Here is a 112,482-nt window from a genome sequence, read left to right on the forward strand (position 1 = left end):
AGTTTGTCGCGGGGCAGGGTGAGGTCGACGTTCTTCAGGTTATGGGTACGCGCCCCACGGATCAGGATCTTGTCCACAACGGCCTCACTTGGCGGTCGGAAACCGCCGATTATACGGCCCGCCACGGGGACGCGGCAAAGCGTCACGGCTGTCACGTAAACGGCCGGGACTGCTAGAATGCGCGGCATTTTTCAGGCTCCGGCGGCAGCCGGGCACCCAGGAGCGGGTGGCCAGCCAGACAGGGGCGCATGACGCAGGCCCCGATCGTTCTCCCTTGAGGCACCTATGCACGACTCCCACTCTGAACGCATGAGCGGCAGCGAAACGCGCGCGGCCAGCGGCCTGGCCCTGGTATTCGCCTTCCGCATGCTCGGTATGTTCATGGTATTGCCGGTGCTGGCCACCTACGGCCAGGACCTCGCCGGCGCCACCCCGGCCCTGATCGGTCTGGCCATCGGCGCCTATGGCCTGACCCAGGCCGTGCTGCAGATTCCCTTCGGCATCATTTCCGACCGCATCGGTCGCCTGCCGGTGATCTACATCGGTCTGCTGATCTTTGCCGCCGGCGCCGCCGTGGCCGCCAACGCCGACTCCATCTGGGGGGTGATCGCCGGTCGTGTACTGCAGGGTGCCGGAGCCATCTCCGCAGCAGTCATGGCACTGCTCTCCGACCTAACCCGCGAACAGCACCGCACCAAGGCCATGGCCATGATCGGCATGAGCATCGGCGTGTCCTTCGCCGTGGCCATGGTGGTCGGCCCGCTGCTGACCCGTGCCTTTGGTCTTTCCGGGCTGTTCTGGGCCACGGTCATCATGGCGCTGTTCGGGATCGTGATCATCGCCACCATGGTGCCGCGTGCCGCCCATCCGCTGCAGCACCGCGAATCCGGCGTGGCGCGTCAGGCGCTGCTGCCGACGCTCAAGCATGCCGACCTGCTGCGCCTGGACTTCGGCATCCTCGCCCTGCACGCGGTCCTCATGGCCAGCTTCGTCGCCTTGCCACTGGCGCTGGTGGAAAAGGCCGGGCTGCCCAAGGAAGAACACTGGTGGGTCTACCTGACCGCGCTGCTGGTAGGCTTCTTCGGCATGGTGCCGTTCATCATCTATGGCGAGAAAAAGCGCCAGATGAAGAAGGTCCTGGTCGGTGCGGTCGCCATTTTGTGTGCGTGTGAACTGTTCTTCTGGCAGTTCGGCAACAGCCTGCGCGCACTGGTCTTTGGCGCCATCGTTTTCTTCACCGCGTTCAACCTGCTGGAGGCCTCGCTGCCGTCGCTGATCAGCAAGGTCGCCCCGGCCGGCGGCAAGGGCACTGCGATGGGCGTCTACTCCACCAGCCAGTTCCTCGGCGCGGCTATGGGCGGCATTCTCGGTGGGTGGCTGTTCCAGCACGGCGGGCTGTCGACGGTGTTCGTCGGTTGTGCGGTGGTCTGTGCGATTTGGCTGGCCATTGCTGTTACTATGCGTGAACCTCCGTACGTGACCAGCCTGCGCCTTCCGCTCAGTGCAGCGGCAGTGGCCGATACCGGGCTGGTTGCGCGTTTGCTGGCTCTGCCCGGAGTGGCAGATGCCGTCGTGGTGGCCGATGAGGCGGCCATTTACATCAAAGTGGATTCTGAAAAACTGGACCGCACGTCCCTGGAGCGCCTGATCGAATCGGCCCCGGAACGTGCTGAAGCCTAGGAGAACGTCATGGCCCGTGGGGTTAACAAAGTCATTCTGGTTGGTAACGTCGGTGGTGATCCGGAAACCCGCTACCTGCCCAACGGCAATGCGGTGACCAACGTCACCCTGGCCACCAGCGAATCCTGGAAGGACAAGCAGACCGGTCAGCAGCAAGAGCGTACCGAGTGGCACCGCGTGGTGTTCTTCGGCCGCCTCGCCGAAATCGCCGGCGAGTACCTGCGCAAGGGCTCGCAAGTCTACGTCGAAGGCTCCCTGCGCACCCGCGAGTGGGAAAAGGACGGCGTGAAGCGTTACACCACCGAAATCGTGGTCGACATCAACGGCCAGATGCAACTGCTCGGCGGCCGCCCTGGCAGCGAAGGCGACGCCCCGCGTGCTCCGCGCCCGCAACGCGAGCCGCAGCAGTCCGCCCCGCAGCAGCGTCCGGCTCCGCAGCCTGCCGCCCAGCCGGCTCCGGACTACGATAGCTTCGACGACGACATTCCGTTCTAACGGGCGTCGCGTGAGCAGAAAAAAGGCGCAGCCATCCGGCTGCGCCTTTTTCGTTTCAGCCCCTCAGAACTGGTAGCTGAGGGTGGCGGTGACGTTGCGTTTTTCGCCGAAGTAGCAGAAGTCGAGGCTGTAGCAGGACGCCACGTAATCCTCGTCCAGCAAGTTGTTGGCGTTCAGGCTGAGATCCAGCCCCTTCATGCCCAGCTTGCCAAGGTCGTAACCGATGAGCGCGTCGACCAGGGTGTAGGAGGGCACGTGCAGGGTGTTCTCCTTGTCTGCCCAGGTCTTGCCGACGTAGCGCACGCCAAGGCCGCTGTGCAGGCCGTCGAGGGCGCCGGCATTGAAGCTGTAGTCGCCCCAGATGGATGCCATGTGCTTCGGCGCCTGGTTTGGGGTGTTGCCTTGGTTGCCGTCCAGCGCCTTGGCGTAGGTGATGTCGGTGTAGGTGTAGCTGGCCAGCACCTTGAAGTTCTCGGTGACCTGGGTGTGGGCTTCCAGCTCGAAGCCCTGGGAACGCACTTTGCCCACCGAGGTGTAGAAGTTGTCCTGGGGCAGCTTGGAGGCGACGTTTTCCTGGGTGATGTGGAACACCGAGGCGGTGTACATGCTGTTGCTGTCAGCCGGCTGGAACTTCACGCCGGCTTCCCACTGCTTGCCCTCGGTGGGCTCCAGGGCCTTGCCGGCGGCGTCCGAGTAGGCGTTCGGGTTGAACGACTCGGAGTAGCTGATGTAGGGCGCGACGCCATTCTCGAAGAGGTAGAGCACGCCGGCGCGGCCGGTGAACTTGCTCCACTGTTCGTCACTCTTGGTTTGCGCGGTGCGGTTCTCATCGGAGACGTCCACCCAGTCCTGGCGCAGGCCGAGGGAGAAGCGCCACTGGTCGACATCGATCAGGTCCTGCAGGTACAGGCCGGTCTGTTCCAGGCGGCGCGTGTGGTTGTCTTCGGAGAGGAAGCTCAGGCTCTCGTTGCGGTACTCCGGGTCGAAGGCGTTGAGCGGCGTGGAGACGCCGGAGGTCCAGTCCACATGGGTCTTGCGGCGCTGGTAGTCGAGGCCGGTGAGCAGGGTGTGACGGGTGCTGCCCCAGTCGAATTCAGCCTGCACCATGTTGTCGATGATGTAGGCCTCTAGCTCCTCGCTGGCGCCGGAGAAGTAGCGGTTCAGTTCGTTGCTGTCGGGCGCGGTCCACTGGTAGCCATAAACCTGCGACAGGTCGACGTTGGCGCTCAGGTAACGGAAGTTCTGCCTGGCGCTCCAGACATCGTTGAAGCGGTGCTCCAACTGGTAGCCGAACATGCGCTGGGTGCGGTCGAAGTCGTCCAGGCCCGGTTCGCCGTCGAAGAACTCGCGGTCGATGCGCCGGCCGTTGTGCTGGAACAGGCTGCCGTCGGCCGGCACGCCGCTGTGGTAGCCACCGTTGGGGTCGTGCTGCAGGTAACCCTGCAGGGTCAGCGTGGTGTCTTCACTGAAGTCGATGGCCAGGGTCGGGGCGATGGCGTAGCGCTCGTCCTTGGTGTGGTCGAACTGGGTATCGCCGCCCTTGCCCAGGCCCACCAGGCGGTAGGCGATGCGCTTCTCGTCATCCAGCGGACCGCTGAAGTCGAAGCCTACGCCCTTCTGGTTCATGTTGCCGACGGTGGCCTGCACCTGTTGGTAATCCTCATAGAGCGGTTTCTTGCTGGTCAGCGCCACCAGGCCACCGGGCAGGCTGCGGCCGTAGAGCACCGAGGACGGGCCCTTGAGCACGTCGATGCGCTCCAGGAAGTACGGGTCCACCTGCATCGAGCTGAAGGTGCCGCTGTCGCCCATGGTCTTCAGGCCGTCGAGGTAGATGTTGTCGACGCTGTTGTCGGCGAAGCCGCGCATCACCACATAGTCGTAGCGGTTCGAGGCGCCCACCTGGCCGGTGAAGATGCCGGGGGTGTAGCGCATGGATTGCTGGACGGTTTTCGAGCCTTGGTCGTCGATCTGCTCGCGGGTGATCACTGAGACGCTCTGCGAAGTTTCCATCAGCGACTTGCTGGTCTTGGTGGCGATCTGGCTGTGGGTGGCCAGGTAGCCTTCCTCGCTGCCCAGCGCGTTGCCCAGGGCGAACACCTGGGTGCTGGGGACTTCGAGCGCGCTGCCGGCCGGCACGTCGCGCAGCACGAAGCTGCCGCTGCCGAGGCTTTCCGCCTTTAGCGAGGTGCCTTCGAGCAGGCGCGCGAGGCCCGCCTCCACCGAAAAGGTGCCGTTCAGGCCGTTGCTGTCGAGGCCACGGGTCTGTGCCGGGGTAGCGGAGAGGTTGATCTCCGCCTCACGGGCGAAGCGGTTCAGCGCATCAAACAGGGCACCGGCAGGAATGGCGTAGCTGCGGCTGGCGACAGCGGCGGCCCCGTCAGCGACAGCGCTGGCGGGCAGCAGCGGGGCGGCCAGGGCGGCGGACAGCAGGACGCCACGAATGGCAAGAGCGAGGTGGGAAGCGCGGGGTGCGGTCATGAAAACATCCGTGGGGATCGGCAAAGGTTAATAGGATTCATTCCCTTTGCCGGAACAGGCGGAAAAACCCGCCAAAAAAATCAAACGCGTTCGAAGGTAAAACCTGTAGGGGCGATTTCAATCGCGAAAATTCGGGATCAAACCCTCGCCTCTACCGTCACCCACCAGCGCGTGCGGTAGTGCAGCTCCACCGGCAGGGTGCGCGGCAGCAAGGCCAGCAGCATTTCGGTGTCGTCCAGGCGGAACACGCCGGACAGACGCAGGTCGGCAATCGCCTCGGCACAGGCCAGGCGCCCGTGGCGATAGCGCGCCACCTCGGCGAGGAAGTCCGCCAGGCGCATGTCACGGGTGACGATCAGCCCGTCGACCCAGGCGCCGGCTTCCATGTCCAGTTGCGGCACAGGCCGGACTCCGTCGCGGGCGATGTCGAAGCTCTGGCCCGCTTCGACGACCCGCCTCGACAGCCGGCTGCCTGGGGTCAGTGCCACGCTGCCCTGCAACACGCTCAGGCGTGAGGCGGCCTTGCCCTGGCGCAACACGAAGTGCGCGGCCTGGGTTTCCACCAGGCCATGAGCGGTGCGCACCCGCAGCGGTGCGGCCCGGTTGGCGCTGTTGACGAAGATTTCTCCGCGCCGCAGTTCGACCAGGCGTTGCTGCGAGCCGAAGCGGATATCCACCGCCGAATCGGTGTTCAGTTGCAGCTGGCTGCCATCGGCCAGTGCCAAGCCACGGCGCTCGCCGGTCGCGGTGGCCAGGTCGGCGGTCAGGCGCTCCCACGGGGTAATGTCGCGGGTCAGCCAGAGCGCGGCCCCGCCGACGGCAGCGCCGGACAGCAGCTTGAGCGCCTGGCGTCGGCGCAACCCGGCACGGGCGTTGTCCAGCACCAGGCCGCTACCGGGCATGGCCTGCCCCAGCTCGCGGTCGAGTTGCTGCACCCGTTGCCAGGCCAGTTCGTGGCTGGCGTCCTGCCCGCGCCAGTGCTCGCAAGCCTTGTGCAGCTCGGCATCACCGTTGCCACGCAGGCGCATCATCCAGTGGATGGCCTGGCGCACGACCTGCTCGTCGGGGCCGGTGGTCCGGCTCTGTGCGCTCACTCTTCGAACCGCAGCAGGTAGCAGTGGTAAAGGGCGTCAGCGACGTAGCGCTCTACTGAGCGCAGGGAAATGCCCATGCGCGCGGCGATCTCCTTGTGAGTCAGTCCCTCGCATTGTGCGAGGAGGAAGGCGGTGCGCGTCTTGGGCTTGAGGCGGTCGAGCATCAGCGCGATGCGCTCCAGCAGTTCGAGGATCAGCTCGCGGTCCTCGGGGGAAGGCGCCTCGGCCTCGGGCAACTGCGCCAGGGCGTCCAGGTAGGCGCGTTCCAGCTCCTCACGGCGCCAGTGGTCGATCACCAGGCCACGCGCCACGGTGCGCAGGAAGGCACGCGGGGTACGCAGTTCCAGGCTCGCACCCTTGCCCAGCAGGCGCAGGAAAGTGTCCTGGGCCAGGTCAGCGGCATCGGCGGCGTTGCCCAGCTTGCTGCGCAGCCAGTTCTTCAGCCAGCCGTGATGCTCGCTGTACAAAGCCTGGAGGGTAATCGGGGAAGACGACATGAAGGCCACCGCGAGATGCGATCACAAATGAAAATTAATCGCATTTTCACGATGACTTGAGGCTTTGGCAACTGTGACCGTAGGTCTTGCCTGATGCCGTCGTTGGAGTACGGCACATTTGTAGGAGCGAGCTTTGCTCGCGAAGTATCGCGCCAAGCCCTTTCGCGAGCAGAGCTCGCTCCTACGGTCTGAGGTCCGCTAGCGATACCAGCGCGGCGTGTAGACCCAATCTTCGCCGTTGCCTTTCGGCACGCGCCGGGTCAGTGACGAGCCGATGATCACCAGGGTGCGCATGTCCACGTGCTCCGGCGTCAGTTCTCCGAGGCTGATGAGGGTCAGCTTCTCCGCCGGGCGCCCGATGTCGCGGCCCAGCACTACGACCGTCTCCGGCTTGCGATGGCGGGCGACGATTTCCAGGGCGCGGCCCAGTTGCCAGGGGCGGGCCCTGGAAATCGGGTTGTAGAACGCCATGGCCAGGTCGGCGGCGGCAGCGTGGTCGAGGCGGTTTTCGATCACTTCCCAGGGCTTGAGGTTGTCCGACAGGGAGATCAGGCAGAAGTCATGGCCCAGTGGTGCGCCCGCCTTGGCCGCGGTAGCCAGTGCGGCAGAAACCCCAGGGAACACCTGCAGTTCCACTTGCAGCCACTCAGGATCACGGGATTCATCGAGTGCTTCCAGCACGGCGGCGGCCATGGCGAATACGCCCGGATCGCCGGACGACACCACCACCACGCGGCGACCGCTTGCCGCCAGCTCGAAGGCATGGCGGGCGCGCTGGAGCTCTTCGCGGTTGTCGGTGCAGTGCGCCACCTGATCGGGGCGTAGCGGCCCGGCCATGCGGATGTAGGTTTCGTAGCCCAGCAGGTCTTCGGCCTCGTCCAGCGCCTGGCGCACGGCGGGCACCATGAATTCGGCGGCGCCAGGGCCGAGGCCGACCACGGTGAGGCGGCCACGCGGCTGGCCGATCAGGGCCGGGTCCACGGGCTCGGTCGCGAGGTAGAGACGAATGTCACGCGCCTGCTGGTGCAGGGGCGGCAGGGCGGTTTCATCGGTAATGAAGCGCAGCGGTACGCCTAGTTCAGCGGCGGTCGCAGCCAGTTCGGCATCGCACATCCGTGCACGCTTCGCCAGCAGGCAAGCCAGGGACAGGGGCGCCAGTCCGGCATCGGCCAGTGCCTGACGCACTGTATCCGCGTCTGCCGCGCCATCGATCCGGGCGATGGCCAGACGGGGATGGATCAGCAGTTCATTGCGTTCCGCCGCACGCGCCTCGGCGGTGATGTGGATAACCCGTTGCGCCTCGTCCGCCAGGGGCAGGCGAGCCTCATCCAGCCAGGGCGCCTCGCCCTGCACGCGGACCGCTTCACCGCCCAGCAGGTCGGACACGAAGCGCTTGCCCTGCTCGATATCGGCCAGCGCATACCCCGCTGGCGGGTCCAGCAGGCAGGTGCCGAAACGCAGCTCGCCGCTGGTGGTGATGGCGGGCGCCACGTTCAGTGTCGCGGCGATTTCCCGCGCCATGCGGTTCACGCCGCCGAGGCCGCCGAGCAGCGGGACCACGGCGCTGCCGTCCTCGGCCACCGCCAGCACCGGCGGCTCGGCACCCTTGCTCGCCAATAGCGGCGCCAGGGTGCGGATGACGATGCCGGCGGCGCACAGGGCGATGATCGGCGTGTCGGTGCGATAGAGCTCGCGCAAGGTTTCGCCGAACTCGTCGTAGTGCTCGTCGATAGCTTCCACACGCCCTGCCAGGCCGAGGATGCGCGCCTGTGGATAAAGCGCCTGGATGCGCTGGGCCGTGGGCAGGCCGCCCTTACCGAGCAGGACAATGGCCGGTGGGTTATGCATGGCAGAGTTCCACAGGTAGGGTGCGCGGTGCGCACCGGAAGTCATTGGTGCGCACCGCGCACCCTACGGGCACGGACATCCCGCGCTGCATCACCCCCTCCACTTCTGGCCGGGGATGACGATCATCGAAAAGTAGGGCGAGGCCATCGGGTCCACTTCATCCAGCGGCACGATGCGCTGGTTGGCCATGGTGGCGCGCTCCACATAATGGGCGCGGCTGGCGATGCCGAGGTCCTGCAGGACCCGGCGCACCTTGTCGAAGTTGCGTCCGAGCTTCATCACCACGGCCGCCTCGGCGTCCGCCAGACGCTCCTTGAGCTCGTCTTCCGGCAGCACGCCGGAGAGCACGGAAAGACTCTGGTTGCGGTACACCAGCGGCACCCCGAGCACCGCTGCGCTACCCAGCATGGAGCACACACCGGGCACCACTTCCACCTCGTAGCGCTCGGCCAGGCGGTCGTGCAGGTACATGTAGGAGCCGTAGAAGAAGGGGTCGCCCTCGCAGATCACCGCGACGTCACGGCCAGCCTCAAGGTGCTGAGCGACCTGCTCGGCGGCGGTGTCGTAGAAGTCGCTGATCACGGTCTCGTAGGATAGCGGCGGCTCCAGCTTTTCGGTGGTCACTGGATACACCAGCGGCATGCGCTGCTGGGCGTCGGTGAGGTGCTGCTCGATGATACCGAAGGCGTTGCCACCCTGGCCCTGGTTGGCCTTCGCCTTGGCCACGAAGTAGCCCACCACGGGCGCCGACTGCAGCAGGCGCAGGGCCTTGAGGGTGATCAGTTCCGGGTCGCCGGGGCCTACGCCGAGGCCGATCAGCCGTCCTTTGCCAGTCATCATTCCACCTCCGTGGCCAGGGCGTTGACCGCCGCCGCCGCCATGGCGCTGCCGCCGCGACGGCCACGCACGATCACATAGGGCACACCGCGGCTATCGGCGGCGAGCATGTCCTTGGATTCCGCCGCGCCGACGAAGCCCACCGGGAAACCGAGGATCAGCGCCGGTTTCGGTGCGCCGGCATCGAGCATTTCCAGCAGATAGAAGAGCGCGGTGGGGGCGTTGCCGATGACCACCACGCTGCCTTCCAGATGCTCGCGCCAGTGTTCCAGGGCCACCGCCGAGCGGGTGTTGCCCAACTCGCGGGCCAGCTCCGGCACGCCGGGGTCATTGAGGGTGCAGACCACCTTGTTGTTTGCCGGCAGGCGCGCGCGGGTAATGCCTTCGGCCACCATGCGTGCATCGCAGAGGATCGGCGCGCCGGCGGCGATGGCGGCACGGCCGGCGGCACCGGCGCCGGGGGAGAAGCGCAGGTCCCCCACCACGTCGACCATGCCGCAGGCGTGGATCACCCGCACTGCGAGCTTTTCCAGGTCGGCGGGGATGCCGGCGAGGTTGGCCTCGGCACGAATGATGGAAAAGGAGTTGCGATAGATCTCCTGACCATCGCGGATGTACTTGATCATTGGGTGGAACTCCAGGTGTCAGGAGAGGCGGCCAGGCGTTCGCCGGCCTCTTGAAGGCTGATGTCGCGCGCCAGCAACCGGCCGAAGCCGACGCCACCGCGCTGGTAAAGGTCGTAGCGACCGGGTGCCGTGGCCAGCAGGGTGAAGGGCGCCACATGGGCGGCGGCGCAGGAGCGCGGGCAGCCGCTGAGGTGCGCCACCGCGCCGGACGGCAGCAGGGGGGCGAGGGCCAGGGCATCGGCCTTGGTGTCGGCCAGGCCCTTGGTGCAACCCGCGGAACCGGTGCAGGCGATCAATCGCGCCAGCGGCTCGCTAGCGTCCGTGGCCAGGCCGAGATTTCGCACCGCCTGCAGGGCCGCTTCGGGGGCGCGCACGTTGGGCAGCAGCACCGATTGCCAGGGCGTCAGGCGCAGACTGCCATCGCCCTGGGTATCGGCGAGATCGGCGAGGGCAGTGAGTTGCGCAGCAGTCAGTCGGCCGAGAGCCGGCGCGCCGCCAACATGGCGGCCATTGCAGATGCCCAGGTGGGCAAAAGTCTGCGGAGCCGGGCGGCGCCAATCGCCGGCCGGCAACAGGGGAACGTCCAGCCGCTGCTGCAGGCGCAACAACAGGTCGCCCTCCGGGTATTTGGCAAGCAGGTGGCGCATGCGCGTCTGCTCGGGTGTCGCCAGTTCGAGGAACAGTTCCAGCAGCGCTTCCACCAGGGCAGGCACCTGCCTGCGGTAAACGGCGGCCAGGGCCGGGGCATCGTCGGCGGCTTGTGGCGGGCAGCCAGCCAGGCCGAAGGCGAACAGTGCGTGGTCGCCCGGGCCCATGGCGGCCAGCCAGAGGTCGTGGGGGTGTTCCAGCATCGCCATGGATTCTCCGCCATCCAGCAGCAGGGCGAACTTGGGCGAGAGTGCGTGGAAGTGCGCCTGGTCCTGTAGCAGGGCGAGGAGCTGCCCGGCCAGCGACGAGATATCCACAGGGGCGGAAGCATCCAGGCCGGCCAGCGGGCTGACCATCAGGTTGCGCACATCGTCGGCACCGGGGGAGCCTGCGCCGAGGCCTGCAGCCAACAGGGCGTCGATCAGAGCCTGCTCGGCACCCGGCTTCACGCCGCGAATCTGCAGGTTGGAACGGTTGGTGGCCTCGATCACGCCGCTGGCATGCGCGCTGGCGGCAGCCGCCACGGCGCGGGCCTGGATCGAACTCAGGCGGCCACAGGGCAGCTTGATTCGGCAGATGCCACCGTCCTTCGCCTGGACGATGCGCAGCAATCCCGGGCAGGCCGAGGGGCGGACGGATAGCGATGTGGGCTGGGCGTGCTTCACTCAGGTCACCATGTTCGGCGTCGCGGCGACCCGGTTCCCTAAGCTAGGGACAACGTTGCACCGATACACCCCGCTCGATGCGACCACACGCGACTGGTTTCACCGGCAGGTCTCCTGGCTGGCAGGTCGTCGTCCCGTGCGGCCTTCCCGATAATTCAGTGGCCAGAATGCATGGACTCGCTGCTTACAGTTGCGGGGGCAGCCACGGTTTGTCCGTGTTCCCTTTTAAACCGGGGCGACTATGGGTCGCGCCGGTAACCGGCGAAGGGCGCTATTATGCCCGCTTTGCCCGGACCTATGAAAAGGCTGCCTGTCGGGAGCCGAACGGCTCTGGCGTTTTCAGATATCGAGGACAGCGAATGCAGCCCTGGCTGACCGTGGTGGGAATTGGCGAAGACGGCTATGCGGGCCTGGGCAAGGCCGCGCGCCACGCCCTGCTCGGCGCCGTCGAAGTGGTCGGCGGCCCGCGCCAGCTCGACCTCCTGCCGCGTTGTATCCGCGCCCGCCGCAGCCCCTGGCCCAGTCCTTTTTCTCTGGCCCCCGTACTGGAGAAGCGCGGTGCGCCGATCTGTGTGCTGGCCAGCGGTGATCCCATGCTGTTCGGCGTAGGCGCCAGCCTCGCGCGGCAAGTGGCGGTGGAGGAGATGCGCGTGATTCCCGCGCCCTCGTCCTATTCCCTGGCCGCTGCGCGCCTGGGCTGGCCATTGCAGGAGGTGACTCTGCTCTCCGTGGTGGCACGCCCGCTGGCTGCGCTCAATGCCCACCTGCACAAGGGCGCGCGTCTGCTGGTGCTGAGCAATGACGGCAGCAGCCCCGCAGCCATCGCTGCAGTGTTGGCCGAGCGTGGCTTGGGCCCCAGTCGAATCACCGTGCTGGAGTATCTGGGTGGGGAGCGTGAGCGGCGAATCGAGGGCATTGCCAGCGACTGGTCACTCACCGAAGCCGCCGTGCTCAATCTGGTGGCCATCGAAGTCCAGGCTGACGAAGGCACCCGCACGCTGCCGCTGACCACCGGTTTGCCGGACGATGCCTTCCGCCACGATGGCCAGCTCACCAAGCGTGACGTACGCGCCATCACCCTCGCGCGACTGGCGCCGCGTCCGGGCGAGCTGCTCTGGGATGTGGGGGCCGGCTGCGGATCCATCGGCATCGAGTGGATGCGCGCGCACCCAAGTTGCCGTGCCATCGCCATCGAAGCCAATGAAGGCCGCCAGGCGCACATCCGCCACAACCGCGACGCCCTGGGGGTGCCCGGCCTGCAACTGGTCGCCGGCCAGGCCCCGGCGGCGCTGGATGGCCTGCCCGCGCCGGATGCGATCTTCATCGGCGGCGGCGTCACCGAGCCCGGTGTGCTCGACACCTGCTGGAACCAGCTCAAGCCCGGTGGCCGCCTGATCGCCAATGCCGTGACCCTGCAAAGCGAAGCCACCCTGGTGGCCTTCCGCGACCGCCACGGCGGCGAGCTCACCCGCATCGCCATCGCCCAGGCCCAGCCGCTGGGCGGCTTCGACACCTGGCGCTCGGCATTGCCGATTACATTGCTTGAAGTGGTGAAGCCCGCGCGCAAGCAGGTGCAGGATGTGTAGGTTGGTGCTGAGCAGCGCGAAGCCCAACAAGGAGTGCGAAGCGCTCCCGGTCCCGCGCGGCGATCGTTGGGCTTCGCTGCGCTCAGCGCCAACCTACATAAAGATCGTGAGCGGACCTGCCATTCCCCATGCGTGACGAAACCCCCGAACAACCCGCGCCGCTGCGCAGCGGCTACACCACCGGCAGCTGCGCCACGGCCACTAGCCTCGCGGCGGTGCGCCTGTTGCTTGGCGGCGAGGCGGCGGATGCGGTAGAAATCACCCTGCCCAAAGGCCAGCAGGTGCTGATGCGCCTGGAGTTCTGCCGGCTGATCGAGGGGGGCGCCGAGGCTGGCACGCTGAAGGATGCCGGCGATGACCCCGATGTGACCCACGGCGCGCTGATCTACGCCCAAGTGCGCCTCGCCGCTGAGCCGGGAGTGCGCTTTCACGCCGGGCCTGGCGTCGGCACCGTTACCAAGCCCGGCCTGACCCTGGCGGTGGGCGAAGCGGCGATCAACCCGGTGCCCCGGCAAATGATGACCGAACACCTCACTCGTCTCGCCGACGAGCATGATTACGCCGGTGGCTTCGAGGTGACCATCTGCGTCCAGGGCGGCGCCGAGCTGGCACTGAAGACCATGAATCCGCGCCTGGGCATTCTCGGCGGTATCTCCATCCTTGGTACCACCGGCATCGTCCGGCCCTTCTCCTGTTCGGCCTACATCGCGTCGATCCATCAGGGCATCGATGTCGCCCGCGCCAACGGCTTCACCCACCTGGCCGCCTGCACCGGCAATGCCAGCGAAGACGCCATGCGCCGCCGCTACCACATGGACGACACCGCCCTGATCGAAATGGGCGACTTCGCCGGCGCCGTGCTCAAGCACCTGCGCAAGGCGCCGGTGGAAAAGCTCAGCCTGTGTGGCGGCTTCGGCAAGATCAGCAAACTTGCCGCCGGCCATATGGACCTGCACAGCGGCAGCTCCAGCATCGACCTGCCGCTGCTGGCACAGTGGGCCGCCGAGCTGGGTGCCAGCGACGAGCTGCAGGCGTCCATGCGTGGCGCGAATACCAGCCAGCTGGCGCTGGCCATGGCCCACGATGCCGGCATTCCACTGGGTAACGCCGTCTGTGCCCACGCCCTGGCTTTCGCCCGCAAGACGGTGCCGGCCAGCGTGGCGTTGGAAGTCTTCGCCATCGACCGCCAGGGCAACATCGTCGGCGAGGCCGTGGAGCAACCATGAAGCGCATCCTGCTGCTGGGCGGCGTCACCGAGGCGTTGGCGCTGGCGCGTCGCCTCGGTCCTGAACATGTCTACAGCCTTGCCGGTCTCGGCAAGGTGCCGGATGACCTCGCCTGCCAGGTGCGCGTCGGCGGCTATGGCGGCGCGCAAGGGCTGGCCCGTTTCATCGCGGAGGAAGGCATTGGCCTGCTGGTCGACGCTACCCATCCTTATGCCGCACAGATGAGTCGGAACGGCGCTGCCGCCGCCGAAATGGCCGGCATTGCCTGCTGGGCCCTGCGGCGTCCTGGCTGGCAGGCGGGCCCTGAGGACGACTGGCGTAACGTGGCCGACTGGGCCGAACTGATCGTCGCCCTGAAGGACTTTTGCCGCCCCTTCTTCACCCTCGGTCGCGAACCGCTGGAACACCTGCACGAGATTCCACCGCAGCAGCACTGGGCGGTGCGCTGCCTTCAGGGGCAGCCGGCCGGCGCGCGTTATGAGGTGATCGGCGCGCGTGGCCCCTTCAGCCTCGACGGCGAGCGAGAACTGTTCTCTCGCTTGCAGAGCGATGTGCTGATCAGCAAGAACAGCGGCAGCCAGTCCACCGAACCCAAGCTGCAGGTTGCCCGCGAGCTCGGGCTGCCGGTGCTGATTCTCAAGCGCCCGGAGCTGCCTGCCGTGGCCCGTGAATTCGATTCCGTCGAGGGTCTCTGGCAGGCCCTCGCCACTTACCTGGAAACCCCATGAGCGCAACACCCTACGCCCGCGTGCTGTTCGCCGGGCCGGACCTTTCCGAAGGCTCCTTCGCTGAACTCTTCCGCCGCCAGCTCATTGCCTTGCGTGGCGAGGCTGCCCTGGCCGAAATCGTCGATACCAGCGCGGGCGATGACGCGCTCTGGCAGCGTGTGCAGGAAAGCCCGCGCCCGCTGCTGGTGATCGACCTTGACCCCCAATCCTCTGCCCAGCATCTGGACTGGCTGCGTAGCGGGCTGGCGGCACTGGACGCCCCTGAGCAACTCTTCGCCGCCAGCCTGTTCGGCCAGTTTGACAGCGACCCAGCCAGCGCCGCCTGCATCCTGGCCGAACGTCGTGAACTGCACCTGGACTGCGTGAATGTGCCGGCGCTGCCGGATGCCCATTCCTGGTCCTGTATCCCGCCCCACGCCCGCCGCCTGCTGCTGTGCAACGGCCCGCGCTGCACCCGCCGCGGCGCCCTGCCGCTGTGGAAGAAACTGCGCGAGACCCTCAAGGCTGCCGGCAAGCTGGAGTGCGAAGGCGGGGTGCACATCACCCGCACCCAGTGCCAGTTCCCCTGCGACCTTGGCCCCACCGCCAGCCTGTATCCGGAAGGCGAGTGGTACCGGATTCGCGACGAGGAAGAGGTGCTGCGCTGGGTGCAGGAGCGGATCGTGGAAGAACGGTCGGTGCCGGAGATGTTGATGAAGGTTTTCGTGCAAGCCGGATGACTCCAGTGTTTCCGGCGCGAGTCACCCCTCTACCTCTGGGGTGAAGCGGCACGCAGTCGGAAGCACCGCTTCCGGTGCCGATGAACGCCGGAGCGCGCAGCGATCTGGCCGGGGCGCAGGGCGGGGGCCGGGGGTGAGGGTGCTGGGCTAGAGCTCGGAAATGACCCGGTACTCCGCCCCCAGCTCCTGCGCCAGTTCCTTCGCCCGTCCGAGCCGGATCGGTCCGCCTTCAATGTCCACCAGCAGCGTTGGGCAGCTCAGCGGTTCCAGCGCCGGCCAATCCTTCAAGCGCCCATCGGTGAGTACCAGCATCCGCTGTGCCTCGGCCGGTTTCTGCCGTTGCCGCCGCGCTAACCAATGGGCGGATTGCTGCAATGCATCGATCAACGGGGTGCCGCCTCCGGCGCCGAGTTCGGTGAGCCAGTGGTGCAGGGCGGGGGACGCTTTCTGACCTTGCCAGAGCCACTTGGGCTGGCGCCCGGTGGCGTGGAGCACGGCGAGGCGGGCGCGCTGACGGTAAGCCGCTTCGAACAGGCCGGCCAGCAGGCCCTTGGCCTGGGCGAGCGCCCCGTGGCGGCGGGTGGAGGCCGAGGCGTCCACCACCACCAGCCAGAGCTGCTCGGGCCGCTGGCTACGCGGCGCGCGAACCAGGTCGGCGGCCGTGCGCGGGCGGCCGCGCAGCAGGGTCGGCAGCCACTGGACAGCTCCATCGGTTCCCGCGCGGCGTGCGCCGCTGCGGCCATTGCCGAGGGTGCCGGGTCTGGGCCGGGCACCCGCCCCTGTGACCATGCGCGGGCGGATGCTCAGGGCTTTTTTGGCCAGCGCGGCAGCTCGCGCCGCTCTCCCATGGGTACGGCTTGTGCAGGCAGTTCGCCCCATTGGCCTTCGCCACTGGATGCATGGGGCGGCGAGCCGGCGGGTGGGGATTGCGGCGGCTGCGCGGCGGCTGGCGGGGTGTGGGTACGGCGGTGGGCAAGGGCGAAGTGCTCGACGGCGTCGATGTCCACGGTCTCGATCCGATCAGCCCCGCGCCACGCGGCATGGGCGCGGGCGGCACGCAGCCAGACCAGGTCGGCGCGCAGGCCGTCGACACCGGCGGCGAAGCAGCGCTGGGCGATTTCATCCAGGGCGGCATCGTCCAGTGGAATGCCGGGTAGACGCGTGCGGGCGTCCTGGCAGCGCTGGGCCAGGGCCTGCTGCTCGCCACTCCACTGGGCGATGAAACCCTGCGGGTCAGCGTCGAAGGCCAGGCGGCGACGGACGATTTCGGCGCGTTCGACCGGTTGCGGCTGGCCGTTCTGCAGCACTTTAAGGCCGAAGCGGTCCAGCAGTTGTGGGCGCAGTTCGCCTTCCTCGGGGTTCATGGTGCCGATCAGTACGAAACGCGCCGGGTGGCGATGGGAGATGCCGTCACGCTCCACCAGGTTCACGCCGCTGGCGGCCACGTCCAGCAGCAGGTCCACCAGGTGGTCCGGCAGCAGGTTCACTTCATCCACATAGAGCACGCCGCCGTGAGCCTTGGCCAGCACGCCAGGGGAGAAGCGCGCGCGGCCTTCGCCGAGGGCGGCGTCCAGGTCCAGGGTGCCGACGATGCGTTCTTCGCTGGCGCCCAGGGGCAGGGTGACGAAGAGGGCGTCCGGCAGCAGGTCGGCAATGCCTCGGGCCAGGGTCGACTTGGCCATGCCGCGCGGGCCTTCGATCAGCACACCGCCAATGGCGGGATCGATGGCCGCGAGGTAGAGCGCCAGCTTCAGTTCATCGGAACCGACGACGGCGCTCAGTGGAAAGTGGGGAAGGTCGGACATGGCGGGTTCCTGAAAACGCATGGCGGGCATGGTAGCGAAAGCCCGAACGGGCCGATAGAAATCAATGATTGAACGGCGCACGGCGATGCAGTAGGTTAGCCAGCATTCGCTTTGGAGATCGTCATGCCGCACTTCGCTTCCACTTCGCCCATCGCTCGCCCGGCTCAGGCCCTGGCGCGTGTGCGCGTGGCCGCTGCGGCCAGCTATTTCTATGGGTATTGGTTTAGCCACGGGCTGGCCTGATACCCATCAGGCGGCCCACTCCAGCAGGGTCGCCGCCAAAGCTCCACGAAACCCCCGGTCGGCAACCCGACCGGGGGTTTTTGTTTTCCGGCCCACAAGGCCAAACACATGAAATTCGAGGATCGCACCATGATCAGCTACCGCACCTACCAGACCTATTACCGCAACTCCGACTGGCGATTTAGCCGCGCAGGCTCCGCACAGACACCGTTGAATCGAACACCCAGATAGCGCCGCGCGCGGATAGAGCCGCGCCGGCTGAGGACGCCAGTCATGAATTCGCACCAATCCGTTCTGCCCACCGCTGTACAGCCGCTCCATGCCCTGGCATTGGAAGCTGCCCTTCCCCCATCGCGCAGCACCCAGCCGCTGCCCACCCCCGCCGAACTGCGACAGCGCCTGCCGCTGACTCACGAGCTCGCCCGCCAGATCCGAGCCCAGCGTGACGCCGTGCGTGCTGTGCTGGATGGCGAGGATTCGCGCCTGCTGGTGGTGGTCGGCCCTTGCTCAATCCACGACCCGGAGTCCGCCCTCGACTACGCCCGGCGCCTGGCCGCCCTGGCACCTGAGGTGAGCGACCAGTTGCTGCTGGTGATGCGCGCCTACGTTGAGAAACCGCGCACCACCGTGGGCTGGAAGGGCCTGGTCTATGACCCGCACCTGGATGGTCGTGGCGACATGGCCGAGGGGCTGGCGCTGAGCCGCCGGCTGATGCTGGAGATGGCCGAGCTGGGCTTGCCGGTCGCTACCGAGCTGCTGCAGCCGCTGGTTGCCGGCTACCTGGACGACTTGCTGAGCTGGGCGGCCATCGGTGCGCGCACCAGTGAGTCGCAGATCCACCGCGAGATGGTCAGCGGCCTGGACCTGCCGGTGGGCTTCAAGAATGGAACCGACGGCAGCCTCGGCATCGCCACCGACGCCATGCGCTCGGCCGCCCATGCCCACCAGCACTTCGGCATCGACGCCCAGGGCCGCCCGGCGTTGGTGCAGACCTCCGGCAACGCGGACACCCACCTGGTGCTGCGCGGTGGCCACCAGGGGCCGAACCATGACGCAGCCAGTGTGCAGGCCGCTCGTTCCGGCCTGGAGAAACTCGGAGTTGCGCCGCGCATCCTGGTCGATTGCAGCCACGCCAACAGTGGCAAGGACCCACTGCGTCAGCCTGCGGTGCTGGAGGGCGTGATCAACCAGCGCCTGGCCGGCCAGGACGCCCTGCGTGGGGTGATGATCGAGAGCCACCTGTTCGATGGCGCGCAGTCGCTGTCCTGCGATCTGCGCTATGGCGTTTCGGTTACCGACGGCTGCCTGGGCTGGGCGGGGACCGAGGCGATCCTGCGGGAGGCGGCGCGTCGGTTGCGTGGGTGAAGGCTCCGAGCGGGGCCTGGCTTCCCTCACCCCCGGCCCCTCTCCCGGGAGGGAGAGGGGTGACTCGCGCTTGAGGGAGAGTGCCACAGTTGAACCTCGCGCGCGTACTGCTCCCTCTCCCTTTGGGAGAGGGTTGGGGTGAGGGCAATATCAGGCGGCCCGGAGCATCCGGAAGAACCCGCAATCGTGATTGATATCGCCCACAGCACCTGAGCGCCCCGCGTGAATCACTGCTCCTCGCTATCCAGCAGCAGATTTTCGATTGCCGCGCGGTAGTCACCAGGGTTTTCCCACAATCCACGTTGCTGTGCTTCCACCAGGCGTTCGGCGATGTCGCGCAGGGCGTCGGGGTTGTGCTGGCGGATGAACTCACGGGTGTCGTCGTCCAGCAGGTAGGCGTCGGCCAGTAGCTGGTACTGGTGATCGTCCACCAGTTCGCTGGTGGCGTCGAAGGCGAAGAGGTAGTCCACCGTCGCCGCCAGTTCGAAGGCGCCTTTGTAGCCGTGGCGTTTCATGCCGGCGATCCACTTCGGGTTGGCCGCGCGGGAGCGGACCACGCGGCCCAGTTCTTCCTTGAGCGAACGGATGCGCGGCAGGTCTGGCTGGCTGTGGTCGCCGTGGTAACTGGCGACTTTCTCGCCGCGCAGGGTTTCGGCGGCGGCGAGCATGCCGCCCTGGAACTGGTAGTAGTCGTTGGAATCGAGGATGTCGTGCTCGCGGTTGTCCTGATTCTGCAGCACGGCCTGCAACCCTTGCAGCCGCTGGGCGAAGCGTTCCCGCGCCGGCGTGCCGGCATCCTGGGCGCCATAGGCGTAACCGCCCCAGTTGAGGTAGACCTCGGCCAGCTCGGCGCGGTCCTGCCACTGGCGCTCTTCGATGGCGCCCTGCACGCCTGCCCCGTAGGCGCCGGGCTGGGCGCCGAACACGCGCCAGCCGGCTTGCAGGCGGGCTGTTTCGGCACTGATGCCTTCGGCTGCAAGACGCGCGCTTTCCTGCTTCACGCGGGCGGCGAGGGGGTTCATATCTTCGGGTTCGTCGAGTCCGGCCACCGCCTGCACGGCGGCGTCGAACAGGCGGATGAGGTTGGCGAAGGCATCGCGGAAGAAGCCCGACACCCGCAGCGTCACATCCACCCTTGGGCGGTCCAGCAGGGACAGCGGCAGAATCTCGAAGTCTTCCACGCGCTGGCTGCCGGCCTGCCACACCGGGCGCACGCCCATCAGCGCCAGGGCCTGGGCGATGTCGTCGCCGCCGGTGCGCATGGTCGCGGTGCCCCAGACGGAAATGCCGAGCTGGCGCAGGTGGTCGCCATGGTCCTGCAGGTGGCGTTCCAGCAGCAGGCTGGCGGACTGGAAACCCAGTCGCCAGGCCGTGGGCGTGGGCAGGTTGCGCACGTCCACGGTGAAGAAGTTGCGCCCGGTGGGCAGCACATCGAGGCGCCCGCGACTCGGCGCGCCGCTGGGGCCGGGGGGGACGAAGCGGCCTTGCAGGGCCGCCAGCACGCCGCCGATTTCAGCAACGCCGCAGGCATCCAGGGTGGGGGCGATCACGGCGCGCAGGTTGTGGATAACCGCATCGCTGGCGGGGCCGATGGAGCCGAAGTCGGGGGACTCGATCAAACCCAGCGCCAGCAGTTCAAGGCGCTCGCGGGTGTCGCCATTGCTGCGCCACGGGTCCGGGCTGACCGCCTCCAGCACCTCCGGGCGCGGTCCTTCCCATGGCTCCGCCCAGTTGAGGTCGAGCGGATCGCGCCCCAGTTGCAGGTCAGTTGCCAGGGCGCGCAGCAGGCTGGCGTTGGCGCCCTTGCCGTCGCCGCGCGGGATGCGCACCAGGGAGAGCAGCGTGTCGTTGCGCAAACGCCCGGTGGGGGATTCGCCGAACACATGAAGGCCGTCGCGGATCTGCGATTCCTTGAGGTCGCAGAGGTAGGCATCCAGTTGCGGCAGCCAGCTCTCCGGGTCGTCGCTGATGACCAGGTTCAACTCGCGGTCCAGGGCAGTGGCCTTCACCAGTTCGAGGATTTCTCCGCGCAATTGCACGGCGCGGCGCGGGTCCAGCAGGGAGGCGTCGTAGTACTCGTCGGCCAGGCGCTCCAGGTCGCGCAGCGGGCCGTAGTTCTCGGCGCGGGTCAGTGGCGGCATCAGGTGGTCGATGATCACCGCCTGGGCGCGGCGCTTGGCCTGGGCGCCTTCGCCGGGGTCGTTGACGATGAAGGGGTAGAGGTTCGGCAGCGGGCCCATCACCGCGTCCGGCCAGCACTCGGCGGACAGGCCGACGCCCTTGCCCGGCAGCCATTCCAGGTTGCCGTGCTTGCCGACGTGGATCAGCGCGTCGGCGGCGAACACTTCGCGCAACCAGAAATAGAAGGCGAGATAACCGTGGGGCGGTACCAGGTCGGCGTCGTGGTAGATGGCTGCCGGGTCCATCTGGTAACCGCGCGCCGGCTGGATACCGACGAAGGCCAGGCCGAAGCGCAGGCCGGCGACCATCATGCGGCCGCTGCGGAACATTGGGTCTTGCTGCGGCTCGCCCCAGCGTTCGCGCACGGCGCGCTGGTTGGCTTCGGGCAGGCGGGCGAAGCAGGCGAGGTAGTCGGCGAGGGCCAGGCTCTGTGCGCAGGGCCGCAGGTCGAGGCTGTCCAGGTCGTTGCTGACGCCGCCGAGCAGGCTGTGGATAAGCGCGGTTCCGCTCTCCGGCAGTCCGGCCAGCGGATAGCCTTCGGCCTCAAGCGCGCGAAGGATGTTGAGCGCGGCAGCGGGGGTATCCAGCCCCACGCCATTGCCGATACGGCCGTCGCGGGTGGGGTAGTTGGCGAGGACCAGTGCCACGCGCTTGTCGGCATTGGCCTTGCGCGACAGCGCGCACCAGCGCCGTCCCAGCTCGGCGACGAAGTCCATGCGCTCCAGTTGTGGCAGGTAACAGACCACGTCGCTCTGGCTGCGCTCGCTGCGCCAGGCCATGCCCTTGAAGCTGATGGGACGGGTGATGATGCGGCCGTCCAGCTCCGGCAGGGCGATGTGCATGGCCAGGTCGCGCGGGCCGAGGCCTTGCGGGTTTTCACGCCAGAGCGGTTCGTTGTCCAGCGAACAGATGGCCTGCAGCACCGGGATATCGCGGCGGAAGGGGCGCAGGCTGGGGGCGTCCGGGTTGGACTGGGCGAAGCCGGTGGTGTTGATGATCAGCCCGGCGCCTGCGGCGTCCAGCCAGTTTTCCACCGCCTCCAGGCACTCCGCTTCCTTGAGGCTGGCGACGGCGATGGGCAAGGGATTCAGGCCCTGGGCTTTGATACGTTCGCAAAAGGCGTCGATGAAGGCGGTGTTCGCGGCCTGCAAATGAGTGCGATAGAAGAGCAGGGCGGCCACCGGCTGGCCGGGTTGCCATTCGGCCTGCCAGTCCTCCAGCTGCGCCGGGCGGATGCGTGGGTGATAGAGGGCCGCGCGGGGGAGGGCATGCGGCTCGGCCCAGGGGGAATCGCGCTCCAACCAACGACTGGCCAGGCAATTGAAAAGCTGCCGGGCATTGTCCAGGCCACCCTGGCGCAGGTACTGCCAGAGGCGTTCGGCGTCTTCGGCCGGGACATTGCACAGGCTGGCCAGTTCCGGGTCGGGACGGTCGTCGCCGGGCACCAGGATCAGTTTTGCGCCGCGCTCGGCCAGACTCACCAACTGCTCGATGCCGTAGCGCCAGTAACCCACGCCGCCGTGCACTGAGATGAGGATGACCCTGGCGTGCTGCAACACCTCGTCCACGTACAGGTCCACCGAGGCGTGGTTCTGCAGCTGCATGGGGTTTGCCAGGCGCAGGCTCGGGTAGTCCGCCGGCAGTTCGCGGGCGGCTTCGGCCAGCAGCGCCAGGTGCGAATCGCCGCTGCAGAGGATCACCAGTTCGGCGGGGGTCTGGGCCAGGTGGGCGATGCCATCTTCGGGGACGAAGCCGCCGGGTTGGGTGCGCAGGAGGTGCATGGCGGGCCTATTTCACTGTGGGCAGCACCCTCTCCCCAGCCCTCTCCCTGAAGAGAGAGGGAGCCGGTTCGGAGTGCGGGGACGCGTCGGAATACCAGCGGGGCGCCGCGTTAGCTCCCCTCTCCCGCTTGCGGGAGAGGGGTTGGGGGAGAGGGGGGGCGGACTCACACCAGCGCCGTACGCAGTTCGTTGGCAATCACCGCCTGGTCCAGCTCCTGTCCGATCACCACCAGGCGCGTGCTACGGGTTTCTTCGCTCAGCCACTTGCGGTCGAAGTGCTTGTCGAAACGCTTGCCGACGCCCTGGATCAGGAGGCGCATGGGTTTGCCGGGGATGGCGGCAAAGCCCTTGATGCGCAGGATGTCGTGGCGTTCCACCAGTTGGCCGAGGGCCGCGATCAGGGCCGCTTCCTCGACTTCCGGGAGGTCGACGTGGAAGGAGTCGAACTCGTCGTGGTCGTGGTCTTCATGACCTTCGTGGTCGTGGTGGGTGGGGCGGCTGTCGATATGCAGCTCGGCCTCGGCGTTCAGGCCCAGCAGGACATTGAGGGGCAGCTTGCCCGCGCTGGCTTCGACGATCTTCACCGCCGGCGGCAGTTCCTCGGCCACGTCCGCGCGCACGGCGGCCAGGGCTTCTGGGCTGATCAGGTCAGCCTTGTTGAGGATTACCAGGTCGGCGCTGGCGAGCTGGTCTTCGAACAGCTCGTGCAGCGGGGATTCGTGGTCGAGGTTCGGGTCCTGCTTGCGCTGCTCGTCTACCTGCTCGGGGTGGGCGGCGAAGGTGCCGGCGGCCACGGCCGGGCTGTCGACCACGGTGATGACCGCGTCGACCGTGCAGGCATTGCGGATTTCCGGCCACTGGAAGGCCTGCACCAGCGGCTTGGGCAGGGCCAGGCCGGAGGTTTCGATGAGGATCTGGTCGAGGTCGCCACGGCGCGCTACCAGCTCACGCATGACCGGGAAGAACTCTTCCTGCACGGTGCAGCAGAGGCAGCCGTTGGCCAGCTCGAAGACGCGGCCCGCGGCCTCTTCCTCGGTGCAGCCGATGGAACACTGCTTGAGGATTTCGCCGTCGATGCCCAGTTCGCCGAACTCGTTGACGATCACCGCGATGCGGCGGCCTTCCGCGTTGTCCAGCATGTGGCGCAGGAGGGTAGTCTTACCGGCGCCGAGGAAACCGGTAACGATGGTGACGGGGAGTTTGGCCAGGGTTTTCATGCGCGCCTCTGTGTGGTCGGTCGGCGGGCATGACGAACGCAGCGGGGCTCGTCCCGCGCAACGGATTCGCCACCGGATCACCCCGCCCGGTTGTCTGGAATGTCGTCGAGGCAGGTCTCCTGGCTCACGACCCTGCGCTTGGCGCGGCGCCTTCGCCTTCCCGCTTGTGCAGTGGCGTTTCGAAGGGCCAGGGGGCGTTCACAGTTGCGGGGGCAGCCGTGGCCTTGACCACGTTCCCTCTTAGCTCCGGCGTACAACCGGAGAACCTCGAAAGGGCGAAGGCTACGCAGGGCTCAGGCGACGGTCAATCGCAGTAGTTGACGCTTGGTCGGACTCGTGATGTCCTAGCACGGTTTTTTCAGGTGCCCTGCGTCGCCGTATGCGGGGTGAAACGGGAAGTCGGTGCGTCCAATTTCGGGCAAGTCCGACGCTGCCCCCGCAACGGTAAGCGACTGTAGGGTTAAGTACGCCACTGTGCCGAACCGGCATGGGAAGGCTTGCCCATCCAGCCCCATGGCTGGCGTCGCAAGCCCGGAGACCGGCCTGATCACGTTTTGGCAACCCGCGGTGGGCGGGCGCAAGCCGGAAATCTGGGCGCTGCCGTGCCCGCTTCCCTCGCGCGCGTTCCTCTGCCGGTATCGTTAGCAACGCAGAGGGAACCCCCATGTCCAGCCGCACCCTGTCCCATTCCGCCGCTTCTTCCTCGACCCTGGCCCAACGCCTGGTGCTGGCCATCGGTGCCAGCCTGATCGGTCTGTCGCTGGTGTACTTCGCCGGCTTCTCGCACATCGAAGCCGTGCATAACGCCGCTCACGACACCCGTCACAGCGCCGCCTTCCCCTGCCACTGAGTGATGCCCCGATGATCAAGCGCATCGCCCAGACCGCCGGTTTTGCCGGCCTCATCGCCGCCCTGGTGCTGACCCTGCTGCAGAGCCTGTGGGTAACCCCGCTGATCCTGCAGGCGGAAACCTTCGAGAGTGCCGAACCTGCCGCAGTGGTCGAGCATGACCACGGGCATGGCGATACGGCCGTCGCCCATACCCACGAGCACAGTGACGAAGCCTGGGCGCCCGAGGATGGCTGGCAGCGCACCTTGTCCACGGGCGGCAGCAACCTGGTGGTCGCCGTGGGCTTCGCCCTGATCCTTGCCGGACTGTTCAGCCTGCGTGGCCCGACCCGCGCCTGGCAGGGCCTGCTCTGGGGCCTTGGCGGTTTCGCCACCTTCGCCCTGGCACCGTCCCTTGGCTTGCCGCCGGAGCTACCGGGCACCGCCGCCGCTGATCTGGCCCACCGCCAGACCTGGTGGATTGGCACTGCCGCCTCCACTGCAGTTGGTCTCGCCCTTATCGCATTCGGCCGTCATTGGGCGCTACGTGTGGCGGGCGTGGTACTGCTGGTGATTCCGCATGTGGCGGGCGCGCCGCAGCCCGAGGTGCATTCCAGCCTGGCGCCGGAAGCGCTGGAGCATGAGTTCATTGCTGCCTCCCTGATCACCAATGCGGCGTTCTGGGTCGTGCTCGGCTGGGCCGCAGCCTGGCTGTACCAGCGCCACGCATCGCCCTCCGCTTGAAGCTGGTCGCCGGGCTGGGCTGTCGACGTGGCTGCCCGGCAGACGAGCTACAAGGCCTGCTGATGCAGTGCCTTGCCGAGGCCGGTGCCTCGCTCGAAGAACTGGTCGCCCTGGCCAGCAGCGAGGCGAAGGTTGCAGAGCCCGGGCTGATGGCCCTGGCCGAGCGGTTGGGGCTGTCGCTGCATGGCCTGCCTGTGGATATCCTCGCGGCCTTTGAAACTCGCCTGAGCCAGCCGTCCGAGCAGGTTCGCGAGGCCGTCGGCAGCGCGGGCGTGGCTGAGGCCGCCGCGCTGGCCCAGGCCGAGGCCCTGTCCGGCGCTCGCGCTACCCTGATTATCGATAAACGCCGCAGTGCCAGCGCTACCTGTGCCCTGGCCTGTATCCAGCACGAGGCTTAGCGGCCCATGACGGTCTTTTTCATTGGCGCCGGTCCCGGCGATCCGGAACTCATCACCGTGAAGGGGCAGCGCCTGATCCGTGCCTGCCCGGTGATCCTTTACGCTGGCTCGCTGGTGCCCGAGGCGGTGCTGGCCGGGCACAGTGCGGAGTTGGTGGTGAATACCGCTGAGCTGCATCTGGACGAAATCGTTGCGCTGCTGGCCGAAGCCCATGCCAAGGGGCAGGATGTGGCGCGGGTGCATTCGGGTGATCCGTCGCTCTACGGCGCCATCGGGGAGCAGATTCGCCATCTGCGCGAACAGGATATCCCCTACGAAGTGGTGCCGGGGGTGACCGCTACCGCCGCCTGTGCTGCGCTGCTGGGGTGCGAGCTGACCCTGCCGGAGGTCTCGCAGACGCTGATCCTCACCCGCTACGCGAGCAAGACGCGGATGCCTGAAGGGGAAGCGCTGGGCGATCTGGCCCGCCATCGCGCGACCATGGCCATTCACCTGGGCGTGAGCCAACTGGAAAAGATCGTCCAGGAGTTGCTGCCGCACTACGGTGCCGAGTGCCCCATCGCCGTGATCCATCGCGCCAGCTGGCCCGACCAGGAGCAGGTCACCGGCACGCTCGGGGATATTCTGCCCAAGGTGGCGGCGCGGGATTTCCGTCGCACGGCGCTGATCCTGGTGGGCGAGGTGCTGGCCGCCGAAGGCTTCGCCGATTCGTCACTCTACCGTGCCGGGCACACGCACCTGTATCGCCCGGCCAGGACCGAGCCGCCACGCGGCTAGTGACGTACGGCGGTGAAACCCGCAGAATGCGGCTCTTATGCGGCGGGCGAATGGCCCGCCTACTCCTTCTAACCGGCTTTAAGCGACCTTTTTCTCTATGCGAATGCGCTTGATGCTGTTGGGTGGCGGCAATTCACTCGGACAGGCGCTGATTCGCCTCGGTGCCGAGGAAGACATCGGTTTTCTCGCTCCGCGCCCGCCCGAACAGGGCTGGGACGCCGCCAGCCTGACCCAGCTGCTCGATGACACCCGGCCCGATGCCGTGGTCAACCTCGCCTACTACTTCGACTGGTTCCAGGCCGACGAAGTCAGCGACGCCCGCCTGACCGCCCAGGAACGCGGCGTGGAACGCCTGGCCGAGCTCTGCCAGCACCACGGCATCGTCCTGCTGCAACCTTCCAGTTATCGCGTTTTCGATGGTTCCCGAGCCACCGCCTACAGCGAGAAGGACGAGACCGTTCCGCTCAGCCAGCGCGGCAAGGCGATCTGGCGCATGGAACAGAGCGTTCGCGCGGCCTGCCCCAGGCACGTGTTGCTGCGATTCGGCTGGTTGCTGGACGACAGCCGGGATGGCGTGCTGGGACGTTTCCTAAGCCGTGCTGCGCAGGATGACGAGATCTGCCTGGCGGACGATCGCCGCGGTAATCCCACGCCGGTGGACGACGCCGCCCGGGTACTCCTGGCCGTGATCAAGCAACTCGATTGCCAGGCGCCGCTTTGGGGCACCTATCACTACGGCGGCCATGAGGCGACCACGCCCCTGGCACTGGGGCAGGCGCTGCTCAGCGAGGCTCGCGGCCTGCACCCGTTGACGGTGCAGGACATCACGCCTCAGGCCCACGCCGCCCGCCCCGATGCGTCAGATGAGCCGCAGAACGCGGTGCTGGCCTGCAAGAAAATCCTTCATACCTTCGGCATCAAGCCGCGTGCCTGGCGCGCCGCGTTGCCGACCCTGCTGGACCGTTACTACCGCCATGGCTGATTCCCCCATTCTCATCACCGGCGGCGCCGGTTTCATCGGCTCGCACCTGGCTGATGCGCTGCTCGCCAAGGGCCATGCCGTACGCGTGCTGGACAATCTTTCTTCCGGCAAGCGTGCCAACCTGGCACTGGATAACCCGAAGCTGGAACTGATCGAGGGCGATGTGGCCGACGCGGCCCTGTTGTCGCGCGCGATGGCGGGCTGCAAGGCCGTGGCGCACCTGGCGGCGGTGGCTTCGGTGCAGGCCTCGGTGGACGACCCGGTAGCGACCCACCAGAGCAATTTCATCGGCACCCTGAATCTGTGCGAAGCCATGCGCGAGCACGGCGTGAAGCGGGTGATCTTCGCCTCCAGCGCGGCAGTCTACGGCCAGAACGGCGAAGGCACCGCCATCGACGAAGACACCCCGAAGGCGCCGCTGACTCCCTACGCGGCGGACAAGCTGGCCAGCGAGCACTATCTGGATTTCTACCGTCGCCAGCACGGGCTTGAGCCGGCAGTGTTCCGCTTCTTCAACATCTTCGGCCCACGTCAGGACCCGTCTTCGCCCTATTCCGGGGTGATCAGCATCTTCACCGAGCGAGCCCTCGCTGGTTTGCCGATCACCGTATTCGGAGATGGCGAGCAGACCCGCGACTTCGTTTATGTCGGCGACCTGGTAAAGGTGCTGGTGCAGGCGCTGGAAGCGGAGTGGCTGGAGGCCGGTCCGGTGAACGTCGGCCTCAACAAGGCCACCAGCCTCAAGCAACTGCTCGCCGCCATCGGTGAAGTGTTGGGCGACTTGCCGCCGGTGACTCATGCTGAGTCGCGCGCCGGCGATATCCGCCACTCGCGGGCAAACAATGCCCGCCTGCTGCTGCGCTATGACTTCCCAGCGGCAACGCCTCTGCGCGAGGGCGTGGCGCGCCTGCTGGGACGGTAACCTTTCCCACCGGTGGCCCTGCCCCTATAAGGGGGCAGGGCCTACCTACGCGACTCGGTCCCCTCCGTAGGGTGCGCCATGCGCACCGGGCGCGGGATTAACCGCTGCGCCTCGCTCAAGCCTTGGTGCGCACGGCGCACCCTACCTGCTCGGCTCCGTCGCTCTATCCAGACAACTCGAGTCGTAACAGGCAGAGCCCGCCACTCAATTTCCAGGCAGAAAAAAAGGCGCCCGAAGGCGCCTTTGGCGGGGGTATTCCTCCCCAGGAAGATCTCGCTTAGAACTTGTAGCCGAGGCCGACCATGTAGACCCAGGGGTCGACGTCCACGTCGACGTTGGCACGCACGCCGAGGGCGGTGTTGTCGACGTACGCACGGGTATCGATGTCGATGTAGCGGACCTGGGCGTTGACCATTACGTGATCGGTCAGCATGTAGTCGGCGCCGACCTGCCAGGCCATGCCCCAGGAGTTCTTGGCGCGGAAATTGTCGAAGCCGGCTGCGGTCGCGCCGCTGCCTACGTGCTCATCGAAGATCCAGGTGTAGTTGATGCCGGCGCCCAGGTAGGGCTGGAAGGCTGACTTGGAATCCAGCGGGTAGTACACGAGGCTGAGGGTCGGCGGCAGGTGCTTGAGGGAGCCGAGTCTGCCATTGGCGGCGTCGAGGGCGGTGCCCTTGAGTTTCACTTCATGCTCGAAGGGGGTGGCGGCGAGCAGTTCCAGACCCAGGTGGTCGGTGAGCATATAGGCGAAGTTCAGCCCCAACTGGGTGTCGCTGTCCATGGTGGCCTTGCCGCCGAGATCGGCACCGGCGAGGGCGCCGCGGTCGACCTTGACACTGGAGCTGTCGGCGTCCGGGTTGACCGTGATGGCACCTGCGCGAATCAGGATGTCACCCGCCTGGTGCGCCTGGGCCAGGGGCGAGGCGACGGCAAGAGCGAGCAGGGATGCGGTGAAAAGATGCTTGCGCATGTAAGGCTCCAGTCAGTTCTAAGAGTGTTGGACTGGCGCCAGTTTCAGTAATTAGGAAGCTTTGTATCTTGATCCAGAGCAATGCCGATGAGCTTCCGCCGAAAAGGCCCGATGGAATCGGGCCTTTGTGTGGCAGGCTCAGCTGCCGGGGGATTCGTACGGATAGATCTTGCTCGCATCCATCTGGTAACCGGCTTCGGCCAGCTCGCTGCTGCTGGCCTTCACCTGCAACGGGCCTTCGATCCAGAACGGTTGGTAGAGGGCGTCCATCAGCACGCCCAGCTCACTCTTCACATGGACGATCTGGTTCGACGGCGGTGGCGGCACATGGATGCAGGCGCCGAAGTAGGGAACCAGGAGGAACTCGGTGACACGGCCTTCTTCGGTCACATCCAGCGGCACGATATAACCCGGCAGCTTCACCTCCTGGCCATCCAGCGCCTTGACCACCGGGGCCGCTGGCGATTGCTGGCTGGCGGCCGGGCCGGCTTCGGCGTTGAGCGCGTCGGAGAGCTGCGAGAGGTCGTGGATGGGGGCCGGTGGCGCGGGAGGCGGGGCGCCTTCGGGGATCATCTCGGCCCAGGTCAGCTCGCGTGCCTCGCCGGCCCAGAGCGGGGAGGAAAGGGTCAGCAACAGGGCCAGCAGGATGCGCGTCATGGAAGTCTCACAGGCGAATGGACAGACCGTCGGCCAGCGACTGCCGGTAGGCACGCCAGGCTGGCACCACGCCCATCAACAGGGCGGCGGCCAGAATAGCGCCGAGCAGCGTCCACTCATAGGGGCTGGGCAGGGTAAGCGGCAGGTAGAGGCCGTAGCTGGCCTGCACATAGCCCTGACCGAGGCCGATGCCCAGGTACAGCAGCCCCACGCCCAGCACCGCGCCGGCCAGGGCCAGGGCGAACGCCTCCAGCACCAGCAGGCTGCCCACATGCCAGGGGCGCGCGCCCACCGAGCGGAGGATGGCCATTTCGCGGCGTCGCTCATTGAGGCTGGTGAGGATGGCCGTGAGCATGCCGATCAACCCGGTCAGCACCACGAACAGCGAGACCACGAACAGCGCCTTCTCCGCCGTGCCCATCAGGCTCCAGAGCTCCTGCAACGCCACGCCGGGAAGGATTGCCAGCAGTGGCTCGCCCCGGTATTCGTTGATCTGCCGTTGCAGGGCGAAGGTGGCGATCTTGCTGTTCAGGCCGAGCATGAAGGCGGTGATGGCCCTGGGCTGCAGGTCCATGGCGCGTGCCTGGTCGACGCTGACCTTGCCGGCGCCGCGGGCGGGCACACCGTTCTGCCAGTCCACGTGCAGGGCTTCCATGCCGGCCAGGGAAATGTGCAGGGTGCGGTCCACCGGCGTACCGGTGCGTGCGAGGATGCCGACGACGGTGAAGGGCTTGTCGTCGTGCTGTACCAGGCTGACGGTGCTGACGCCGTGGGCCAGTACCAGTTCGTCCCCCAGCCTGTAGTGCAGGGCTTCGGCCACCTCGGCGCCCAGGACCACCTCGAACATGTCGGCGAAGGGCTTGCCTTCGGCCAGTTGCAGCGGTTGGCCACGGCCGTAGCGGTAATGCTCGAAGTAGGCCGCGCTGGTGCCCATCACCCGGTAGCCCCGGTGGGAGTCGCCGAGGGACAGAGGGATGGCCCATTTCACCCGTTTGTCCTGGGCGATGGTTTCGAAGCTGTCCCAGCGGATGTTGTTGGTGGCGTTGCCGATGCGGAACACCGAGTAGAGCAGGAGGTTCACCGAGCCGGAGCGGGCGCCGACGATCAGGTCGGTGCCGCTGATGGTGCTGGCGAAGCTGGCGCGCGCCTCGGTTCGCACCCGCTCCACCGCCAGCAGCAGGCAGACCGAGAGCGCGATGGCGAAGACCGTCAGCAGCGCAGTGAAACGGCGGTTGGCGAGACTGGCCAGGGCCAGGCGCAGCAGATACATCTCAATCCTCCTCGAGGCGCGCAGCGTGGTTCAGGTCCGCCAGGGACAGGCTGCGATCGAACAGCGGCGCCAGGCTCTGGTCGTGGCTGACGAACAACAGGCTGGCACCGGCTTCGTCGCATTCGGCGAAGAGCAGCTTGAGGAAGGCCTCGCGGGCATCGGCATCCAGGGCCGAGGTGGGCTCGTCGGCGATCACCAGTTCCGGCTGGCCGATCAGGGCGCGGGCGGCGGCCACTCGCTGCTGCTGGCCGATCGAAAGTGCATCGGCGCGGCGTTGCAGCAACTCTTCTTTCAGGCCGAGGTGACGCAACAGTGTGGCGGCAGCCTGGTCGACGCTCCCATGGCGCTGGCGCGCGCGTTTGGCGCGCAGGCGTGAGAAGCGGCAGGGCAGTTCGACGTTTTCGCGCACCGAGAGGAACGGCAGCAGGTTGAACTGCTGGAAGATGTAGCCGGTGTGGTCGACACGGAAGTGGTCGCGGGCACTGGCGGAGAGTCTGGCGAGGTCCTGACCGAGCAGGTGGATGCTGCCCCGGCCGGGTTTCTGCACGCCGCCGAGCAGTCCGAGCAAGGTGGTCTTGCCGCTGCCGCTGGGGCCCTTGAGGAAGAGGCTTTCGCCGCGTTTCAGGGAAAACTCGGGGATATCGAGCAATTCCGGATGGCCGGGCCAGGCAAAGCCCAGCCCCTGGAGTTCGATTAGTGTCTGGCTCATGGGCAGCCGACCGGGTTGCCCTGGTCGGGAATGTCGGCGATTAGAAGTTCAGGGTGGCGTTGGCGGCGCTCAGTTCCGCGCCTTGCTGGCCCTGCGGGCCGATCAGTTGTACCTGAATTTTCCGGGTGGCGGGGAAGTGCTTGAACAGCGGCCCAAGGTCCAGGACCTTCAGCGCCTCGGGGCTGGCGCATTCGAGTTGGTAGTGGGCATGGACTTCGCTGTGCTCGTTGTCGTGGCCCTTGGCATGTTCATCGGCGCGACTCTGTTCGCCGAACAGCGGACTTTCGATCTCCTGGTCCGTTACCTTGCAACCCGCCTCTGCGGGGAGGGCGAACAGCGCCATGGGTTTTTCCAGGCCGGCGCGTGCGGCTGCGATCTTGGCCTTGTCGGCATCACTCCGGGCCGCGTGTTCGAAACCCACCAGGTTCATGGCCGGGCTTTCCAGCTCCAACTCGAGGCTCTTGCCATCCAGTGCGACGTTCAGTTGCGCCACGCCGTGCTCGTGGGCATCCAGGCTGCCGTGGTCGTGATCATGTTCGTGCTCATTGGCCTGGACAGTAGCCAATGGCAGCAGGGCGAAAGGCAGTGCAAGCAGCAGGCGACGCATGGGAAGACTCTCCGGCATGGGGAAAAATAATATGGTTACGTTATAACAAATGTAGGCAGGCCGCCAGCGTCGTGGGAGCATTGCGCATTCGTTTCGCAAGGAGTTGGACATGCTGCGCATACGCGGACAGATCGGCGAGTGGCCGGTGGACCTGACGGTGGAGATGGATGCCGAAGACTGGGATCAATTAGCCAGCCGCCTGTCTCCTGACAGGGTCGTCCGGGCCCCGGCTGAGCCCAGGACCCCGAGCGCCCCGCGCAGTGACGCGCTCTGGGATACCGCCCAGCAGTTGTTGCGCGACGCCGGGCAAATGGAAGGTCCGCGCCTGCTGGCGGAACTGGAAGCCCTGGCTGGTGGCGTTGCAGCGGGCAAGCGCTTGCTGGTGCGCTTGCGCCATTGCGAACAGGTCCATATGGAAGCGGGGGAGGATGCCCCTCTCTATATCTGGAAGGGTTGACGAACCGTGGGAGCGACTTCAATCGCGAATAAATTCGCTCCAACAGATCAAGGGTGGATGGCGTTTTTCCATCCACCAGCGGCGTGATGCCGGGCCTCAAATGGTGGACCGGTGAAGCGTGGTCCACCCTTGGCTGAAGCCCATCCTTAGGCGTCGAGGGCTGTGGGCGATTTCCATCGCGAATGAATTCACTCCCACCGGAAATAGCGCGCCTGAAGTCCCGTCAGTAGATGGCGTTGTACAGCTTGCGCCGATAGGTGCCGACCAGCGGGTGGTCGCTGCCCAGCAGATCGAACACTTGCAGCAGGGTCTTGTGGGGCAGGCCTTCGCAATAGCTGCGATTACGCACGAAGAGCTTGAGCAGGCCGTCCAGCGCCGGCTCGTACTGCTGGCGGGAAAGCTGCTGGATGGCCAGTTGGTAGACCGCTTCGTCATCACCGGCGTCCAGCGCCAGGCGCGATTTCAGGTCGGCGACTTCGGGCAGGTCAGCGGCCTGGCGGAGGAAGGTCAATTGCGCGCGGGCACCGGCCAGGGCCTGTTTGTGTTCGTCGCTCTTTACGGCGTTGAGCACGGTCTCGGCTTCGCTCAGCTCACCGCGTTCGGCCAGGCAACGGGCATAGAGGATCAGCCCCGCGGCGTTGGTGTTGTCTTCCGTCAACAGTTGCTTGAGCAGGTTTTCCGCTTCGCTGATACGGCCTTCGGCAAAGGCGGCCTGGGCCGCGTCCAGCAGGTTGCCCTGGGGCGTCGCCGGCAGTTGTACATGGGGCTCGAGCATGGCGCGGATGGCCGACTCGGGTTGCGCGCCGGCGAAGCCATCAACCGGCTGGCCGTCCTTGAACAGCACTACGGTAGGCAGGCTGCGAATACCGAAGCGCATGACGATGTCCTGCTCGATATCACAGTTGACCTTGGCCAGCAGCAGCTCGCCCTGGTAGGACTCGGTGATCTGCGCCAGCAGCGGCATCAGGGCCTTGCAGGGCGCGCACCAGTCGGCCCAGAAGTCCACCAGCACCGGCTTGTGGAACGAGTTCTGGATCACCGCCTGGTCGAAGTCGGCGCCGGTGGTATCGAAGATGTAGGGAATGTCGCTCATCTGGGCACTCGAAGGCACGAAGGGATGGGCGAATCATACGGCTGGCGGAGGGGGATGAATATGCCCCGTACGAGCGCCGTGCCTTCCCACCACTCGGTCTGCCTCACCTGTAGGGGCGAATTTATTCGCCAAGCGCCCCGGAGGGGCGCCCCAACTCCGAGCTGATCAGAACGATTCATTCACCGGGCGGGCGGAAGCTTCCAGCCCCGGAATCCGATCGGGAGCCCTGCGTGCTCCTTGGCGAATGAATTCGCCCCTTCTATGAAGATCTCGGTGTCAAGGCCTGTTCCTCCGATTCATGACTTGGGGCACGCATCAAGGCAGCGGGGCATGCTGCTCGTGAGACCTAGCGTCTCACCACCTTCTATCCGCTGGTCACGAGGACCAACACGATCCTGCTTGCGCGTTGCGCTCAGGCATACCCCTTTGCACCACACCCTTTCTACAAGATCGGTCATCGCGCTGATGACCCGGGCGAATTACGGGCGTGTTGACTGCGTAACTCTTTCGTCGCGGCTCGCTGGCTGAGTGGTGGTGTCAGGGCACGGCTTTCAGTGTTGCACCCGCCGGCAGCTCACCGCGCTCCAGGTAGCGCCACAAGGCGATCACCAGGCGTCGCGCCAGGGCCACGATCGCTACCCGTCGACTGCGACGGCAATCACCGCCGGCCTTCTTGGCGAACCAGTGGCTGAGGGCGCTGTTCGGCTGGTAGTGCAGCCATAGCCAGGCCTGTTCGACCAGCAGCGCGCGGACCCGGGGATTACCCTGCTTGCTGATGCCCTGGTCGACCCGCAGCGTGCCGCTGTCGTAGGGCGAGGGCACCAGGCCAACGCAGGCCCCCAACTGACGGCGGTTGCGAAACTGCCGCCAGAACAGCTCGAGTACCAGTTGCCGGGCGCCGACGGTGCCGATGCCGCGCAACTGGCTCAGTCGCGCCACTTGTTCGGCCTGGCGGGTGCCGAAGCGCTGCGCGTGTTCGTGCTCCAGCCGCCGCAGCTGGGTCCGGGCCTCCTGCCAGCGTTGCAGCTCCCGCTGCAGGCGGGCCTGCAGCGCCGCCCCCAGCGCCTGGCCAGCCCAGTCCTGCAGCGTGCCCTCGGCCAGTTGTTGGCGGCCGGCACGATCCAGCCGGGTCCAGCAGCCCACCGTCGCCAGCAGCTTCTCGATCCGGTTGCGGTGCTGCTGCAGCTCGCGCTGCAACTGCTGGCGCTCGCGCCCCCAGTGCCGGCGATCCTCGTCCTCGACGCTGGGCGGGCACACCACCTGAAAACGCCGCTGCTCGCCACGCAGCCAGGCCAGCAGGGCCTCCACCAGGCGCAAGGCGTCCAGCCGGTCAGTCTTGGCCAGACGCCTCCGCCGCGCCATCAGCAGGCTCGCTGGATCGATCACCAGGACCTCCAGCGCACGCGCCTGCAAGGCGCGCTGTAGCCAGAAGCCATCCTGGCCCGCTTCATACACCACGACCACTCTGGCGGACGCTGGCAACGCCCAGAGCGCGCGCGTCTCCGCGATCGTTTGCACCACCTGCTCCAGGCGCGCCAGGGGTTGCGGTGCGTCGACTGTCTTCAGCCGGGGGGCGCGCCGGGCATCACTCAGCGCCACTTTCCAACTGGCCCTGGCCAACTCCAGCGCCACTGCCAAGACCGGTTCGTTCGCACTATGCTGTTCAACGTAGGCCGTTCGCATGTCGATTCCTCCTCTGGGCCAAACCTTCTATCCCCCGGATTAAGAATCGGCGTGCGGGCGGCCTTTGCATAGGATCTACAGGAACGGGGATGGTCTGCTCAAGCGCTCACCGAATCGCGTGATACAGGCTCACGTTGCGGAATTCCGCCGGCTCGGCCAGGTCTGGCCAGGTGCAGGCGTCCAGAATCGCCAGGCGGGTGTAGAGCGGGTGCTGGAAGTCGCGAACCCGCGAGTCGGCTACCAGGGCCTGGCGGCCACGGGTGAGGAAGTGGTTGAGCAGCGGCAGGTTGGCGCGGTCGTAGAGCACGTCGGCGACTATGATCAGGTCGAAACGGTCCTCCTCCTGGAAGAAGTCCGCAGAGTAGCTCAGCGCCACCCCGTTCAGTTCTGCGTTGGCGCGGCAGGCGTCCAGGGCCAGCGGGTCGAGATCGCAGGCCACCACTTCGGCGGCCCCGGCCTTGGCCGCGGCAATGGCGGCGACCCCCGAGCCGGCCCCGAAATCCAGCACGCGCTTGCCGGCGACCCATTCCGGCTTCTCGGCCAGCCAGCGCGCCAGGGCCAGGCCGCTGGCCCAGCAGAAGCACCAGTAGGGTGGCTCTTCGAGGATGCGTCGGGTTTCTTCGGGGCTGAAGGCCCGGTCCATATTGTTGGCGTCGATCAGCCAGAGCTTGAGGTCGGTGCCGGGCAGGGTTTCCGCGCTGAGGCTGGCGTCGCCCAGCAAGCGGGTCAGTGCCTGCTGCAGGGATTGCGCCACGGTCATGGCGCCGGGACCATTTGCAGGGGGCCGAGGGACTGGCTTTCAGGTTGCAGGATGAGGCGCGGCTGCAGCTTCAGAATCAGCTGTCCCGAGAGGCTCGCGCGTCCGCGTAGCTCCACGCGCTCGCCACGGGGAAAGGCTTCCGGGTTGAACAGCAGGCGAAAGGGCAGCGGGCCGCCGTTGCCGTTAAGCACCAGGCTGCCCAGCAAGCGCTGCGGGCGGTTGCGCTCGTCGATCGACATCAACGCGAGTTCCACCTCGCTGCCGGCGGGCGGGGCTTGCAGCACGCCGCTGAGTTCGCGCAGGTGCGCGGGCGTGGCTTCCACCCGGGATTGCGGTGCCGGGGTGGGCAGTTCCGGGGCGGGCTCTTCGCTGGCACAGGCCACGAGCAGGGCGGCGAGGAGCAGGGGAATGAGTGGGCGCATCTGGGCTTCCTGATATTGGCGCTGTTGACGTTGCGTTACGGTCGCGAACGAAGCATCTACAGACCCTAAGTGCGCGGGGCTTATAGCGCAAAGCCGTCGGCTTGTCTTGCCTCGGGGATGCGCTACCATGGACCACCTTTTCTGCCGATGCCCCCCGAACGCCATGCACTGTCCCTTCTGCGGCGCCCACGACACCAAGGTCATTGATTCGCGGCTGGTCGCCGAGGGCGACCAGGTGCGCCGCCGCCGCGAGTGCCTGGCTTGCGAAGAGCGTTTCACCACCTTCGAGACCGCCGAGCTGGTGATGCCCCGGCTGATCAAGCAGGACGGCAGCCGCCAGCCCTTCGACGAAGACAAGCTGCGGGCCGGCATGCAGCGCGCGCTGGAGAAGCGCCCGGTGAGCGTCGAGCGCCTCGAAGCTGCCATCGCCCATATCAAGCACAAGCTGCGCGCCACTGGTGAGCGCGAAGTGAAGTCGCGGGTGTTGGGTGAGCTGGTGATGCTTGAACTGCAGAAGCTCGATGAAGTCGCCTACATCCGCTTTGCTTCGGTTTATCGCCGCTTCCAGGATCTCAACGAGTTCCGCGAGGAAATCGAGCGCCTGGCCCGCGAGCCGTCGAAAGACTGATGGCCGACCTCGACCAGGCCTATATGGCCCGCGCCCTGGAACTGGCGCGCAAAGGCATTTACTCCACTCACCCGAACCCACGCGTGGGTTGTGTCGTCGTCCGTGACGGGCAGATCGTGGGCGAGGGTTGGCACGTTCGCGCTGGCGAGCCCCATGCCGAGGTTCACGCGCTGAGGCAGGCCGGCGAGTTGGCCCGTGGCGCCACCGCCTACGTCACCCTCGAGCCCTGCAGCCACCATGGCCGCACACCGCCTTGCGCCGATGCGCTGGTGGCGGCCGGTGTCGGGCGCGTGGTCGCGGCCATGCAGGACCCCAATCCACAGGTTGCCGGCCGTGGTCTCCAGCGTCTGGCGGACGCCGGCATCGCGGTGCAGAGCGGTGTGCTGGAGGCCGAGGCGCGGGTGTTGAACGCCGGGTTCATCAAACGCATGGAGCAGGGGCTGCCCTTCGTGCGGGTCAAGCTGGCCATGAGCCTGGACGGCCGTACCGCCATGGCCAGTGGCGAAAGCCAGTGGATCACCGGACCCGAAGCCCGCTCGGCCGTGCAGCGCCTGCGTGCCCGCGCCAGCGTGGTGCTGACGGGCGCCGACACCGTGCTCGCCGATTCTGCGCGTCTGACCGTGCGCGCGGACGAACTGGGCCTCGACCCTGAACTCACGTCCCTGGCCGTCAGCCGTCCGCCGCTGCGGGTGCTGGTGGACGGGCGCCTGCGGGTGCCGCTGTCGGCGCCTTTCTTCCAGGCCGGTCCGGCCCTGGTCGTCACCGCCAGTGTCGCCGGCCAGGACGCCTATCGGGGCCACGAGCTGCTGGCGCTGCCCGGAGCCGACGGCCATGTCGACCTGCGTCAGTTGCTGCAGGACCTGGCCAGCCGTGGCGTAAACGACGTGCTGGTGGAGGCCGGCCCGCGCCTCGCCGGGGCCTTCGCCCGTGCCGGGCTGGTGGATGAGTACCAGATTTTCATCGCCGCGAAGTTCCTCGGCTCCAATGCCCGGCCCTTGCTGGACTGGCCGCTGGAACGAATGGCCGAAGCGCCAGCGCTCAAGATCGTCGAAATGCGCGCCGTGGGTGACGACTGGCGCGTCATCGCCGTACCCAGCCCCTCTGCCTGATTTTTGGCCAGCTGGCCTGGTCGCAAACGCCGATGCAAGTTCGCCACGACTGTGATAAAACGCCAGCCAGCCAGCTTCATTGACTGGCTGAAACGTTCTCAGGGCGGGGTGCAAGTCCCCACCGGCGGTGATTGCGCGTCAAGCGCATAGCCCGCGAGCGCTCGTTCATGACGAGGTCAGCAGACCCGGTGCGATCCCGGGGCCGACGGTAATAGTCCGGATGAAGAGAGAACGGGATTGCCTGCCTGGGCCAGGGTGCGTCCGTGCCTGCCTCCGTCAGATCCCTTTCGATCCGATACGCCCTGTTTTTCACAAAACAGGAGTTCCATCGATGTCACATGCAACAGTCCAAATCCTTCCGGCGCCGGCGGTTCGTCTGCGCGCGGGCGAGGTGCGGGCGCCTATAATGCGTCTTTCGCCGGTTTCGACCGGTCCGCAGCAAGTTCTGGAGGCCTCATGTTCACCGGCATAATCGAAGCCATCGGCACCCTCCGCGCGATCACGCCCAAGGGTGGCGACGTCCGCGTACTGGTAGAAACCGGCAAACTGGACCTCTCCGACGTCAAGCTGGGCGACAGCATTGCGGTCAATGGCGTCTGCCTCACCGCCGTCGAGCTGCCGGGCAACGGTTTCTGGGCCGACGTCAGCCGCGAAACCCTGGCCCGCACCGGGTTCGAAGACCTCAAGCCGGGTAGCCTGGTCAACCTGGAAAAAGCCCTGACCCCCACCAGCCGCCTGGGCGGCCATCTGGTCAGCGGCCATGTCGACGGCATCGGCGAAGTGGTCGCGCGGGAAGACAACGCCCGCGCCGTGCAATTCCGCATCCGTGCACCGCGCGACCTGGCCAAGTACATTGCCCTGAAGGGCTCGATCACCGTCGACGGCACGAGCCTGACGGTAAACTCGGTGAACGGTGCAGAGTTCGAGCTGACCATCGTCCCGCATACCCTGGCCGAGACCATCATGGTCGACTACCGCCCGGGACGCCGGGTCAACCTGGAGGTCGACCTGCTGGCCCGCTACCTGGAGCGCCTGCTGCTGGGCGACAAGGCAGCCGAGCCGCAATCCTCTGGCCTGACCGAAAGTTTCCTCGCCGAACACGGCTACCTCAAACACTGAATTCAGAAGGAGGGCCCATGGCTCTCAACAGCATTGACGAACTGATCGAAGACATCCGCCAGGGCAAGATGGTCATCCTCATGGATGACGAGGATCGCGAGAACGAAGGCGACCTGATCATGGCCTCCGAGTGCGTGCAGGCCGAGCACATCAACTTCATGGCCCGCTTCGCCCGCGGCCTGATCTGCATGCCCATGACCCGCGAACGTTGCGAACTGCTGAAGCTGCCGCTGATGGCGCCGCGCAATGGTTCGGGCTTTGGCACCAAGTTCACCGTCTCGATCGAAGCCGCCGAGGGCGTGACCACCGGCATCTCCGCCGCCGACCGCGCACGTACCGTGCAGGTTGCCGCCGCCAAGGGCGCCAAGGCCGAAGATATTGTCAGCCCCGGCCACATCTTCCCGCTGATGGCCCAGCCGGGCGGCGTGCTGGCCCGGGCCGGTCACACCGAGGCTGCCTGCGACCTGGCGCGCATGGGTGGTTTCGAGGCCAGCGGCGTGATCTGCGAGATCATGAACGACGACGGCACCATGTCCCGTCGCCCCGAGCTGGAGGCCTTCGCCGCCGAGCACGGGATCAAGATCGGTACCATCGCTGACCTCATCCACTATCGCCTGATCCACGAGCGCACCGTCGATCGCATTGCCGAGCAGCCGCTGGACAGCGAGCTGGGCCACTTCAACCTGGTGACCTACCGCGATTCCGTGGAAGGCGACGTGCACATGGCGCTGACCCTCGGCAAGATCTGCCCGGAAGAGCCGACCCTGGTGCGTGTGCACAACATGGACCCGCTGCGCGACCTGTTCATGGTCAACCAGGAAGGCCGCTGGAGCCTGCGTGCCGCCATGAGCGCGGTGGCCAAGGCCGGTAGCGGCGTGGTGCTGCTGCTGGGCAACCCGCTCACCGGCCCGCAACTGCTGGCCCACCTGGAGCGCCAGCTGGGAACGGAAACCAAGGTCACCAACCCGACCACCTACAGCACCGTGGGTGCCGGATCGCAGATTCTTCGCGACCTCGGCGTGCGCAAGATGCGCCTGATGAGCTCGCCGATGAAGTTCAACGCGATATCCGGTTTCGACCTGGAAGTTGTAGAATACCTGCCCGCTGAATGACCCGCAGGGCCCCGACCAATGAATGGCCGGGGCCCTCGCTCTTTAATTGACGAGAATTCGCCCATGTCCCTGAAGACCATCGAAGGTACCTTCATCGCCCCCAAAGGCCGCTATGCCCTGGTGGTCGGCCGTTTCAACAGCTTCGTCGTGGAAAGCCTGGTGAGTGGCGCCGTAGACGCTCTGGTCCGCCACGGTGTCAGCGAAAACGACATCACCCTCATCCGTGCTCCCGGCGCGTTTGAAATCCCGCTGGTGGCCCAGAAGGTCGCCCAGCAAGGCGAGTACTCCGCCATCATCGCCCTCGGCGCGGTCATTCGTGGCGGCACCCCGCACTTCGAATACGTTGCCGGTGAATGCACCAAGGGCCTGGCCCAGGTTTCCATGGAATTCGGCGTTCCGGTCGCCTTCGGCGTGCTGACCGTCGACTCCATCGAGCAGGCCATCGAGCGTTCCGGCACCAAGGCCGGTAACAAAGGCGCCGAAGCTGCCCTGTCCGCCCTGGAGATGGTTAGCCTGCTGGCTGCCCTGGAGGCCAAGTGAGCAACGCAGACGGTTCGGCGCCCAAGGCACCGAAAGGCAAGATCGCAGCCCGTCGCCAGGCCCGCAGCCTGGCGATGCAAGCGCTCTACTCCTGGCACATCGCTGGCCAGCCGCTCAACGAGATCGAAGCGCAGTTCCGCGTCGACAACGATTTCAGTTCGGTCGACGGCGCCTACTTCCACGAGATCCTGCACGGCGTGCCGCGCATGAAGACCGAGATCGACGAAGCCTTCCTGCCCTGCCTGGACCGTGCCCTCGAAGAAGTAGACCCGGTGGAACTGGCGATTCTGCGTCTGTCGACCTACGAGCTGATGAACCGCGTGGACGTGCCGTATCGCGTGGTGATCAACGAAGGCATCGAACTGGCCAAGGTGTTTGGCGCCACCGACGGACACAAGTTCGTCAACGGCGTGCTGGACAAGCTGGCGCCGCGCCTGCGCGCCGCTGAAGTCCGCGGCGGCAAGCGCTGATTGCAGCCTGCGCGTGGGTGAGTTCGAGCTGATCCGCCGTTTCTTCGCCTCCGCCGCCTGTGCGGCGGGAGGTGAAGGCATCGCCCTTGGCATCGGCGACGACTGCGCCTTGCTGCAATTGCCGCCCGGCGAGCAGCTGGCGATTTCTACCGATACCCTGGTGGCCGGCGTGCACTTCCCACACGATGCCGACCCCTTCCTTCTCGGCCAGCGCGCCCTGGCGGTTTCTGCCAGCGACCTGGCGGCGATGGGCGCCACGCCCGTTGCCTTCACCCTTGCCCTGACCCTGCCCGACGCCCAGGCCAGTTGGCTGGACGGCTTCGCCCGTGGCCTGTGCAACATGGCGCAGGATTGTGGGATTGGCCTGGTGGGTGGCGATACCACGCGCGGTCCGCTGAGCCTGACCCTCAGCGTATTCGGCCGCGTTCCCGCCGGGCAGGCCCTGACCCGCGCCGGTGCGCGCCCTGGCGACCTGCTTTGTGTGGGCGGCAGCCTGGGCGACGGTGCGGGCGCGCTACCCCTGGTGCTGGGCGAACGGCAGGAATGTGGTCCCGAGGCGGACTACCTGCTGCAGCGCTACTGGGCGCCGCAGCCGCAACTGGCCCTGGGCCAGGCGCTGCGCGGGCGTGCCACGGCGGCGCTGGATATCTCCGACGGTCTGCTCGCCGATTGCGGGCATATCGCTCGCGCCTCGGGCGCCGCACTGTGGATTGAAACGGCGCGACTGCCGCTGTCATCTGCCCTCGAAGGGCTCTTTTCCAGGGAATTTGCCCTCAATTGTGCGCTGGCCGGTGGCGACGACTACCGCCTGGCCTTTACCCTGCCCGCCCGTGAGCTGGCCGCCGTCCAGGCCGACTGGCCGGACGTGGCGGTGATTGGCCGGGTAGAAGCCGGGCAGGGTGTGCACTTGCTGGACTCCGCCGGCGCTGAACTGCAGCCGCCGGCATTGGGCTATCAACATTTCGGGAGTCAAGGTGACTGATCACGAGTCGTCCACGCCGCAACCCATTCCCCATTCGGTGTGGACCAACCCCTGGCATTTCATTGCCTTCGGCTTCGGCTCGGGCACCCTGCCCAAGGCCCCGGGCACCTGGGGTTCGCTGGTGGCCCTGCCGTTCATTCCGCTCTGGCAGATGCTGCCGGACTGGGGCTACTGGCTGATGCTGGGGCTGACCATGCTGTTCGGCTTCTGGCTGTGCGGCAAGGTGGCCGACGACCTGCGCGTGCATGACCATGAAGGCATCGTCTGGGACGAGATGGTCGGCATGTGGATCACCCTCTGGCTGGTGCCCGAGGGCTGGCAATGGCTGCTGCTGGGTTTCCTGGTGTTCCGCGTGATGGACATCCTCAAGCCCTGGCCTATCCACTGGATCGACCGCCACGTCCATGGTGGGGTGGGGATCATGCTCGACGACGTGCTGGCCGGTGTCTTCGCTTGGCTGGCGATGCAGTTCATTGTCTGGGGCCTGGCCTAGGGCTTGTACGAAAAGTCGTCGAGCGACGCAACGACCACTGGAAGCAACCCTACGCCTTCGACAAGGAACTGGAGAAACCCCATGCCGCGCCCCGACCTGCGTATCGCCGCTGTCCTGCTGGCGTTTGCCCCGATGTTCGCCGGAGCCACCCAGGTGCAGGTGGTCGGCCTCTTTCCCGGTGCGGCCGTGCTCAACGTCGACGGCCAGCGCAAGCTGGTGAAGGTGGGGCAGACCGGTCCAGGGGGTGTTCAGGTCATCAGTGCCGACAGCAAGGGTGCGGTGCTGCGCGTCGACGGTGTCGAGCGTAGCTATGGCCTGTCCCGCGAGTACAACCAGGCGGGTAGCCCGGGAGCGCCGCAGAAGGCCCGACTCAGCATTGCTCGCGGCAATAACGGACACTTTCAGGTGGCCGGCTCCATCGAAGGCCACCCGGTGCAGTTCCTGGTCGATACCGGCGCCACCAGCGTTGCGATGAACGAGAACCAAGCGCGCCGCCTGGGTATCGATTACCGGGTAAAAGGCCTGCCGATGAAGGCCAGCACCGCGGCGGGCACCGTCAACGCCTGGCGGGTGACCTTCGACCGGATCAAGGTCGGCGGCATCGAAGTGCTGGGCGTGGAAGGCGCCGTGGTTGAAGGCGACTCGCCGGTGGAGGTGCTGCTGGGTATGAGTTTCCTCAACCGGGTGCGTTGGCGCGAGGAGCAGGGCGTCTTGATGCTCGAATCCAAACTCTGAGTCCGCTTCCTTCGGGTCAATCGATACTTATCCCCAACTATTCAGTCTGACCGGCCGATCAGCGCTGCTGCTACAATGCCGGCCTTGCCAATTTCCAGGAGCCCTACGGTGTCTGTCGTTTTCGTCGCCGCCTCCCAGCTGCCCACGCCTTTCGGTGTATTCACCATGCACGGCTTCCTCGACGAGACCAGTGGCAAGGAGCACGTTGCCCTGACCCTGGGTGACGTCGCCAGCGGCGAACCTGTCCTGGGCCGTCTGCACTCCGAATGCCTCACCGGTGATGCGCTGTTCAGCCTGCGTTGCGATTGCGGTTTCCAGCTCGAAGCGGCCCTGGGTGCCATCGCCGAAGCCGGTTGTGGCGTGCTGCTGTACCTGCGTCAGGAGGGCCGTGGCATCGGCTTGCTGAACAAGATCCGCGCCTATGAGCTGCAGGATGCCGGTGCCGATACCGTGGAAGCCAACGAGCGCCTGGGCTTCGGCGCCGACCAGCGCGACTACGCCATGTGCCAGCCGATGCTGGAACACCTGGGCATCCGCGCCATCAAGCTGATGACCAACAATCCGCGCAAGGTCAAGGCACTGGAAAGCTACGGCCTCAATGTGGCAGAGCGCGTGCCGCTGCAGACCGGCCTGAACAAGCACAACCGCAAGTACCTGGCCACCAAGGCCGGAAAACTCGGTCACATGCTGGGCAACCTGCATCAGGCGGAAGCCGAGTCGTGACCCGCAAGGAAGTCCGTCGCCAGCTTGCCCTGGCCTGGTGGCGCCAGCTGGGCTACACCTTGGTGCCGCTGCTCGTCATGAGCTACCTGTTCGGTGATGGCGAGCCGCTTTGGCCGATGTTGCAGATGCCGCTGTTCATCGCCGCCCTGGTCTCCCTGTTCCTCAGCCTGCCCTTGTTCTCCGCCTACAAGCGCGCGTTGGTGGCCACCGAAGCGGCCCTCGGCCGTGCCGAAGAGCCTGGCGCCTGGCAGGAACTGGCCCGTCGCCGTGGCAAGGCGTTTCTCGCCGCTGGGCTGCCCGCCTGGATCGCCGCCCTGGCGGTGCTGGTCGGCCTGAATGCCGTGGCGCTGTTCCTCCTGGCCATGAGCAGCCTCGTGCTGCTCTACCTCTACCGAATTCCCCGCCAGCTCGGCTGATGCGCCGGCTGCTCACCTGCCTGTTGTTGTGCCTGGCGCTGCCCGCCACGGCGCAGCTGCGGGTGGTCAGCCTGGCTCCGTCCCTCACAGAAACCATGCTCGACCTCGGCGCCAGCGACCTGCTGGTGGGCGTGCTGGATGGCGGTGAGCGTCCTCCTGCCCTGGCGGATCTGCCATCCGTGGGCCGTTACGGCCAGCTGCAGGCGGAAAGTCTGCTCAGCCTGCGACCCGACCTGGTGCTGCTCTGGCCGGACAGCGTGGGTGCCGCCGGGCGCGAGCAACTGAAGAAACTCTCCATTCCTCAACTGGTGGTCGAGCCCCGGAACCTGGCGCAACTGGCAGCGTCCTTCGTCGAGCTCGGCGAGCGGGTCGGGCGTGCCGAACAGGGCCGCCAGTTGGCGGCGCGCTTCGAGATGGGGCTGGCTGAGCTGCGCCAGCGCCATCAGCGCGACGTGCCGCTGAAGGTTTTCTATCAGGTCTGGGACCAGCCGCTCTATACGCTCGGCGGCCAGCAGATCGTCAGCGATGCCTTGAAGTTATGTGGGGCGGAAAACGTCTTTGCCGACCTTTTAGTGCCGGCGCCACAAGTGGGGATCGAGGCCGTGTTGCAGCGCGATCCCGCCGTGATACTGGTGAGCGAGCCGAGTCAGGCCAGCGGGTGGGCGGCTTGGCCGCAATTGGCGGCAGTCAGGAAGGGGCAGGTCTGGCCCGTGCCGGACCGTGGACTGGAGCGGCCGAGCTTCCAGATGCTGGGCGCGACCGAGAAGCTGTGCCAGTTGCTGGACATTGCGAGGTAGGGTGCGCCATGCGCACCGACAGAGGCTTGGTGCGCGCGGCGCACTTTACAGACGTGTAGGGTGGATGGCGCTTTTCCATCCACCAACAGCACTATGCCGGACCTCGAATGGTGGACCGGTGAAGCGTGGTCCACCCTTGGCTGAAGCTCATCCTTGAGCGTCGGGGTCTGTGCAAATTCATTCGCGAATGAATTCGCTCCCACCGGGTCAGAGCCCCAGCAGCGCCAGCCGTTTGCGCATCGATGCTTCGATACCCGCGGCATCCAGCCCGCATTCGGCGAGCATTTCCGCTGGCTTGGCATGTTCGACGTAGTAGTCCGGAAGACCCAGGTGCAGCACGGGCTTGACCAGATTCTCGCGGGCGAGGAACTCGCTGACGGCGGCACCGGCGCCACCCATCACGCTGTTCTCTTCGATGGTCACCAGCAGCTCATGGCTTCCGGCCAGCTCGCGGAGCAGGGCCTCGTCCAGCGGTTTGACGAAGCGCATGTCGACCACGGTGGCGTCGAGGTTTTCCGCCACTTGCAGGGCTTCCGCCAGTTGCACGCCGAATACCAGCAGCGCGGCCTTGGCACCCTTGCGACGGACCACGCCCTTGCCGATTTCAACCGGAGCCAGGCTCGGGTCGATCGGTGCGTTCGGGCCGCTGCCGCGCGGATAGCGCACCGCCGCCGGACCTTCGAAGTGGTAGCCGGTGGTCAGCAGCAGGCGCAGTTCGTTCTCGTCGCTTGGCGTCATCACCAGCATGCCGGGGATGCAGCGCAGGTAGGAGAGGTCGAAGCTGCCCGCGTGGGTCGGGCCGTCTTCGCCCACCAGGCCGGCACGGTCGATGGCGAAGAGCACGTCGAGGTTCTGCACCGCCACGTCGTGGATCAGTTGGTCGTAGCCGCGCTGGAGGAAGGTGGAGTAGATCGCCACCACCGGCTTGGCGCCATCGCAGGCCATGCCGGCCGCCAGGGTCACCGCGTGCTGTTCGGCGATGGCAACGTCGAAATAGCGATCCGGGAAGCGTTCGCTGAAGGCCACCAGGTCGGAGCCTTCCTTCATCGCCGGGGTGATGCCTACCAGGCGCGGGTCCTGGCCGGCCATGTCGCACAGCCATTGTCCGAAGACGCTGGAGTACTTCGGGCCGGAAGGTTTCTTCGGCGCGGCCGGGGCCTTGATCGGTTCCAGCTTGGTGATGGCGTGGTAGCCGATGGGGTCGACTTCCGCCGGAGCGAAGCCCTTGCCCTTCTTGGTTACCACATGCAGGAACTGCGGGCCCTTGAGGTCGCGCATGTTGCGCAGGGTCGCAACCATCGTCGGCAGATCGTGGCCGTCGATGGGACCGATATAGTTCCAGCCCAGCTCTTCGAACAGGGTGCCGGGAACCAGCATGCCCTTGGCGTATTCCTCGGTGCGGCGAGCGATTTCCCAGGCGCCGGGCAGGCGCGACAGCACTTTCTTGCTGCCTTCGCGCATGCTCGCGTAGGTGCGGCTGGAAAGGATCTTCGCCAGGTAGTTCGACAGGCCGCCGACGTTGTGGGAAATCGACATGTCGTTGTCGTTGAGGATCACCAGCATGTCGGCCTGCACGTCCGAAGCGTGGTTGAGCGCCTCGAAGGCCATGCCGGCGGTCAGCGCGCCGTCACCGATCACCGCAATGGATTTGCGGCTGGAACCCTGCATACGGGCGGCGATGGCCATCCCCAGGGCGGCGCTGATGGAGGTGCTGGAGTGGCCGACGCCGAAGGTGTCGTACTCGCTTTCCACGCGGCGCGGGAAGGCGGCGATGCCGTCCTTCTGGCGCAGGCTGCCCATTTGTTCGCGACGGCCGGTGAGGATCTTGTGCGGATAGGCCTGATGGCCCACGTCCCAGACCAGCCGATCGTCGGGCGTGTCATAGACATAGTGCAGGGCGATGGTCAGTTCCACCACGCCGAGGCCAGCACCGAAGTGGCCGCCGGTCTTGCCGACGGTATAGAGCAGGTACTGGCGCAGTTCGTCGGCCAGCGTCTCCAGCTCCGCCTCGCCGAGCCGGCGCAGTTCGTCCGGCGTCGCCGCACGGTCGAGCAGGGGCGTGACGGGGCGTTCGCGGGGAATCTCGTGGAACGTCGTGGGCATCAGGCGAATCGTTATAGGAAAAAAAGATGGGCAAGTTTACCTGATGCGGCTTTGCCTGCCCAAGACATGGTGTCGGTTGGGGGCAGTCGTCGGTTGGCTCGGTACAGTGTGTACAACGGTGAATAACGCTTTTTTATCCACCATTGGCGCTGGGCTGGAGTCTGATTGGTGGACAGAAAAGCGCTGTCCACAAGGGAACGGGCCTACCAGGTATCCACGAACGGCCGCTTCTTCCCTTCGCGAGCCGCCGGTCTGGGCGCGGCATTCAGCCCGCGTAGCAGCCAGGCGCGGGTTTCCTGCGGGTCGATCACGGCATCGATCTCCAGGAAGCTGGCCATGTTGATCGCCTTGCCGTTCTGGTAAGCCCTGGCAACCATCTTGTCGAACAGCTGCTGTCGCTCGTTTGCGTCCTCAATGGCGGCCAGTTCTTTGGCGTAGCCCAGGCGTACCGCACCCTCCAGCCCCATGGCGCCGAATTCGCCGCTGGGCCAGGCGATGGTGAACAGGGGGGAGTGGAAGCTGCCCGCCGCCATGGCCTGGGCGCCCAGTCCGTAGCCCTTGCGCAGCACCACGGTGAAGAAGGGCACCGACAACCCGGCAGCGGCCACGAACATGCGTGAGACGTGGCGCACCGTGGCCTGTTTTTCCGACTCCGGCCCCACCATGAACCCGGGCGTGTCGCAGAGCGAAAGCATCGGGATGTCGAAGGCATCGCACAGTTGCATGAAGCGCGCGGCCTTGTCGCCGGCCTGGGCGTCGATGGCGCCGCCCAGGTGCATGGGGTTGTTGGCCAGCAGGCCGAACGCCTTGCCCTCGATGCGAATGAACGCGGTGACCAGCCCCGGCGCGAACTGTCGGCGCAGCTCCAGCACCGAGCCCTGGTCGGCCAGGGTCTCGATCAGTGCGCGGATGTCATAGACCCGCAGGCGGTTCTCCGGGATGGCGTGGCGCAGCAGGCGCTGGTCGGCACATTGCCAGTTGGTCAGGTCGCCCTGGAAGTACGACAGGTATTGCTGCGCCACCCGCACCGCCTCGGCTTCGTCCTCCACCAGCACGTCGATCACGCCGTTGGGGCCCTGGACGCTGTTGGGGCCGACGTCCTCCGGCGCGAAGCGGCCCAGGCCGCCGCCTTCGATCATGGCTGGTCCCGCCATGCCGATACTGGCGTTCTTCGTCGCGATGATCACGTCGCAGCAGCCGAGCAGTGCGGCGTTGCCGGCGAAGCAACGGCCGGACACCACCCCCACCAGCGGCACCAGGCCGGACAGGCGTGCCATGCCCACGAAGGTGTGGCAGTCCAGCCCCGCCACGCCGACGAAATCCGAGTCGCCCGGCCGGCCACCGCCACCTTCGGCGAACAGCACCAGCGGCAGGCGCCACTGCTCCGCCAGGCCCAGCATGCGGTCGGTCTTCTTGTGGTTCATGACCCCCTGGGTGCCGGCGAACACGGTGTAGTCGTAGGCGATGCTCATGCAGCGTGCGGCTTCACTGCCGAACCGGGCGGCGTTGACCGTGCCGATGCCCGCTACCAGCCCATCCGCCGGGCTCTGCTCGATCAGCTCCTCCAGTGAACGACGCCGGCGCTGGGCGGCCAGGGCCAGGGCGCCGTACTCGATGAAGCTGCCTTCATCCAGCAAGTCGTCGAGATTCTCGCGGGTAGTGCGTTGGCCCGTTTTGCGCCGCCGCGCGACCGCCTGCGGGCGGCGCTCATCCGTGGTGATGGCGTGGCGTTCCAGCACTTCGGCCAGGTCCGCGCGGATATGCGCAAGGTCATGGCTTTCCTCGCTCTGCTGCTTACTGCCGGTCACCTCCGCCGGCTCCAGGAATAGCAGCGGCGCACCTTCGAACAGGCTGCCCCCGGGTGCTACCGCCACCGCGCGGATGATGCCGCCCTGGTTCGCCTTGACCACGAATTCCATCTTCATCGCTTCCAGCACTGCCACGGGCTGGCCGGGCGCCACGATATCGCCCACCTGCACGTCCAGGCTCACCAGCATGCCCTGGCTGGGGGCATTCAGCGGTACGCAGCCGGCCGGCGCCTCGACCTGCCCGGCCTGGGCGGTGCCCGTTCCCGCGTCACCCGCAAAGAACAGGTGCGGATGGGCCGCCTGCCGGGGTGCCAGGAGTTCACCGATTTCCCGCTCGATGAAACGCGTGTCCACGCCGCGTTCCAGTTCTGTACGGCGCAGCAGGTTCTGCAGGAAGTGGATGTTGCTTGCCACACCTTCCAGGCGGAACTCGCATAGGGCGCGATAGGCGCGGCGCAGGGCGGCGGGCAGGTCATCGCCCTGGGCAGTCAGCTTGGCCAGCAGCGAATCGTAGTTGGGGCTGGTGGCGTAGCCGGCGTAGCCATAGCCGTCCACGCGGATGCCGGGGCCGCTGGGAGGCTCGTAGGCGCTGATCAGTCCGCCGGCGGGACGGGCGCTGCCGTCGGCTTGCATGCTTTCCAGGTTGATACGCAGTTGCACGGCGAAGCCGCGTGGGGGCGCAGGGTCGACAAGCCCCAGCTCCGTCAGATTGGCGCCTTCGGCCAGGCGCAGTTGTACCTGCACCAGGTCGACGCCGGTCACGGCTTCGGTGATGCAGTGCTCCACCTGAATGCGTGGGTTGGCCTCCATGAACACAAAGTCTCCACGGGCGGCGTCCACCAGGAATTCGAAGGTGCCGATACCGCGATAATTGACGGCAGCGGCCAGGGTCAGCGCGGCATCCAGGATGCGCTGGCGCAGGCGGGCGTCCAGATCGGGCGCCGGGGCGATCTCGATCACCTTCTGATGGCGCCGTTGCAGGCTGCAGTCCCGCTCCCAGAGGTGGGCCACCCGCTCACCGTCGCCCAGCACCTGGACCTCGATGTGGCGCGCGTTGTCGATCAGCCGCTCGACATAGAGATCGCCATTGCCGAAGGCCGAACGGGCCTCCGACTGACAACGCTCGAAGGCCTGCTCCAGCTCGCCGTTATCGCGCACTGCCCGCATGCCGCGTCCGCCGCCGCCTGCCAGGGCTTTGAGCATGATCGGGCCGCTTTCCAGCAGTGTGCGGGCTTCGTCCAGGGTGGTGGCGCGGTTACTCCCGGCGGCCAGCGGCAGGCCGCAGCCTGCGGCCAGTTCACGGGCGCGGGCCTTGTCGCCGAACAGCGCCAGGGCCTCGGCTGAAGGACCGACGAAGCGAAGCCCGGCGGCCTCGCACTTGCGGGCGAAATCCGCGTTCTCACTGAGAAAGCCGTAGCCGGGGTGCACCGCATCGCAGCCGTGCTGGCGGGCCGCTTCCACCAATTGCGCGGCATCCAGGTATGCCGCCGCGCCACGACCTTTCAGCGGGACCGCGAGGTCCGCCTTGCGCAGGTGCAGGGACTGGCTGTCGTCCTCGGCGTACACGACAACGCTGCGAATACCCAGCTCGGCGGCGGCGCGGGCGATGCGGATGGCGATCTCGCCGCGGTTGGCGATCAGCAGGGACTGGATGGCTCTGTTCACGGCGAAGATCCTTGGCGTGCGATGCAGGGATCTTAGGCAGCGCTGGCCGCCCGCCGCAGCCAACTGTGTCGCGCCGAATACCCGCCACTCATGGCGACTGATGATCCGGTGACATCGATTGTCCGAATCGGCCCTTGCCGCTGCCCGGCGTGCTGCAGTATCAGTGGCGCCTTCATTTCTGCCACAAGGACCGTCCATGAACGAGTTGCTGCACAGCCTGGACTGGGTGCTGCCCCTGCGCAACGAGACGCTGACACCGGTGATGCGCTTCTTCACCCTGCTGGGCTACGAGAAGTTCATCCTCTTCTTCCTGCCGCTGGGCTACTGGGCGTGGAACCGTGGTGTGTTCCTGCGCCTGCTGGTACTGGTGGCCGTCACTGCGCTGCTCAACGCCTGGCTCAAGGACTATTGGCAGGACCCGCGTCCGGACATCGCCCTGCGCATGGACCATGAGGTGGGCGACAGCTTCGGCCTGCCCAGCGGCCATGCGCAGATAGCCGTCGTCATCTGGTTCTGGCTGGCCTTCGAGTTGCGCCGCACGTGGGCCTGGGTGGTCAGTGGGGTGGTGGTGACGGGGATCATCTTCAGTCGCCTGTACCTGGGTGCCCACGATGTGGAAGACGTAGTGGGCGGCTCGTTGCTGGGGATCGGCACGCTGCTGCTGTTCGCCCAGGTGCGTCATTGGCCCTGGTGGCGCGAGGCCCACGGCCTTTGGCATCTGGCGCTGATTCTGCTGGTGTTTGTCGCGGCCTGGCTGAGCTGGCCAGGTGTGGCGCCGAGCTACATACCGTTGCTGGCAGGCTTGATGGTCGGCGTGCTGGTCGGCTACCGCCAATGGGAGTTTTCCGCCGAGGTCGCGACCTGGCGCCGCGTGCTGGCGGCGGCCATCGGCGCGGTGAGCTTCATCCTGCTGCAGAAGCTGCTGAAATCGGCCGGCGCGGCGTGGCCGTTCGACCCACAGCTCTGGCAGGGGCTGAAGGGCCTGGTGATGGGCCTGTTCGTCGCGGTGGCGATGCCCTGGGCGCTGGTGCGGATGGGGTTGCTCAAGCCACACCAGCCAGCAGGCTGTCGTAAGGAATCTTCAGGCCATCGTGCAGCCGCTTGATCATGCGCAGGCTCAATGGGCGCTTGCGGTTGAGCACCTCCGAGACACGCCCGCTGGGACCGATGAAGGGCTCCAGGTCCTTGGGCGTCAGGCCCTGTTGATCCATGCGGAATTTGATGGCCTCGATGGGGTCGGCCGGCATGATCGGATAGTGGCGGTTTTCATAGACCTCGATGAGGGTCGTAAGCACCTCAGCTTCGTCCGCTTCCGGGGTGCCGGCAGAGGCCTGGAAAACTGCCTCCAGTTGCTTGAAGGCGGCACGCAGGTCTTCGTCGTTGCGGATCGGTCTAATAGTCATTGATGGTCTCCACGTCGATCCTGTCGTATTGCTCGTGGGTGCCGATGAACTTCACCCAGGCGATCCCGGCTCGGTACTGCATCTCCACCACCAGGCGGTACTTGTTGCCGCCAATGTTGAAGACCACCCGGTTATTGCCGCAGAAGCTTGCGCTCCGGTATTGCGCCTTGATGTCCTGCGGCGAGCGCCAATCGGCTCTCAGGGCTTCGTCGTGCCAGCTCTGCAGCGGGCCCTGCGCATCGGCATGGGTCGGATTCTGTTCCCAGAAACGGCGCAGGGTGCTTTTGGCGGTGATCCTCATCCTAGCAGCTCTCTCCCAATTTGGGAGGATGCTGGCCGCAAGCCTCGTTTCGAACAAGAGGAAACCCTGTCGGAGCTTTCTGAACGTGACTGCCTAAGTTTCGCTCTTTAGATATGTGGAGGGTTTGTAGGGAGGATTGGCGTTGTCTGTAGGGTGCGCCGTGCGCACCAGCGGTATTTGGACCGCGACTATGCCTCTTCTGACGCTGAACCGGTGCGGCGCACCCTACGGTCGACAGTGTTTGAGCCAGACCTCTTGGGGGCCTAAGGACGGCGCGATCAGCTGCGCCGTTCGACGATGTAGCGCGCCAGGGCGCGGAGGGGTTCGGCGGCTTCGCCGAAAGAAGCGACGGCTTGCACGGCCTGGTCGCACAGTTCGCGGGCATAGGCCTTGGCATTGTCGAGGCCGAGCAGGGCAGGGTAGGTGGGCTTGTCGTGGGCCTGGTCCTTGCCCTGGGTCTTGCCGAGCGTGGCGGTGTCGCTCTCCACGTCGAGGATGTCGTCGTGAACCTGGAAGGCCAGGCCGACGGCGCGGGCATAGATCCTGAGTGCAGCCAGGGCAGCCGGGTTGGCCTGGCCGCTGGCCAGGGCACCGAGGCGCACGCTGGCCTCGATCAGGGCGCCGGTCTTGTGCCGGTGCATGGTTTCCAGGGCGAGCTGATCCAGCGTCAAACCCACAGAGCCGAGGTCGATGGCCTGGCCGCCGACCATGCCGGCGGGGCCAGCGGCGTGACCGAGACTGCTGATCATCGCCAAACGGGTTTCGGCATCGTGCGGGTTGCGGCCGGCATCGGCCAGCACTTCGAAGGCCAGCGCTTGCAGGCCGTCACCGGCGAGGATAGCGGTGGCTTCGTCGAAGGCAATGTGAGTCGTAGGCTGGCCGCGGCGCAGGTCGTCGTCGTCCATCGCCGGGAGGTCATCGTGAACCAGGGAATAGGCGTGGATCAGCTCCACCGCACAGGCCGCGCCATCAGCGCGGGCTGCATCGCCACCCAGGGCTTCGCAAGCGGCGTAGACCAGCAATGGGCGCACCCGTTTGCCGCCATTCACCACGCTGTAGCGCATGGCCTGGTAGAGGCGGTCGAGGGGGGCGAGTGGGGCGTCGAACAGTGCGACGAGCGCGGTATCCACGCGCTGCTGACAGCGCGTCTGGTAGCTGGCGATCATGCTTGTTCGTCCGCGTCGAAGGGGGCTTCCTCCAGTTGGCCGTCACGCTCAAGCAGGATCTGTACCTTCTGTTCCGCCTGATTCAGTGCCGACTGGCATTCGCGGGTCAGGCGGATGCCTTGTTCGAAGGCGCTGAGGGAGTCCTCCAGCGACAGTTCGCCGCTTTCCAGGCGTTCCACCAGGGACTGCAGGTCGGCGAGGGACTGTTCGAAATCGGGGGCGGCTTTCTTGCGGGCCATGATGCTGTCTCGCGGAGGTCGAATCGGGCGCGACACTAGCAGAGCCGCACCCCGCGGGCAAATGAAGGGGGCGGATGGTTTGCCGCTGGCAGGCTTGGGGCCTGTGGGAGCGAATTTATTCGCGAATGAATTCGCTCCCACCGACAGCGGGGTGGCTTTTGTAGGTTGGGTAGAGGAACGAAACCCAACGCTTCGTGGCCGATACAGGGCCATGTTGGGCCTCGCTGCGCTCGGACCAACCTACGGGGCCGCTGCATGGCTGATTGACATGGAATCTCCCACGATCAGACGGTGACGAAGTAATAGACCGTCATCCCCGTCCCCACCGCGATCACCAGCCAGCGCAGCCATCGGGTCGGCAATCGCCGGGCCAGCGCACCACCGCAGTAGCCGCCGCAGCTGGCGGCGGCGAGCAGCACTGCCAGCTCGCTCCAACTCACTCGCCCGGCGGCAATGAAGGTCACCACCGCCACGCTGTAGATGGTGCTCGACAGCAGGTTCTTCAGCGCGTTGGCCCGCAGCAGCGGATGACCTTCGATGGAAAAGGCCGCCAGCTGCAGGATGCCCATGCCGGCGCCGAAGTAGCCGCCGTAGATGGCCACCACTGTGTGGGCCAGGGTGCTGCCGACGCCGTGCGGTGGCAGCGCGCCGGCTTCGCGTCGGCGGTTGATCAGCCGGCTCAGCCAGGGGCTGGCGGCGAACAGCAGCGTGGCGGCCAATAGCAGCCAGGGAATCAGCCGGCGAAAGGTTTCGTTGCCTCCGGCCAGCAACAGCAGGCCACCGCCCAGGCCGCCCAGCAGCGACACCAGTACCAGCGGCACCACATAGCGCCCCAGCGGGCGCAACTGCTCCCGCGCCGCCCAACTGGCGGCCAGGCTGGCGGGCCACAAGGCCACGGCGTTGGTGGCGTTGGCGGTCACGGGTGGTAATCCGGTCGCAAGCAGCGCGGGGAAGGAGAAGAAAGTGCCGCCCCCGGCGAGGGCATTCATGCCGCCGGCGGAAAAACCGGCAAGCAGTAGCAGGAAGAAATCGTGAAGGCTCATGGTCGGGCGTGCAAAAGCCCGCAGGTTACCCCCAGGGGTGAGCGGTGGCAAAGGCACGCTGAACGGTCACAGGCACTGGGGCCTGGCGACCAGTGAGCTGAATCGCTGATGGGCGGGCGCGCGCTTTTCGCCAGCGGCAGTATGCTTTCAACAACTCGTATGGGGCGGGGGCGGTAAAACGCAAGGAAGCCCACACCGCAAGTCTTCCCGAGTCGTATCAGTGGAAGACGACAAGGGTGATCCACTGAAAATCAGCGCGTTAGCGTCAGGCCGGAATCAGGCTCAGCTGTACTCGATTCCGGCCTCTTTCATTGTGCGTCCGGCTGGTCGGCAAGCAGGGCAAAGCCTTCGCGGTTATCACTGATGATGCGGAAGTGCTCGCTTTGGCCCTGCTCGATATGGGCAGCCTTCTCGCGGCGCAAACTGCCCTTGGAGCAGAGGGTGTCGTCCGTTTCGTCGATGCCGATGCCGACGATGCGGTCACCCGATGGAACCTGGAAGCTGGCGACCTCGCCAATGCCAATGCGCGCTGCCAGTTGCCGGTCCACATGCACGGCGATGTAACAGCCACTGCCCAATCCACCCATGTCGCGGTTCACGACGATCAGGCCCCCGCCCTCCACCGGCGTCTGGAACGCCAGCAGGCGGTCGGTGGGCACCTGGGTAATTTGCATAGGGTCGGTGCGGTAAGACGAACAGCCGGCGAGCAGGAGCAGGGAAACAGCGGCACAGGTCAGACGCATGGAGCCCTCCTTGGGGCGGAAAAGCGAAGGTGCTGCTGGAACTCTAGTGGATGGGATGGGGATTGCCATGGCGGCGAGCGGCGGCTGGCGTGTTCCCTGTGGGAGCGAATTCATTCGCGATGAAGCGCGGCGCCCATGCGAGCCGGTAGGGTGCGCCGTGTGTTCAGCCGGGGGACATAGGTAACGGGTGTCGGGAGACATGGGTAACGCATTTAGGCTTACGGAATCCTTCGACTCTGGAGTTCGAGCGATGCCGTGGCAGGAGTGCACCACCATGTCGATTCGACGCGAGTTTGTGCGGTTGGCCGAACAACCGCAGAGCAACGTGCGGGAGCTGTGTCGGCGCTACGGCATCAGCCCGAAAACCGCCTACAAATGGTTACAGCGCCACCGCGAGCACGGCGATGCGGGGTTGCAGGAGCGCTCACGCCGGCCGTTGCACAGCCCTGGGCGCAGCGACCCGGACTTGGAACAGGCGGTGGTGCAGTTGCACCACCGTTTCCCGTATTGGGGCGCCCGCAAGCTGCGCGGCCTGCTGCCGGCCGCGTTCGAGCGTCCCCACCACAGCACCCTCGACGCCATCCTCCGCCGCCATGGTTGCCGGGTGCGCTACCACGCCGAGGAGGCCGAAGCTCCGGCCACGCAGCGCTTCGAGCACTGCCAGCCGAACGAGCTCTGGCAGATGGACTTCAAGGGCCACTTCCCGCTCGCCGACGGCCGCTCGTCGCGCTGCCACCCGTTGACGCTGTTGGATGATCACTCACGCTTTGCCCTCTGCCTGGAGGCCTGCGAGGGCGAGCGCCTCGAACTGGTTCGACCGCACCTGATCCAGGTCTTTCGCCGCTATGGCCTACCGCGCCGGATCACCGCCGACAACGGTCCGCCCTGGGGCTCGAACATCGCGGGCGGCCTGTCCGCCCTGGAGGTCTGGCTGATGCGGCTCGGCATCGAGGTCAGCCACAGCCGCCCTCATCATCCGCAGACCCAGGGCAAGCTGGAACGCTTCCACCAGACACTCAAGCGCGAGTTACTGCAGCGCTCGTTTCGCGACTTGGCGCACTGCCAGCAGGCGATGGCGCACTGGCGGGAGCAGTACAACCACGACCGCCCGCATGAGGCGCTGGGCCAACTGCCACCGATCACGCGCTACCAGCCAAGCCGGCGCAGCTACCCGGAGCAATTGCCTGAGCTGGACTACGAACCGGGCGACCGGGTGCTCAAGGTCGGCCGCGTCGGCCAGGTCAGTTTCCAGGGACGCAGCCTGTTCGTCGGCGGGGGGCTGTACGGGGAACGCGTCGCTCTCCGCCCCACCGCCGTCGATGGCGTCTACGATGTGGTGTTCATCCACAAGACCCTGCGCCAAGTCGACTTGAGACCGGGCAAAACATGATCATCAACCCGTTACCTATGTCTCCCGACAAGCGTTACCCATCTATCCCGGCTGAACACCGTGCGCACCAATGATGGAGCAGGTCGCAGATGTCGATCCGGAACTCGGTGCGCATGGCGCACCCTACGGTGGGGCGAGGGTGAGAGGGATGCCTACTCCCGCCGGAACACCAGCGCCTTCAATCCCGCATCCGGGTCGATATCCGCGAACTCCGGCGGGTTCTCCAGCCGCTCCACGAAGTGCAACTCCGGCGCTTCGGCCTGCATGCCCTGAATGAGGAAATCGGGCCCGATGGCGGGATCGTTCACACAAGCCAGCACCACCCCGTTTTCGGTCAGCAACTCCGGCAGGCGGCGCAGGATCTTCTGGTAGTCGCGGGTCAGGGTGAAGCTGCCCTTCTGGAAGGAGGGCGGGTCGATGATCACCAGGTCATAGGGACCGGTCTTCTTCACCTTGCCCCAGGACTTGAACAACTCATGGCCCAGGAAGCTCACCCGGCTGAGGTCATGGCCGTTGAGCCGGTGATTGTCCCGCCCCCGGCTCAGGGCCGAGCTGGCCATGTCCAGGTTCACCACCTGCTCCGCTCCCCCCTCGATGGCCGCCACCGAGAAGCCGCAGGTGTAAGCGAACAGGTTCAACACCCGCTTGCCCTGCACGTTGGCGCGCACCCAGTCGCGGCCGTAGCGCATATCGAGGAACAGGCCGTTGTTCTGCTTCTTGCCCAGGTCCAGCTTGAAGCGCAGGCCGCCCTCGCTGACCACGCATTCATCCACCGCCTCGCCCCAGATCAACTCCATGGTGCTGTCCAGCAGATAACGATGCTGCAGCAACAGCGTCCGGGCGTCGCTGCGTTGCCAAACCGGCGACTCGGTGAGGCGTAGCAACATGGCCTTCAGCGCAGCGAGTTCGTCGTCGCCCACCTCGCGGAACAGCGACACCAGCATCACGCCCTGCAACCAGTCCGCCGTCACCTGCTCCAGCCCCGACCAGCGCCGTCCACGGCCGTGGAAGACCCGGCGGATTTCGTCCGGCAGATTCTCCAGCGCGGAGGTAAGTTGCTGTTCGAGGGTGGTGATGGCGTCGAGGTTCATGGCGGGCGGTTCGAGGAAAGCGGGGGGCGGCATTTTAACCCGAGTCTTGCAGGGTGGATGGCGCTCTTCCATCCACCATCGGTGCCGATACGAATGCTCGGGCTAGCAGAATGAGGCCGATCGGGTAGGGTGCGCCGTGCGCACCGGCGGTTTGACCGGGTGCCGAGGCAGATCCTGGAATCGGTGCGCACAGCGCACCCTACGGTCCAGACCGAGCTAAAGAGATCGACCTTGTGCAAGGGACGGAGGGGGGTACCTCAAGTCCAGGTTCTACGAACGTGGATGTTTACTCGCGATTGAAATCGCTCCCACACCGGTGCGCACCAACGGGCTCGATCGGGACTCCGAATGGTGGAAATAAAAAGCGATTTCCACCCTACGAATGCCAAGGAAGGCGTCCTTACAAGGCATCAGCCCCAGGCTTGCCGGGGCGGCGGTCGGTCTGATCCATCGGCCTGAACCTGCGCAGCACCAGTGCGCACAGGATGCCGCTCAGCACGCCCAGCACGTTGGCGGCGATGTCGGCCCAGGAGGCCGTGCGCAGGGGCAGCAGCTCCTGCCCCAGTTCGATCCCCACGGACACCAGGAAGGGCCACAGGAACAGCCACACCAGCCGGGTCCGGGGAAAGGCGAGCCAGGCGCTCAGGGTTAGGCAGGCAAACCCCGCCCAGTGGTGCAGTTTGTCCTGGTTTTCGAAGGCTTCGGGCACCGGGTCGCTGCTCAACCCGGCCGCCAGGATCACCAGCAGCACGAGGCCGAAGGCAATCCGCGCCAGCCAGGTGATCCGGGCGTCCGTCATTCCACCACCTTGTCGAAGTTGCTGTGGAACATATCGATGTTGCGCCCTTCGGTCAGGGTATAGAGCGAGTAGCTGCGGCCCAGCGAGGCGCCACCGTCACGGGTCAGCGGCGACCACACCAGGTTGGCCCGGCGCATGGTGGAGCTGGCCATCAGCTCGTCGAAGGGAATGGAGAAGTAGATGCCCTTGCCGAAACTGCCCTCGCCGTACTCTTCCTTGGTGACGTTGGTGAAGGTCGCCCAGGCGCCGAAGCGCACCCCGTTGCGGAATTCGCGGGACAGGTCGAAGGTCACGCCATAGTCGCGGGCCAGGTAACGGCCGACGCTGACGGCGGCGAGAATGTCCTCGAAGGGCAGGCGGTAGTAGCCGGTCACGTGGCCGGTGATCACGCTGTAGTCGCGCAGGCCGAAGTCCTGCTCGAAATCGCGCTGCTTGGCCCAGTTGAGGTTGCCACCGATGGCCCAGCGCTCGCCCATTGGGCGATAGAGCAGCTCGCCGCCCACACCCGCGAACATGGTTTCCAGGTAGCCGCCGTAGGCCATGCCGTAGAGGTCTTCGTCCAGCTGGCGCACCTTGTTCAGCTGGAAGGTGGGCATGGTCACGTCGGAGGTGGTCATGAACTCGCGCAGGTGAGTGCGCACGCGCGGCAGGTTGCTCGGCGCGTCGTACTTGAACTTGTCGAAGTTGTTCACCAGGTTCGCGCTGAGCGTGCCGTTCCACCACAGGTCGCGCTGGAAGCGGTATTCGGCGTTCAGATCGGCAGTGAACTGATAGAGCAGGAAGCCGTCGGGGCCGCCGACGTTCTGCTTGTAGCCCAGGCCCAGGCCGTAGGTGAAGGGCGACAGCTCCTGAGCGAACAGCTCCTTCTCCTGGTGAGGCACGGGCGCGTTCTGCTCAGTGACCCGACGGAGGTCTTCCACCGGTCGATCCTGTTGCGTGACTTCGCGGAAGGTCTCGCGGGGCAGGCTGATCTCCTGCACGGCCATGCCATTGCGGCTGTCGACCACGGTGAACCAGTCGATTTCATCGTTCACGCTGTTGTCGAGAATGCGCGCGGCGCGGCCCACGGCCTTGGGGGCGTGGAAGTAGCGGGTCTGCTCGCCGTAGACGATCAGCTCGGAGTCGCGCTGGGTAATACGCTCCACCCGGTAGCCGGCGTTGTTGCGCAGGCGCTGGGCCACACCGGCCCACTTCACCTCTTCCGGCGCCACCTTGGGCATGCTGGCCTGCACCTTCTCGGCCGGCGGGTCGAAGCTCTTGGTCGGCGCTTTGCGGGTGGCGAAGTTGGTGTGCAGGGTAATGCCGAACATCGCGGTGTTGCCGCGCTCCCAGGCCGCGTGCAGGTCCACCCAGTCGCTGGCCTTGAACACCAGGCCCAGGTTGATGGGGGAGTCCTGCACCTGGTTGTTGTTCAGTGGCTCATTCTGGTAGTCGTTACCTTCGTATTCCAGCTTGAGCGAGAGCGGCTTCCAGGGGGTCTGGTAGTTCACTCCGCCGAAGAAGGCAGGGCTGCCTCGGAAGAAGGTGTTGCCGTTGAATTCACCAGCATCAGCAACCGTGGGTGAGTTAGCCGGTCGTTCATCGAACTTGTCGCCAAGAACGAGGCTGGCGGGGTTGTCGATATCCCCCCGATTGCCAATGTATCCCCACGCCAGCCCGAGACTGACATCCAAGTTGCCGAAGCGCTTGTTGCCGACGAAGTACTCGCTGGAGAACAGGCCCGTACCACCAATGTCTCGGCCACCCAAGGCAACTTGCGGCAACCAATGGCTTTCTTCGAGCAGCCGCAACTTGGCGTCAATGGCCTTGTCCTTGTAGCTCTGGTCGCCACTAAAGGATTTCGCACCGTATTTCCGGTTGCTGATGGCGGTATAGCGGAAGCTGCCCTCCAGCCAGTCGAAAGGCTGGAAGGACACGCTGTAGCGGCTGTACGGGCCTGTACGGTTGGCGTTCACCGACAGCTCGCCCGCAGGCGCCATGCGTGCGGTGGGGGTTTGCAGCAGGCCCACGCCGCCAAAATCGTTCTGCGTATAGCGGGGGTCGGCCTGGGCGCAGGTCGTGCAGCCGAGCAGCAGGCACGGGAGCAAGTGGCGCTTCACGGGGCCACCTCCAGCGGCTGGGTGGCGATGAAAGTCGCGAACTCGGCATTCAGGTCCGGCGTCGGGTCACCCAGGCCTGCATGGCGCATGGGCACATAGATACGCGCGCCAGGCGCGGGTGGCGGTGCTGCATCGGTCCGGTTCCATAGCGCAATGTCCTGGCGCTGCACGCGGCCATCGGGCTGCGCCACGAAGAGCTCATCCAGGCCGGCTTCCGCATGCCGGGGGCAGGCCTCCAGGTAATCCCTGGCCGCTTGCATGGGCACGAAGGGCAATTGGCACTCGGCCAGCACGGCCCCCTCTACTCGCACGGATCCCGGGCGCGGCGGATAGGTCAGACGGTCGCCAGCGCTGAGCTTGGGGTTGTGCTCGTGGTTGAGCTCCACTTTCACCGGGTCCAGCTCCGCCACACGGCGGCCGGTTACCGGCATCGCCTGGACCTTGGCCGCGAGACTCTTGGCCAGCTCAGCCAGGGCCGGGCGGTTATCCAGCAGTGCATTGCGCTCGAGCGTAGCCAGGTCAAACAGCACGCCCAGCTTCAGGCGCCTCTGCTCCTGGCGCAGCGGGCGATGCAGCCAGGCGGCGCCCAACAGATAAGCGTTGGGGCTGACCTGGGCGGGCAGCAGCACATCATGCAGGCGTGTCGCCGGGGTGACGGTGAACTGGCCAGGCTCGACGGCATCACCCTCAACCGTTACGGTCGGAGCAGCACTAGTGGCACAAGCGAAAAGGGCGCTGCACAACAGCAGCCAGGAACGAGGGAAGTTCATTGTGAATTTGGTTCGACTATATCTTCTAGGAGCGAGCGTGCTCGCGAACAGCGGTGTTCAACAGCTCTCCCGCAGGAGCCAGCGCGCTGTCGAATCGGTGCTCCGGCTTCGCCAGCATGCTCGCTTCTACTTGGCGTTCGGCCTCATCGGGCGAACCTGAATGATGCGCAAGGGCAGCTCGGGGGTTACATGCTGGATACTGGCTAGGATGAAACCATCAGCAGGGTCCACCCAGTACTGATTGCGGGCCGAGTAGCTCAGTTCGGGCATCTCGATGTGCTCATCGACGCGCAACAACTCCAGGTCGCGGTCGAGGATGCGCACCGTCTCCAGCCCCTGCTTCTCGAAATGGCTGATCAGCCGGGCGCCCATCTGGTAACGCCCGGCGAAATCCACCTGGCGCTCGGCACGCAAGCCATCCGCAATGCGGTGCAGACCGGTGCGGAAGGGCGACTCGCCGACAAAGCGAGTGCCGTCGAGGTTGTCATTGAACCCCACGGAGCGGATGGCCAGGCCATCCTGAATCATCAGCACCTGCTGGGTAGAGGCCAGCCAGAACTGCACGCCGCCCTGCAGGCGCACCAAGGCCATCACGGCCTCCCCGGTGGGGGCGACAATGGTGATCTGATAGTAGGGGGCGGCTTCCACCTGCTCGCGGGTCAGCTCAAGGGGCTGCGGCCCCTGGGTCGCGGCCTTGAGTGTGTCCCAGCTCGCCCGCATCAGCGGGTTGCAGGCGCTCAGCAGCATTACGGCAAGCGGCAACAAGGCCAGGCGTGCAATTTTCACGTCATGAACACTCAGTTGCTGTTGTTGCTCAAGTCATCCTGAATGGCGACCCCGGTGCGCAGCAGGTTGGCAGTGGGGAACACCTGGCTGATGAACCGGTTCCAGCGGGTGACGTCCGCCGGGCCTATGTAGACCACATCCTGCGGCTGCAGCTTGAAGTGCTCGGCCACGATAAAGGCCGACGGGGACTTGAGGTTGAGCTGGTAGACCTTGGCAACGTCCCGTTGCAGATCATCCACACCGCGGATCACATACACCTCCTTGCCGCTGGAGGTTTCCTGGCGCAGGCCGCCCACGCTGCCCAGGGCATCCGTCAGGTTCATGCTGCTGCCCTTGAAGGACAAGGCGCGGGCGCTGTTTACCTCACCCAGCAGATAGACCTTCTTGTTGTCGTTGTAGGGCAGGTGAAGCTGGTCGCCGTCCCGCAGATAGATGTTGTGCAGGACCGAGTCCTTGCGGTTCAGCGTATCGAGGTCGATCACATACTCGCGGCCAGCGCGCTTGAGCACCAGGCCGGCAATATCGGCCGCGCCAGTTTGCACGCCGCCTTGGCCTACCGCATCCAACAGGCTGAGTGGTGTGTTGGTAACCGGTACGGGGCCGGTTTTGCTGAAGGCGCCGGAGAGGATGACCTTCTGGCTGGCAAAACGCAGCACGCTGACGTCCACTTGCGGCTCGGTCACCACACTGGTGAGGCGCGAGGCGATCAGCGAGCGCAGCTCTTCAATGGTCTTGCCCGCGGCGTCGACATTGCCGACATAGGGGTAGAACAGCGTGCCATCCGGGCGCACCAGGCGGCCGTTGGCCTCGATCTGCTGCTGCGGGCCGGAAGGCGCGGTGAGCTCGGGGTGGTCCCATACGGTGATGTAGATCAGGTCACCGGCACCAATCCGGTATTCGCCGGGCTGAAAACTCAGCAGCTCAGGGGCTACCTGGGTGCCATTCATGGCGGACTCGATGGCCACCAGTTTCGGCGTGATGGGCACCAGCTCGATACGGCTGCTTTCAGGGGAGCCCTTGCGCACCTGATTGCCGGAATCCATGTGCTGGCCAGGGGAGAACATACAGCCTTGCAGGGTGAGGCCAAGCAGCGTGGCCAGGGGGAGTGCGCGATTCATGTCGGGTGATCTTGTGCGTGGGGCCAAGCGATGCCAAAGCGGCAGCGCCTGACTCGGAATCAAGGGGGTGGGTTACGGCGTGATGTCCTGGCCAGCACGGGCATGCCGGCGTGCTACATGCAAGTGCGCAAGCAGTCGGGTAGCTGTGACGATCAACCGGGGCAGGAAGTTGCAGGCCCAATGCGAAGCCTCCCAGTGGTGCTGGGAGGCTTCAAGGTGCAGCAACCAAGCGTTGTGCTTAGTTGGTGGTACCGGTAGTGCCGGAGGTACCAGTGGTGCCGCCGGTGCCCGGGGTGCTGTCGTTACCGCCGCCGCCGCTGTTGGAAGCGGCAATGCCGACAGCGATGGCCGCAGCACCGATAGCCAGGCCGGTACCCACGGTCACGCCACCGGCGATCGGCGTGGACAGGGTCAGGCCGGAGGTGGAACCCGGAGTGCCTGCGGTGGTCTTGCCAGTATCGGCAGTAGTGCTGGTTTCAGCGGCCACCAGTGAGGTACTGAAGGCTGCAACAGCGGCGAGAGTTAGAAGTTTTTTCACAGTCATGCTCCTTTTGAGGGAATAGTCCCTAATGGCGCGAATAGCGACACAGGGTATGGGGTAAATGAGTAGCACTGCAAGCAGATAACTTAGGTTGGGCAAAGGCTTCGCCAACTTTCAGACATTGCGGACAAGATTTAAGACTTTTTACTATTTTCTTTCCCAGAAGCCTGATCGTAGCTGTGGCCAAGCAAGCGGGTATGTTTTTGCTTAGTTCGGAATTAAAGCTACCTGTTGCGTGATGTGAGTTGCTTGGCTTTCTCTTTGATTAGTAGCCATGCGAATTTTGTATTAGTTGTAAGATAGCGCTTCCACATCCTTCCCGGCTCCTGAGTCACGCGGTAGAGCCATTCGAGTCCGTAATTCTGCATCCAGAGTGGAGCACGTTTGACTTTTCCTGCGACGACGTCGAAGGTACCGCCAACACCCATGACGAAGTTGACGCCAAGTTGATACTTCCAGCGGTTAATGAAGTTCTCCTTCTGGGGGGAGGTAATCGCTACGAATAGAAGTTGTGCGCCAGATTCTCGAATCTTCTGCGCCATCGCCTCTTCATCGCCCCAGAAGTAACCGTGGTGATAGCCTGCTATATTAAGGCCAGGGTAGAGATTCTGGACAGTGGTAGCGGTCTTGGAGACAACATCATCCTTGGCGCCAAGTAAGTAGACAGAGAAACCGCTAGTGGCACTCATTGCCAGAAGTTCATAGAATAAGTCGATACCCGCAACACGCTCGGGGACTCTATGTCCAAGGAGCCTCGCTCCCCACACTACACCCATTCCATCGATGTTAATAATGTCGCAGGCGCTCACAGATTCGCGGAGGATAGCGTCGCTTTGCATGTTGACGACCTTTGCAACATTGACGACTACGTGCTGCAAAAAATGGCCAGTTACAACTGAGTATTTTATTCGATTAATAGACTCCGATGTTGTCGATGAGTCCATCGGGCAGCCAAGAAATTCAATTCGTTTCATCTTCTTATTACTTTATAGTAGGTTGTTAAGGCGGGCCCTGAATGCTAACTGCTGCTGGATAAACTTGTCTTTTCCATATTCTTCCAGAATTCTCTCGGATCGATCCTTCATGAGGGCGGGAGGGGAGGAATCGATCGACTTCTCTATGGAGGACCTGATCGCCTTTATTAAGGAGTCTTGGTCTGAATGGCTAAAAGGAAAGCATAGGCTTTGGTCTTTGCAGACTTCCCGCAATGCGGGGATGTCGCTATAAATGACAATTTTGCCTTGGTAGATTGACTCTATGGCTACGAGGCCGAAGCCTTCTTCCAGCGAAGGTATCGCAACAATGGATATGTTCGAAATGTGCTCGTACGGAGCCTCTTGGAAGCCTAGCAATCTTGTCTCAAAATATTTTGATCGAGACGATAGGTTTGCGATGGATTCTTTCTCAGGGCCATCTCCAACTACAGTAAGGCAGATTTTTGACTTTTGATATTCTGCTATTTTTAGAAGCTTATCTGCTAGAAGGTAAACTCCTTTCCAAGGGTTAAGGCTCCCGATACAGGCAATGTTTAAGTGTTCTGAACGCTTATCATGATTTTGCAGAACATTTTTTCCGGCGAGATAGGGGTTTCTAATTACCGTTATCCTGCTGCTCAAGATTTTATTGGATTCTAAGAGTTTTTTCACGGCGTCGGAAACTGCGATGTACTGGTCGCAGCGAAAGACCCTGAAGAGCAAGTTTCCATGTTTATAGTTTGCGTGAGCGTAGAAGATAACTTTTGATTTAAAGGCTCTAAGGATCAGTGAGAGAGGAAGAAAGCAGCGGCTGTGTATGAAGACGGTTTTGGGGCGTTTCTTTATTATTTTGACTATTAGAAATGGTATCCAGGAATGCTTTCCGAAAACCTTGCCGTAAAACGTGTTCCGTCCGCTCTTTTGGCTCAGAATGATTTCGCTATTTAGAGCGGCTTCTCTGAGTATCCGTTGTGCGCCGCCTCGTCTGGGATCGGGGTCATTAATTAGGTGCCAGGCTACTTCCAATTTCTGTATCTCGCGCAATTGAGTTTGATGCAGTTCTGGGGGCTTTTCTGGTTGCATGCGCCATTGTGCGCATGTAGAAGTAGTATGGCATGTACATCCAGAACTTAAGTGTTGGGTAGAATACTAAGCATACGAAAAATAGCAGTATGCCGCCTCGTATATTCGTAAGTTTTCTTGGCGTTCGCAGGAAGGTTGCAATGCCATCTAAAATAAGTAGTAGCATTCCTAATGCTCCAAGCTCGAAGATAAAAACTGGAAGCTCACTGCCGTCGCGAGCGCTTGGCTCCTCTTCATGGACCAATACGGATAGTCTATTTTTAACAGCCTCGGTGCCCCAGCTGCCTAGGCCGTTTCCAAATAACATGCTAGTTATGCCTTGCGTTTTCTGGTGCTCAATAACGCGAGTCAACGGTAGCCATCTTGAGTTGTAGTTTAAGACGGTCTCATTCACTCCCTTCTGATTGATCTCATTTCGGAACGCAAATACTCCATACATCAGTGATATCAATAGGAGTGTAATGATTCCGCCTTTTGCTGGGTTTTTCTTGATCAGGGGGGCGGCATAGGCGATTACGAGAATGCTGATAGTGGCTAAGGACCCATTTAGGATGATGGTTATGGCTGAGAGCGCGGCCAGCCAATAGTGCCTTTTGATGAAAGATATGACGTCATTGCCAATCAATAGGAAGGTATTGAATGTGATTGCAATTGCAAACCAGTTTGGTTCAACAAAAAAACCTCTGAGACGCAGAGATACCGAAGACCCTTTTTGGTAGTGTTCTTCGTTGATAAAGCTTATCTGTGTTCCAAAAAGATTGAAGAGGGCATACTGAAATAGCCCTGTCACGATGAGTGCGATTTGGAAATATAAAAAGAAGCTGTGGTCCCATTTTCTGTAGGTCAGGTTTACAAAAATTAGGACGTTAGCTGATATTGCAAGGTAAGTTAATATTACAAGGTAGCCCGGCTTGGAGTAAGCCATTCCCGCGGTGGTGCAATAGGCGAGAAATAGAAAGAAGAAGAATTCCTTTCTTATCGTGCTTACTATTTGGGATGGCCTTGTAAAGAAAAATAAGGCGTTGGTCAGTAGTATGGCGATAAGCCCTGCGTGCAGTTGAACTCCGGCGTTAAATTTTAAAGCTGAGTCAAATGCAAAGCTAACGTATATTATGATTAGCCACGTTTTAAGGTTAATCTTCATTTTTAGCTCAAGGCGTTCAGTAAAAAATCTTTCGATTCCTTGACGATCTTCAGAAGCTTTGGGTTGGTGAGTGAGTAGTCAATACTTTCTATTTTGAGCTTTTCTAGATCGAACGGAGTGGGGACGAGTCTGTCTAGAAGGTTAATCCTTTTCAGGAGGGTTGTTTGCCTAGTGTTAAGATTTTCTACGGTATGTGGGAAGAATAGGAACTGCTTTTCAAAGTTCACAGAAAAGGCTGTTCCATGAAATGAATTTGTTCCAACAAATTTTGCGGACTTAATGAAGGAGATCCACTCGTCGGGCCCTACGTCAAGTAAGTTGTAGTCGGCAGACTCAATAGGTTTTGCTCCGATGTGGTATACGGGAAGTTTGATTTTTTCTTTCAATATCTTTATGTATTCGTTGAATTTATTTAGTGTCTCGCCAGAACCCACGACATAGGTAACAATGTATTCGTCGCTCGGGACTCGTTTTGGGTTTTCAATCTGGCTGTAGTCTTTTATTAAGAGGGATGGATCTACTACAACTTGGCTGGTAAGGCCTGGATCTAGTGACTTAATGTCATCTGTTAGTATGTCTTCTCGAACCCCAAGAGCGTCAAACGAGCGTAATAAAGCTACAGAGTCTTTTGTCTCAATAATTCGGCTGCTACCAGCGCTTGCCGCGTATGCAATTCTCTTTGTGTGGCTAGGTGCGAAGCTCAGTAGAAAGGACTCGTCGATGGTCCCGTTTGTTAGATGCTTATTCCAGACCTGGTCGCTTCCACACACAATTGCATGTGCGTCCGAGATCTGGCTGAGTGACTTTTTGCTGAAGTATGTCTTTGGGGTCAGTGGAAGGTGTTTGTTGGCGAATTGGTTGAAAGAGCATATTTTCTTTATCTTGTTTGCAGTTTTTTTTAATCCTAAAGCAGGTCTATATCTTTGGATTAGAAAGTATGATGGTAGGTAGTCGATGACCTCAACTTGAAAATTCGAATCCTTCAGGAATTTTGCAAGTGCATATGCTTGCAGCGCGGCTCCGTTATTGAGGACTTTCTGGAATGTAAGGGTGTAGACTTTTTTCATGTTATTTAATTACTGCTTCTGGTTCTAGTTTGATTTGGAATTTGGCTTCAACATCTTGTTGAATCTGCTGTGACAGATTATAGATATCCAATCCATTTCGGGTGCCGTGGTTAAGCAGTACGATGGGTCTTTTGGCGTCCACGCCAACACTTCCTACTTTTTTACCCGCCCATCCGCAAGCCTTAATTAGGTCTCCAGCGGAGATTTTTTTATAGCCTTGTGTGTAATCGAAAATCTGAACGTTTTTAATTTCGCACTCAATGAATGCCGCTTTCTGGTTTGTGACAATTGGGCTTTTAAAGAAGCAGCCAACATTGCCTACTATGTCGGGGTTCGGAAGGGTTCTAAGGCGGATAAATCTGACCAGATTTCGCTTTAGTTCAACGGGTATGGAGGTTAGTGCGAGTAAGTCTCGAATCTTTATGAAAGAAAATTTAGGTTTCCACTGATTTTTTCCGGAAAAAGTAATTGATTGAATCGAAATTGGTATGGCTCTAAGGATGTCAGTCAAAACAGTTGCGTACCCTTTAATGCGTCCGTGCTGGTAGGCGGCTTTCTGGAGTTGAGATTTATAAAGTAAGAAGTCTACGGCGAGAATTATTAGTTCTGGACTTTCTTTAAAGATGCTGTGGCGGTACGAGAATGAGCATTCTTTGTTGGTCAGAGTTAGTTCTCTTTTTTTATTTATGTCGTAGCAGTGGACGGCCTGTATCCACTCGCTCACTTCGGTTCCGTATGCTCCGATATTCTGAACAGGCGCTGCCCCGACATTTCCTGGAATTAATGTCAGGTTCTCGAGTCCGTGCCATCCTCTCTGCGAGCAAAATCCGACGAATTCATCCCAATTAAGTCCGGCGTGTGCCCGCACCAATACTTTTCCTTTATCCTCATCTATTTTCTCTATTTCTTTCTTTTGAGGATGTATAACTAACCCTTTCAGGTCTTTAGAGAAAAGTACGTTGCTGCCGCCGCCTAGGACGAAATAGGGGGTTTCGTTGTTTATATTTTTCCTAGCGTACTCATCAAGTTCACTCGTGTCTGTGAAACTGAAATATTCATCGGCAATGCACTCAACTTTGAATTTATTGAGTTTAAGTAGGCTGAATTTTTTTTCTAGCATGGCTGCGCCTTTGGCTCAGATCTGAGTGCGGGGCTTGTATGGAAGGAAAAGGCTCTTTGATTGGATTATAAATAAGTATTTGTATATATCCATAAAAAAGTGGGCTGCATAGTTTGCAATGAAGAGGCCGATAACCGTTGACATGGCTGCTCCATGTATTCCGTATTTTGGTATTAGGGCTATGTTTAGAATCGTATTAATAATGCATGCAACAACACTTTTTATAAAGGCCCTGTTCTGATTTCCGTCTGCGACAATAATCTGCCCTGATGCGGCCCCTAGGGCCGTTAGGAGAGGGGTGATGGATAGTATAAGTGCGGGGATTTTGGCGTCTTGGTAGCTTTCGCCAAATATAAGTGTTGTTGCGAAGTATGCGGTTGTGAACATTAAGGCCGACATTGCCATGCCTGTTGTCACGATAATGTCGGAAAATTTCTGCTTGACGGATGGGTAGTTTTCAAGGTTGATGTTCTTGAACATCTTTGGAGCCAGAGTTTCTGAAACTACTATAGGTGTGATGGAGAACATCAGCATCAGTGTGGTTGCGCTGCTATAAATTCCGGCTGAGAAGTCCCCTAGGTAATGTCTCACTAGAATGATGTCAAGGCGCTGAAATAGGATCATTGCCGCACCAGAAAAAACCAAGGGGGCGGATAGATTGATTAGTCGTTTTGCTGTTGAGCTTTTGTAAGATATTTTTAGGGGGGTGTTCTTTTTGTGGTAGTACGTTAGTAGTATTCCAATGGCGAGAAAGTCTATTGATCTGGCAAAGACGATCCATAATAAGCTGAATTCATAGGCTATAAAGGCTAAGGTTATTGATAGCGTTGCCATGGATGCAGCTATCTCGCATTTTGCGATTAAGATGTTTTTTTCTTCCGCTAGAAACTGTGCCCTAAAAGTTCTAGGTATCTTGTATAAAAATGAAATGCTATATATTGCCAAGCCAATGGCGACCGTTTTGTCGCTCTCGTAAGCGCTATATGCCAATACAAGTAGAATGCCGATTACCGCGAATATTAGATTTGCCACCAGTGCTGATCCAAGTAGTCTGGAGGGCGGCTCGCTATCGCAGGTTATTTCTTTGACTAGAACATTTTGCAGTCGAAACTCGGCAATCACTGCCAGTAAAGAGGTGATGCCCAAGATGAACGAGTAACGTCCGAAGTCATCTGGCTCAAAGAATCTAGCGATCAGTAGGTTTGTGATTATTACCTTTGAGCCTTCGAGAGCCTTGGCAGTGAGTGCAAATATTTGATTCTTAGAAATAAGGTCATTTAGGTTCATTTCTGCCTTCTTGCAGGCTGGTCTTTGTTGTCAAAGGGCTGGTAGCCAATCCTCTGGCATAAAGGTGACTTAAGAGTTGATTACGCCTCGTGTGTCTATAATTCGGTGGTGAGAGGCTAGTTTCTCTTGTTTGTCTCTGAATTCTTTGTGGTCGACAAGGAGAATAATGATGTCAGCCTCGGAGAGGGTTTTTTTAATTCCTGTGAGTTGGAATTTTTCCTCAAGTTTACTTGGCAATTTATTGATGTTTGGCTCGACAGCAATTAGTGGTCCTTTGTGCGTTTCAGAGATTTTTAGTGCAATCGATAGCGCTGGGCTCTCTCTGAGGTCATCGATATCTGCCTTAAAGGCCAGACCTAAACACGCAACAGTTACTTCCCGTGCAGATTTGTCTGGATTCGAGAGTAAGAACTCAGCGATGGCCAGTTTGACCTTCTCAATGACCCATTCCGGTTTGCCGTCGTTCACTTCGCGAGCAGTGCGAATCAGCTTGGCGTCTTCGGGGGTCTTGCTGACGATGAACCAGGGGTCGACTGCGATGCAGTGGCCGCCGACGCCAGGGCCCGGCTGAAGGATGTTTACGCGGGGGTGGCGGTTGGCGAGGCAGATCAGTTCCCAGACATTGATATCCAGCTTGTCGCAGATGATGGACAGCTCGTTGGCGAAGGCGATGTTAACGTCGCGGAAGCTGTTTTCGGTCAGCTTGCACATTTCGGCGGTGCGGGCGTTGGTGAGCACGCAGTCGCCTTCAACGAATGCTTTGTACAGTGCTACAGCTACCTCGCAACATTTTGGGGACATGCCACCGATTACCCGGTCGTTCTGCACCAATTCGCGCAGTACATGCCCAGGCAGTACACGCTCAGGGCAATGGGCAACGCGAATGTCGGATGCCTCTCCATGAGTCTGCGGGAAGGTGAGGTCCGGACGTGCCTCGGCCAACCAGGCGGCCATCTGTTCGGTGGCGCCAACCGGTGAGGTGGATTCGAGGACGACGAGGTCACCCTTCTTCAGAACCGGTGCAATGGACTTGCTGGCCGACTCGATATAGCTGAGGTCTGGCTCGTGATCACCTTTGAACGGAGTCGGCACGGCAATCAGGAAGGCGTCGGCAGGCTCAGGAACCGTAGTGGCCCGCAGGTAGCCCTCAACGACTGCAGCATGGACGGCCATGTCGAGGTCGGGTTCGACAATGTGGATCTCTCCGCGGTTGATGGTGTCGACCGCTTGCTGGTTCACATCAACACCGATGACCTTCTTCTTGCGCGAGGCAAAGACGGCTGCGGTTGGCAGGCCGATGTAACCTAGGCCAACTACGGAGATTGTCTGGAAAGGCATTTTTCTTCCTTAATAGAACAAAGATCAAAGCAAATGCTTCGCCCCAAATGTCGCGGAGCGGCTGCTTAAAGGGTCGAGAGCAGAGCGTTCAGGATTCGTTTGCAGGCTTTGCCATCACCGTAGGGGTTATGGGCGTAGCTCATGGCACGGTAAGCGTTCGAGTCGTTCAACAGGGTGTGGAGTTCGCGGATGATGTTCGCGGTGTCGGTGCCGACGAGCTTAACGGTGCCCGCGGCAACGGCTTCGGGCCGCTCGGTCGTATCTCGCATGACCAGGACCGGCTTGCCCAGGGAGGGCGCTTCCTCCTGAATGCCGCCCGAATCCGTAAGAATGATGTGCGAGCGGCTCATCAGGTACACGAACGGCAGGTAGTCCAGCGGTTCTATGAGGTGAACATTGCGGATGCCGGTCAGCAGACGGTTCACGGGCTCCCGAACATTCGGGTTGAGGTGGACGGGATAGACGATATCCACCTCGGGATGCTGCTGGGCAACGTCCATCAATGCTTGGCAGATGCGCTCGAAGCCGCCACCGAAGCTCTCCCTACGGTGGCCTGTGACCAGCACAGTCTTGCGATTGAGGTTCAGGAATTCGAACGGTTTGGCTGCTTGGGCCTGGAGTTGCGAATCCCTATCGAGCCGGGCGATCACATCCAGCAATGCGTCGATCACGGTATTACCGGTGACGATGACGGTTTTGGGATCAATGCCCTCACGGAGCAGATTGTTCTGGGAGGTGGTGGTGGGGGCGAAATGGATATTGGCCAAGGCACCGGTCATCTTTCGATTCGCCTCTTCCGGCCATGGCGAATAGGTATTGCCGGTACGCAGACCAGCCTCCACGTGTGCCACGGGAATCTGCTGGTAGTAGGCGGCCAGGCTGGCGGCAAAGGTGGTGGCCGTGTCGCCGTGGACCAGGACCACGTCGGGCTTGAAGGCTGCAAAGACACTTTTCATGCCTTGCAGGATCGCGCTGGTGACATCCGTCAGGTCCTGACCGGGCTTCATGATGTTCAGGTCGAAGTCGGGTTCGATATCGAATAAACCCAGCACTTGATCGAGCATTTCCCGATGCTGCCCAGTCACGCACACCTTGGCGTCGAAGCTTTCATCAGCGGCCAGGGCCAGTGCTAGTGGGGCCATTTTGATGGCTTCTGGGCGGGTGCCGAAAACACAAAGGGTCTTGATCGTCATTTCTTGCTCCGCACGTCCTTGTGGAGTGCTTCTTCGGATGTGCTTATGGGATGCGTATATCAGCAGCGACATCGCGTTGCTGGTAGTGCGTGGTCAGTTGTTTGCTGAGAGCGTTCTTGGCTGTGTTCTCGCCATGCACCAGCCGAATTTCGCTTGGCCAATGCCGCATGCGGGTCACGAAGTTCACCAGTCCTTTCTGGTCCGCATGGGCGGAATAGCCGCCGACGGTATGAATGCCGGCACGGACGTCGAAGCGCTCACCATCGAGGTCCACATACCCGCCTTTGGGGCCGTGCTTCTGGATCAGTTGGCCGGGTGTGCCGTTTGCCCGGTAACCCACGAACAGCACGTTGTGGCGCGAGTCGCCCAGCATCGCCTTCAGGTAGTTGACGATGCGGCCGCCGCTGCACATGCCGTTACCCGCAATCACGATGGCGGGGCGGGCGGTGCTGGCCAGATGGCGCACCATGCGCAGGTGGGCGTCGTGGCTCCACCGTCAGCAGTTGTTCGAAACCCAATGGTTTGCGCCCGACCTTGATACGCTTTTGCGCTTCGGCGTCCCAGAAGTGCTGGAGGTCGCGATAGGCGCGGGTGAAGCGGGTGGCCAGCGGGGAGTCGAGGATGATGGGGAGGGCGGGCCAGTGGAGTTCTGGGCTGTCCTCGGGAGTTTTTTTGCTGGCGGTGGTTTCCCTCACCCCCGGCCCCTCTCCCGCAGGCGGGAGAGGGGAGGAAAAGCGAGGCCCCTCTCCTGTCATTTGGTGGGGCGCTGTTTTTGCCCTCTCCCCCAGCCCCTCTCCCGCAAGCGGGAGAGGGGAGCTAAGGCGTGAGCGAGGGGGGTTAGTGGCGTGGTGGATGATCTCTTCGAGTTCGTAGAGCAGTTCCTGGGTGCGGCCGATGCTGAAGGCGGGGATCAGTACGGTGCCGTTGTCGGCCAGGGCTTGTTCGATGATGGCCTTGAGGCGTTGTTTGCGTGTGCGTCGGTCTTCATGGAGGCGGTCGCCGTAGGTGCTTTCGAGCACCAGGATGTCAGCCTTCCAGGGGGATTTTTGCGCTGGCAGCAGGGGCGTATGGGTGGCGCCCAGGTCGCCGGAAAATACAACGCGCTTCTGTTCGCCACGCTTGGGGTAGCGCACATCGCATTCGATGTAGGCCGAACCCAGGATATGGCCTGCCCGCTGCAGGCGGATACGCGCTTGCAGGTCGGGGGTGTCGATCAGGCTATGCCAGGTGCGGAAGGGAAGCGGCATCACGCGTTGCTGTATCAGTTTGAGGTACTTCTGCAATAGCTGCGCATTGCGCCCGAAGGTGAACTGGAAGGCGTCCTCAAGTACCAGTGGGAGCAGCTGCGCGGAAGGCTGGCTGCAGATGATCGGGCCTTTGTAGCCGGCGGCAAGCAGGTAGGGCAGCCGACCGACGTGGTCCATGTGTACGTGGGTGAGCACCAGCGCCTTGAGGGTGCTGATGTCAAAGTCGATATCCAGCCTGTCGGCGCCAGCCCGGCCTTCGGCAGAGGTTTCAGCGCCCTGGAACAGGCCGCAGTCCACCAGAAGGCTGTGCTGCTCGTCCATCAACAGTTGATGGCACGAGCCGGTTACGCCGGTTACTGCGCCGTGGTGAAGGATGTCTGGATACTGCATGGGGCATTAGTCCTTTATGTCGATCTGAAGCCGCTCCGTCCTGGGGGCGGGGTAGTGCGTTGGGAGGTAGGAAAGAGCTTCGCGAGCGAGCTCGCTCCTACAAAGAGCAGGCGCTAGTCGAGGATTAGTAGATGTCTTTGGCGAGCAGGGTGAACGGGGTTTTGATCAGGATTTTGATATCCAGCCAGAAAGACCAGTTGTTGATGTAGGCCAAGTCCAGCTCCACGCGCTTTTCCATTTTGTCCAGCGTCTCGGTTTCCCCGCGGCATCCGCTGATTTGCGCCAGGCCAGTAATGCCGGGTTTGATGCGGTGGCGGGCCATGTAGGCGTCGATCTTGCCGGTGTAGTAATCGTTGTGGGCAACGGCATGTGGGCGCGGGCCCACGAGGGACATGCAACCTTGCAGGACGTTGAACAGCTGGGGCAGCTCGTCGATGGAGGTGCGCCGAATGAAGCGGCCAACGCGGGTAATGCGCGGGTCTTTACGGGTGGCCTGTTTGACCTGAGTATCGGCATGCACGCGCATGGAGCGGAACTTCCATACCTTGATTACCATGCCGTTCCAGCCATGGCGCTTCTGCTTGAAAAGGGCCGGACCGGGGGAGGAGAGCTTTACCGCCAACGCGGTGCCCAGCAATACCGGGCTGAGCAACAGGATGGCCAGCAGGGCGACACTGCGGTCCAGCACAGCTTTGGTCAGGGCGGCGGTGGGGTAGCTGGTGAGCGGGCTTTCATTGAGGTTGATCGCTGCCAGGCCCGCGATATCGGACACCGAGTGGTTGAGCAGCTTCAGGCTCTGCAGGTCCGGGATCCACACCACGTCGACGTTGGCGTCGAGCAGGTCGATGTAGAGGCCCTCGATCTGCTCTGCGGCGGAGAGGGGCAGGGCGATATAGAGACGGCGGATCCTGTGCTCGGTAATCAGGTCGCGCAGATGGCTGAGGTTACCGATGAGGGGGTACAGGCTATCGTCCAAGTGGAGGTGGTCGTCGGCGGCCACCAGGCCCAGGAGGGGCTCGCTGCGTTTGCGCACCAGTTTGTCAGCCAGTTCCTGGGCGAGGTCGCCAGTGCCGATGATGAGCGAGGTGCGCTCAGACTGGAGCTTGTTGTGATAGCGGCGGGAGATCGCGTGTAGCGGCAGGAACAGGCAGGCCTGGATGACGTAGCCGGCGCCTGCCCAGATGATGATGATCTCTCGGGAGAAGAGCTCGCTGGTCTTGGTCACGAAGGCCATGACCGTCAGGCCGGACAGCAGCACCAGCCAGCCTGCCAGCAGCCTGCTCACGCCGACCAGATAGCCGTGCTGCTTATGGTAGACCCGCATCAGCGAATAGGCTGGTACGGAGCCCAGCAGGGTGAAGAGGGCAAGGATGCGGTACTGGGTTTCGATATGCCCGATGTTGCCCTTGGCCAGGGCGCAGAGCAGCAAGGTCAGCATGCCCATTGCGGCGGCCCATTGGCCCCAGAACGTCAGGCCGCGGCCTTCCGGCGCGGTGTTTTCCCGCTTACCGATCAGGTTGATATGGCGGGTGCGTGCGCTGCTGGCGCTATGGCGAACCTTGGCGGCATGCTTGAGTACGCCTTTACTGGCGCGGTGCGGGCCGTGGCCCTTGGCCTTTACGGTGGCTGCCTGAGGATGATTGGGCACGATTGAAACCTGTCCTGATGATGACGCTACGGTCGGGAAACCTGCCTGCGTTCCTGCAGCGGGCCTTACGGTACGGTTCGCGAATTCCGCTGTTTCTTCCTTGTGAGCCAAAGGCTTGTCTGGGTTGCTCGGGGCTTGTGGCCCTGCCCTGTTTACCGGGTTCGGATTCGACCTGATCGTGCTTTTGGCACGCTACCGCCCCAGGGTTACTCGTTTATTCCCCGAGAACGATCGCCATAAGCGATGGCTGGCCTCGGGCAGTGCCCGAAGCGGCAGTAGTCTGGTGTGGATGAAAGCGGGCGTGCCGAGTCTGTGCTGGCTTGCGCATTACAGGGGGATGTCGTCCCTGAGGGCTTGAGCTGCTTGTAAAGCAGTCTGCCTACTTCCTGAGTCGGAATATTTCCGACGCCGCATTTCACGGACTCGGGCTGGTTTGTGAAGAACGTCAACCCGGACCGCTCATTCGCAAATGGATGTTAGCTTGAGTGCCGTGTCGAAATTTGTCCGACCGATCTGATAGCTCAGTAGGATCAAGGCGTTGCAGGGCTGCAGCGCCTAAGGGCCCACATTCGAATGTCGATGGGTGCACTGATTTTTCGAGGAGGGCGCTTACAATAGGCGTGGCGATGAGCGGGGAGAGTTAAAGCTTGTCGATGCTGTCACGCGGGACGCTGAGCGTGTGTTGGCGCTGCAGAAGTTGCAGGAGGATAAGCACGCGCTCGCTTCCATCCCTGGCCAGGAAGATGGCTTCCATCTCCTGTAGGCCGGCGCTTTTCAGGCGTATGCGGTCGCCAGGGCTCAGGCAGGGCTCTTGCGGTTGCGGCGATGCCAGGCGCTGCTGCAGTTGTTTGATCAGCTCATCGGCGATGGCAGCCGGCTGGTCGCCGAAGCACACCAGTTGGCTGACGCCACGGGTCGAGCGGATGGGGTGCCAGTTGTCGTTGACCTGGTCCAGCTGGATGAACAAGTAGCCGGGGAACAGCGACTCGACGCTCTCCCGCTTTCGGCCGCCACGCAGCCGCGTGACGCAGTGGGTTGGGCGATAGCAGCGGAAGGCTTGGCGCACCAGGTGTTCTTCAGCCCGAGCATCCTGCTTTGGCTTGCACTGGATCAGGTACCAGCGGTGGGGTGCAGGCTTGCCTGCCATGCGGTGCACCTCAGTTGTCGGTCTGGGCCTCTGCCTGGCGACCGGGCTTTCTTCTCTACCGGGCCCTCTCCCACGGCGGGAGAGGGTAGGCGCAGGGCGGCTTATGCCTTGTCCGATTTGTATTCGTACTGGTAGTAGCTGTAGTTGCCATATCCGTAGGCCGAAGCCTTGCGCTCCACGGCGTTGAAGATGGCGCCCTTGAGGCTGATGCCGTTCTGCTCGAAGCGGCGTTTGGTGAGCAGGATTTCCTTGGCGGCGTTCATGCCGAAGCGGGTCACGATCAGGCTGGTGCCGGCCTGGCGGCCCACCAGGCCGGCATCGGTTACCGCGAGGATGGGCGGGGTGTCGATGATCACCAGGTCGTAACGACTGCTCGCCTGCTCCAGCAACTGGGTGAAGTTGGCGTGCATCAGCAGTTCCGAAGGGTTCGGCGGGATCTGGCCACGGGTGATCACGTGCAGGTTTTCCACCTCGGAGGCATAGGCGGCCTGGTCGAGGTTGATCCGCGCGGTCAGCAACTCCGACAGGCCGTTTTCTGCTTCCTGCTGGAACATCTTGTGGATGTAGCCCTTGCGCATGTCGGCGTCGATCAGCAGAACCTTCTGCCCGGTCTGCGCGATGATGGCGGCCAGGTTGCTGGAGACGAAGGATTTACCCACAGACGGACTGGGGCCGGAGATCATCAGGATGTTGTTCTTCGCCTCCAGGGTGGCGAAGTGCAGGCTGGTACGCAGGCTGCGCAGGGATTCCACGGCCAGGTCGGCCGGGTTGGTCACCGCCAGCAGCAGTGAGCCGGCGCTGGCCGTGCCCTTGCCCTTTCCCTTGAAGCTCAGCTCGTGGGCGGCCTGCTCCTTGCTGTGCGGGATGGAGGCATACACCGGCAGGCCCATCTGCTCGATCACGTCCGGGTCTTCTACGCCGCGGTTCAGGGCCTTGCGCGCCAGCACATAGCTCACGGCGACCAGGCCGCCGAGCAGGGTGGCGATCAGCACGATCAAGGCTTTTTTCGGTTTCACCGGTTTTTCGATATTGGCGTCGGCTGCGTCGATGATGCGCACGTTGCCCACAGTGCCCGCGCGGACGATGTCCAGTTCCTGGGACTTGTTCAGCAACTGGGTATAGATCTCGGTGGTGACTTGCATGTCGCGGGTCAGGCGCAGCAGCTCCTGCTGGGTTTCCGGCAGGTTTTCCACCTTTTTCTGCAGGTCGCGCTTCTGCTGTTCCAGCTGGCCCATCTGGGTAATCAGCGCCTGGTAGCTGGGGTGCTGGCGGGTAAAGAGGCGTTCCATTTCGGCGCGTTTGAGCTTCTGCTCGGAAATCAGGGTTTCCAGCGCGACGATCTGGTCCAGCACCGCCTTGGTCTCGATGGTGATGTCCACCGAGCGGGCGCTGGTCTGGTAGGCGTTGAGCTGGGCTTCGGCCTTTTCCAGTTGCTTGCGCACTTCCGGCAACTGGCCCTGGAGGAACTCCAGGCTCTGGGCAGCTTCGGCGGAGTTGCGCTGAACGTTCTGCAGCACATAAAGGCGGCTGACTTCATCCAGCACCTGGGTAGCGTGGGCCGGGTTCTCGCTTTCCAGTGAGAGGCTGATGATGCCGGACTCCTTGCCGCGCTCGCTTGCGGCCAGGTCTTCCTGGTATTGCAGGATGGTGGTCAGGCGGCGCTGCTTGGTGACGCTGAACAGGCTGCTGGGGTTGGCGTCCAGCTGGGCGATCTGCACCTTGAAGCCGTCTTGCTCCAGTTGCTCGCCGACCTGGCCGGTGAGCAGCACTTCGTCGTCGTCATTGAGCAGGGTGAAGGTGCCATTTCCGTCGGCGCGCAGGGTCAGATCCTTGCCCAGGTACGCATCCGGTGCATCCAGCTGGAACACATCCAGCACTTCGCCGCCCCAGGCGAAGCTGCTGAGGCCGAAGAAGGGCTCTGCCACTTCGTGCTCGCTGACGGGTTGGAAGCGTCGTGCTAGGAACTGGCCGAACAGCGGGAAGTAGTGGGGCTCGACGATGATGTCGAGCTTGAGGTTCTCCACCGCTTGGCCCAGCACTGCGCGGGATTTCAGCAGCTCTATTTCGGTGACCGCGGCGGAAGTGCCGCCAAACATCTCGGTCATTTCCGATATGCCGCTCAGTGCGGCCATGCCACCCTTTTTCTCCTCGACCTGCACCAGGGCGTTCGCCTGGTACACCGGCGGGGTCAGCACAGCGTAGGCAGCGCCCAGCACGGTGAAGAAGGACGTGATGCCGACGATGATCCACTTGCTGTCCAGCAGGGTGCCGAGCAGCCCGAGCAGGTCGATGTCGTCGTCGTCGCGGATGACCTGCACCTGCAGGTTGTGTTGGGTCGTCATGGGGCGCGCCTCTTCACAAGTTCTTTAGATTTTCTGTGACCAGCTTTCGACGCCTTGCGCCATCAACTGATAGACATGTTCGAAGGCCGGCTTCTGCTGGCGATAGGGGTCCGGAATATCCTGGTTACCCTGCCATTTGCCGAGGAGGAAGGTCTTGCCACGGGCCTCGGGGGCCATCTGGGCGATCCGCTGGATATGCCCCTGCTCCATGGCCAGCACCAGGTCGTACTGGTGCAGCATTTCGCGGCTCAGCTGGCGCCCCTGGTGTTCGGGGTGATCCCCGCCATGCTCGCGCAGCACTTCGAGGGCGGTGCTGTCCATGGGGTTGCCGACCAGGGCATGGATGCCCGCGGAGCCGACGTTGATACCGCGCGGGGCGAGCTTTGATTTGAGCAGGGCTTCAGCAGTAGGACTGCGGCAAATGTTGCCTACACAAACGACCAGGATGTTCTTGAACATAGGATCAGCACATGTTGCGAAATCGGTAGTAAGCCGCAGGTGTGCTGTGAGGGTGGAAGGCGGATTCCACTCCAGCGTCCCGGTACGGCATCCCTGAAAGTTGCGCAACTTCCAGGGGGATAGAAGGGGGGGGCTGTAGGGGGGGGAGGGGGTAGGGTCAATACTCCATGGTCGCTTTCTGCGTGGGCATATGCCCCGATCGCTTTGGCGGATTGCCGCCTACCCCTGCTGCATCACTCGTTGGCGGCGAAGCTTCGCTTGTCTGTGGTCTTCAGTCTGGCGTGTAACAGCGTCCATTCCCGCAGGATTACCGAGTAGGGAATGAACACGCTGATGCGCTGCGCGCCCCTTACGCCGGGGTGGTAGCTGAGATCGTTCAGGGTGACCGAGTAGATCCCCATGTTGATGCCCACCACGCTGCCGTCCTCGGCGATTACCGGGCCGCCCGACATGCCCTTGGCGATGGGGGCATCGTGGATGGCGTAGAGCTCGCCGCTGTCTTCGTCGGTGTTGATGAAGGGCGCCGGGTAAACCTTGCCCTTCCCGCTTGCGGCGATCAGGTACGGGCTCGCTCCGGTGCTGGTGATGCTTTCACCTGGCTGCGCGGCGCGCCAGGAAGGGATCTTGGCTTTGGCCGTGTGACGGAAGAAGACCAGGTCGCAGCCCGTACTGCATCGATACGTCTCATAAGGTATGAGTGGCGTGTGGGCCGTGGTGACGGCGTACTCCTCGTTCCACTGGACCGCGGACGCCATATAGAAGTAGGGCAGGGGGAAACCCGAGAAAATGGGAAAGTAGCTGTTGGTCGTGGAACTCGCGAGTTCTGGCTTTACCACGCCGTTGCATCCTGCACACAAGGCTCCTAGCAGCAGACAGGCCTTGATCATGCTCATTGTCGATCACCGACATTCATTGGAATGGGGAGCCGACCCTGGCTGCGGATCTGTCCTGCGGTTGACCCAAAAGCGGTTCTGCCGCGTTATCGAAAGGGTAGTGGTTGGGCGTGTTTCGGTTGCCGCCCTGGCTGCTTGGGGGCGCCAGTGGTAACAAAACCGGAGCGAGCGGAAGGCGCCGGTGACTTCGTGCTTGCCGGCGATGGGGAGCGAATTCATTCGCGAAAGGGCTGCGCAGCGGCCCCGTAGGTTGGCGCAGAGCGCAGCGAAGCCCAACATGGTCAGGTATCGACCTCGCACGTTGGGCTTCGCGGAGCTCAGCCACAACCTACAAAAGCCGCCCCGACATTCACTGAATGCCAGTGGTCCAGTTTTTCGCAGGCAATAAAAAAGCCGGCTTGTGGCCGGCTTTCATTGGGTGGTCAGGCCTTACTTTTGGTAAGCCGCAACCGCCTTAGTGATTTCAGCGCGGGCAGCGTCAGCGTTGCCCCAGCCTTCAACTTTCACCCACTTGCCTTTTTCGAGGTCTTTGTAGTTCTCGAAGAAGTGCTTGATCTGCTCCAGCAGCAGGGCCGGCAAGTCGGTGTATTCCTTCACGTCCTTGTAGAGGACGCTCAGTTTGTCGTGGGGAACGGCCAGCAGTTTGGCGTCGCCACCCGCTTCGTCGGTCATGTGCAGGACACCGACCGGACGGGCGCGGATAACGGAACCCGGAGCAACCGGGTAAGGGGTGACGACCAGCACGTCGAGGGGATCGCCGTCGTCAGCCAGGGTGTTCGGGATGTAGCCGTAGTTGGCCGGATAGAACATCGGGGTGGCCATGAAACGGTCGACGAACAGGCAGTCGCTGTCCTTGTCGATTTCGTATTTGATCGGCGCGTGGTTGGCCGGAATCTCGATCGCGACGTAGATGTCGTTCGGCAGGTCTTTGCCAGCCGGGATCTTGCTGTAGCTCATGGTCAACTCCCAGGGGGTGGGGCCAAAAAAGTGGGCGCGATTATAGGCATATTCCCAAGCCGATGCCACGCCGTTCTGCTTATCCATTGGTCGCGTCGCGATAGTCCGGATGGGTGATCTGGAGCCGTTTCAAACGGCTCAGCGGGTCCTGGCGGTAGAACGCCTGGAGCTGGCGGTAGACGGCGGGGAAGGCCTGGTCGAGCAGGTCCGGGGCGGTGAAGAAGTACTCGCTGGCGACCGCGAAGAATTCTGCCGGGTCCTCGGCCGCATACGGGTCGATCGGCGTTTCGGCATCCGGGTCGCGGTCGAGCTGCGCATTCAGCGCATCAAAGGCGGTCTGCATGGCCAGGGCCCAGTCGGACTGGCGCATGTCCCGGTGCAGCGGCGGCAGGCCGTTGGGGCTGCCGTTGAGCATGTCGAGCTTGTGTGCCAACTCGTGGATCACCAGGTTGTAGCCGTCCCAGCCGCCGCTGGCCTGCACGCCGGGCCAGGCGAGTATGACCGGGCCGAACTGCCAGGACTCGCCGCTGCGTTCGTCCTCGTACTCGTGCTCCACACCCGCTGCGTCGCGGTGGCGCTGGGGGCTGACGAAGTCGTCGGGATAGAGCACCAGTTCGTGGAAGCCCTGGTACCAGTCGAGGTCCGGCAGGTGCAGCAGGGGGAGTTGGGCGAGGGCGGCGAGGGTCAGGCGGTCGTCGCGGGAAAGCTCGACGCCGGGCAGGGCGCTGATGCGCTTTCCATGCAGGAAGAGCACGCTGCGTTCGCGCAGGCGCTGGTTCTCAGTCTCGTCCAGGCCATCGAGAATCGGCAGGCGCCGCTGCACGGTTGCCCACTGCTCGGGGGCAACCGGGTTGCGGGCGAGGATGCGCCGGCGGCGCCAACTGCGGTAGGACCACATGGGCCGCGGGTCAGCTCGAGTGCTCGGCGTCTTTGGCGGCGGGGCGAAAGTGACTCCGCGCAAAGCCAATCATCATGGGTAGCATGGACAGGCCGATGATGGCGATGACCATCAGTGACAGGTGCTGCTTGATGAAGGGCACGTTGCCGAAGAAGAAGCCCAGGGTTACCAGGCCACCCACCCAGAGAAGGGTGCCCAGCACGCTGAAGGCGAAGAAACGCGGGTAGGGCATGCGGCCCACGCCCGCGACGAAGGGCGCGAATGTCCGCACGATGGGCAGGAAGCGCGCCAGGGTCACGGTCTTGCCACCGTGGCGGTCGTAGAAGTCGTGGGTGCGCTGCAGGTAGTCGCGACGGAAGATTTTCGAGTTCGGGTTGCTGAACAGCCGTTCGCCCACCGTGCGTCCGATCAGGTAGTTGGTGCTGTCGCCACTGATGGCCGCGAGCATCAACAGGCCGCCGAGCAACAGGGGGTCCATCCCGCCGGTGGCGCAGACGGCGCCGGCGATGAAGAGCAGGGAGTCGCCAGGGAGGAAGGGCGTTACCACCAGGCCCGTCTCGCAGAAGATGACCAGGAAGAGGATGGCGTAGATCCAGGTTCCGTAGTTGGTGACCAGCAGGTTGAGGTATTGGTCAAGGTGGAGAATGAGGTCGATCGGGTTGAAATCCATGGGGCGCCTTGTGAATGACTGCGGCGAGAGCGGGGCAGTAACTCACGCATTATAGGGAAAAGGCCCACGGCTACGGCCATCGGATAGCCGAATGGCAAACGGCATAAAGACTGCATGCGGATTCCGCATCCATCCGGCCACCTATTCCATGAACATCCGGCCACTGATTTCACGCTGATCCGGCCACCCATTCCACGCGCATCCGGCCACTGATTCCACAGCCATCCGGCCACCCGTCAGGCAGGCAGCCACGCAGGATTTCTTCACTACCATCGGCCTCTTTTTCGGAGCAGAGAGGTCGCCGTGGAGCGTTTATCCATGCGTAAGATTCGCGAAGTACTACGTCTCAAGTTTGAGGTTGGTCTATCTGCCCGCCAGATCGCGGTCAGCCTGCAAGTTGGTCGCGCCACCATCGGTGACTACCTCAATCGCTTTGCTGCCTGTGGGCTGACCTGGCCCTCTGCCCTGACCGACGCCGAGCTGGAGCGGCAGCTTTTCCCGCCGTCGCCCTCCGTTCCCAGTGAACAGCGCCCGATCCCTGACTGGGCTTGGATACATGCCGAGCTGCGTCGTCCCGGGGTCACCCTGGCGCTGCTCTGGCAGGAGTATCGACTGAGCCAGCCACAGGGGTTCCAGTACAGCTGGTTCTGCGATCACTACCGCGCCTGGCAGGGCAAGGTGGATGTGGTAATGCGCCAAGAGCACCGGGTCGGCGAGAAATTGTTTGTCGACTATGCCGGCCAGACAGTGCCGATCATTGACCGGCGTACCGGCGAGATCCGTCAGGCGCAGATCTTTGTCGCGGTGCTCGGCGCCTCCAGCTACACCTTTGCGGAGGCCACCTGGTCACAGCAGTTGTCGGACTGGCTGGGTTCTCATGCTCGCTGCTTTGCCTTTCTCGGCGGGGTGCCGGCGATCGTGGTGCCGGACAACCTACGCAGTGCAGTGAGCAAGACGCACCGCTATGAGCCGGACATCAACCCCAGCTATCGCGATCTGGCCGAGCATTATGCGGTGGCTATCGTGCCAGCCAGAGCCCGAAAGCCGCGTGACAAGGCCAAGGTTGAGGTCGGTGTGCAGGTGGTGGAGCGCTGGATTCTGGCGGCACTGCGCCACCGGCAATTCTTTTCGCGGGAAGAGCTCAACACCGCCATCGGTGCGCTACTGGTTCGCCTGAATCAGCGCCCGTTCAAGAAGCTGCCGGGTTCCCGGCAGTCAGCCTTCGAAACGCTGGATCAACCGGCACTGCGCGCTCTTCCGGAGCAGCCCTATGTCTACGCCGAATGGAAGAAAGTCCGGGTGCATATCGACTACCACGTCGAGGTCGATGGGCATTACTACTCGGTGCCCTACCAACTGGTGAAGCAACAACTGGAGGTGCGCCTGACGGCGCGCACGGTGGAGTGCTTCCACGGCAATCAGCGGGTGGCCAGCCATGTCCGCGCCCAGCTTAAGGGGCGGCATAGCACCCAGGTCGGGCACATGCCCAAGAGTCATCGCGAACATGCCGAGTGGACGCCCCAGCGCCTGGTGCGCTGGGCGGAGCAGACCGGCCCCCATACGGCTGGCGTGATCCAGCACATCCTCGAACGGCGCAGCCATCCGAGCCACGGCTATCGGGCCTGCCTGGGCATCCTGCGCCTCGGCAAAGCCCATGGCGAAGATCGTCTGGAGGCGGCCTGCCAGCGCGCATTGAGCTTGGGGGCCTGTAGCTACAAGAGCCTCGAATCCATCCTGCGCCAAGGCCTTGAGCGTCTGCCGCTGCCTCAACAGCACCTGCCGCTGCTGCCGGATAACCACGAAAACCTGCGTGGCCCGCGCTACTACCACTGACCTGAAGGAACGCCCCCATGTTGCATCACCCGACTCTGGACAAGCTCCAGAACCTGCGCCTGCACGGCATGCTCAAAGCGCTGAGCGAGCAGCTGACAACCCCGGATATCAGCAGCCTGAGCTTCGAGGAACGCCTCGGTCTGCTCATCGACCGTGAACTGACCGAGCGCGAGGACAAGCGCTTGAGCAGCCGGCTGCGCCAGGCCCGACTCCGGCATAACGCCTGTATCGAAGACCTCGACTACCGCAGTCCGCGCGGCCTGGACAAGGGGCTGATCCTCCAGCTGAGCAGCGGCCAGTGGCTGCGTGAAGGGCTCAACCTGATCATCGGCGGCCCCACCGGCGTGGGCAAAACCTGGCTCGCCTGTGCCCTGGCCCACAAGGCCTGCCGGGATGGTTTCAGCGTGCGCTACCTGCGCCTGCCACGCCTGCTGGAGGACTTGGGCCTGGCTCACGGCGATGGTCGCTTCGCCAAGCTGATGAGCAGCTATGCCAAGACCGACCTGTTGATCCTCGATGACTGGGGACTGGCCCCGTTCACCGCCGAACAGCGCCGCGACATGCTGGAACTGCTGGATGACCGCTACGGCCAACGCTCGACCCTGGTGACCAGCCAGATGCCCGTGGAAAACTGGCACGAGCTGATCGGCGATCCAACCCTGGCCGATGCCATCCTCGACCGTTTGGTACACAACGCCTATCGCCTCCAGCTCAAGGGCGAATCGATGCGTAAAAGAACTCGGAAATTGACGGCACCCGGGCAATCAGATTAACAATGCCAGCCCTGCGTCGCTGCGCTCCGACTGCCCGGCCGGATGGCCGTGGAACAGGTGGCCGGATGTGCGTGGAATACCCGGCCGGATCAGCGTGGATTGGGTGGCCGGATGGCGTGGAATCCGCAGACTGCAACTGTTTCCATTGATTTCCCGGGACAGGATGCGCGCCCAGGCCATTACAGCTGTTGGAACACCCCGCCGTGAGCCTGGCCCAGGGGCATGGCCTGGATTGCCCAGCCAGGCGGCCCGTGCATGGCAGGACGCCAGGGACGCCTGACGCTGCTGTTGGGGTTACTGGGCTAGCAGGCTGTTGAAAAACTACCTGCGTTGCCGAGGCGTCGTTAAAAACCGACTCGGGCGCGAGTCCGATCAAAATGCTCATTTACAACACGTAAACTCCGCTTTTTCGTCGGTTTGACTCGCTGGTGCTCGCCCTTCGGGCCAGCCTTCGGCTGTTACTCCCGCTGGTCGTTGCGCCTCGCCTCGGCTGCCTCGCTCACGTTTTTCAACAAGCTGCTAGCCGAGGAGAGCCCGGCTCGCTGGCCGGGCTCATGCAGCGGGTTCAGTCGCTGTTGATTGGCAGGATGTAGTTCTTGAACTCGGTGTCTTCGTGGAAACCGATGGATTCGTACACTTTGTGCGCCACCTCGTTGCTCACGCTGGTGGACACGCGCATGCGCACGGCGTTGGTTTCCCGCGCCATCTTCTTCGCGGTCTGCAGCAGGCGGTCGGCCACCAGCTGGCGGCGGGCGTCTTCTGCGACGTAGATGTCGTTGAGGATCCACACGCGCTTCAGGGACAACGAGGAGAAGCTCGGGTAGAGCTGGCAGAAGCCCAGCAGACGGGTGTCGTCGTCATCTGACAAGGCCAGGTAAATCACTGATTCCTTGCGGCTCAGACGCTTCTCCAGGAACTTCTTCGAGGACTCCGGGAACGGCAGTTCACCATAGAACTCACGGTACTTCACGAACAGCGGCGTAAGCAGGTCCAGGTGCTCCAGGGTGGCTTGGACGATGCGCATGATGGGCCTCGGTGTCTGTGGATGGGCTTGATTGGCGATGCAGATGCTGTGCCAGCCAACGTCGTCGATGCTGCACCAGAATTTGTGGAAAGCGCAATCCAAGCAAGCGTTTGACCGGTTTCCCCTGTCTCGTGGCTGCCGGGCGGCCCAGCGCGGTTGCACAGGCTGCGCCGGACCGCTCCCGTCTTGCCAGTACGGTTTCAGTGGTGGTCGGTGGCCAGCAGGAAATTGCCGGCCAGGGCCCGATCGGGCTCGCCAGACAGGCTCGGTACCTCGGCTTCGTCCTTCAGGTTCACCCCGGACAACTGCCGGCGGCAGGCTTCACGCATCAGGTAGAGCAAGCGGTGGGCGGCCATGCCGTAGCTGAGCCCTTCCAGGCGCACGTTGGAAATGCAGTTGCGGTAGGCATCGGTGAGGCCGACGCGAGGCGCCCAGGTGAAGTAGAGGCCGAGGCTGTCTGGCGAGCTGAGGCCAGGGCGCTCGCCGATGAGGATCACCACCATCTTCGCGCCCAGCAACTCGGCCACTTCATCGGCTACCGCGACCCGGCCCTGCTGGACCAGCACCACGGGTGAGAGCGACCAGCCTTCGGCCAGCGCCTGTTCTTCCATGCGTTCGAGGAAGGGCAGGCTGTGGCGTTGTACGGCGAGGGCGGAGAGGCCGTCGGCGACCACCACGGCGAGGTCGTAGCCACCGGGGTTGGTCTGCGCATGTTGCTGCAGGACCTCCCGCGAGGCGGCATCCAGGCGCCGGCCCAGGTCCGGGCGCTGCAGGTAGGTGTCGCGGTCTTTCGCCGCGCTGTGCAGCAACAGGGTGTCGCGCCCGCGCCCAGCAAGCTTCGCGGACAGTTCGGCGTGGTCGAAGGGCAGGTGCACGGCATCCCGCGCCTGGGCGTGGGCGTACTGGAAGTTCAGTTGCGCATTGGTGGGCAGGCTGATGCCGGCACGGCCCAGGGCAATGCGCGCGGGCGTCAGGCGCCGCAGTTCCTGCCAGGGGTTGGCCGTGTGGCCGGAGGTGGGGCGTTGGTCTTTCATCCGTCTCTCCTCGGGGTCAGGCCAGCCGCGCGATGGCCTTGCGGAAGGCCGGCGGCAATTGCTCGCCGAGTATCACCCGGCCGTCGCTCTGTACCAGGATGCCCATGCGCTCCAGCCAGGCCTCGAACTCCGGTGCCGGCTTCAGGCCCAGGCTCTGGCGGGCGTAGAGGGCATCGTGGAACGAGGTGGTCTGGTAGTTGAGCATCACGTCGTCCGAACCGGGGATGCCCATGATGAAGTTGATGCCGGCCACACCGAGCAGGGTCAGCAGGGTGTCCATGTCGTCCTGGTCGGCTTCGGCGTGGTTGGTGTAGCAGATGTCGCAGCCCATGGGCACGCCCAGCAACTTGGCGCAGAAGTGGTCTTCCAGCCCGGCGCGGATGATCTGCTTGCCGTTGTAGAGGTATTCCGGGCCGATGAAGCCCACCACCGTGTTCACCAGGAAGGGGTTGAAGTGCCGCGCCACGGCATAGGCGCGGGCCTCGCAGGTCTGCTGGTCGACGCCGTGGTGAGCGTTGGCGGAGAGGGCGCTGCCTTGGCCGGTCTCGAAATACATCAGGTTGTTGCCCAGGGTGCCGCGCTTCTGCGACAGGCCCGCTTCGTAACCTTCCCGCAGGACTTCCAGGCTCACGCCGAAGCTGGCATTGGCCGCCTCGGTGCCGGCGATGGACTGGAACACCAGGTCCAGCGGCACGCCGCGTTCGATGGCGGCGATGGAGGTGGTGACGTGGGTCAGCACGCAGGCCTGGGTCGGAATCTCGTAGCGCTGGATGATGGCGTCGAGCATTTCCAGCATGGCGCAGATGGAGGAGATGCTGTCGGTGGCCGGGTTGATGCCGAGCATGGCATCGCCATTGCCGTAGAGCAGGCCGTCGAGGATGCTCGCGGCGATGCCGGCGGGCTCGTCCGTGGGGTGGTTGGGCTGCAGGCGGGTGGAGAGCCGGCCGCGCAGGCCCATGGTGTTGCGGAAGCGGGTGACGACGCGGATTTTCTGCGCCACCAGCACCAGATCCTGTACGCGCATGATCTTCGACACGGCGGCGGCCATTTCCGGCGTCAGCCCCTTGGCCAGGGCGCACAGGCTGGCTTCGTCGGCGTGCTCGCTGAGCAGCCAGTCGCGAAAGCCGCCCACGGTCAGGTGGCTGACCGGCGCGAAGGCCGCACGGTCGTGGCTGTCGATGATCAGTCGGGTGACTTCGTCTGCTTCGTAGGGAATCAGTGCTTCATCGAGGAAATGCTTGAGCGGGATATCCGCCAGGGCCATCTGCGCGGCGACGCGCTCGCCATCGCTGGCGGCGGCGACGCCGGCCAGGTAGTCGCCGGAGCGTGCCGGGCTGGCCTTGGCCATCACGTCCTTGAGGCTGTCGAAGCGCCAGGTTTCGCCGCCGACGCTGTGGGAAAAACTGGCCATTTCTGTCTCCGTTCTTGTGATGAACGTGGATCTGCGATTCGGGTAGCTCGGATGCAATCCGGGGAATTCAACGCTCCCGGATTTCATCCGGGCTACGAACACCCCACCGCCTGGCGGTGGGGTGGGGCAGGCCTCAGGCGCGGTTCAGCAGGGCATCGGCCGGTGCGCTGGCGCGATGGTGGGCGGTGAACTGGAAGTAGATATACCCCACCGCCATGAAGCCAAGGAAGATGAATCCGATCAAGGTGTTGAACCAGGCCATTGCCAGCAGGCAGACCACGGCCAGCACCAGGGCGATGGCCGGCACCACCGGGTAGCCCGGTGCGCGGAAGGTGCGTTCCAGGTTCGGTTCGCTGGCGCGCAGCTTGAACAGGCTGAGCATGCTGATGATGTACATCACGATGGCGCCGAACACGCTCATGGTGATCATCGCGGCGGTCAGGCTCATGCCCTGCAGGTTTACCAGGCCGTCGCTGTAGATGGCGGCGATGCCCACCACGCCGCCGGCGATGATGGCGCGGTGCGGGGTCTGGAAGCGCGACAGCTTGGCCAGGCCGCGAGGCAGGTAGCCGGCGCGGGCCAGGGCGAAGAACTGCCGCGAGTAGCCGAGGATGATGCCGTGGAAGCTGGCCACCAGGCCGAACAGGCCGATCCACACCAGCATGTGCATCCAGGTGGAGTCATTGCCCACCACGGCCTTCATGGCCTGGGGCAGCGGGTCGTTGATGCCCGACAGCTCGCGCCAGTCGCCCACGCCGCCGGCCATCACCATCACGCCGATGGCAAGGAATACCAGGGTGAGGATGCCGGCGATATAGGCGCGCGGGATGGTGCGCTTCGGGTCCTTGGCTTCTTCTGCCGCCATGGCCGCGCCCTCGATGGCGAGGAAGAACCAGATGGCGAAGGGGATGGCGGCGAAGATGCCGGGAATGGCCGCGCTAGTGAATTCGCTGGAGCCGGCCCAGCCGTTGACGACGAAGTTGGAGAAGCTGAAGCCCGGCGCCACCACGCCCATGAACACCAGCAGCTCGGCGACAGCCAGCACGGTGACCACCAGTTCGAAGGTGGCGGCGATGCTGACGCCGAGGATGTTCAGGGTCATGAAGATGAGATACGCGCCGACCGCCGCGTGCTTGGGGTCCAACCCCGGATACTGCACGTTGAGGTAAGCGCCAATCGCCATGGCAATGGCCGGCGGGGCGAAGACGAACTCGATCAGGGTGGCGATGCCGGCGATCAGTCCGCCCTTCTCGCCGAAGGCACGACGGCTGTAGGCGAAGGGGCCACCGGCGTGGGGAATGGCAGTGGTGAGTTCGGTGAAACTGAAGATGAAGCAGGTGTACATGGTGGCCACCATCAGGGCGGTGACCAGGAAACCGAGGGTGCCGGCGGTGCCCCAGCCATAGCTCCAGCCGAAGTATTCACCGGAGATCACCAGCCCGACCGCGATGCCCCAGAGGTGCAAGGTGCCGAGCGTTGGTTTTAGTTGTGTTGTGCTCATCGGGACTCCTCGCCCTCGGGGGCGGTGTTGGTGGAAGACCAGGCTCGATCTTATCCAGCGACCCTCCCCAGGACTTGACCCTGGAAGTCCGTGTGCGGCATTTGCGGTCAAGTCGTGCGGCACTGTTACCCATGGCCCCAACGGCCGTGCCCCGACACGGGGCGAGCGCCTGGAAAATGCCCGGAAATGGCTCGCGGAGGCCCTGGCGACGGGCTTGTGTCTGCCCTGCTTCGTGGTGCAGGCGAGGGCATGGGTTTTGCTTGTTTGTCCGTTCAAAAAAGAATCGGTGGACCGTGATGACTCCGTCCCTGTTTTCCAGTACCAGCCTGCAGGCGCCCGCGGCGAGCAACGTCGGTGTGCTCTCGGCTGCCGCCAGCGGTCTCGACCGCTTCATCACCGGGCAGGGCGGTGATCTGGACCGTATCTTCGGCCGCGCCGGCATCGACCCGGAGCAACTGCTGCACCCCACCCTCAGCCTGGCGTTGACCAACTACTGCCAGGTGCTGGAGGAAGCGGCGCGGCAGTCCGGCTGCGATAACTTCGGGCTGCGCTATGGCCAGCAGTTCCAGCCCCGCGACCTGGGGTTGCTGGGCTACGTCGGCCTGTTCTCGAACACGCTGGAAGAGGCGCTGAAGAACTTCGCCGCAGCCTTCCCCTATCACCAGCACAGCACCCTGATCCGCCTGGTGGATTGCGGCGAGTGCCTGCGCTTCGATTACCAGGTACGCCATGGCGCGATCCTCGACCGTCGCCAGGATGCCGAGCTGACCATGGGCATGGCGCTCAATCTGGTCCGCCATGTGCTGGGCCGCGACTGGGCGCCGCGTGCGGTGGCCTTCGAACATGACCGGCCCGAGGGCTGGCAGGAGCACAGCCAGGCATTCGGCGCGCCGGTGCAGTTCGGCCGGCCGTGCAATTTCCTGCTGGTGCCCAAGGGCGATGTGCAGGGCACGCTCATGCCCGAGCGCGATCCCAATCTGCTGTTCCTGTTCCAGGACGTGATCCGCCGGTTGGGCGAGCAGGGGGGCGGACCGAGTCTGCTGGAGGAGGCCGGCACCCAGATCCGCCTGGCCCTGGCATTGGGCGAGCCCTGCCTGGAACAGATCGCCGAACACCTCGAACTGACTCCGGCGGGGCTGCAACGCCGCCTGCGCGAAGAGGGCCTCAGCTTCAGCCAACTGGTGGAGCAGACCCGCCGCGAGCTGGCGCTGCATTACCTGCGCCAACGCCAGCGGCCCATCTCCGAGCTGGCGCCCTTGCTCGGCTACTCCGAAACCAGCGCCTTCTCCCGCGCCTTCCGCCGCTGGTTCGGCGTGAGCCCGCGGCAGTGGCGGGGGGATGAGCGCTGAGGTTTGTGGAGCAGCTTTTGACCTTGGCACGAACAGCCCCTCTCCCTTCAGGGAGAGGGTTGGGGAGAGGGTGAATGCATCTGCGCGGGAGTCCGAAGGGCAGCCCTTCGGCCTGCTCAGCGAATGAATTCGCCCCCACAGGTGTAGGAGCGAGCTCTGCTCGCGAATCGGTGCACGGGAATTTCGCGAGCAGAGCTCGCTCCTACGGAGCACCCATGAAAAAACGCGGCCGGGGCCGCGTTTTTTCGTTACTTGCCGAGGATCAGAAGAAGCCCAGCGGGTTGATGTCGTAGCTCACCAGCAGGTTCTTGGTCTGCTGGTAGTGGTCGAGCATCATCTTGTGGGTTTCACGGCCGACGCCGGACTTCTTGTAGCCACCGAAGGCGGCGTGCGCCGGGTACAGGTGGTAGCAGTTGGTCCACACGCGACCGGCCTTGATGCCACGGCCCATGCGGTAGGCGCGGTTGATGTCGCGGGTCCACAGGCCGGCACCCAGGCCGAACTCGGTGTCGTTGGCAATCGCCAGGGCTTCGGCTTCGTCCTTGAAGGTGGTGACACCCACCACCGGGCCGAAAATTTCTTCCTGGAACACGCGCATCTTGTTGTGGCCCTTGAGCAGGGTCGGCTGGATGTAGTAACCGGTGGACAGGTTGCCTTCCAGCTTCTCCACGGCGCCGCCGGTGAGCACTTCCGCGCCTTCCTGCTGGGCGATGTCGAGGTAGGAGAGGATCTTCTCGAACTGTTGCTGCGAGGCCTGGGCGCCGACCATCGTTTCGGTGTCCAGCGGGTCGCCACGCTTGATGGCTTTGACCTTCTTCATCACCTCGGCCATGAAGGCCGGGTAGATGGATTCCTGCACCAGGGCGCGGGACGGGCAGGTGCACACCTCACCCTGGTTGAAGAAGGCCAGCACCAGGCCTTCGGCGGCCTTTTCGATGAAGGCCGGCTCGGCCTGCATGATGTCTTCGAAGTAGATGTTCGGGCTCTTGCCACCCAGCTCCACAGTGGACGGGATGATGTTCTCGGCGGCGCACTTGAGGATGTGCGAGCCCACCGGGGTGGAGCCGGTGAAGGCGATCTTGGCGATGCGCTTGCTGGTGGCCAGGGCTTCGCCTGCTTCCTTGCCGAAGCCTTGCACCACGTTGAGCACGCCGGGGGGCAGCAGGTCACCGATCAGCTCCATCAGTACCGAAATGCCCAGCGGGGTCTGCTCGGCCGGTTTCAGCACCACACAGTTGCCCGCGGCCAGGGCCGGGGCCAGTTTCCAGGCGGCCATCAGCAGCGGGAAGTTCCACGGGATGATCTGGCCGACCACGCCCAGCGGTTCGTGGATGTGATAGGCGACAGTGCCTTCGTTGATCTCGGCGGCGCCGCCTTCCTGGGCGCGGATGCAGCCGGCGAAGTAGCGGAAGTGGTCGACAGCCAGCGGGATGTCGGCGTTCAGGGTTTCGCGCACGGCCTTGCCGTTGTCCCAGGTTTCGGTAACGGCCAGGACTTCCAGGTTCTGTTCGATGCGGTCGGCGATCTTCAGCAGGACATTGGAGCGGTCCTGGACGGACGTCTTGCCCCAGGCATCAGCGGCGGCGTGGGCGGCATCCAGGGCTTTCTCGATGTCTTCGGCAGTGGAACGGGGGAATTCGGCGATCGGCTGGCCATTCACCGGCGAGGTATTGGTGAAGTACTGGCCCTTGACCGGGGCGACGAACTCGCCACCGATGTAGTTGCCATAGCGGGACTTGAAGGAAACGACAGCGCCGGGGGTACCGGGTTGGGCGTAACGCATGGTGTTTCTCCTGTCTCTTGTTGTAGTTGCAAAGACGCGGTTGGCGTTTCTCCCTACTGGAGCAAGGGCTGGGCCAAGGTTCTGGAAGTGCCGTTCCAGAGCGGTTCTTTGGTTGGCCTGCACATGCCCTTGTGAGCGCTTGTCGCAGGCCTGACACAACTGAGAGTGACACTTTGTCACGTATCTGGCACGACAGGTGACCAGCGGGTCAGAGTGCCATTGCAAAGGCTTCTACGCTGGAGGATGCTGCGTCGACGCGAATGCCGTTCCACGGCCCGGGCTGCCTCCCGGAAGCGCGCAGGAGAAGAACAACAATGCAGAATCCTCTCAGCCGTCACGCCCAACAGGTGATGACCCTGGCACAGGGGAAGGCGCAGGCCAGCGGGCCGGCTGCCGACCCTTCTATTGCTCGCTCCTGGCTGCGCTGCCTGGAGGACTACCACCTCGATCCCGCCCAGCCGGTGGCGCCCACCGTGCTGGAACACGGGCGCATGCTGGAATGCCGCGAGCGCATGCAGCAGGTGCTGGAGGTGGCCAATGGCGAGATGAACAACCTCTACCGTCAACTCTCCGGGGCCGGCCACGCAGTGCTGCTCACCGACGCCCGAGGGGTGATCCTCAACTGCGTGACCGCCCAGGCCGAACGGCCGACCTTCGAACGCGCCGGACTCTGGCTCGGTGCCGACTGGAGCGAGGCCAGTGAAGGCACCAACGGCATCGGCACCTGCGTGGTGGAGCGCCAGGCGCTGACCATCCACCAGGACGAACATTTCCGCAGCCGCCATACCGGCCTCACCTGTTCCGCCAGCCCGGTGTTCGACCCACAGGGCGACCTGATGGCGGTGCTCGATGTGTCATCCGCGCGACACGATGTCTCGCGCCAGAGCCAGTTCCACACCATGGCACTGGTCAACCTCTCGGCGAAGATGATCGAGAGCTGCTACTTCCTGCGCCGCTTCGAGGGCGAGTGGTTGCTGCGCTTCCACCTGCAGGCCGAGTACATCGGCCTGTTCAGTGAAGGCCTGCTGGCCTTCGACGGAGAAGGGCGGATCAGTGCGGTGAACCAGAGCGCCATCAACTTGCTGGGCCTACCCCGTGAGCGCCTGCTTGGCCAGCCGGTGGAAGTTTTCTTCGACTGCTGCCTCGACGACCTGCTCGGTCGTGCCACGCCGCAGCCGGCCACCAGTTGGCCGCTGCGTACACGCAATGGCCGCGCCCTGTTCGCCGCCCTGCGCGGCCAGCCCCGCAGCGTACCGCAGCCTGTTCCGCTGGAGCTGCCAAAACCGGCGCGACCGGGTATCTGCCTGGGCGATGCGGCGCTGCAGAACGACTTCCGACGGGCGCTGCGCGTGTATGAGCGCGACGTGCCGCTGCTGATCAATGGCGAAACCGGCTCCGGCAAGGAAGCCTTCGCCCGTGCCCTGCACCAGGCCAGCTCCCGTGCCGAGCGGCCCTTTGTGGCGCTGAACTGCGCGGCCATTCCGGAAACCCTGATCGAGAGCGAGCTGTTCGGCTATCGCGGCGGCAGCTTCACCGGTGCCCGCAAGGAAGGCATGCGCGGCAAGTTGCAGCAGGCCGATGGCGGCACCCTGTTCCTCGACGAGATCGGCGACATGCCACTGGCTTTGCAGACCCGCCTGTTGCGGGTGCTGGAGGAACGCCAGGTGGTGCCCATCGGTGGCGAGCCGCAGGCCGTCGATGTGCGCATCATCAGTGCTACCCACCGCGAGCTGGAGGCGCGGGTGCAGAACGGTGGCTTCCGCGAAGACCTGTACTATCGCCTCAATGGTCTGGTACTCGATCTGCCACCCCTGCGCGAGCGCTGCGACAAGCCGGAGCTGTTGCATTACCTGCTGGCGGAAGAGGCGCGCGGGATGCGCATCGTGCTCACCGAAGAGGCGCGCCAGGCGTTGCTCGACTACCACTGGCCGGGCAACGTGCGGCAGATGCGCAACGTGCTGCGGACCCTGGCGGCGTTGTGCGAGGACGGCATCATTCGCCTGACCGACCTGCCGCGAGACGTACTACGGAGTGCGCCATCGGCTGCGGTGCCCGAGCCGCTGGCCAACCCGCTGGACGACGCCGAACGCACGGCACTGCTCAGCGCGCTGGACAGCCAGCGCTGGCACATGACCCGCACCGCGGAGCAACTCGGCATCAGCCGCAACACCCTGTATCGCAAGCTGCGCAAGCACGCGATTGCAACGCGGGGGTAGAGAGATTCACCTCCTCCCTGTGGGAGCGAATTTATTCGCGAATGAATTCGCCCCCCCACAGCAAGCAAAAAAGCCCGGCCTCCTTGTTGGGGCCGGGCTTTTTCACGGGAGGTGCGGGCATCCTTGCCCGCCGGGGGAGGGGCCGACGGCTGCCCCCGCTTCCAATCAGCTGGCCTGGGGCATCTCGCCGCGCGCCAGGCGCTTGTTGATGTCGTCGATCACCGCCGGCAGGTCGGCGATGGTGTCGATCAGGTAGTGCGGGCGGGAGCCTTCGAACATCTGGCCGATGCGCGCGCGTTCCTGGTCCAGCTTGTCCTTGGGCAGTGCCTGGAACTGCTCCCAGGTCAGGCCCAGGGCGTTACCCGAGCAGGTCAGGGCAACGGTCCACATGCCGGAGCTGCGGCCCTCGAGGATGCCCGGCCAGGTGTCGTCCACCTTCACGCAGGCGGCGACGTCGTCGATACCGAGCGCGATCACGTTGGCCAGGGACTGCGCCGGGTGCGGGCGGCCGTTGGGCACTTCATCGGTGGCCACTACGTGGTCCGGTGTGTAGCCGTTCTCGCGGGCCAGTTCCACCACCTTGGCCATCACTACCGCCGGGTAGCCGGAGCAGGTGCCGATCTTCAGCCCCTTCCCGCGCAGGGTGGCGATGGCGTCGAGGGCGCCGGGGATCAGTGCCGAGTGCAGGCCGATCTTCTCGATCTGCAGCGGCATGAAGCGCTCATAGAGGGCGGTGACGTCCTCGTCCGTGGGCAGGCGGCCGAAGGCGGCGCGGTAGCGTTCGGCGATGGCCGGCACGTTGCAGAGGGTGCGGATGTGGTCCCACTTGCCCATGCCCATCGGGCCGCGGGCTTCTTCCAGGGAGACGGCAACGCCGAACTCGGCGAAGGCCTCGACGAAGATCTGGGTCGGCGCGAAGGAACCGAAGTCGACGACGGTGCCGGCCCAGTCGAGGATCGCGGCTTTGAGGTGGGTGGGTTGCTTGTAGTTCATGGTGATGACTCCAGCGGATTGCAGGTTGGCTAAGGGCATTCAGGTCTTGGCGCCGGCCATGGCCGGTTGGGCGTTGGTCGGGACGCTATCCGGCGCTTTCAGGGTTTGCGGGCGGCTGTTCCAGAAGGGCACCAGCATCAGGCTGGCCAGCAGCGCCGCCGCGGTGAACACGAGGAACACGGTGGTGGTGTCGAAGTAGCCCGGCAGCAGGCCGCCGAGGATGGCGCCCACCGAGCCGCAGCCGTTGACGAATCCCGCGGCGGTGCCGGCGGCTTCCTGGGTACCGAAGTCGATGGCGGCGGAGCTGCTGATCATCGAATCCGGTCCGTAGAGGGTCATGCCCATCATGAACAGCAGGCCGACCACCAGGTACAGGCTGCCGCTCTGCATGGCCGGGACGAACAGCCCCAGGCAGACGGTGAGGGCGATCAGGCTGAACACACAGGCGGGCATGCGACGGGAGCCGAACAGCTTGTCCGAGGCAAGGCCGATCAGGATCGGGCCCACCAGGCCAGCCAGTTCGAAGGCGGTGGGGACGATGGCCGACGCCACCTTGCCAATGGATGGCATGCGTTCGTAGACGATCACCGGGCCCCACAGCAGGATGGCGTAGCGTGCGGGTTTGAGCAGGAAGTAGGCCAGGCCCAGGACCAGCACGGTGCGGTTCTTCAGCACCTTGCGCAGGGCCGTCCAGTGGCCGTCGCGCTGGCCGCTGCCACTGTTCGCTTCTGCTTCCACCGGGGGATGGCCGACGTCTTCCGGTTTGTTGCGTTGCAGGAAGTAGAACAGCACCGCGACCACGGCCACCACCAGGGCACTGGAGATGAACGCCATGCGCCAGTCATGGAACACCTCGTAGGCCCACCAGCCGGCGAAGGGCGTGGCCACCAGGCCGCCGAAGGCGTAGCAGGTGCTCCAGTAGCCCAGCACCTGGCCACGCTCGCGGGTGGCGAAGAAGCTGCCGATGTTCTTGCACAGTCCCGACCAGCCGGTGGACTGGGCCAGGCCCTGGACCAACATGCAGGTGACGAAGATCGGCAAGGTGGCGAAGGTGCCCATGGCGACGGCTGCCAGGGCCGAGACGACCAGGCCGCCGAGCACCACCACGCGCGGGCCGAAGCGGTCGGCGAAGAGGCCCCAGGTGAACTGGCCCACGGCGTAGGCGGCCAGGTAGAGGGCGTCGAGGTTGGCCATCGCGGCCTTGTCGAGTTCGAAGCTCGGGTCTTCGCCAATGCCAAGCTTGGCGACGGCGAAGGCTTTACGGGTGAAGTAGAAGGCGGCGTAAGCCAGCCAGGTGATGAGGAAAATCTGGACGCGCCAGCGCTGGAGGGATTTCCAGCCGCTTTCGAAGGCACCTGCGTTGTTGTTCATGAATTCTGACCCCGTGTGGGTATGCCGGACAGTGCAACTAGGGAGGTTGTTTTTGTTTTCAGTACTGCTGGGCTGTCTAAACGCACGGCCTTGGTCAGATGGCAGCGGTCGTGGCGTCAGGCTGATGGATGAGGTTTGGCGCTAGCTTTGGCTCCTGCCCGGCGCGGCCGAGCGGCTGGTTTACTACAGGGATGTTTCAGAAAAAGGTCACCGCACCACGACCCCGCTACCCGCAGCGGGAACCGTCTCAGGACGGTGGGTGACCCGGAATGGGCTGCCTCTCGACTCAGGCAGCCGTTTGCTCGATGTCCACGCCCATCACTTCGAGGGTGTCGGCGATGGCGCGCAGCAGTTGGCGGATGATGTGCTCGTCGATCTGGCCGATGCAGCCGATGCGGAAGCTTTCGGCCACGGTCAGCTTGCCCGGATAGATGATGAAGCTGCGGGCCTTCAGTTCTTCGTAGAAGCGCTTGAACTCGAAGTTCGGGTGCTCCGGACTGAAGAAGGTGGTGATGATCGGCGACAGCCACCGGTCTTCCAGCAGGGTCCTGAAGCCCATCTCGCGCATGCCGGCCACCAGCACGTCGCGGTTGCGGCTGTAGCGCGCCAGGCGACCTGGGACGCCACCTTCGGCAGCGTGTTGCTCCAGTGCTGCACGGAACGCCACCACGCTGTGGGTCGGCGGGGTGAAGCGCCACTGGCCGGTGCGCTCCATGTAGAGCCACTGCTCAACGATATCCAGCGCCAGGGAGTGGGCGCGGCCCTTGGCGGCTTCCAGCACCGCGCGGCGGATGATCACGAAGCCGAAGCCGGGGATGCCCTCGATACATTTGTTGGCCGAGGACACCAGCACGTCGAAGGCGACTTCGTTGACGGTCAGCGGCACCGCGCCGAAGGAACTCATGGCGTCGACGATCAGGCTCTTGCCGTGGGCCTTCACCACGTCGGCGATTTCGCGCAGCGGGTTGAGGATGCCCGAGCTGGTTTCGCAGTGGACCAGGAAGACGTTGGTGACGTCCGGGTTGGCCTTCAGCAGGGCATCCACTTCGTCCGGTTGCGGCGGCAGGTAGTCGCCCTTGTCCAGGGTGATGTAGGCGCGGCCGAGGTAGTCGAGGGTCTTGGCGGCGCGCTGGCCGTAAGCGCCGTTCATCAGGATCAGACACTTGCCGTCGCGGGGGATGGCGGTGGCCAGGGCAGCCTCCACCGAGAAGCTGCCGCTGCCTTGCAGGGGGACGCAGGCGAAGCTGTCATCCTGCACGCCGGCCATGGATAGCAGCTCCTGGCGGACCTCGGCGGTGACCAGGTTGAAGGCGCCGTCCCACGAGCCCCAGTCACGCAGCATGGCTTCCTTGGTGGCCTTGGACGTGGTCAGCGGGCCGGGGGTCAGCAGGTAGGGCTCGCCCAGGACGGGTGTGGCCAGCGGCTGGGTGGAAGTGGGGAATTCGGCTTGGGTCATGGTCGTCTCCAGCGGCGTTGTTCTGGTGAGGGCGCGTTGCGTTGGAGAGATAGAACCAATTCCTTAAAAATAAATAAAATCGATTTATAGTATTTCAAATATAAGTTGAGCTTATTTATCAAGGAGCAGGCAGATGGCGGTTTCCCAGGCACAGCTCAAGGCCTTTCACGCCGTGGCCGTACACGGCAATTTCACCCGCGCGGCCGAGGCGCTGTTCCTCAGCCAGCCGGCGGTTTCCGACCAGGTGCGCAAGCTGGAGGAACGCTTCGGCATCCTGCTGTTCCACCGCAACAAGCGCTCGGTGCAATTGACCGACCTGGGCGAGCGCTTGCTGATGATCACCCAGCGGCTGTTCGCCGCTGAGGCCGAAGCGCAGGAGCTGCTCTCCACCTCGCGAGCGCTCGAGACGGGGAGCCTGACCCTGGCGGTGGATTCGCCGGTACACCTGCTGGGCCATATCGCACGCTTCTGCGAACGTTATCCGGGCATTCGCGTGAGTCTGGTCACCGGCAACAGCGACGAGTGCCTGCGCAGGCTGCAGGAGTACAAGGCGGACTTCGCCCTGCTGGGGCGCGTGGTGGAGGACGACAGCCTGATCACCCATGTGCTGAGCAGCGACCCGTTGGTGGCTTTCGTCGCTCATTCCCACCCCTGGGCGTCGCGTGACTCCATCGTGCTCGCCGACCTGGAGGACATGCCCATGGTGCTGCGTGAGCGGGGCTCCATGACCCGGCAGATACTTGAGGAAGAGATGCGTCGCGCGGGTATCACTATCCGTCCGGCCATCGAGGTGGAAGGCCGCGAAGCGACCTTCGAGATGGTCGCCGCGGGCCTCGGCGTCGGTCTGGTTTCGGCGGCGGAAGTGGGGGCCAGCGCCAACGTGCATGTGCTGCCGGTCCGCGATTGCCTGCAGCGCATGACCGAGACGCTGGTGTGCCTGCGCGAGCAGGGTTCGCGGCGGATCATCGAGACCTTTTTCGAGATGGTGAGGTCGAACGGCGGCTAGCTGCGGGCTCCCACAGAAGAGTGGAGGCCCAATAGGGACGGCCTGGCCGCTGTGCTAACCTGCGACAAGTTTTTTTCGGGCCGGGGCGGCCCGTTTCAGAGGTCATCCATGCATATCCATATCCTCGGCATCTGCGGCACCTTCATGGGTTCGCTGGCGGTGCTGGCCAAGGAACTTGGCCACCGTGTCACCGGCTCCGACGCCAACGTCTACCCGCCCATGAGCACCCAGCTGGAGGCCCAGGGCATCGAGCTGATGCAGGGGTACGATCCCGCCCATCTGGATCCGGCACCGGATCTGGTGGTGGTCGGCAATGCGCTGTCCCGCGGCAACCCCGCCGTCGAGCACGTGCTGAACAAGGGCCTGCCCTACGTCTCCGGCCCGCAGTGGCTGGCGGACCATGTACTGCAGGGCCGCTGGGTGCTGGCCGTGGCCGGCACCCATGGCAAGACCACCACCACCAGCATGCTGGCCTGGGTGCTGGAGCACGCCGGAATGAGCCCGGGCTTCCTGATCGGTGGTGTGCCGCAGAACTTCGGCGTGTCCGCGCGCCTGGGCGGCACGCCCTTCTTCGTGGTGGAGGCCGACGAGTACGACAGCGCTTTCTTCGACAAGCGCTCCAAGTTCGTCCACTACCGCCCGCGCACCGCAATCCTCAACAACCTGGAGTTCGACCACGCAGACATCTTCCCCGATCTTGCCGCCATCGAGCGCCAGTTCCATCACCTGGTGCGGACCATTCCGGGTGAAGGGTTGATCATCCATCCCACTTCTGAAGCCGCGCTCAAGCGCGTGTTGGGCATGGGCTGCTGGTCCCCGGTGCAAACCACCGGCGAAGGCGGCCAATGGCAGGCACGCCTGCTAGCCGAGGACGGCTCGCGCTTCGAGGTGCTGTTCGAAGGCCAGGTGGCTGGCATCGTGGATTGGGAGCTGACCGGCCAGCACAACGTCGCCAATGCCCTGGCCACCCTGGCCGCCGCCCGCCATGTGGGCGTGGTGCCTGAACTGGGTGTTGCGGCGTTGTCCGCCTTCAAGAGCGTCAAGCGACGCATGGAGAAGGTGGCCGAGGTGAAGGGCGTGACCATCTATGACGATTTCGCGCATCACCCGACGGCGATTGCGACCACCCTCGATGGCCTGCGCAAGCGCGTGGGCGATGCCCCGGTAGTCGCTGTGATCGAGCCGCGTTCCAACTCCATGAAGCTCGGCGCGCACCGCGACGGCCTGCCGGAGTCCGTGAAGCTTGCCGATCAGGTGTTCTGGTACGCGCCGCCGAACCTTGGCTGGGACCTGGCTGCCACGGCCATGGCCTGCCCGGTGCCGGCGCAGGTCTGTAGCACGCTGGAAAGCATCATTGCCGAGGTCAAGGCGCTGGCTCGCCCCGGCACCCAGGTGGTGATCATGAGCAACGGCGGATTCGGCGGCCTGCATGGCAAGCTGGCCAAGGCCCTGGAAGAGTAAGGAGCTCGCCATGACCGGACCGTCCCGCATCACCCTGGCCATGACTGGCGCCTCGGGCGCCCAATACGGCTTGCGCCTGTTGGACTGCCTGATCCAGGAAGACCGCGAGGTTCACTTCCTGATCTCCAAGGCGGCGCAGCTGGTGATGGCCACCGAAACTGACGTCACCCTGCCGGCCAAACCCCAGGCCATGCAGGCGTTCCTCAGCGAATACACCGGCGCCGCGTCGGGGCAGATTCGCTGCTACGGCAAGGAAGACTGGATGTCCCCGGTGGCTTCCGGCTCCGGTTCGCCAGCGGCCATGGTGGTGGTGCCCTGTTCCACGGGCACGCTCTCGGCCATCGCCACCGGCGCCTGCAACAACCTCATCGAGCGTGCCGCCGACGTGACCCTGAAGGAGCGCCGCAAGCTGATCCTGGTGCCGCGCGAGGCGCCGTACTCCAGCATTCACCTGGAGAACATGCTCAAGCTGTCCAACCTCGGGGCGGTGATCGTGCCGGCTTCGCCGGGCTTCTATCACCAGCCGCAGACCATCGATGACCTGGTGGACTTCGTGGTGGCGCGCATCCTCAACCTGCTGGACATCCCGCAGGACATGCTGCCGCGCTGGGGCGAGCACCATCAGGGCGTCGATGATTAAGCGCCTGGCCTTGACCCTGCTGGCGTTCGCCCTGCTGCCAGGGTGCGCCAGCGTCGGCACCCTCAACGCGGCCAAGCCGGGGGCGCCGATCATCTATTCGGGCACCCGCCTGGATTGGTATTCGCTCAATGGCGGCTGCTGTCCGATGGACCGTTTTGGCGCTGAGGCTCCGGCCTATCCTGCGCTGGACCTGCCCGCCAGCGCCTTGCTGGACACGCTGCTGCTGCCCTTCGCGGTAGCGGCGGAACTCGGGGTTGGGCTTGGGGTTACTGGCGGGTATTGAGTAGCGGGGCTCAAACCTGTGGGAGCGAATTCATTCGCGAAGCAGGCTGAATGCCCGCCATCGGCATGGAAGGGGGCAGCTGCGCTCCCCATTCGTGAGTAAACATCCACGTTCGTAGAGCGTGGACTTGTGTTTGCCCCCTATCCTCACACGCAGCACTCGGCTGATCTGCGCCACCGTGCCCAGCAGTAGGGTGCGCCATGCGCACCGCGGCGATGGTGGCGACTCCGAGTCTGTCTCCCGGTGCGCGCGGCGCACCCTACGGGACCAGCAGCATCCTGCTGGTTCGCTGACTCGATTCGTCACAGGCAGAGCCGGTGACTCATGACCACGTCCGCAGGACGTGGTTTCCCAAGTTCAAATGAATTCGCTCCTACACAGGAAGGTTGTGCTGTCACGAGCCCCTCAGGCTTTCAGGCCACGAACCTCTGCCAGGCTGTCGGCCAGGCCGTAGCGGCCCTTGGCGTCGCGCACCACGCGGCCCAAGGCGATGGCCGGGTCGTGGGTGAACACCAGGCGGCCGTTGCGGGCCAGTAGATCGGCCAGCAGGGCTTCCTTCTCTTCGATCAGGCCTTCAGGGAAGCGGTCGTAGCCCATGGTGATGGGCAGGTGCACCCAGGGAGCGCCAGGGATGAGGTCGCCGCTGAACAGCACCGGGCCGCCAGGCATGTCCACCTCCGGCAGCAGCTGGCCCGGCGTGTGGCCGTCGCTCCAGTGGAAACGCCAACCGGCGCCGAGGCTTTCGCTGTCGCCACCGTCCTCCACCAGTTCCAGGCGTCCGCTGGCTTCCAGCAGGTCCAGCAGCTCCGGGATGTAGGAGGCGCGGTCTCGCGGGTGGGGGGTGCAGGCCCGTTGCCATTGGCGGCGACCGGTGACGAAGCGTGCCTTGGGAAAGAGCAGGCGCGCGGGCTGGTCGGCTTCCCAGGGGGCGAGCAGGCCGCCAGCGTGATCGAAGTGCAGGTGGGTCAGCAGCACGACGTCGATGTCGGCGTCGGTCAGGCCCGCTTCAGCCAGGCTTTCGAGCAATACGTGGTGCGCTTCCTGGACGCCGAATCGCTGCTTGAGCTCGGGGGAGAAGAAGGCGCCGATGCCCGTTTCGACCAGGATGTTGCGGTCGCCATCCTGAACCAGCAGCGCGCGGCAGCCGAGGTCGATGCGGTGCTCGGCATCGGGCGTCATCCAGCGTTCCCAGAGCGCGCGCGGGGCATTGCCGAACATGGCGCCGCCGTCGAGTTTCTGGCTGTTGCCGATAAGGGTGGTGAGGGTGCGCATGGCAGGAATTCGCAGTCGCTAGCAAGGGGCCAAGGCTAACCCGAACGCGGGGGCGATGGTCAATCCGCCCATCCGTGATGGACGAAGGTCATTGGTCGCGGGCCGGGCAGGTAGCCGCTGTGCAGTTCGCCGATGTTGAATCCGCCGGCTTCGATCAGGCGTGGGATGTCGCGGTTGAGGTGACAGCCGCCGGCCAGTGGTTTCCACAGCGGGGTGAGCCGGTGCTGGCAGCGTGCCACGGCGAGGTCCGGCGCCAGGCCATGCTCGGCGAAGTGCAGGCGTCCGCCGGGCTTGAGCACGCGGCGCATTTCCCGCAGGGCCGCGAGGGCATCTGGAATCGTGCAGAGGGTGAAGGTGCAGACGATGCTGTCGAAGCTGGCGTCGGCGGCCTGGATCTCGCCGAGCTCCAGGGCGATGGTGTCCACCGGAATGGCGATGGCCTCGGCGCGCTGGCGTGCCAGTACCTGCATTTGCGCAGCCGGGTCGACGCCGGTTACCCGGCTGACCCGGTCGGGATCGTAGAAGGCGAGGTTCAGGCCCGTGCCGATGCCGATCTCCAGCACCTGGCCTTCGGCCAGGGGTACAACCAGGGAACGGGTCTTCATCACATGCCCCATGCCGCAGGCGAAGTCGATCAGGCGTGGCAGGACGTAGCGATCGTAGAAGCCCATGCTTGGCTCTCTCCGGCGAGTGATATCGCTCACCTTAGCAGTGGGCATCACTCGGGGCGCGGGGATTTCGGCCAATGGCGGGCGTGCTCACGCCGTCGTCAGCGACCGAGTCGGCGCAGCTCGTTCGACTCGATGATGCGCACGCCGTCCTCTTCCTCCAGCGCCAGGCGCCAGAGGGCGCGAGCCAGGGTGCAGGCGCCGATGCCGCGATACTTGCCGGGTAGCCAGCGCATGAACGGCGCGGCCAGGCGTTCGCCGAGGCGGAACTCGCTGCGCGGCCCCATCAGCAGCGAGGGGCGGGCGATGGTCAGTTGTGGCCAGTCCATGGCTTTCAGGGCCTCTTCCATTTCGCCTTTGACCTTGTTGTAGAAGATCGAGGAGGCGCGGTTGGCACCTAACGCGCTGATCACGATGAAGTGGCGGGCGCCCATCTCGCGGGCGCGTTGGGCGACCGCCAGCGCCAGGTCGAAATCCACCGCGCGGAACGCTTCCTGGGAGCCGGCCTGGCGGATGGTGCTGCCCAGGCAGCAGAAGGCGACGTCGACCCGGCCCTGCAGCTGCGGCAGCAGTTCGGCCAGGGGACCAACGGGATTCTGCAGGTGCGGGTGCTCGGCCAACGGGCGACGGGTAGGGGCCAGGACCCTGGCCACCGTAGGCTCGTTGAGCAGTCGGTCGAGCAAGTGCTCGCCGGTCAATCCAGTGGCGCCGGCGAGCAAGATGTGCTGGGGCGTCAGATGCATGTTGTTTCTCCGCTGATACAAGCTGAGCTTAGTGGCTGCGAGCGGTTTTGTCGGGGGGCGCGACACTTCGCGCGGTCAGGGCCTGCTCGGCCTGGTGCTCGCGAAGTGCGCGCCAACGTGCGGTGACGGCCTTGGGCGCCCAGATCTGCGGCTCCGACGCTTCGAAGTCGTCGGCCTTCTCGCGCTCGGCGACTTTTTCCCTGGCGATGCCGAAGGCGCGTTCCAGGTCGTCGGTTTCACTGAAGGCATCCGCGAACAGGGCGCGGCCGAAATAGGTGAAATCGTTCTCTTCGGAGCAACCGAAGGACACACGGTCGGAGCGGGCGGCCGTCATGATCAGCGTCTTCTCGTCCTTCAGGGGCGGAATGAATCCGCCGGAGAAGCAGGCGGAGATTACCAGCACTTTGTACCTGTCCTTGAGAGGGGCGAGCAGGTCGGCGAGTTCTTGTGCCGGCAGGTGGCTCAACTGAAGTCCGGGTTGTTCCAGGGCCAGTTCGTGGGTCGGTGAACCGTGGCTGGTCAGGTAGATGAATATCAGGTCTTCCGGGGCGCTGCGTCTGGCGACGGCCTGGACCGCGCGGGACAGGCTTTCGCGGGTGGCCAGGGGGCGGTCCGCCATGTGGTCGCGGTGGTTGACCAGGGTGATCTGGCCGTGGGCGCCAAAGCGTTCGGCCAGGAGCTTGGAGACATAGTCCACCTCGCGCAGGAACACGCTCTGGCGACCGTCGCCGGCCAGGGCGATGGTGTAGAGCTCCACCTCGGGGCTGGAGGCTGGCAAGGCGTCTATCGCCTGGTCGAGCAGGCGCCCCTGGACCAACAGGCCGACTTCCAGCGGGTCGGGCAGGGCCTTGCCCTGATCGTCGCGGATGCGGGTGCCGTCCTGCCAGACGCCGCTTTCCTGCTTGCCATCGGCAAGGGCGAGGCTGCCGGTGCCGCTGTAGAGTCCCTCGTTGAAGTGCCCCTGGTAGCGGCTGCCGTCAGCCAGGGACAGCGTGCCTTCGCCCTGGTAGCGCCAGTGCCTGAAATGGCCTTCGTAGTGGCTGCCGTCGGCGCCGATGAACTCGCCCTGGCCAATCAGGTTGCCATCCTTGAACCGGCCGCTCCAGACATCGCCGTCAGCACTGGTGAAACGTCCCTTGCCGGCGAACAGGCTGTCCTTGAACTCGCCGATGTAGTGGGAGCCGTCCTGGCCCTGATAGCTGCCCTGGCCCTGCAACTGGCCGCGCCGGAAGCGTCCGGCGAATCGGTTGCCGGCCTCATCGGTGCGCACCCCTTCACCGTCCGGCTGGCCGTTGCGGAACAGGCCCTGGTAGTTGCTGCCGTCGGCCCATTCGAGGCTGCCGGCACCGTGGTACTTGTCGTTGCGAAACGCCCCGCGATAGGTGACGTCACCCTGGCGCAGGGTGCCTTCGCCTTCGAACTGGTTGTTGGCGAAGCCACCTTCGTACGTCGTGCCGTTGTCGTAGCTGAGGCGGCCCTGGCCGTGGAACAGGCCGGCCTTGAATTCGCCGACGTAGGCCAGGCCATTGGGGCCGTGCCATTCGCCCTTGCCTTCCGGTTGGCCATCCTTGAACTGCCCTTCGAACCAGGTGCCGTTGTTGTAGTCGAGGCGGCCCGGCCCCTGCAGCAGGCCATCGACCAGCTCGCCGCGATAACGGGAGCCATCGGGCAGGCGGGCGTCCGGTGGGGTCAGGGGCTCCCCTTCGCCGCAGGCTATGAGCAGCAGGGCGAGAGTGAGGGGCAGAAGCGGCTTCATCGGGTGTTCCTGTCCAGGCATCTGCCCTTCAGTGTGGCGCAAAAAAACCCGCTATTGCGGGCTTTTTTGGCGGCGGGCCGCGCTTCAGACGAAGCAGAGACTGAGCGACTCGGCGATGTAGGCGGGCTTCTGCTGGCCTTCGATCTCCAGGGTGCAGAGGGCCTTGATCAGCCACTGGCCAGGGTTCTTCTCGGTGATGTCGACCACTTTCACCGCCAGGCGGACACGGGAGTCCACTTTCACCGGCTGGATGAAGCGCACGCTGTCGAGGCCGTAGTTGACGACCATTTTCACGCCTTCGGGGAGGATCAACAGGCCTTCGATCAATTTGGGGATCAGCGACAGGCTGAGGAAACCATGGGCGATGGTGGAGCCGAAGGGCGTCTGCTTGGCGCGCTCCGGATCGACATGGATGAACTGGTGATCGCCGGTGCATTCGGCGAACTGGTCGATGCGATTCTGGTCGATGGTCACCCAATCCGAGTGGCCCAGTTCCTTGCCAACGTAGTTCTTGAGTTCTGCTACTGGTACGAACGCCATGCGTCATCCTCCATGGATGCAGTGTTGTAATTCTTCTGATCCGGGGGCATCGCCCCTCTCTTGCGTGGAGGCGTAGATCAGCATGTCGGGCGGAACCGGTCAAGACGGCATGCCCCTTGCGAATGGCGGGTTATAGCCCGGCGACGGGCGAGCCTATAATGCCCCCGTCCCGGCCACGGTCGCCCGGCCGGACCTGACCCGTGGAGAACTTCATGCTGTTGCGCGGACTGACCTGGCTGGTGCTGTTCCAGCTGATCGGTAGCGGGCTCAATGCCCTGTTCCTGTCGATGCTGCCAGGCCCCATCATCGGCCTGGTGCTGCTGTTCCTTTATCTGCTGGCTCGTGGCGAGGTGAGCGAGCCGCTCAGCCTGGCCGCCAGCAGCCTGCTGCGTTACCTGCCGCTGCTGCTGGTGCCGCCGGCGGTGGGCGTGATGGTCTACGCGCAGGCCATCTGGGCGGACTTCTGGGCCATTGTCGGGGCGCTGGTACTGTCCCTGCTGGCCGCATTCCTCTTTTGCGGCTGGCTGATGCAGAAACTCATCGATCGTCAGGCAAGCCGCCAGGAGGACATATGAGCCTCGACTGGCAGGCCGCCGTGCAGGCCGTGGTGCATCATCCGCTGTTCGGCTTCGGCGTGACCCTGGCGGCGTATCAACTGGCCCTGGCCGCCTACGAGAAGACCCGCTGGGTATTCCTGCAACCGGTGCTGCTGTCCATGCTGCTGCTGATCGGCGTGCTGCTGGCCTTCGGCATCACCTATCAGGAGTACCGCCAGAGCACCCAGTTGCTGACGGTCTTCCTCGGCCCGGCTACCGTGGCCCTGGCGGTGCCGCTCTTCCTCAACCTGCGGCGGATTCGTCAGTTGTTCTGGCCCACCTTGCTGACGCTGGTGTTCGGCGGGCTGTTCGCTACGCTGTCGGTAGCGCTGCTGGGCTGGTGGTTCGGCACGGAGCACATGGTGCTGATGACCTTGCTGCCCAAGTCCGTGACGTCACCCATTGCGATGCTGGTGGCCGAGCAGCTCGGCGGGGTAGCAGCCCTGGCGGCGGTGTTCGTCCTGATCACCGGCGTGATCGGCGCGATTCTCGGCCCCGAGCTGCTACGCCGTTGCGGCGTGCTCCATCCGGCAGCCCAGGGCATGGCGCTGGGGCTCACCGCGCATGCGGTGGGTACTGCCAGAGCCTTGCAGGAAGGCGAGGAGTGCGGGGCCTTCGCTGCCCTGGCGATGAGCCTGATGGGCGTCGCCACAGCGGTATTGTTGCCGCTTGCCGTTGCCATGATTGCTTGAGGTCGATTCATGAAGTTGCCGTTGTTTCCGCTCAACACCGTGCTGTTTCCCGGCTGCACGCTGGACTTGCAGATCTTCGAGGCGCGCTACCTGGACATGATCGGGCGCTGCATGAAGCAGGGCGAGGGGTTCGGCGTGGTGTGCATCCTTGAAGGCCAGGAAGTCGGCGAGGCGGCCAACCGCTTCGCCGCCATCGGCTGCGAGGCGCTGATCAGCGACTGGCAGCAGCGACCCAATGGCCTGCTGGGCATCCGGGTCGAGGGTGGGCGGCGCTTCCATGTCAGCTCCGCGCAGGTGCTGCGTGATCAACTGACCGTGGCGGATGTGGAGTGGCTGACTGATGAGCCGGAGCTGCCGCTGCTTCCGGAGCATGCTGACCTCGCGGCATTGCTCAATGCCCTGGCCGAGCATCCGATGGTCCAGGGGCTCGGTATGGGCGGCGTGGTGGACGGGCAGCAGGCGCTGGCCAACCAGCTGTCCTACCTGCTGCCATTCCACATCAATGAAAAGCTGCAGCTGCTGACCCTGAACTATCCCGGCGAGCGCCTGGCGTTTCTTCAGGGCTTGCTCGATCACTTGCAGGGCGAGTCCATCGCCTAGCTGCTTGCCGCCCTGCTTCAACCCGGAACGAATTCGCACAGGACCCAACGTCCAAGGATGGGCTTCAGTCGGGTGGACCATTCTTCACCGGTCCACCCTTGGTTGCGCGGCCCTTTCGTGAATGAATTGGCTCCCACAAGGGGGCGCACGACGGGCATTCCTCAATAGCTGTACCGCGCCAGGGCTTCCGGCAGGGCCCAGGTGGCAACGCCGCCCAGCAGGGCCAGGCACGCCGGCAGGATCACCAGCCACACCCGCGTGTTCATGGCGGTCAGCGGCGCGGCGCGCTGCATCAGTACCAGGCCGGCTGCTGAGATGCCGCTCGCCAACAGGGCGCCTGCGAGAATGTCGCTGGGCCAGTGCACGCCGAGGTAGACGCGAGACAGGGCGATGGTCAGGGCCGGCAGACAGGCCAGCAGTAGCCAGGTCAGGCGCAG

Annotated in this window: 107 protein-coding genes and 4 riboswitches (2 of these 111 running past the window's edge); of the genes, 39 read left to right on the forward strand and 68 right to left on the reverse strand. The window is 64.0% G+C overall.

Features of this window, described 5'->3' with window-relative positions:
- Positions 1-77: the 5' portion of an excinuclease ABC subunit UvrA gene (uvrA, locus tag THL1_RS03665; RefSeq protein WP_069081984.1), read on the reverse strand. The gene continues 2,758 nt to the left of window position 1, outside the view; 77 of the gene's 2,835 nt are visible here — the first part of the coding sequence; its start codon is at positions 75-77; the stop codon falls past the left edge of the window.
- A gap of 208 nt (positions 78-285) precedes the next feature.
- Between uvrA and THL1_RS03670 the strand changes: the two genes are divergently transcribed.
- Both THL1_RS03670 and THL1_RS03675 read left to right on the forward strand, forming a co-directional pair.
- Positions 286-1,680 (forward strand): MFS transporter, encoded by a 1,395-nt coding sequence (locus THL1_RS03670; RefSeq protein ID WP_069081985.1) that lies wholly within the window; start codon positions 286-288, stop codon positions 1,678-1,680.
- Positions 1,681-1,689: 9 nt separating this feature from the next.
- The gene (locus THL1_RS03675) at positions 1,690-2,175 is read left to right on the forward strand and encodes a single-stranded DNA-binding protein (protein ID WP_044872677.1); all 486 of its coding nucleotides are present in this window, start codon (positions 1,690-1,692) and stop codon (positions 2,173-2,175) included.
- Between the two features lie 63 nt (positions 2,176-2,238).
- On the opposite strand, the gene THL1_RS03680 is transcribed toward THL1_RS03675, so the two are convergent.
- The 7 genes from THL1_RS03680 to cobG all read right to left on the reverse strand — a co-directional run bounded on the left by THL1_RS03680 (position 2,239) and on the right by cobG (position 10,868).
- Positions 2,239-4,653: a TonB-dependent siderophore receptor gene (locus tag THL1_RS03680; RefSeq protein WP_069081986.1), complete on the reverse strand. Its 2,415-nt coding sequence runs from the start codon at positions 4,651-4,653 to the stop codon at positions 2,239-2,241.
- Between the two features lie 137 nt (positions 4,654-4,790).
- Positions 4,791-5,747 (reverse strand): FecR domain-containing protein, encoded by a 957-nt coding sequence (locus tag THL1_RS03685; protein ID WP_069081987.1) that lies wholly within the window; start codon positions 5,745-5,747, stop codon positions 4,791-4,793.
- On the reverse strand, positions 5,744-6,244 hold the full coding sequence (locus THL1_RS03690; RefSeq protein ID WP_069081988.1) for a sigma-70 family RNA polymerase sigma factor: 501 nt from the start codon (positions 6,242-6,244) through the stop codon (positions 5,744-5,746). The genes THL1_RS03685 and THL1_RS03690 overlap by 4 nt, the downstream gene beginning before the upstream one ends.
- Before the next feature lie 198 nt (positions 6,245-6,442).
- Entirely contained in the window at positions 6,443-8,092 is a 1,650-nt protein-coding gene (gene cobJ, locus THL1_RS03695) for a precorrin-3B C(17)-methyltransferase (RefSeq protein WP_069081989.1), read from the reverse strand.
- Between the two features lie 90 nt (positions 8,093-8,182).
- Positions 8,183-8,932, reverse strand: coding sequence for a precorrin-2 C(20)-methyltransferase (locus THL1_RS03700; protein ID WP_069081990.1), 750 nt, complete (start codon positions 8,930-8,932; stop codon positions 8,183-8,185).
- Positions 8,929-9,555: a precorrin-8X methylmutase gene (locus tag THL1_RS03705; protein ID WP_069081991.1), complete on the reverse strand. Its 627-nt coding sequence runs from the start codon at positions 9,553-9,555 to the stop codon at positions 8,929-8,931. Before THL1_RS03705 ends, THL1_RS03700 begins: the two co-directional genes overlap by 4 nt.
- Positions 9,552-10,868 carry a precorrin-3B synthase gene (gene cobG, locus THL1_RS03710; protein ID WP_083245816.1) on the reverse strand — a complete coding sequence of 439 codons (1,317 nt, stop codon included), beginning with the start codon at positions 10,866-10,868 and terminating at the stop codon, positions 9,552-9,554. The genes THL1_RS03705 and cobG overlap by 4 nt, the downstream gene beginning before the upstream one ends.
- Before the next feature lie 87 nt (positions 10,869-10,955).
- A riboswitch (cobalamin riboswitch) is annotated at positions 10,956-11,146 on the reverse strand.
- Between the two features lie 81 nt (positions 11,147-11,227).
- Here cobG and THL1_RS03715 point away from each other — a divergent pair.
- The 4 genes from THL1_RS03715 (at position 11,228) to THL1_RS03730 (ending at position 15,127) form a co-directional block, all read left to right on the forward strand.
- Complete coding sequence (locus THL1_RS03715) at positions 11,228-12,454, forward strand: bifunctional cobalt-precorrin-7 (C(5))-methyltransferase/cobalt-precorrin-6B (C(15))-methyltransferase (RefSeq protein WP_069081993.1); 1,227 nt, start codon at positions 11,228-11,230, stop codon at positions 12,452-12,454.
- Positions 12,455-12,582: 128 nt separating this feature from the next.
- Complete coding sequence (locus THL1_RS03720) at positions 12,583-13,680, forward strand: cobalt-precorrin-5B (C(1))-methyltransferase (protein WP_069081994.1); 1,098 nt, start codon at positions 12,583-12,585, stop codon at positions 13,678-13,680.
- Positions 13,677-14,408, forward strand: a complete 732-nt coding sequence (locus THL1_RS03725; RefSeq protein WP_069081995.1) for a cobalt-precorrin-6A reductase — start codon at positions 13,677-13,679, stop codon at positions 14,406-14,408. The genes THL1_RS03720 and THL1_RS03725 overlap by 4 nt, the downstream gene beginning before the upstream one ends.
- Positions 14,405-15,127: a (2Fe-2S) ferredoxin domain-containing protein gene (locus THL1_RS03730; protein WP_069081996.1), complete on the forward strand. Its 723-nt coding sequence runs from the start codon at positions 14,405-14,407 to the stop codon at positions 15,125-15,127. Before THL1_RS03725 ends, THL1_RS03730 begins: the two co-directional genes overlap by 4 nt.
- A 147-nt stretch (positions 15,128-15,274) precedes the next feature.
- On the opposite strand, the gene THL1_RS03735 is transcribed toward THL1_RS03730, so the two are convergent.
- Together THL1_RS03735 and THL1_RS03740 are read right to left on the reverse strand one after the other, a co-directional pair.
- The gene (locus THL1_RS03735) at positions 15,275-15,916 is read right to left on the reverse strand and encodes a vWA domain-containing protein (protein ID WP_069081997.1); all 642 of its coding nucleotides are present in this window, start codon (positions 15,914-15,916) and stop codon (positions 15,275-15,277) included.
- A gap of 14 nt (positions 15,917-15,930) precedes the next feature.
- Positions 15,931-16,932: an ATP-binding protein gene (locus THL1_RS03740; protein WP_069081998.1), complete on the reverse strand. Its 1,002-nt coding sequence runs from the start codon at positions 16,930-16,932 to the stop codon at positions 15,931-15,933.
- Positions 16,933-17,448: 516 nt separating this feature from the next.
- On the opposite strand from THL1_RS03740, the gene THL1_RS03745 reads away from it, so the two are divergent.
- The gene (locus THL1_RS03745; protein WP_069081999.1) at positions 17,449-18,540 is read left to right on the forward strand and encodes a 3-deoxy-7-phosphoheptulonate synthase; all 1,092 of its coding nucleotides are present in this window, start codon (positions 17,449-17,451) and stop codon (positions 18,538-18,540) included.
- Between the two features lie 227 nt (positions 18,541-18,767).
- Here the strand turns inward: THL1_RS03745 and cobN are convergent, their stop codons facing one another.
- Together cobN and cobW are read right to left on the reverse strand one after the other, a co-directional pair.
- Positions 18,768-22,502 carry a cobaltochelatase subunit CobN gene (gene cobN, locus THL1_RS03750; protein WP_069082000.1) on the reverse strand — a complete coding sequence of 1,245 codons (3,735 nt, stop codon included), beginning with the start codon at positions 22,500-22,502 and terminating at the stop codon, positions 18,768-18,770.
- Between the two features lie 164 nt (positions 22,503-22,666).
- Positions 22,667-23,719 carry a cobalamin biosynthesis protein CobW gene (cobW, locus tag THL1_RS03755; protein WP_069082001.1) on the reverse strand — a complete coding sequence of 351 codons (1,053 nt, stop codon included), beginning with the start codon at positions 23,717-23,719 and terminating at the stop codon, positions 22,667-22,669.
- Between the two features lie 92 nt (positions 23,720-23,811).
- A riboswitch (cobalamin riboswitch) is annotated at positions 23,812-24,004 on the reverse strand.
- A gap of 58 nt (positions 24,005-24,062) precedes the next feature.
- Positions 24,063-24,280: riboswitch (cobalamin riboswitch) on the forward strand.
- A gap of 103 nt (positions 24,281-24,383) precedes the next feature.
- Here cobW and THL1_RS03760 point away from each other — a divergent pair.
- The 6 genes from THL1_RS03760 (at position 24,384) to THL1_RS03785 (ending at position 28,370) form a co-directional block, all read left to right on the forward strand.
- Positions 24,384-24,569, forward strand: coding sequence for a CbtB domain-containing protein (locus tag THL1_RS03760; protein WP_069082002.1), 186 nt, complete (start codon positions 24,384-24,386; stop codon positions 24,567-24,569).
- Positions 24,570-24,580: 11 nt separating this feature from the next.
- Positions 24,581-25,291 carry a CbtA family protein gene (locus THL1_RS03765; protein ID WP_069082003.1) on the forward strand — a complete coding sequence of 237 codons (711 nt, stop codon included), beginning with the start codon at positions 24,581-24,583 and terminating at the stop codon, positions 25,289-25,291.
- Complete coding sequence (locus THL1_RS03770) at positions 25,288-25,689, forward strand: cobalamin biosynthesis protein (RefSeq protein WP_069082004.1); 402 nt, start codon at positions 25,288-25,290, stop codon at positions 25,687-25,689. The genes THL1_RS03765 and THL1_RS03770 overlap by 4 nt, the downstream gene beginning before the upstream one ends.
- 6 nt (positions 25,690-25,695) lie before the next feature.
- Positions 25,696-26,466: a precorrin-4 C(11)-methyltransferase gene (cobM, locus tag THL1_RS03775; protein ID WP_069082005.1), complete on the forward strand. Its 771-nt coding sequence runs from the start codon at positions 25,696-25,698 to the stop codon at positions 26,464-26,466.
- 97 nt (positions 26,467-26,563) lie between these two features.
- On the forward strand, positions 26,564-27,448 hold the full coding sequence (locus THL1_RS03780; protein ID WP_069082006.1) for a sugar nucleotide-binding protein: 885 nt from the start codon (positions 26,564-26,566) through the stop codon (positions 27,446-27,448).
- On the forward strand, positions 27,441-28,370 hold the full coding sequence (locus THL1_RS03785; RefSeq protein ID WP_069082007.1) for an NAD-dependent epimerase/dehydratase family protein: 930 nt from the start codon (positions 27,441-27,443) through the stop codon (positions 28,368-28,370). Before THL1_RS03780 ends, THL1_RS03785 begins: the two co-directional genes overlap by 8 nt.
- 277 nt (positions 28,371-28,647) lie before the next feature.
- Here the strand turns inward: THL1_RS03785 and THL1_RS03790 are convergent, their stop codons facing one another.
- The 5 genes from THL1_RS03790 to THL1_RS03810 form a co-directional block, all read right to left on the reverse strand.
- Positions 28,648-29,340: an OmpW/AlkL family protein gene (locus tag THL1_RS03790; RefSeq protein ID WP_069082008.1), complete on the reverse strand. Its 693-nt coding sequence runs from the start codon at positions 29,338-29,340 to the stop codon at positions 28,648-28,650.
- Positions 29,341-29,478: 138 nt separating this feature from the next.
- Positions 29,479-29,997: a DUF3299 domain-containing protein gene (locus THL1_RS03795; protein ID WP_069082009.1), complete on the reverse strand. Its 519-nt coding sequence runs from the start codon at positions 29,995-29,997 to the stop codon at positions 29,479-29,481.
- A gap of 7 nt (positions 29,998-30,004) precedes the next feature.
- A complete protein-coding gene (locus tag THL1_RS03800; protein WP_069082010.1) occupies positions 30,005-31,267 on the reverse strand; it encodes an ABC transporter permease in 1,263 nt (420 codons plus the stop codon).
- A 1-nt stretch (position 31,268) separates the two neighbouring features.
- Positions 31,269-31,976 carry an ABC transporter ATP-binding protein gene (locus THL1_RS03805; protein ID WP_069082011.1) on the reverse strand — a complete coding sequence of 236 codons (708 nt, stop codon included), beginning with the start codon at positions 31,974-31,976 and terminating at the stop codon, positions 31,269-31,271.
- 40 nt (positions 31,977-32,016) lie between these two features.
- Complete coding sequence (locus THL1_RS03810) at positions 32,017-32,583, reverse strand: DUF2796 domain-containing protein (protein ID WP_069082012.1); 567 nt, start codon at positions 32,581-32,583, stop codon at positions 32,017-32,019.
- Between the two features lie 109 nt (positions 32,584-32,692).
- Between THL1_RS03810 and THL1_RS03815 the strand changes: the two genes are divergently transcribed.
- A complete protein-coding gene (locus THL1_RS03815) occupies positions 32,693-33,040 on the forward strand; it encodes a hypothetical protein (protein WP_069082013.1) in 348 nt (115 codons plus the stop codon).
- Positions 33,041-33,263: 223 nt separating this feature from the next.
- Here THL1_RS03815 and trxA read toward each other — a convergent pair whose 3' ends face one another.
- From trxA to THL1_RS03835, 4 genes are all read right to left on the reverse strand, one after another.
- Positions 33,264-34,133: a thioredoxin gene (gene trxA / locus THL1_RS03820; RefSeq protein WP_069082014.1), complete on the reverse strand. Its 870-nt coding sequence runs from the start codon at positions 34,131-34,133 to the stop codon at positions 33,264-33,266.
- Positions 34,134-34,670: 537 nt separating this feature from the next.
- The gene (locus THL1_RS03825) at positions 34,671-35,816 is read right to left on the reverse strand and encodes an IS110 family transposase (RefSeq protein WP_069082015.1); all 1,146 of its coding nucleotides are present in this window, start codon (positions 35,814-35,816) and stop codon (positions 34,671-34,673) included.
- Positions 35,817-35,922: 106 nt separating this feature from the next.
- Positions 35,923-36,576, reverse strand: a complete 654-nt coding sequence (locus tag THL1_RS03830) for a class I SAM-dependent methyltransferase (protein WP_069082016.1) — start codon at positions 36,574-36,576, stop codon at positions 35,923-35,925.
- Positions 36,573-36,998, reverse strand: coding sequence for a YbaY family lipoprotein (locus tag THL1_RS03835; protein WP_069082017.1), 426 nt, complete (start codon positions 36,996-36,998; stop codon positions 36,573-36,575). The genes THL1_RS03830 and THL1_RS03835 overlap by 4 nt, the downstream gene beginning before the upstream one ends.
- Before the next feature lie 163 nt (positions 36,999-37,161).
- On the opposite strand from THL1_RS03835, the gene nrdR reads away from it, so the two are divergent.
- The 12 genes from nrdR (at position 37,162) to THL1_RS03895 (ending at position 46,122) form a co-directional block, all read left to right on the forward strand.
- Positions 37,162-37,626 (forward strand): transcriptional regulator NrdR, encoded by a 465-nt coding sequence (gene nrdR, locus THL1_RS03840; RefSeq protein ID WP_069082018.1) that lies wholly within the window; start codon positions 37,162-37,164, stop codon positions 37,624-37,626.
- A complete protein-coding gene (ribD, locus tag THL1_RS03845; RefSeq protein ID WP_069082019.1) occupies positions 37,626-38,735 on the forward strand; it encodes a bifunctional diaminohydroxyphosphoribosylaminopyrimidine deaminase/5-amino-6-(5-phosphoribosylamino)uracil reductase RibD in 1,110 nt (369 codons plus the stop codon). The genes nrdR and ribD overlap by 1 nt, the downstream gene beginning before the upstream one ends.
- 90 nt (positions 38,736-38,825) lie before the next feature.
- Positions 38,826-38,972: riboswitch (FMN riboswitch) on the forward strand.
- Positions 38,973-39,191: 219 nt separating this feature from the next.
- Positions 39,192-39,854: a riboflavin synthase gene (locus THL1_RS03850; protein ID WP_069082020.1), complete on the forward strand. Its 663-nt coding sequence runs from the start codon at positions 39,192-39,194 to the stop codon at positions 39,852-39,854.
- Positions 39,855-39,871: 17 nt separating this feature from the next.
- A complete protein-coding gene (ribBA, locus tag THL1_RS03855; protein WP_069082021.1) occupies positions 39,872-40,966 on the forward strand; it encodes a bifunctional 3,4-dihydroxy-2-butanone-4-phosphate synthase/GTP cyclohydrolase II in 1,095 nt (364 codons plus the stop codon).
- A gap of 63 nt (positions 40,967-41,029) precedes the next feature.
- Entirely contained in the window at positions 41,030-41,506 is a 477-nt protein-coding gene (gene ribE, locus THL1_RS03860; RefSeq protein WP_069082022.1) for a 6,7-dimethyl-8-ribityllumazine synthase, read from the forward strand.
- A complete protein-coding gene (gene nusB, locus THL1_RS03865) occupies positions 41,503-41,976 on the forward strand; it encodes a transcription antitermination factor NusB (RefSeq protein WP_069082023.1) in 474 nt (157 codons plus the stop codon). Before ribE ends, nusB begins: the two co-directional genes overlap by 4 nt.
- Before the next feature lie 13 nt (positions 41,977-41,989).
- On the forward strand, positions 41,990-42,958 hold the full coding sequence (gene thiL, locus THL1_RS03870; protein ID WP_069082024.1) for a thiamine-phosphate kinase: 969 nt from the start codon (positions 41,990-41,992) through the stop codon (positions 42,956-42,958).
- Complete coding sequence (locus THL1_RS03875) at positions 42,951-43,451, forward strand: phosphatidylglycerophosphatase A family protein (protein ID WP_069082025.1); 501 nt, start codon at positions 42,951-42,953, stop codon at positions 43,449-43,451. Before thiL ends, THL1_RS03875 begins: the two co-directional genes overlap by 8 nt.
- A 132-nt stretch (positions 43,452-43,583) precedes the next feature.
- Complete coding sequence (locus THL1_RS03880) at positions 43,584-44,186, forward strand: retropepsin-like aspartic protease family protein (protein WP_237234813.1); 603 nt, start codon at positions 43,584-43,586, stop codon at positions 44,184-44,186.
- A gap of 108 nt (positions 44,187-44,294) precedes the next feature.
- The gene (gene ribA / locus THL1_RS03885; RefSeq protein WP_069082027.1) at positions 44,295-44,909 is read left to right on the forward strand and encodes a GTP cyclohydrolase II; all 615 of its coding nucleotides are present in this window, start codon (positions 44,295-44,297) and stop codon (positions 44,907-44,909) included.
- Positions 44,906-45,325 (forward strand): MFS transporter, encoded by a 420-nt coding sequence (locus THL1_RS03890; protein ID WP_069082028.1) that lies wholly within the window; start codon positions 44,906-44,908, stop codon positions 45,323-45,325. The genes ribA and THL1_RS03890 overlap by 4 nt, the downstream gene beginning before the upstream one ends.
- Complete coding sequence (locus tag THL1_RS03895; protein WP_069082029.1) at positions 45,325-46,122, forward strand: cobalamin-binding protein; 798 nt, start codon at positions 45,325-45,327, stop codon at positions 46,120-46,122. The genes THL1_RS03890 and THL1_RS03895 overlap by 1 nt, the downstream gene beginning before the upstream one ends.
- A gap of 207 nt (positions 46,123-46,329) precedes the next feature.
- Here THL1_RS03895 and dxs read toward each other — a convergent pair whose 3' ends face one another.
- Positions 46,330-48,225, reverse strand: coding sequence for a 1-deoxy-D-xylulose-5-phosphate synthase (gene dxs / locus THL1_RS03900; protein ID WP_069082030.1), 1,896 nt, complete (start codon positions 48,223-48,225; stop codon positions 46,330-46,332).
- A gap of 203 nt (positions 48,226-48,428) precedes the next feature.
- The gene (locus THL1_RS03905; protein ID WP_069082031.1) at positions 48,429-51,698 is read right to left on the reverse strand and encodes an acetyl-CoA carboxylase family protein; all 3,270 of its coding nucleotides are present in this window, start codon (positions 51,696-51,698) and stop codon (positions 48,429-48,431) included.
- 196 nt (positions 51,699-51,894) lie between these two features.
- Between THL1_RS03905 and THL1_RS03910 the strand changes: the two genes are divergently transcribed.
- Positions 51,895-52,803, forward strand: coding sequence for a phosphatase PAP2 family protein (locus THL1_RS03910; RefSeq protein WP_069082032.1), 909 nt, complete (start codon positions 51,895-51,897; stop codon positions 52,801-52,803).
- Here the strand turns inward: THL1_RS03910 and THL1_RS03915 are convergent.
- From THL1_RS03915 to THL1_RS03940, 6 genes are all read right to left on the reverse strand, one after another.
- Positions 52,742-53,101 (reverse strand): helix-turn-helix domain-containing protein, encoded by a 360-nt coding sequence (locus THL1_RS03915; protein ID WP_069082033.1) that lies wholly within the window; start codon positions 53,099-53,101, stop codon positions 52,742-52,744. The two genes, THL1_RS03910 and THL1_RS03915, sit on opposite strands and share 62 nt — an antisense overlap.
- On the reverse strand, positions 53,091-53,402 hold the full coding sequence (locus THL1_RS03920; protein ID WP_069082034.1) for a type II toxin-antitoxin system HigB family toxin: 312 nt from the start codon (positions 53,400-53,402) through the stop codon (positions 53,091-53,093). The genes THL1_RS03915 and THL1_RS03920 overlap by 11 nt, the downstream gene beginning before the upstream one ends.
- Positions 53,403-53,680: 278 nt before the next feature.
- On the reverse strand, positions 53,681-54,568 hold the full coding sequence (ispA, locus tag THL1_RS03925) for a (2E,6E)-farnesyl diphosphate synthase (RefSeq protein ID WP_069082035.1): 888 nt from the start codon (positions 54,566-54,568) through the stop codon (positions 53,681-53,683).
- A complete protein-coding gene (locus THL1_RS03930) occupies positions 54,565-54,807 on the reverse strand; it encodes an exodeoxyribonuclease VII small subunit (RefSeq protein ID WP_069082036.1) in 243 nt (80 codons plus the stop codon). The genes ispA and THL1_RS03930 overlap by 4 nt, the downstream gene beginning before the upstream one ends.
- Positions 54,808-55,091: 284 nt before the next feature.
- Positions 55,092-55,850: a sulfite exporter TauE/SafE family protein gene (locus THL1_RS03935; RefSeq protein ID WP_069082037.1), complete on the reverse strand. Its 759-nt coding sequence runs from the start codon at positions 55,848-55,850 to the stop codon at positions 55,092-55,094.
- A 308-nt stretch (positions 55,851-56,158) separates the two neighbouring features.
- Positions 56,159-56,593, reverse strand: a complete 435-nt coding sequence (locus THL1_RS03940; RefSeq protein ID WP_069082038.1) for a 3-isopropylmalate dehydratase — start codon at positions 56,591-56,593, stop codon at positions 56,159-56,161.
- A gap of 250 nt (positions 56,594-56,843) precedes the next feature.
- Here THL1_RS03940 and THL1_RS03945 point away from each other — a divergent pair, with 250 nt between their 5' ends.
- Complete coding sequence (locus tag THL1_RS03945) at positions 56,844-57,983, forward strand: IS481 family transposase (RefSeq protein ID WP_069081451.1); 1,140 nt, start codon at positions 56,844-56,846, stop codon at positions 57,981-57,983.
- Positions 57,984-58,135: 152 nt separating this feature from the next.
- Here THL1_RS03945 and THL1_RS03950 read toward each other — a convergent pair whose 3' ends face one another.
- The 25 genes from THL1_RS03950 to THL1_RS04065 form a co-directional block, all read right to left on the reverse strand.
- Positions 58,136-59,074, reverse strand: a complete 939-nt coding sequence (locus tag THL1_RS03950) for a class I SAM-dependent methyltransferase (RefSeq protein WP_069086400.1) — start codon at positions 59,072-59,074, stop codon at positions 58,136-58,138.
- Positions 59,075-59,474: 400 nt separating this feature from the next.
- A complete protein-coding gene (locus THL1_RS03955) occupies positions 59,475-59,873 on the reverse strand; it encodes a VanZ family protein (RefSeq protein ID WP_069082039.1) in 399 nt (132 codons plus the stop codon).
- The gene (locus THL1_RS03960) at positions 59,870-61,972 is read right to left on the reverse strand and encodes a YjbH domain-containing protein (RefSeq protein WP_069082040.1); all 2,103 of its coding nucleotides are present in this window, start codon (positions 61,970-61,972) and stop codon (positions 59,870-59,872) included. The genes THL1_RS03955 and THL1_RS03960 overlap by 4 nt, the downstream gene beginning before the upstream one ends.
- Positions 61,969-62,742: a capsule biosynthesis GfcC family protein gene (locus THL1_RS03965; protein ID WP_069082041.1), complete on the reverse strand. Its 774-nt coding sequence runs from the start codon at positions 62,740-62,742 to the stop codon at positions 61,969-61,971. Before THL1_RS03965 ends, THL1_RS03960 begins: the two co-directional genes overlap by 4 nt.
- A 126-nt stretch (positions 62,743-62,868) precedes the next feature.
- Positions 62,869-63,528 carry a YjbF family lipoprotein gene (locus tag THL1_RS03970; RefSeq protein ID WP_083245817.1) on the reverse strand — a complete coding sequence of 220 codons (660 nt, stop codon included), beginning with the start codon at positions 63,526-63,528 and terminating at the stop codon, positions 62,869-62,871.
- Between the two features lie 11 nt (positions 63,529-63,539).
- Positions 63,540-64,646: a polysaccharide biosynthesis/export family protein gene (locus THL1_RS03975; protein ID WP_069082042.1), complete on the reverse strand. Its 1,107-nt coding sequence runs from the start codon at positions 64,644-64,646 to the stop codon at positions 63,540-63,542.
- Positions 64,647-64,884: 238 nt separating this feature from the next.
- Complete coding sequence (locus THL1_RS03980; RefSeq protein ID WP_069082043.1) at positions 64,885-65,184, reverse strand: hypothetical protein; 300 nt, start codon at positions 65,182-65,184, stop codon at positions 64,885-64,887.
- 227 nt (positions 65,185-65,411) lie between these two features.
- On the reverse strand, positions 65,412-66,161 hold the full coding sequence (locus tag THL1_RS03985; RefSeq protein WP_069082044.1) for a WecB/TagA/CpsF family glycosyltransferase: 750 nt from the start codon (positions 66,159-66,161) through the stop codon (positions 65,412-65,414).
- Positions 66,162-66,173: 12 nt separating this feature from the next.
- Entirely contained in the window at positions 66,174-67,187 is a 1,014-nt protein-coding gene (locus THL1_RS28780; RefSeq protein WP_161490956.1) for a glycosyltransferase family 4 protein, read from the reverse strand.
- Complete coding sequence (locus THL1_RS03995) at positions 67,162-68,388, reverse strand: hypothetical protein (RefSeq protein ID WP_069082046.1); 1,227 nt, start codon at positions 68,386-68,388, stop codon at positions 67,162-67,164. Before THL1_RS03995 ends, THL1_RS28780 begins: the two co-directional genes overlap by 26 nt.
- 2 nt (positions 68,389-68,390) lie before the next feature.
- Positions 68,391-69,455 (reverse strand): polysaccharide pyruvyl transferase family protein, encoded by a 1,065-nt coding sequence (locus THL1_RS04000; RefSeq protein ID WP_069082047.1) that lies wholly within the window; start codon positions 69,453-69,455, stop codon positions 68,391-68,393.
- Position 69,456: 1 nt separating this feature from the next.
- Complete coding sequence (locus tag THL1_RS04005) at positions 69,457-70,575, reverse strand: FAD-binding protein (protein WP_069082048.1); 1,119 nt, start codon at positions 70,573-70,575, stop codon at positions 69,457-69,459.
- Positions 70,576-70,590: 15 nt separating this feature from the next.
- Positions 70,591-71,862: a flippase gene (locus tag THL1_RS04010; protein ID WP_069082049.1), complete on the reverse strand. Its 1,272-nt coding sequence runs from the start codon at positions 71,860-71,862 to the stop codon at positions 70,591-70,593.
- Positions 71,863-71,931: 69 nt separating this feature from the next.
- Positions 71,932-73,200 carry a UDP-N-acetyl-D-mannosamine dehydrogenase gene (gene wecC / locus THL1_RS04015; RefSeq protein WP_069082050.1) on the reverse strand — a complete coding sequence of 423 codons (1,269 nt, stop codon included), beginning with the start codon at positions 73,198-73,200 and terminating at the stop codon, positions 71,932-71,934.
- Between the two features lie 65 nt (positions 73,201-73,265).
- On the reverse strand, positions 73,266-74,393 hold the full coding sequence (gene wecB, locus THL1_RS04020; protein WP_069082051.1) for a non-hydrolyzing UDP-N-acetylglucosamine 2-epimerase: 1,128 nt from the start codon (positions 74,391-74,393) through the stop codon (positions 73,266-73,268).
- 43 nt (positions 74,394-74,436) lie between these two features.
- On the reverse strand, positions 74,437-74,862 hold the full coding sequence (locus THL1_RS31245) for an MBL fold metallo-hydrolase RNA specificity domain-containing protein (protein WP_237234768.1): 426 nt from the start codon (positions 74,860-74,862) through the stop codon (positions 74,437-74,439).
- Positions 74,810-76,030 (reverse strand): MBL fold metallo-hydrolase, encoded by a 1,221-nt coding sequence (locus tag THL1_RS04025; protein WP_237234769.1) that lies wholly within the window; start codon positions 76,028-76,030, stop codon positions 74,810-74,812. The genes THL1_RS31245 and THL1_RS04025 overlap by 53 nt, the downstream gene beginning before the upstream one ends.
- Positions 76,031-76,154: 124 nt before the next feature.
- The gene (locus tag THL1_RS04030) at positions 76,155-77,546 is read right to left on the reverse strand and encodes an undecaprenyl-phosphate glucose phosphotransferase (RefSeq protein ID WP_069086402.1); all 1,392 of its coding nucleotides are present in this window, start codon (positions 77,544-77,546) and stop codon (positions 76,155-76,157) included.
- A 772-nt stretch (positions 77,547-78,318) separates the two neighbouring features.
- Entirely contained in the window at positions 78,319-78,825 is a 507-nt protein-coding gene (gene rfaH / locus THL1_RS04035; RefSeq protein WP_069082052.1) for a transcription/translation regulatory transformer protein RfaH, read from the reverse strand.
- Between the two features lie 101 nt (positions 78,826-78,926).
- Positions 78,927-81,167: a polysaccharide biosynthesis tyrosine autokinase gene (locus THL1_RS04040; protein ID WP_069082053.1), complete on the reverse strand. Its 2,241-nt coding sequence runs from the start codon at positions 81,165-81,167 to the stop codon at positions 78,927-78,929.
- Positions 81,168-81,191: 24 nt separating this feature from the next.
- Positions 81,192-81,626 (reverse strand): low molecular weight protein-tyrosine-phosphatase, encoded by a 435-nt coding sequence (locus THL1_RS04045; RefSeq protein ID WP_069082054.1) that lies wholly within the window; start codon positions 81,624-81,626, stop codon positions 81,192-81,194.
- A gap of 233 nt (positions 81,627-81,859) precedes the next feature.
- Positions 81,860-82,519, reverse strand: a complete 660-nt coding sequence (locus THL1_RS04050; RefSeq protein WP_414703726.1) for a serine protease — start codon at positions 82,517-82,519, stop codon at positions 81,860-81,862.
- A 429-nt stretch (positions 82,520-82,948) separates the two neighbouring features.
- Positions 82,949-83,476 (reverse strand): inorganic diphosphatase, encoded by a 528-nt coding sequence (ppa, locus tag THL1_RS04055; RefSeq protein ID WP_016490694.1) that lies wholly within the window; start codon positions 83,474-83,476, stop codon positions 82,949-82,951.
- 79 nt (positions 83,477-83,555) lie between these two features.
- Positions 83,556-84,374 (reverse strand): zinc-dependent peptidase, encoded by an 819-nt coding sequence (locus tag THL1_RS04060; RefSeq protein WP_069082056.1) that lies wholly within the window; start codon positions 84,372-84,374, stop codon positions 83,556-83,558.
- Between the two features lie 10 nt (positions 84,375-84,384).
- The gene (locus tag THL1_RS04065) at positions 84,385-85,044 is read right to left on the reverse strand and encodes a DedA family protein (protein WP_069082057.1); all 660 of its coding nucleotides are present in this window, start codon (positions 85,042-85,044) and stop codon (positions 84,385-84,387) included.
- A 318-nt stretch (positions 85,045-85,362) separates the two neighbouring features.
- Between THL1_RS04065 and istA the strand changes: the two genes are divergently transcribed.
- Positions 85,363-86,877 (forward strand): IS21 family transposase, encoded by a 1,515-nt coding sequence (istA, locus tag THL1_RS04070; RefSeq protein WP_069082058.1) that lies wholly within the window; start codon positions 85,363-85,365, stop codon positions 86,875-86,877.
- A 17-nt stretch (positions 86,878-86,894) separates the two neighbouring features.
- Positions 86,895-87,650 (forward strand): IS21-like element helper ATPase IstB, encoded by a 756-nt coding sequence (istB, locus tag THL1_RS04075; protein ID WP_069082059.1) that lies wholly within the window; start codon positions 86,895-86,897, stop codon positions 87,648-87,650.
- Positions 87,651-88,215: 565 nt separating this feature from the next.
- Here istB and THL1_RS04080 read toward each other — a convergent pair.
- The 4 genes from THL1_RS04080 to eat form a co-directional block, all read right to left on the reverse strand.
- Entirely contained in the window at positions 88,216-88,674 is a 459-nt protein-coding gene (locus tag THL1_RS04080) for a GNAT family N-acetyltransferase (RefSeq protein ID WP_069082060.1), read from the reverse strand.
- A 200-nt stretch (positions 88,675-88,874) separates the two neighbouring features.
- Positions 88,875-89,708 (reverse strand): ethanolamine ammonia-lyase subunit EutC, encoded by an 834-nt coding sequence (gene eutC, locus THL1_RS04085; protein WP_069082061.1) that lies wholly within the window; start codon positions 89,706-89,708, stop codon positions 88,875-88,877.
- Between the two features lie 16 nt (positions 89,709-89,724).
- Positions 89,725-91,119 carry an ethanolamine ammonia-lyase subunit EutB gene (locus THL1_RS04090; protein ID WP_069082062.1) on the reverse strand — a complete coding sequence of 465 codons (1,395 nt, stop codon included), beginning with the start codon at positions 91,117-91,119 and terminating at the stop codon, positions 89,725-89,727.
- Between the two features lie 133 nt (positions 91,120-91,252).
- Positions 91,253-92,620: an ethanolamine permease gene (eat, locus tag THL1_RS04095; protein WP_069082063.1), complete on the reverse strand. Its 1,368-nt coding sequence runs from the start codon at positions 92,618-92,620 to the stop codon at positions 91,253-91,255.
- Positions 92,621-92,916: 296 nt separating this feature from the next.
- Here eat and qhpR point away from each other — a divergent pair, with 296 nt between their 5' ends.
- Positions 92,917-93,969 carry an AraC-like transcriptional regulator QhpR gene (gene qhpR, locus THL1_RS04100; protein ID WP_069082064.1) on the forward strand — a complete coding sequence of 351 codons (1,053 nt, stop codon included), beginning with the start codon at positions 92,917-92,919 and terminating at the stop codon, positions 93,967-93,969.
- 262 nt (positions 93,970-94,231) lie between these two features.
- On the opposite strand, the gene THL1_RS04105 is transcribed toward qhpR, so the two are convergent.
- Entirely contained in the window at positions 94,232-95,752 is a 1,521-nt protein-coding gene (locus THL1_RS04105; RefSeq protein WP_069082065.1) for an aldehyde dehydrogenase family protein, read from the reverse strand.
- 314 nt (positions 95,753-96,066) lie between these two features.
- Here THL1_RS04105 and THL1_RS04110 point away from each other — a divergent pair, with 314 nt between their 5' ends.
- Positions 96,067-97,968 (forward strand): sigma-54-dependent Fis family transcriptional regulator, encoded by a 1,902-nt coding sequence (locus THL1_RS04110; RefSeq protein WP_069082066.1) that lies wholly within the window; start codon positions 96,067-96,069, stop codon positions 97,966-97,968.
- A 165-nt stretch (positions 97,969-98,133) separates the two neighbouring features.
- Here the strand turns inward: THL1_RS04110 and phnX are convergent, their stop codons facing one another.
- The 3 genes from phnX to THL1_RS04125 form a co-directional block, all read right to left on the reverse strand.
- Positions 98,134-98,961: a phosphonoacetaldehyde hydrolase gene (phnX, locus tag THL1_RS04115; RefSeq protein ID WP_069082067.1), complete on the reverse strand. Its 828-nt coding sequence runs from the start codon at positions 98,959-98,961 to the stop codon at positions 98,134-98,136.
- Positions 98,962-99,000: 39 nt separating this feature from the next.
- Positions 99,001-100,332, reverse strand: coding sequence for an MFS transporter (locus tag THL1_RS04120; protein ID WP_069082068.1), 1,332 nt, complete (start codon positions 100,330-100,332; stop codon positions 99,001-99,003).
- Positions 100,333-100,618: 286 nt separating this feature from the next.
- On the reverse strand, positions 100,619-101,788 hold the full coding sequence (locus THL1_RS04125) for a 2-aminoethylphosphonate--pyruvate transaminase (RefSeq protein WP_069082069.1): 1,170 nt from the start codon (positions 101,786-101,788) through the stop codon (positions 100,619-100,621).
- Positions 101,789-101,921: 133 nt separating this feature from the next.
- On the opposite strand from THL1_RS04125, the gene THL1_RS04130 reads away from it, so the two are divergent.
- The 4 genes from THL1_RS04130 (at position 101,922) to THL1_RS04145 (ending at position 105,178) form a co-directional block, all read left to right on the forward strand.
- Positions 101,922-102,794 (forward strand): LysR substrate-binding domain-containing protein, encoded by an 873-nt coding sequence (locus THL1_RS04130; RefSeq protein WP_069082070.1) that lies wholly within the window; start codon positions 101,922-101,924, stop codon positions 102,792-102,794.
- A gap of 108 nt (positions 102,795-102,902) precedes the next feature.
- Entirely contained in the window at positions 102,903-104,255 is a 1,353-nt protein-coding gene (gene mpl, locus THL1_RS04135) for a UDP-N-acetylmuramate:L-alanyl-gamma-D-glutamyl-meso-diaminopimelate ligase (protein WP_069082071.1), read from the forward strand.
- Positions 104,256-104,265: 10 nt separating this feature from the next.
- Positions 104,266-104,895, forward strand: coding sequence for a flavin prenyltransferase UbiX (gene ubiX, locus THL1_RS04140; protein WP_069082072.1), 630 nt, complete (start codon positions 104,266-104,268; stop codon positions 104,893-104,895).
- Positions 104,888-105,178, forward strand: coding sequence for a YceK/YidQ family lipoprotein (locus tag THL1_RS04145; RefSeq protein ID WP_069082073.1), 291 nt, complete (start codon positions 104,888-104,890; stop codon positions 105,176-105,178). Before ubiX ends, THL1_RS04145 begins: the two co-directional genes overlap by 8 nt.
- Positions 105,179-105,583: 405 nt before the next feature.
- On the opposite strand, the gene THL1_RS04150 is transcribed toward THL1_RS04145, so the two are convergent.
- The 5 genes from THL1_RS04150 to THL1_RS04170 all read right to left on the reverse strand — a co-directional run bounded on the left by THL1_RS04150 (position 105,584) and on the right by THL1_RS04170 (position 110,157).
- Positions 105,584-106,450 carry an MBL fold metallo-hydrolase gene (locus THL1_RS04150; protein WP_069082074.1) on the reverse strand — a complete coding sequence of 289 codons (867 nt, stop codon included), beginning with the start codon at positions 106,448-106,450 and terminating at the stop codon, positions 105,584-105,586.
- 59 nt (positions 106,451-106,509) lie between these two features.
- Entirely contained in the window at positions 106,510-107,121 is a 612-nt protein-coding gene (locus THL1_RS04155) for a class I SAM-dependent methyltransferase (protein ID WP_069082075.1), read from the reverse strand.
- A gap of 98 nt (positions 107,122-107,219) precedes the next feature.
- On the reverse strand, positions 107,220-107,861 hold the full coding sequence (locus THL1_RS04160) for an oxidoreductase (protein WP_069082076.1): 642 nt from the start codon (positions 107,859-107,861) through the stop codon (positions 107,220-107,222).
- Between the two features lie 28 nt (positions 107,862-107,889).
- A complete protein-coding gene (locus tag THL1_RS04165; protein ID WP_069082077.1) occupies positions 107,890-109,617 on the reverse strand; it encodes a C13 family peptidase in 1,728 nt (575 codons plus the stop codon).
- Positions 109,618-109,701: 84 nt separating this feature from the next.
- Positions 109,702-110,157: a MaoC family dehydratase gene (locus THL1_RS04170; RefSeq protein ID WP_069082078.1), complete on the reverse strand. Its 456-nt coding sequence runs from the start codon at positions 110,155-110,157 to the stop codon at positions 109,702-109,704.
- A gap of 212 nt (positions 110,158-110,369) precedes the next feature.
- Between THL1_RS04170 and THL1_RS04175 the strand changes: the two genes are divergently transcribed.
- Genes THL1_RS04175 through THL1_RS04185 form a run of 3 tightly spaced genes read left to right on the forward strand, consistent with a single transcriptional unit; the run spans position 110,370 to position 112,045 of the window.
- Positions 110,370-110,732, forward strand: a complete 363-nt coding sequence (locus tag THL1_RS04175) for a CidA/LrgA family protein (RefSeq protein WP_069082079.1) — start codon at positions 110,370-110,372, stop codon at positions 110,730-110,732.
- Positions 110,729-111,445 carry an LrgB family protein gene (locus THL1_RS04180; protein ID WP_069082080.1) on the forward strand — a complete coding sequence of 239 codons (717 nt, stop codon included), beginning with the start codon at positions 110,729-110,731 and terminating at the stop codon, positions 111,443-111,445. Before THL1_RS04175 ends, THL1_RS04180 begins: the two co-directional genes overlap by 4 nt.
- Positions 111,446-111,454: 9 nt before the next feature.
- Positions 111,455-112,045, forward strand: coding sequence for an LON peptidase substrate-binding domain-containing protein (locus THL1_RS04185; RefSeq protein ID WP_069082081.1), 591 nt, complete (start codon positions 111,455-111,457; stop codon positions 112,043-112,045).
- Between the two features lie 161 nt (positions 112,046-112,206).
- Here the strand turns inward: THL1_RS04185 and THL1_RS04190 are convergent, their stop codons facing one another.
- Positions 112,207-112,482, reverse strand: the 3' end of a protein-coding gene (locus tag THL1_RS04190; protein WP_069082082.1) for a bifunctional DedA family/phosphatase PAP2 family protein. The gene runs 1,041 nt beyond the window's last position; only the last 276 of its 1,317 coding nucleotides appear in the window; its start codon lies beyond the right edge, outside the window; its stop codon occupies positions 112,207-112,209.

It is taken from the genome of Pseudomonas sp. TCU-HL1, assembly GCF_001708505.1.
GTDB lineage: Bacteria > Pseudomonadota > Gammaproteobacteria > Pseudomonadales > Pseudomonadaceae > Metapseudomonas.

Coding starts and splice junctions, on each gene's coding strand:
- trxA (WP_069082014.1), bottom strand. CDS start 34,133: ATGAGCGACATTCCCTACATCTTCGATACCACCGGCGCCGACTTCGAC.
- THL1_RS04065 (WP_069082057.1), bottom strand. CDS start 85,044: ATGGATTTCAACCCGATCGACCTCATTCTCCACCTTGACCAATACCTC.
- THL1_RS04175 (WP_069082079.1), top strand. CDS start 110,370: ATGCTGTTGCGCGGACTGACCTGGCTGGTGCTGTTCCAGCTGATCGGT.
- THL1_RS03730 (WP_069081996.1), top strand. CDS start 14,405: ATGAGCGCAACACCCTACGCCCGCGTGCTGTTCGCCGGGCCGGACCTT.
- THL1_RS04155 (WP_069082075.1), bottom strand. CDS start 107,121: ATGGGCTTCTACGATCGCTACGTCCTGCCACGCCTGATCGACTTCGCC.
- THL1_RS04025 (WP_237234769.1), bottom strand. CDS start 76,030: ATGCAGTATCCAGACATCCTTCACCACGGCGCAGTAACCGGCGTAACC.
- THL1_RS03850 (WP_069082020.1), top strand. CDS start 39,192: ATGTTCACCGGCATAATCGAAGCCATCGGCACCCTCCGCGCGATCACG.
- cobJ (WP_069081989.1), bottom strand. CDS start 8,092: ATGCATAACCCACCGGCCATTGTCCTGCTCGGTAAGGGCGGCCTGCCC.
- cobM (WP_069082005.1), top strand. CDS start 25,696: ATGACGGTCTTTTTCATTGGCGCCGGTCCCGGCGATCCGGAACTCATC.
- THL1_RS04010 (WP_069082049.1), bottom strand. CDS start 71,862: ATGAACCTAAATGACCTTATTTCTAAGAATCAAATATTTGCACTCACT.
- THL1_RS03735 (WP_069081997.1), bottom strand. CDS start 15,916: ATGGTCACAGGGGCGGGTGCCCGGCCCAGACCCGGCACCCTCGGCAAT.
- THL1_RS03975 (WP_069082042.1), bottom strand. CDS start 64,646: ATGAATCGCGCACTCCCCCTGGCCACGCTGCTTGGCCTCACCCTGCAA.
- THL1_RS03945 (WP_069081451.1), top strand. CDS start 56,844: ATGCCGTGGCAGGAGTGCACCACCATGTCGATTCGACGCGAGTTTGTG.
- THL1_RS04060 (WP_069082056.1), bottom strand. CDS start 84,374: ATGTGGTCCTACCGCAGTTGGCGCCGCCGGCGCATCCTCGCCCGCAAC.
- THL1_RS03815 (WP_069082013.1), top strand. CDS start 32,693: ATGCTGCGCATACGCGGACAGATCGGCGAGTGGCCGGTGGACCTGACG.
- THL1_RS03895 (WP_069082029.1), top strand. CDS start 45,325: ATGCGCCGGCTGCTCACCTGCCTGTTGTTGTGCCTGGCGCTGCCCGCC.
- THL1_RS03785 (WP_069082007.1), top strand. CDS start 27,441: ATGGCTGATTCCCCCATTCTCATCACCGGCGGCGCCGGTTTCATCGGC.
- THL1_RS03725 (WP_069081995.1), top strand. CDS start 13,677: ATGAAGCGCATCCTGCTGCTGGGCGGCGTCACCGAGGCGTTGGCGCTG.
- THL1_RS03760 (WP_069082002.1), top strand. CDS start 24,384: ATGTCCAGCCGCACCCTGTCCCATTCCGCCGCTTCTTCCTCGACCCTG.
- wecB (WP_069082051.1), bottom strand. CDS start 74,393: ATGACGATCAAGACCCTTTGTGTTTTCGGCACCCGCCCAGAAGCCATC.
- ribD (WP_069082019.1), top strand. CDS start 37,626: ATGGCCGACCTCGACCAGGCCTATATGGCCCGCGCCCTGGAACTGGCG.
- eutC (WP_069082061.1), bottom strand. CDS start 89,708: ATGAAAGACCAACGCCCCACCTCCGGCCACACGGCCAACCCCTGGCAG.
- THL1_RS03915 (WP_069082033.1), bottom strand. CDS start 53,101: ATGACTATTAGACCGATCCGCAACGACGAAGACCTGCGTGCCGCCTTC.
- THL1_RS03780 (WP_069082006.1), top strand. CDS start 26,564: ATGCGAATGCGCTTGATGCTGTTGGGTGGCGGCAATTCACTCGGACAG.
- rfaH (WP_069082052.1), bottom strand. CDS start 78,825: ATGGCAGGCAAGCCTGCACCCCACCGCTGGTACCTGATCCAGTGCAAG.
- THL1_RS03920 (WP_069082034.1), bottom strand. CDS start 53,402: ATGAGGATCACCGCCAAAAGCACCCTGCGCCGTTTCTGGGAACAGAAT.
- ribE (WP_069082022.1), top strand. CDS start 41,030: ATGTCCCTGAAGACCATCGAAGGTACCTTCATCGCCCCCAAAGGCCGC.
- THL1_RS03675 (WP_044872677.1), top strand. CDS start 1,690: ATGGCCCGTGGGGTTAACAAAGTCATTCTGGTTGGTAACGTCGGTGGT.
- THL1_RS03790 (WP_069082008.1), bottom strand. CDS start 29,340: ATGCGCAAGCATCTTTTCACCGCATCCCTGCTCGCTCTTGCCGTCGCC.
- cobW (WP_069082001.1), bottom strand. CDS start 23,719: ATGAAAACCCTGGCCAAACTCCCCGTCACCATCGTTACCGGTTTCCTC.
- ispA (WP_069082035.1), bottom strand. CDS start 54,568: ATGATCGCCAGCTACCAGACGCGCTGTCAGCAGCGCGTGGATACCGCG.
- THL1_RS03705 (WP_069081991.1), bottom strand. CDS start 9,555: ATGATCAAGTACATCCGCGATGGTCAGGAGATCTATCGCAACTCCTTT.
- THL1_RS03805 (WP_069082011.1), bottom strand. CDS start 31,976: ATGAGCCAGACACTAATCGAACTCCAGGGGCTGGGCTTTGCCTGGCCC.
- wecC (WP_069082050.1), bottom strand. CDS start 73,200: ATGCCTTTCCAGACAATCTCCGTAGTTGGCCTAGGTTACATCGGCCTG.
- THL1_RS04120 (WP_069082068.1), bottom strand. CDS start 100,332: ATGAACAACAACGCAGGTGCCTTCGAAAGCGGCTGGAAATCCCTCCAG.
- THL1_RS03935 (WP_069082037.1), bottom strand. CDS start 55,850: ATGAGCCTTCACGATTTCTTCCTGCTACTGCTTGCCGGTTTTTCCGCC.
- THL1_RS04000 (WP_069082047.1), bottom strand. CDS start 69,455: ATGAAAAAAGTCTACACCCTTACATTCCAGAAAGTCCTCAATAACGGA.
- THL1_RS03985 (WP_069082044.1), bottom strand. CDS start 66,161: ATGAAACGAATTGAATTTCTTGGCTGCCCGATGGACTCATCGACAACA.
- dxs (WP_069082030.1), bottom strand. CDS start 48,225: ATGCCCACGACGTTCCACGAGATTCCCCGCGAACGCCCCGTCACGCCC.
- THL1_RS31245 (WP_237234768.1), bottom strand. CDS start 74,862: ATGGTGCGCCATCTGGCCAGCACCGCCCGCCCCGCCATCGTGATTGCG.
- istB (WP_069082059.1), top strand. CDS start 86,895: ATGTTGCATCACCCGACTCTGGACAAGCTCCAGAACCTGCGCCTGCAC.
- qhpR (WP_069082064.1), top strand. CDS start 92,917: ATGACTCCGTCCCTGTTTTCCAGTACCAGCCTGCAGGCGCCCGCGGCG.
- THL1_RS04145 (WP_069082073.1), top strand. CDS start 104,888: ATGATTAAGCGCCTGGCCTTGACCCTGCTGGCGTTCGCCCTGCTGCCA.
- THL1_RS03930 (WP_069082036.1), bottom strand. CDS start 54,807: ATGGCCCGCAAGAAAGCCGCCCCCGATTTCGAACAGTCCCTCGCCGAC.
- THL1_RS03765 (WP_069082003.1), top strand. CDS start 24,581: ATGATCAAGCGCATCGCCCAGACCGCCGGTTTTGCCGGCCTCATCGCC.
- THL1_RS04160 (WP_069082076.1), bottom strand. CDS start 107,861: ATGCATCTGACGCCCCAGCACATCTTGCTCGCCGGCGCCACTGGATTG.
- THL1_RS04005 (WP_069082048.1), bottom strand. CDS start 70,575: ATGCTAGAAAAAAAATTCAGCCTACTTAAACTCAATAAATTCAAAGTT.
- THL1_RS04130 (WP_069082070.1), top strand. CDS start 101,922: ATGGCGGTTTCCCAGGCACAGCTCAAGGCCTTTCACGCCGTGGCCGTA.
- THL1_RS03670 (WP_069081985.1), top strand. CDS start 286: ATGCACGACTCCCACTCTGAACGCATGAGCGGCAGCGAAACGCGCGCG.
- THL1_RS03830 (WP_069082016.1), bottom strand. CDS start 36,576: ATGACCGTGGCGCAATCCCTGCAGCAGGCACTGACCCGCTTGCTGGGC.
- THL1_RS04125 (WP_069082069.1), bottom strand. CDS start 101,788: ATGACCCAAGCCGAATTCCCCACTTCCACCCAGCCGCTGGCCACACCC.
- istA (WP_069082058.1), top strand. CDS start 85,363: ATGCGTAAGATTCGCGAAGTACTACGTCTCAAGTTTGAGGTTGGTCTA.
- THL1_RS04170 (WP_069082078.1), bottom strand. CDS start 110,157: ATGGCGTTCGTACCAGTAGCAGAACTCAAGAACTACGTTGGCAAGGAA.
- THL1_RS03800 (WP_069082010.1), bottom strand. CDS start 31,267: ATGTATCTGCTGCGCCTGGCCCTGGCCAGTCTCGCCAACCGCCGTTTC.
- THL1_RS03940 (WP_069082038.1), bottom strand. CDS start 56,593: ATGCGTCTGACCTGTGCCGCTGTTTCCCTGCTCCTGCTCGCCGGCTGT.
- phnX (WP_069082067.1), bottom strand. CDS start 98,961: ATGAACTACAAGCAACCCACCCACCTCAAAGCCGCGATCCTCGACTGG.
- THL1_RS04105 (WP_069082065.1), bottom strand. CDS start 95,752: ATGCGTTACGCCCAACCCGGTACCCCCGGCGCTGTCGTTTCCTTCAAG.
- ppa (WP_016490694.1), bottom strand. CDS start 83,476: ATGAGCTACAGCAAGATCCCGGCTGGCAAAGACCTGCCGAACGACATC.
- eat (WP_069082063.1), bottom strand. CDS start 92,620: ATGAGCACAACACAACTAAAACCAACGCTCGGCACCTTGCACCTCTGG.
- THL1_RS03910 (WP_069082032.1), top strand. CDS start 51,895: ATGAACGAGTTGCTGCACAGCCTGGACTGGGTGCTGCCCCTGCGCAAC.
- THL1_RS04090 (WP_069082062.1), bottom strand. CDS start 91,119: ATGGCCAGTTTTTCCCACAGCGTCGGCGGCGAAACCTGGCGCTTCGAC.
- THL1_RS03745 (WP_069081999.1), top strand. CDS start 17,449: ATGAATTCGCACCAATCCGTTCTGCCCACCGCTGTACAGCCGCTCCAT.
- THL1_RS03795 (WP_069082009.1), bottom strand. CDS start 29,997: ATGACGCGCATCCTGCTGGCCCTGTTGCTGACCCTTTCCTCCCCGCTC.
- THL1_RS04165 (WP_069082077.1), bottom strand. CDS start 109,617: ATGAAGCCGCTTCTGCCCCTCACTCTCGCCCTGCTGCTCATAGCCTGC.
- THL1_RS04185 (WP_069082081.1), top strand. CDS start 111,455: ATGAAGTTGCCGTTGTTTCCGCTCAACACCGTGCTGTTTCCCGGCTGC.
- cobN (WP_069082000.1), bottom strand. CDS start 22,502: ATGCACCTCCTGCGCACCCAACCCGGCGGCTTCGTCCCCGAAGATGGC.
- THL1_RS03880 (WP_237234813.1), top strand. CDS start 43,584: ATGTTCGCCGGAGCCACCCAGGTGCAGGTGGTCGGCCTCTTTCCCGGT.
- THL1_RS03965 (WP_069082041.1), bottom strand. CDS start 62,742: ATGAACTTCCCTCGTTCCTGGCTGCTGTTGTGCAGCGCCCTTTTCGCT.
- THL1_RS03720 (WP_069081994.1), top strand. CDS start 12,583: ATGCGTGACGAAACCCCCGAACAACCCGCGCCGCTGCGCAGCGGCTAC.
- THL1_RS04180 (WP_069082080.1), top strand. CDS start 110,729: ATGAGCCTCGACTGGCAGGCCGCCGTGCAGGCCGTGGTGCATCATCCG.
- THL1_RS04045 (WP_069082054.1), bottom strand. CDS start 81,626: ATGTTCAAGAACATCCTGGTCGTTTGTGTAGGCAACATTTGCCGCAGT.
- THL1_RS03825 (WP_069082015.1), bottom strand. CDS start 35,816: ATGCGAACGGCCTACGTTGAACAGCATAGTGCGAACGAACCGGTCTTG.
- THL1_RS03700 (WP_069081990.1), bottom strand. CDS start 8,932: ATGATGACTGGCAAAGGACGGCTGATCGGCCTCGGCGTAGGCCCCGGC.
- THL1_RS03835 (WP_069082017.1), bottom strand. CDS start 36,998: ATGCGCCCACTCATTCCCCTGCTCCTCGCCGCCCTGCTCGTGGCCTGT.
- THL1_RS03680 (WP_069081986.1), bottom strand. CDS start 4,653: ATGACCGCACCCCGCGCTTCCCACCTCGCTCTTGCCATTCGTGGCGTC.
- THL1_RS03950 (WP_069086400.1), bottom strand. CDS start 59,074: ATGAACCTCGACGCCATCACCACCCTCGAACAGCAACTTACCTCCGCG.
- THL1_RS04040 (WP_069082053.1), bottom strand. CDS start 81,167: ATGACGACCCAACACAACCTGCAGGTGCAGGTCATCCGCGACGACGAC.
- THL1_RS03740 (WP_069081998.1), bottom strand. CDS start 16,932: ATGTCCGACCTTCCCCACTTTCCACTGAGCGCCGTCGTCGGTTCCGAT.
- THL1_RS04110 (WP_069082066.1), top strand. CDS start 96,067: ATGCAGAATCCTCTCAGCCGTCACGCCCAACAGGTGATGACCCTGGCA.
- ribBA (WP_069082021.1), top strand. CDS start 39,872: ATGGCTCTCAACAGCATTGACGAACTGATCGAAGACATCCGCCAGGGC.
- THL1_RS04050 (WP_414703726.1), bottom strand. CDS start 82,519: ATGAGCATGATCAAGGCCTGTCTGCTGCTAGGAGCCTTGTGTGCAGGA.
- THL1_RS03810 (WP_069082012.1), bottom strand. CDS start 32,583: ATGCGTCGCCTGCTGCTTGCACTGCCTTTCGCCCTGCTGCCATTGGCT.
- THL1_RS04080 (WP_069082060.1), bottom strand. CDS start 88,674: ATGCGCATCGTCCAAGCCACCCTGGAGCACCTGGACCTGCTTACGCCG.
- THL1_RS03690 (WP_069081988.1), bottom strand. CDS start 6,244: ATGTCGTCTTCCCCGATTACCCTCCAGGCTTTGTACAGCGAGCATCAC.
- THL1_RS03995 (WP_069082046.1), bottom strand. CDS start 68,388: ATGAAGATTAACCTTAAAACGTGGCTAATCATAATATACGTTAGCTTT.
- THL1_RS03955 (WP_069082039.1), bottom strand. CDS start 59,873: ATGACGGACGCCCGGATCACCTGGCTGGCGCGGATTGCCTTCGGCCTC.
- THL1_RS03715 (WP_069081993.1), top strand. CDS start 11,228: ATGCAGCCCTGGCTGACCGTGGTGGGAATTGGCGAAGACGGCTATGCG.
- mpl (WP_069082071.1), top strand. CDS start 102,903: ATGCATATCCATATCCTCGGCATCTGCGGCACCTTCATGGGTTCGCTG.
- ubiX (WP_069082072.1), top strand. CDS start 104,266: ATGACCGGACCGTCCCGCATCACCCTGGCCATGACTGGCGCCTCGGGC.
- nrdR (WP_069082018.1), top strand. CDS start 37,162: ATGCACTGTCCCTTCTGCGGCGCCCACGACACCAAGGTCATTGATTCG.
- THL1_RS04150 (WP_069082074.1), bottom strand. CDS start 106,450: ATGCGCACCCTCACCACCCTTATCGGCAACAGCCAGAAACTCGACGGC.